Annotated in this window: 102 protein-coding genes and 2 pseudogenes; 53 read left to right on the top strand and 51 right to left on the bottom strand. The window is 67.5% G+C overall.

The features are described 5' to 3' along the window. Positions 1-318 (top strand): annotated as a pseudogene (locus BMX17_RS02045) (IS6 family transposase); the annotation flags it as partial. A gap of 54 nt (positions 319-372) precedes the next feature. After that, positions 373-1,623, top strand: a complete 1,251-nt coding sequence (locus BMX17_RS02040; RefSeq protein ID WP_092657108.1) for an HAD family hydrolase — start codon at positions 373-375, stop codon at positions 1,621-1,623. A gap of 13 nt (positions 1,624-1,636) precedes the next feature. Here the strand turns inward: BMX17_RS02040 and BMX17_RS02035 are convergent, their stop codons facing one another. Then, the gene (locus BMX17_RS02035) at positions 1,637-1,933 is read right to left on the bottom strand and encodes a ubiquitin family protein (RefSeq protein ID WP_092657106.1); all 297 of its coding nucleotides are present in this window, start codon (positions 1,931-1,933) and stop codon (positions 1,637-1,639) included. A gap of 119 nt (positions 1,934-2,052) precedes the next feature. On the opposite strand from BMX17_RS02035, the gene BMX17_RS02030 reads away from it, so the two are divergent. From BMX17_RS02030 to BMX17_RS02020, 3 genes are read left to right on the top strand one after another with little or no spacing between them, the layout of a single operon-like run. Beyond that, entirely contained in the window at positions 2,053-2,964 is a 912-nt protein-coding gene (locus BMX17_RS02030) for a dihydrodipicolinate synthase family protein (protein ID WP_092657104.1), read from the top strand. Positions 2,965-3,003: 39 nt separating this feature from the next. Next, positions 3,004-3,267 (top strand): hypothetical protein, encoded by a 264-nt coding sequence (locus BMX17_RS02025; protein WP_092657102.1) that lies wholly within the window; start codon positions 3,004-3,006, stop codon positions 3,265-3,267. A gap of 44 nt (positions 3,268-3,311) precedes the next feature. Further along, positions 3,312-4,550 carry a mandelate racemase/muconate lactonizing enzyme family protein gene (locus BMX17_RS02020; protein ID WP_092657100.1) on the top strand — a complete coding sequence of 413 codons (1,239 nt, stop codon included), beginning with the start codon at positions 3,312-3,314 and terminating at the stop codon, positions 4,548-4,550. On the opposite strand, the gene gfo6 is transcribed toward BMX17_RS02020, so the two are convergent. Then, positions 4,551-5,633 (bottom strand): D-xylose 1-dehydrogenase Gfo6, encoded by a 1,083-nt coding sequence (gfo6, locus tag BMX17_RS02015; protein ID WP_092657098.1) that lies wholly within the window; start codon positions 5,631-5,633, stop codon positions 4,551-4,553. A 140-nt stretch (positions 5,634-5,773) separates the two neighbouring features. Between gfo6 and BMX17_RS02010 the strand changes: the two genes are divergently transcribed. Continuing rightward, the gene (locus BMX17_RS02010) at positions 5,774-7,594 is read left to right on the top strand and encodes a histidine kinase N-terminal 7TM domain-containing protein (RefSeq protein ID WP_092657096.1); all 1,821 of its coding nucleotides are present in this window, start codon (positions 5,774-5,776) and stop codon (positions 7,592-7,594) included. A 1-nt stretch (position 7,595) separates the two neighbouring features. Here BMX17_RS02010 and BMX17_RS02005 read toward each other — a convergent pair whose 3' ends face one another. The 4 genes from BMX17_RS02005 to glpA all read right to left on the bottom strand — a co-directional run bounded on the left by BMX17_RS02005 (position 7,596) and on the right by glpA (position 12,568). Beyond that, the gene (locus BMX17_RS02005) at positions 7,596-8,165 is read right to left on the bottom strand and encodes a structural protein (protein WP_092657094.1); all 570 of its coding nucleotides are present in this window, start codon (positions 8,163-8,165) and stop codon (positions 7,596-7,598) included. A gap of 83 nt (positions 8,166-8,248) precedes the next feature. After that, positions 8,249-9,616, bottom strand: a complete 1,368-nt coding sequence (locus tag BMX17_RS02000) for an anaerobic glycerol-3-phosphate dehydrogenase subunit C (RefSeq protein WP_092657091.1) — start codon at positions 9,614-9,616, stop codon at positions 8,249-8,251. Then, positions 9,613-10,896: a glycerol-3-phosphate dehydrogenase subunit GlpB gene (glpB, locus tag BMX17_RS01995; protein ID WP_092657089.1), complete on the bottom strand. Its 1,284-nt coding sequence runs from the start codon at positions 10,894-10,896 to the stop codon at positions 9,613-9,615. Before glpB ends, BMX17_RS02000 begins: the two co-directional genes overlap by 4 nt. Then, complete coding sequence (gene glpA / locus BMX17_RS01990; protein ID WP_092657142.1) at positions 10,886-12,568, bottom strand: anaerobic glycerol-3-phosphate dehydrogenase subunit GlpA; 1,683 nt, start codon at positions 12,566-12,568, stop codon at positions 10,886-10,888. Before glpA ends, glpB begins: the two co-directional genes overlap by 11 nt. 214 nt (positions 12,569-12,782) lie before the next feature. Between glpA and glpK the strand changes: the two genes are divergently transcribed. Beyond that, the gene (gene glpK, locus BMX17_RS01985) at positions 12,783-14,324 is read left to right on the top strand and encodes a glycerol kinase GlpK (protein WP_092657087.1); all 1,542 of its coding nucleotides are present in this window, start codon (positions 12,783-12,785) and stop codon (positions 14,322-14,324) included. An 8-nt stretch (positions 14,325-14,332) separates the two neighbouring features. Next, positions 14,333-15,499: a Cdc6/Cdc18 family protein gene (locus BMX17_RS01980; protein ID WP_092657085.1), complete on the top strand. Its 1,167-nt coding sequence runs from the start codon at positions 14,333-14,335 to the stop codon at positions 15,497-15,499. Between the two features lie 4 nt (positions 15,500-15,503). On the opposite strand, the gene BMX17_RS01975 is transcribed toward BMX17_RS01980, so the two are convergent. From BMX17_RS01975 to BMX17_RS25810, 4 genes are all read right to left on the bottom strand, one after another. Continuing rightward, positions 15,504-16,469 (bottom strand): ROK family protein, encoded by a 966-nt coding sequence (locus tag BMX17_RS01975; protein ID WP_092657083.1) that lies wholly within the window; start codon positions 16,467-16,469, stop codon positions 15,504-15,506. A gap of 117 nt (positions 16,470-16,586) precedes the next feature. Continuing rightward, positions 16,587-18,326: a pyruvate kinase gene (gene pyk / locus BMX17_RS01970; protein ID WP_092657140.1), complete on the bottom strand. Its 1,740-nt coding sequence runs from the start codon at positions 18,324-18,326 to the stop codon at positions 16,587-16,589. Positions 18,327-18,453: 127 nt separating this feature from the next. Next, positions 18,454-19,407 (bottom strand): bifunctional 2-dehydro-3-deoxygluconokinase/2-dehydro-3-deoxygalactonokinase, encoded by a 954-nt coding sequence (kdgK1, locus tag BMX17_RS01965; protein ID WP_092657081.1) that lies wholly within the window; start codon positions 19,405-19,407, stop codon positions 18,454-18,456. 81 nt (positions 19,408-19,488) lie between these two features. Beyond that, the gene (locus tag BMX17_RS25810) at positions 19,489-19,656 is read right to left on the bottom strand and encodes a DUF7331 family protein (RefSeq protein WP_170845299.1); all 168 of its coding nucleotides are present in this window, start codon (positions 19,654-19,656) and stop codon (positions 19,489-19,491) included. Positions 19,657-19,946: 290 nt separating this feature from the next. On the opposite strand from BMX17_RS25810, the gene BMX17_RS01960 reads away from it, so the two are divergent. After that, complete coding sequence (locus BMX17_RS01960; protein WP_092657079.1) at positions 19,947-20,465, top strand: HTH domain-containing protein; 519 nt, start codon at positions 19,947-19,949, stop codon at positions 20,463-20,465. Here BMX17_RS01960 and BMX17_RS01955 read toward each other — a convergent pair whose 3' ends face one another. Further along, positions 20,466-20,834: a winged helix-turn-helix transcriptional regulator gene (locus tag BMX17_RS01955; RefSeq protein WP_092657077.1), complete on the bottom strand. Its 369-nt coding sequence runs from the start codon at positions 20,832-20,834 to the stop codon at positions 20,466-20,468. A 171-nt stretch (positions 20,835-21,005) separates the two neighbouring features. On the opposite strand from BMX17_RS01955, the gene BMX17_RS01950 reads away from it, so the two are divergent. After that, on the top strand, positions 21,006-21,407 hold the full coding sequence (locus tag BMX17_RS01950; protein WP_092657075.1) for a universal stress protein: 402 nt from the start codon (positions 21,006-21,008) through the stop codon (positions 21,405-21,407). 222 nt (positions 21,408-21,629) lie between these two features. On the opposite strand, the gene BMX17_RS01945 is transcribed toward BMX17_RS01950, so the two are convergent. Continuing rightward, on the bottom strand, positions 21,630-22,208 hold the full coding sequence (locus tag BMX17_RS01945; RefSeq protein WP_092657073.1) for a response regulator: 579 nt from the start codon (positions 22,206-22,208) through the stop codon (positions 21,630-21,632). A gap of 102 nt (positions 22,209-22,310) precedes the next feature. Here BMX17_RS01945 and BMX17_RS01940 point away from each other — a divergent pair, with 102 nt between their 5' ends. Then, positions 22,311-22,535, top strand: a complete 225-nt coding sequence (locus tag BMX17_RS01940; RefSeq protein WP_092657071.1) for a DUF7996 family protein — start codon at positions 22,311-22,313, stop codon at positions 22,533-22,535. A 55-nt stretch (positions 22,536-22,590) separates the two neighbouring features. Further along, entirely contained in the window at positions 22,591-22,851 is a 261-nt protein-coding gene (locus BMX17_RS01935) for a DUF8006 family protein (protein WP_092657069.1), read from the top strand. Here BMX17_RS01935 and BMX17_RS01930 read toward each other — a convergent pair whose 3' ends face one another. Beyond that, complete coding sequence (locus BMX17_RS01930) at positions 22,852-23,682, bottom strand: NAD(+)/NADH kinase (protein ID WP_092657067.1); 831 nt, start codon at positions 23,680-23,682, stop codon at positions 22,852-22,854. It abuts the gene before it with no gap. 147 nt (positions 23,683-23,829) lie between these two features. Here BMX17_RS01930 and BMX17_RS01925 point away from each other — a divergent pair, with 147 nt between their 5' ends. After that, positions 23,830-25,068, top strand: coding sequence for a KaiC domain-containing protein (locus BMX17_RS01925; protein ID WP_092657065.1), 1,239 nt, complete (start codon positions 23,830-23,832; stop codon positions 25,066-25,068). Positions 25,069-25,246: 178 nt separating this feature from the next. On the opposite strand, the gene BMX17_RS01920 is transcribed toward BMX17_RS01925, so the two are convergent. Both BMX17_RS01920 and BMX17_RS01915 read right to left on the bottom strand, forming a co-directional pair. Continuing rightward, the gene (locus BMX17_RS01920; RefSeq protein ID WP_092657063.1) at positions 25,247-25,678 is read right to left on the bottom strand and encodes an Ig-like domain-containing protein; all 432 of its coding nucleotides are present in this window, start codon (positions 25,676-25,678) and stop codon (positions 25,247-25,249) included. 46 nt (positions 25,679-25,724) lie between these two features. After that, positions 25,725-26,147 carry a universal stress protein gene (locus tag BMX17_RS01915; RefSeq protein ID WP_092657061.1) on the bottom strand — a complete coding sequence of 141 codons (423 nt, stop codon included), beginning with the start codon at positions 26,145-26,147 and terminating at the stop codon, positions 25,725-25,727. 105 nt (positions 26,148-26,252) lie between these two features. On the opposite strand from BMX17_RS01915, the gene BMX17_RS01910 reads away from it, so the two are divergent. Further along, on the top strand, positions 26,253-27,032 hold the full coding sequence (locus tag BMX17_RS01910) for a DUF7537 family lipoprotein (protein ID WP_092657059.1): 780 nt from the start codon (positions 26,253-26,255) through the stop codon (positions 27,030-27,032). A gap of 13 nt (positions 27,033-27,045) precedes the next feature. On the opposite strand, the gene BMX17_RS01905 is transcribed toward BMX17_RS01910, so the two are convergent. After that, the gene (locus tag BMX17_RS01905) at positions 27,046-28,974 is read right to left on the bottom strand and encodes an ATP-binding protein (protein WP_092657057.1); all 1,929 of its coding nucleotides are present in this window, start codon (positions 28,972-28,974) and stop codon (positions 27,046-27,048) included. A gap of 105 nt (positions 28,975-29,079) precedes the next feature. On the opposite strand from BMX17_RS01905, the gene BMX17_RS01900 reads away from it, so the two are divergent. Together BMX17_RS01900 and BMX17_RS01895 are read left to right on the top strand one after the other, a co-directional pair. Continuing rightward, entirely contained in the window at positions 29,080-29,421 is a 342-nt protein-coding gene (locus tag BMX17_RS01900; protein ID WP_092657055.1) for a DUF7113 family protein, read from the top strand. A 48-nt stretch (positions 29,422-29,469) separates the two neighbouring features. After that, the gene (locus BMX17_RS01895; protein WP_092657053.1) at positions 29,470-30,249 is read left to right on the top strand and encodes a hypothetical protein; all 780 of its coding nucleotides are present in this window, start codon (positions 29,470-29,472) and stop codon (positions 30,247-30,249) included. A gap of 2 nt (positions 30,250-30,251) precedes the next feature. On the opposite strand, the gene BMX17_RS01890 is transcribed toward BMX17_RS01895, so the two are convergent. Further along, the gene (locus BMX17_RS01890; protein WP_092657051.1) at positions 30,252-31,502 is read right to left on the bottom strand and encodes a DNA double-strand break repair nuclease NurA; all 1,251 of its coding nucleotides are present in this window, start codon (positions 31,500-31,502) and stop codon (positions 30,252-30,254) included. Between the two features lie 82 nt (positions 31,503-31,584). Continuing rightward, positions 31,585-31,980 (bottom strand): DUF7522 family protein, encoded by a 396-nt coding sequence (locus BMX17_RS01885; RefSeq protein ID WP_092657049.1) that lies wholly within the window; start codon positions 31,978-31,980, stop codon positions 31,585-31,587. A 143-nt stretch (positions 31,981-32,123) separates the two neighbouring features. Here BMX17_RS01885 and gpmI point away from each other — a divergent pair, with 143 nt between their 5' ends. Beyond that, positions 32,124-33,641 (top strand): 2,3-bisphosphoglycerate-independent phosphoglycerate mutase, encoded by a 1,518-nt coding sequence (gene gpmI / locus BMX17_RS01880; RefSeq protein ID WP_092657047.1) that lies wholly within the window; start codon positions 32,124-32,126, stop codon positions 33,639-33,641. Here the strand turns inward: gpmI and BMX17_RS01875 are convergent, their stop codons facing one another. Beyond that, positions 33,642-34,049, bottom strand: a complete 408-nt coding sequence (locus BMX17_RS01875) for a hypothetical protein (protein WP_092657045.1) — start codon at positions 34,047-34,049, stop codon at positions 33,642-33,644. A 48-nt stretch (positions 34,050-34,097) separates the two neighbouring features. Then, positions 34,098-34,280 carry a hypothetical protein gene (locus BMX17_RS01870; RefSeq protein ID WP_092657043.1) on the bottom strand — a complete coding sequence of 61 codons (183 nt, stop codon included), beginning with the start codon at positions 34,278-34,280 and terminating at the stop codon, positions 34,098-34,100. 140 nt (positions 34,281-34,420) lie between these two features. Here BMX17_RS01870 and BMX17_RS01865 point away from each other — a divergent pair, with 140 nt between their 5' ends. Next, positions 34,421-35,182, top strand: coding sequence for a GNAT family N-acetyltransferase (locus BMX17_RS01865; RefSeq protein ID WP_092657041.1), 762 nt, complete (start codon positions 34,421-34,423; stop codon positions 35,180-35,182). 3 nt (positions 35,183-35,185) lie between these two features. Here BMX17_RS01865 and nadC read toward each other — a convergent pair whose 3' ends face one another. From nadC to nadA, 3 genes are read right to left on the bottom strand one after another with little or no spacing between them, the layout of a single operon-like run. Further along, a complete protein-coding gene (gene nadC / locus BMX17_RS01860; RefSeq protein WP_092657039.1) occupies positions 35,186-36,001 on the bottom strand; it encodes a carboxylating nicotinate-nucleotide diphosphorylase in 816 nt (271 codons plus the stop codon). Then, on the bottom strand, positions 36,001-37,524 hold the full coding sequence (locus tag BMX17_RS01855; RefSeq protein ID WP_092657037.1) for an L-aspartate oxidase: 1,524 nt from the start codon (positions 37,522-37,524) through the stop codon (positions 36,001-36,003). Before BMX17_RS01855 ends, nadC begins: the two co-directional genes overlap by 1 nt. Before the next feature lies 1 nt (position 37,525). After that, positions 37,526-38,647 (bottom strand): quinolinate synthase NadA, encoded by a 1,122-nt coding sequence (gene nadA / locus BMX17_RS01850; protein ID WP_170845298.1) that lies wholly within the window; start codon positions 38,645-38,647, stop codon positions 37,526-37,528. 321 nt (positions 38,648-38,968) lie between these two features. On the opposite strand from nadA, the gene BMX17_RS01845 reads away from it, so the two are divergent. Genes BMX17_RS01845 through BMX17_RS01835 form a run of 3 tightly spaced genes read left to right on the top strand, consistent with a single transcriptional unit; the run spans position 38,969 to position 41,973 of the window. Further along, entirely contained in the window at positions 38,969-39,679 is a 711-nt protein-coding gene (locus BMX17_RS01845; RefSeq protein WP_092657035.1) for a hypothetical protein, read from the top strand. 7 nt (positions 39,680-39,686) lie between these two features. Continuing rightward, entirely contained in the window at positions 39,687-41,498 is a 1,812-nt protein-coding gene (locus BMX17_RS01840; RefSeq protein WP_092657033.1) for a spermidine synthase, read from the top strand. Then, positions 41,470-41,973, top strand: coding sequence for a DUF2617 family protein (locus BMX17_RS01835; RefSeq protein WP_092657031.1), 504 nt, complete (start codon positions 41,470-41,472; stop codon positions 41,971-41,973). Before BMX17_RS01840 ends, BMX17_RS01835 begins: the two co-directional genes overlap by 29 nt. On the opposite strand, the gene BMX17_RS01830 is transcribed toward BMX17_RS01835, so the two are convergent. From BMX17_RS01830 to BMX17_RS01820, 3 genes are read right to left on the bottom strand one after another with little or no spacing between them, the layout of a single operon-like run. Further along, positions 41,964-42,572, bottom strand: coding sequence for a hypothetical protein (locus BMX17_RS01830; RefSeq protein WP_092657029.1), 609 nt, complete (start codon positions 42,570-42,572; stop codon positions 41,964-41,966). The two genes, BMX17_RS01835 and BMX17_RS01830, sit on opposite strands and share 10 nt — an antisense overlap. A gap of 59 nt (positions 42,573-42,631) precedes the next feature. Then, the gene (locus tag BMX17_RS01825) at positions 42,632-43,291 is read right to left on the bottom strand and encodes an HAD family hydrolase (protein ID WP_092657027.1); all 660 of its coding nucleotides are present in this window, start codon (positions 43,289-43,291) and stop codon (positions 42,632-42,634) included. A gap of 40 nt (positions 43,292-43,331) precedes the next feature. Further along, complete coding sequence (locus BMX17_RS01820) at positions 43,332-45,452, bottom strand: pentapeptide repeat-containing protein (protein WP_092657025.1); 2,121 nt, start codon at positions 45,450-45,452, stop codon at positions 43,332-43,334. 105 nt (positions 45,453-45,557) lie between these two features. Between BMX17_RS01820 and hmgA the strand changes: the two genes are divergently transcribed. Continuing rightward, positions 45,558-46,769 carry a hydroxymethylglutaryl-CoA reductase (NADPH) gene (gene hmgA, locus BMX17_RS01815; RefSeq protein WP_092657023.1) on the top strand — a complete coding sequence of 404 codons (1,212 nt, stop codon included), beginning with the start codon at positions 45,558-45,560 and terminating at the stop codon, positions 46,767-46,769. Positions 46,770-46,775: 6 nt separating this feature from the next. Here hmgA and BMX17_RS01810 read toward each other — a convergent pair whose 3' ends face one another. The 5 genes from BMX17_RS01810 to BMX17_RS01790 form a co-directional block, all read right to left on the bottom strand. Continuing rightward, positions 46,776-47,402, bottom strand: a complete 627-nt coding sequence (locus BMX17_RS01810; RefSeq protein ID WP_092657021.1) for a hypothetical protein — start codon at positions 47,400-47,402, stop codon at positions 46,776-46,778. Further along, positions 47,403-47,606 (bottom strand): hypothetical protein, encoded by a 204-nt coding sequence (locus BMX17_RS01805; RefSeq protein ID WP_139203400.1) that lies wholly within the window; start codon positions 47,604-47,606, stop codon positions 47,403-47,405. It abuts the gene before it with no gap. A gap of 83 nt (positions 47,607-47,689) precedes the next feature. Then, positions 47,690-48,103 carry a hypothetical protein gene (locus BMX17_RS01800; RefSeq protein WP_092657017.1) on the bottom strand — a complete coding sequence of 138 codons (414 nt, stop codon included), beginning with the start codon at positions 48,101-48,103 and terminating at the stop codon, positions 47,690-47,692. A 66-nt stretch (positions 48,104-48,169) separates the two neighbouring features. Continuing rightward, positions 48,170-48,538, bottom strand: a complete 369-nt coding sequence (locus BMX17_RS01795; RefSeq protein WP_244514921.1) for a hypothetical protein — start codon at positions 48,536-48,538, stop codon at positions 48,170-48,172. Then, positions 48,535-49,059, bottom strand: a complete 525-nt coding sequence (locus tag BMX17_RS01790) for a DUF5817 domain-containing protein (RefSeq protein WP_092657015.1) — start codon at positions 49,057-49,059, stop codon at positions 48,535-48,537. The genes BMX17_RS01795 and BMX17_RS01790 overlap by 4 nt, the downstream gene beginning before the upstream one ends. Positions 49,060-49,148: 89 nt before the next feature. Here BMX17_RS01790 and BMX17_RS01785 point away from each other — a divergent pair, with 89 nt between their 5' ends. Next, positions 49,149-49,931 (top strand): hypothetical protein, encoded by a 783-nt coding sequence (locus tag BMX17_RS01785; protein ID WP_092657013.1) that lies wholly within the window; start codon positions 49,149-49,151, stop codon positions 49,929-49,931. A 48-nt stretch (positions 49,932-49,979) separates the two neighbouring features. On the opposite strand, the gene BMX17_RS01780 is transcribed toward BMX17_RS01785, so the two are convergent. Then, entirely contained in the window at positions 49,980-51,077 is a 1,098-nt protein-coding gene (locus BMX17_RS01780) for a DUF7537 family lipoprotein (RefSeq protein WP_092657011.1), read from the bottom strand. Positions 51,078-51,167: 90 nt separating this feature from the next. Here BMX17_RS01780 and BMX17_RS01775 point away from each other — a divergent pair, with 90 nt between their 5' ends. After that, a complete protein-coding gene (locus BMX17_RS01775; protein WP_092657009.1) occupies positions 51,168-51,959 on the top strand; it encodes a PH domain-containing protein in 792 nt (263 codons plus the stop codon). Between the two features lie 11 nt (positions 51,960-51,970). Here BMX17_RS01775 and icd read toward each other — a convergent pair whose 3' ends face one another. The 4 genes from icd to BMX17_RS01755 form a co-directional block, all read right to left on the bottom strand. Beyond that, a complete protein-coding gene (gene icd / locus BMX17_RS01770) occupies positions 51,971-53,233 on the bottom strand; it encodes an isocitrate dehydrogenase (NADP(+)) (protein WP_092657007.1) in 1,263 nt (420 codons plus the stop codon). 108 nt (positions 53,234-53,341) lie between these two features. Next, positions 53,342-55,729, bottom strand: coding sequence for a polyphosphate kinase 1 (gene ppk1, locus BMX17_RS01765; RefSeq protein ID WP_092657005.1), 2,388 nt, complete (start codon positions 55,727-55,729; stop codon positions 53,342-53,344). 2 nt (positions 55,730-55,731) lie between these two features. Then, on the bottom strand, positions 55,732-56,430 hold the full coding sequence (locus BMX17_RS01760) for a metallophosphoesterase family protein (protein WP_092657003.1): 699 nt from the start codon (positions 56,428-56,430) through the stop codon (positions 55,732-55,734). Between the two features lie 182 nt (positions 56,431-56,612). Continuing rightward, entirely contained in the window at positions 56,613-58,184 is a 1,572-nt protein-coding gene (locus BMX17_RS01755) for a hypothetical protein (protein WP_092657001.1), read from the bottom strand. Positions 58,185-58,469: 285 nt separating this feature from the next. Between BMX17_RS01755 and map the strand changes: the two genes are divergently transcribed. Next, the gene (gene map, locus BMX17_RS01750) at positions 58,470-59,363 is read left to right on the top strand and encodes a type II methionyl aminopeptidase (protein WP_092656999.1); all 894 of its coding nucleotides are present in this window, start codon (positions 58,470-58,472) and stop codon (positions 59,361-59,363) included. Between the two features lie 44 nt (positions 59,364-59,407). Here map and BMX17_RS01745 read toward each other — a convergent pair whose 3' ends face one another. Then, a complete protein-coding gene (locus BMX17_RS01745; protein WP_092656997.1) occupies positions 59,408-59,608 on the bottom strand; it encodes a DUF7835 family putative zinc beta-ribbon protein in 201 nt (66 codons plus the stop codon). A gap of 262 nt (positions 59,609-59,870) precedes the next feature. Here BMX17_RS01745 and BMX17_RS01740 point away from each other — a divergent pair, with 262 nt between their 5' ends. Beyond that, positions 59,871-60,413: an HIT family protein gene (locus tag BMX17_RS01740; protein WP_092656995.1), complete on the top strand. Its 543-nt coding sequence runs from the start codon at positions 59,871-59,873 to the stop codon at positions 60,411-60,413. Positions 60,414-60,452: 39 nt separating this feature from the next. Next, the gene (locus BMX17_RS01735) at positions 60,453-61,385 is read left to right on the top strand and encodes a cation diffusion facilitator family transporter (RefSeq protein WP_092656993.1); all 933 of its coding nucleotides are present in this window, start codon (positions 60,453-60,455) and stop codon (positions 61,383-61,385) included. A gap of 3 nt (positions 61,386-61,388) precedes the next feature. Here BMX17_RS01735 and BMX17_RS01730 read toward each other — a convergent pair whose 3' ends face one another. After that, entirely contained in the window at positions 61,389-62,648 is a 1,260-nt protein-coding gene (locus BMX17_RS01730; RefSeq protein WP_092656991.1) for a tRNA (N(6)-L-threonylcarbamoyladenosine(37)-C(2))-methylthiotransferase, read from the bottom strand. A gap of 166 nt (positions 62,649-62,814) precedes the next feature. On the opposite strand from BMX17_RS01730, the gene BMX17_RS01725 reads away from it, so the two are divergent. Together BMX17_RS01725 and BMX17_RS01720 are read left to right on the top strand one after the other, a co-directional pair. Beyond that, positions 62,815-64,056, top strand: coding sequence for an RNA-guided endonuclease InsQ/TnpB family protein (locus BMX17_RS01725; RefSeq protein ID WP_092657133.1), 1,242 nt, complete (start codon positions 62,815-62,817; stop codon positions 64,054-64,056). Positions 64,057-64,124: 68 nt separating this feature from the next. Continuing rightward, on the top strand, positions 64,125-64,838 hold the full coding sequence (locus BMX17_RS01720) for a hypothetical protein (protein ID WP_092656989.1): 714 nt from the start codon (positions 64,125-64,127) through the stop codon (positions 64,836-64,838). A 15-nt stretch (positions 64,839-64,853) separates the two neighbouring features. On the opposite strand, the gene deoC is transcribed toward BMX17_RS01720, so the two are convergent. Beyond that, the gene (deoC, locus tag BMX17_RS01715; RefSeq protein WP_092656987.1) at positions 64,854-65,492 is read right to left on the bottom strand and encodes a deoxyribose-phosphate aldolase; all 639 of its coding nucleotides are present in this window, start codon (positions 65,490-65,492) and stop codon (positions 64,854-64,856) included. A gap of 79 nt (positions 65,493-65,571) precedes the next feature. Here deoC and BMX17_RS01710 point away from each other — a divergent pair, with 79 nt between their 5' ends. The 4 genes from BMX17_RS01710 to BMX17_RS01695 all read left to right on the top strand — a co-directional run bounded on the left by BMX17_RS01710 (position 65,572) and on the right by BMX17_RS01695 (position 69,745). Beyond that, positions 65,572-66,396: a DUF63 family protein gene (locus BMX17_RS01710; protein ID WP_092656985.1), complete on the top strand. Its 825-nt coding sequence runs from the start codon at positions 65,572-65,574 to the stop codon at positions 66,394-66,396. A 290-nt stretch (positions 66,397-66,686) separates the two neighbouring features. Next, positions 66,687-67,358, top strand: a complete 672-nt coding sequence (locus tag BMX17_RS26625) for a hypothetical protein (RefSeq protein ID WP_211611263.1) — start codon at positions 66,687-66,689, stop codon at positions 67,356-67,358. A 45-nt stretch (positions 67,359-67,403) separates the two neighbouring features. Next, the gene (locus BMX17_RS01700) at positions 67,404-68,129 is read left to right on the top strand and encodes a nucleoside phosphorylase (protein WP_092656983.1); all 726 of its coding nucleotides are present in this window, start codon (positions 67,404-67,406) and stop codon (positions 68,127-68,129) included. A 65-nt stretch (positions 68,130-68,194) separates the two neighbouring features. Continuing rightward, on the top strand, positions 68,195-69,745 hold the full coding sequence (locus BMX17_RS01695) for an HPP family protein (protein WP_092656981.1): 1,551 nt from the start codon (positions 68,195-68,197) through the stop codon (positions 69,743-69,745). A gap of 13 nt (positions 69,746-69,758) precedes the next feature. Here BMX17_RS01695 and BMX17_RS01690 read toward each other — a convergent pair whose 3' ends face one another. After that, the gene (locus BMX17_RS01690) at positions 69,759-70,925 is read right to left on the bottom strand and encodes an NAD-binding protein (protein ID WP_092656979.1); all 1,167 of its coding nucleotides are present in this window, start codon (positions 70,923-70,925) and stop codon (positions 69,759-69,761) included. Positions 70,926-71,013: 88 nt separating this feature from the next. Between BMX17_RS01690 and BMX17_RS01685 the strand changes: the two genes are divergently transcribed. The 3 genes from BMX17_RS01685 to BMX17_RS01675 are packed head-to-tail and all read left to right on the top strand — an operon-like array spanning position 71,014 to position 73,742. Continuing rightward, on the top strand, positions 71,014-72,243 hold the full coding sequence (locus tag BMX17_RS01685; RefSeq protein WP_092656977.1) for a potassium channel family protein: 1,230 nt from the start codon (positions 71,014-71,016) through the stop codon (positions 72,241-72,243). Beyond that, positions 72,240-73,424, top strand: a complete 1,185-nt coding sequence (locus BMX17_RS01680; protein ID WP_092656974.1) for a TrkA C-terminal domain-containing protein — start codon at positions 72,240-72,242, stop codon at positions 73,422-73,424. Before BMX17_RS01685 ends, BMX17_RS01680 begins: the two co-directional genes overlap by 4 nt. A gap of 39 nt (positions 73,425-73,463) precedes the next feature. Continuing rightward, complete coding sequence (locus BMX17_RS01675) at positions 73,464-73,742, top strand: ubiquitin-like small modifier protein 1 (protein WP_092656972.1); 279 nt, start codon at positions 73,464-73,466, stop codon at positions 73,740-73,742. 21 nt (positions 73,743-73,763) lie between these two features. Here the strand turns inward: BMX17_RS01675 and BMX17_RS01670 are convergent, their stop codons facing one another. Both BMX17_RS01670 and gatD read right to left on the bottom strand, forming a co-directional pair. Beyond that, positions 73,764-74,705: a GNAT family N-acetyltransferase gene (locus tag BMX17_RS01670; RefSeq protein ID WP_092656970.1), complete on the bottom strand. Its 942-nt coding sequence runs from the start codon at positions 74,703-74,705 to the stop codon at positions 73,764-73,766. Position 74,706: 1 nt separating this feature from the next. Next, positions 74,707-75,954 (bottom strand): Glu-tRNA(Gln) amidotransferase subunit GatD, encoded by a 1,248-nt coding sequence (gene gatD / locus BMX17_RS01665; RefSeq protein ID WP_092656968.1) that lies wholly within the window; start codon positions 75,952-75,954, stop codon positions 74,707-74,709. 88 nt (positions 75,955-76,042) lie between these two features. Here gatD and BMX17_RS01660 point away from each other — a divergent pair, with 88 nt between their 5' ends. Next, the gene (locus tag BMX17_RS01660) at positions 76,043-76,606 is read left to right on the top strand and encodes a hypothetical protein (RefSeq protein ID WP_092656966.1); all 564 of its coding nucleotides are present in this window, start codon (positions 76,043-76,045) and stop codon (positions 76,604-76,606) included. On the opposite strand, the gene BMX17_RS01655 is transcribed toward BMX17_RS01660, so the two are convergent. Both BMX17_RS01655 and BMX17_RS01650 read right to left on the bottom strand, forming a co-directional pair. Next, on the bottom strand, positions 76,603-77,256 hold the full coding sequence (locus tag BMX17_RS01655; protein WP_092656964.1) for an ArsR/SmtB family transcription factor: 654 nt from the start codon (positions 77,254-77,256) through the stop codon (positions 76,603-76,605). The two genes, BMX17_RS01660 and BMX17_RS01655, sit on opposite strands and share 4 nt — an antisense overlap. Before the next feature lie 46 nt (positions 77,257-77,302). Continuing rightward, positions 77,303-78,331 (bottom strand): hypothetical protein, encoded by a 1,029-nt coding sequence (locus BMX17_RS01650; protein WP_092656962.1) that lies wholly within the window; start codon positions 78,329-78,331, stop codon positions 77,303-77,305. Between the two features lie 292 nt (positions 78,332-78,623). Between BMX17_RS01650 and BMX17_RS01645 the strand changes: the two genes are divergently transcribed. Beyond that, entirely contained in the window at positions 78,624-79,010 is a 387-nt protein-coding gene (locus BMX17_RS01645; protein WP_092656960.1) for a DUF5802 family protein, read from the top strand. A 25-nt stretch (positions 79,011-79,035) separates the two neighbouring features. Further along, positions 79,036-79,923 carry a Vms1/Ankzf1 family peptidyl-tRNA hydrolase gene (locus tag BMX17_RS01640; protein ID WP_092656958.1) on the top strand — a complete coding sequence of 296 codons (888 nt, stop codon included), beginning with the start codon at positions 79,036-79,038 and terminating at the stop codon, positions 79,921-79,923. Here the strand turns inward: BMX17_RS01640 and BMX17_RS01635 are convergent. Both BMX17_RS01635 and BMX17_RS01630 read right to left on the bottom strand, forming a co-directional pair. Then, positions 79,916-81,229 (bottom strand): preprotein translocase subunit SecD family protein, encoded by a 1,314-nt coding sequence (locus BMX17_RS01635; protein WP_092656956.1) that lies wholly within the window; start codon positions 81,227-81,229, stop codon positions 79,916-79,918. The two genes, BMX17_RS01640 and BMX17_RS01635, sit on opposite strands and share 8 nt — an antisense overlap. A gap of 56 nt (positions 81,230-81,285) precedes the next feature. Continuing rightward, a pseudogene (locus BMX17_RS01630) lies at positions 81,286-81,977 on the bottom strand (IS6 family transposase). A gap of 86 nt (positions 81,978-82,063) precedes the next feature. Between BMX17_RS01630 and BMX17_RS01625 the strand changes: the two are divergent. Together BMX17_RS01625 and BMX17_RS01620 are read left to right on the top strand one after the other, a co-directional pair. Continuing rightward, positions 82,064-83,077 carry an N-acetyltransferase DgcN family protein gene (locus tag BMX17_RS01625; protein ID WP_092656954.1) on the top strand — a complete coding sequence of 338 codons (1,014 nt, stop codon included), beginning with the start codon at positions 82,064-82,066 and terminating at the stop codon, positions 83,075-83,077. A gap of 9 nt (positions 83,078-83,086) precedes the next feature. Beyond that, positions 83,087-84,148: a dipeptide epimerase gene (locus BMX17_RS01620; protein WP_170845301.1), complete on the top strand. Its 1,062-nt coding sequence runs from the start codon at positions 83,087-83,089 to the stop codon at positions 84,146-84,148. Positions 84,149-84,163: 15 nt separating this feature from the next. On the opposite strand, the gene BMX17_RS01615 is transcribed toward BMX17_RS01620, so the two are convergent. Together BMX17_RS01615 and BMX17_RS01610 are read right to left on the bottom strand one after the other, a co-directional pair. Next, positions 84,164-85,885 (bottom strand): sensor histidine kinase, encoded by a 1,722-nt coding sequence (locus BMX17_RS01615; RefSeq protein ID WP_092656950.1) that lies wholly within the window; start codon positions 85,883-85,885, stop codon positions 84,164-84,166. A 142-nt stretch (positions 85,886-86,027) separates the two neighbouring features. Beyond that, positions 86,028-87,545, bottom strand: a complete 1,518-nt coding sequence (locus tag BMX17_RS01610; RefSeq protein WP_092656948.1) for a glutamate-cysteine ligase family protein — start codon at positions 87,543-87,545, stop codon at positions 86,028-86,030. 168 nt (positions 87,546-87,713) lie between these two features. On the opposite strand from BMX17_RS01610, the gene BMX17_RS01605 reads away from it, so the two are divergent. Further along, positions 87,714-88,436, top strand: a complete 723-nt coding sequence (locus BMX17_RS01605) for a MinD/ParA family ATP-binding protein (protein WP_092656946.1) — start codon at positions 87,714-87,716, stop codon at positions 88,434-88,436. Between the two features lie 86 nt (positions 88,437-88,522). Then, positions 88,523-90,448: a threonine--tRNA ligase gene (thrS, locus tag BMX17_RS01600; RefSeq protein WP_092656944.1), complete on the top strand. Its 1,926-nt coding sequence runs from the start codon at positions 88,523-88,525 to the stop codon at positions 90,446-90,448. Here the strand turns inward: thrS and BMX17_RS01595 are convergent. Both BMX17_RS01595 and BMX17_RS01590 read right to left on the bottom strand, forming a co-directional pair. Further along, positions 90,445-91,479 (bottom strand): DUF7972 family membrane protein, encoded by a 1,035-nt coding sequence (locus BMX17_RS01595; protein WP_211611262.1) that lies wholly within the window; start codon positions 91,477-91,479, stop codon positions 90,445-90,447. The two genes, thrS and BMX17_RS01595, sit on opposite strands and share 4 nt — an antisense overlap. A gap of 72 nt (positions 91,480-91,551) precedes the next feature. Next, positions 91,552-92,412 (bottom strand): PspA/IM30 family protein, encoded by an 861-nt coding sequence (locus BMX17_RS01590; protein WP_092656942.1) that lies wholly within the window; start codon positions 92,410-92,412, stop codon positions 91,552-91,554. 53 nt (positions 92,413-92,465) lie between these two features. On the opposite strand from BMX17_RS01590, the gene BMX17_RS01585 reads away from it, so the two are divergent. The 8 genes from BMX17_RS01585 to BMX17_RS01550 all read left to right on the top strand — a co-directional run bounded on the left by BMX17_RS01585 (position 92,466) and on the right by BMX17_RS01550 (position 102,126). After that, on the top strand, positions 92,466-93,044 hold the full coding sequence (locus BMX17_RS01585; protein ID WP_092656940.1) for an alpha/beta hydrolase: 579 nt from the start codon (positions 92,466-92,468) through the stop codon (positions 93,042-93,044). 89 nt (positions 93,045-93,133) lie between these two features. Continuing rightward, positions 93,134-94,903 (top strand): type II/IV secretion system ATPase subunit, encoded by a 1,770-nt coding sequence (locus BMX17_RS01580; RefSeq protein ID WP_092656938.1) that lies wholly within the window; start codon positions 93,134-93,136, stop codon positions 94,901-94,903. Next, a complete protein-coding gene (locus BMX17_RS01575) occupies positions 94,896-96,812 on the top strand; it encodes a type II secretion system F family protein (RefSeq protein ID WP_092656936.1) in 1,917 nt (638 codons plus the stop codon). Before BMX17_RS01580 ends, BMX17_RS01575 begins: the two co-directional genes overlap by 8 nt. Continuing rightward, the gene (locus BMX17_RS01570; protein WP_092656934.1) at positions 96,813-98,534 is read left to right on the top strand and encodes an Ig-like domain-containing protein; all 1,722 of its coding nucleotides are present in this window, start codon (positions 96,813-96,815) and stop codon (positions 98,532-98,534) included. It abuts the gene before it with no gap. Between the two features lie 69 nt (positions 98,535-98,603). Then, positions 98,604-100,253 carry a glutamine hydrolyzing CTP synthase gene (gene pyrG / locus BMX17_RS01565; RefSeq protein WP_092656932.1) on the top strand — a complete coding sequence of 550 codons (1,650 nt, stop codon included), beginning with the start codon at positions 98,604-98,606 and terminating at the stop codon, positions 100,251-100,253. After that, entirely contained in the window at positions 100,253-101,170 is a 918-nt protein-coding gene (gene guaA / locus BMX17_RS01560) for a glutamine-hydrolyzing GMP synthase (RefSeq protein ID WP_092656930.1), read from the top strand. Before pyrG ends, guaA begins: the two co-directional genes overlap by 1 nt. A 43-nt stretch (positions 101,171-101,213) precedes the next feature. Beyond that, positions 101,214-101,738 carry a hypothetical protein gene (locus BMX17_RS01555; RefSeq protein WP_092656928.1) on the top strand — a complete coding sequence of 175 codons (525 nt, stop codon included), beginning with the start codon at positions 101,214-101,216 and terminating at the stop codon, positions 101,736-101,738. Between the two features lie 58 nt (positions 101,739-101,796). Then, the gene (locus tag BMX17_RS01550; protein ID WP_092656926.1) at positions 101,797-102,126 is read left to right on the top strand and encodes a DUF7126 family protein; all 330 of its coding nucleotides are present in this window, start codon (positions 101,797-101,799) and stop codon (positions 102,124-102,126) included. 14 nt (positions 102,127-102,140) lie between these two features. Here BMX17_RS01550 and BMX17_RS01545 read toward each other — a convergent pair whose 3' ends face one another. Continuing rightward, entirely contained in the window at positions 102,141-102,812 is a 672-nt protein-coding gene (locus tag BMX17_RS01545) for an MBL fold metallo-hydrolase (protein ID WP_092656924.1), read from the bottom strand. 94 nt (positions 102,813-102,906) lie between these two features. Between BMX17_RS01545 and BMX17_RS01540 the strand changes: the two genes are divergently transcribed. Together BMX17_RS01540 and BMX17_RS25805 are read left to right on the top strand one after the other, a co-directional pair. Beyond that, a complete protein-coding gene (locus BMX17_RS01540) occupies positions 102,907-103,224 on the top strand; it encodes a cupin domain-containing protein (RefSeq protein WP_092656922.1) in 318 nt (105 codons plus the stop codon). A gap of 255 nt (positions 103,225-103,479) precedes the next feature. Further along, the coding region (locus tag BMX17_RS25805; protein ID WP_211611261.1) for a PKD domain-containing protein at positions 103,480-105,256 on the top strand (1,777 nt) is incomplete at its 3' end.

Below are 105,256 nucleotides of genomic sequence, written 5' to 3'. Positions count from 1 at the left end.
GAATTACTCCATACAAAGCTTGAACCGACGAGAACGAACGTTATTGCTCGCACATTCTTTGCCGAACTCCGCGAGAAACACGACGTTGACGATGCGGTGTTTCTCGTCGATGGTGCAGCACCGCTGAAAGACGCCTGCCAGCGACACGGCCTCGATTTCAGATACAAACGCCACGGAAATCGGAACAGTGTCGAACGTGTCTTTCGTGAGGTAAAACGCCGTACCTCTTCGTTCTCAAACTGTTTCAGCAACGCCCAGCGAGACACAGCTGACGACTGGCTCCAATCGTTCGCCTTCGCATGGAATCAGCTAATCTGAACACTACCCCCGCAACCCCCCGAGCCTTTTGCCCGTCGCCGGCCCAGGGGACACATGGAGCGTTACGATCAGCTGTATCGGCTGTTCGACGAGTTCGACACCGGGCAGTTGCGCGCCTACCAGGACTTCGTCGACCTGTTCCCGCCGGTGGACTCGCGGGTGGCCCTGGAACACTGGCAAAACGCCAGCGAGGAACTCGCCGACGGGAAAGACGAGATCCGCGAGGCCTTCCCCGCGACCGGCGAGACCTTCGCCGACATCGCCGCGACCGCCACCCGTGAACAGGCCTTCACGGCACTCGATCTGCTCGCCAAGTACGACCGCGCGGTCAACGCCCTCGTGCTGGACGTGGACGAGACCCTCCGGTCGGCGGGGCGGACCGACAACGAGATCCCCCGGGACACCCTGCACCTCCTGACCGAGTTCCACGAGGCCGGGGTCCCCATCGTAGTCTGTACCGGCCAGACTCTGGAGAACGTCAAGGGCTTCCTGATCCAGGGGCTGGGCAACGAACTCGTCCACTCCGGGGACGTGAGCATCGTCTACGAGGCCGGAACCGGCGTGTTCACGCCCGGCCACGGCGGCGACACGAAGCAACTGCTCTACGAGGACCTCGACGCCGAGATCCAGGCGGTCTTCGACGCCGTCCGCTCGCGGGTCCTCTCGGACGCGCCCGAGGACCTCCGGCGGGGCTGTCACCTCCAGGGCAACGAGTTCAACGTCACGCTCAAGCCCAATTTCGAGACCGGGAGTCCCCGCGCTCGCGAGGTGATCGACGACGCGCTGATCTATATGCTCGACCTGCTCGGTGACGCCGTCCTGGGCGAAGTCGCCGTCGACGACGCCGAGGCCGCCGGTGCCTGGGCACGGGCCTACTACGCCGCTCAGGACCCCGAAATCCGCACGGTACTCGAAGGTGCGGGGGCGACGGTCGACACCGACCCCGGGGACGTGCCCGAGGCCGTCGCCGCCGTGTTCGACCGGATCGATGTGGCCTACTACGAGGCCGACGCGGCCGAGATCGGCAGTCTCGAACTCAACAAGGTCGCCGGCGTCGAGGCCGCCTTCGACGTGCTGGGGATCGAGGACCCCTTCTCGGTCGTCATGGGCGACTCCAAGAGCGACCTCCGGGTGATGGAGTGGGTCGCCGAGAACGACTACGGGCTCGCGGCCGCGCCCGAACACGCCTCTCGTGACGTACTGGAACACGTGATGAATACCGACGAACTCGTCTTCGATCCCGGCGACGCGACCGACGTGCTGGCGACGGTCTACGCGCTGAACCGACTCGCGAGAGTAGAGTAGAAGCCTCGGGAAATCAGGCCGAGCCGCTCACTTTCTCGTGTTCGGAGGTCAGGTGGAACTCCAGGCTGTCGCCGGGCTGGAGGGTCGTGTCTGCGGTGACCGATTCGTGATCCGTGTCGGGATTGCGGACCGCGATCACGTCCGAGCGCAGGCGATTCCCGTCGAGCATCCCGCTGGCTACCTGCGAGCCGTACAGGTCCACCAGTCGGTCGATCACGTCCCGTACCGTATCACCCTCACGCACGCCGACGTGTGCCTCCTGGGCCCCAACCCGCGCCGCGAGCGAACGGCTGATATCGATGTCGCACATGGTTACTCACCAGTACTGGCTCCAGCGCCAAAAAGTTAACTCACTCTCGAAAAAGAGAATAGCGGTGATTAGGTCGGACCGGGAAAGGGCTTACACGCCCGGGCGTGGAGGTGGAGACGATGGCAGATCCGACCGCCGGGAGCGACGATCCGCTCTCCCTGCACGGTGTGGTGCCACCGACCGTCACGGCCTTCGACGCCGACGAGTCGGTCGATCTCGACGCGACCGCGGCCCACGCCCGCTTCGTCGTCGAGGCGGGCTGTCACGGCGTCTTTCCACTCGGAACCAACGGCGAGTTCGCCCTTCTGACGCCCGCGGAACGCCGCCGCGTCGTCGAGACCGTCGTCGACGAGATCGCGTCCGTCCCCGTGGTCCCCGGCGTCGGCGCGCCGAGTACGCGCCGGACGGTCGCCAACGCCGAACACGCGGCCGACGCGGGCGCGGACGGCGTCATCGTCGTCACGCCGTACTACTATCCGCTGGACGACGCGGCAGCCCTCGACCACTACCGTCGGGTCGCGGCGGCCGTCGACGTGCCGGTGTACGTCTACCACATCCCCTCCCGGACGGGGAACGAACTCACACTCTCCGCGCTCGACGAGATTGCCGCAATCGATGGGATCGCGGGCCTGAAAGATTCGAGCAAGGACGTGCCCTGGCTCGCACAGGCGATCGACCGCCACCCCGAATTGAGCTTCCTGGCGGGCTCTGACTCGCTCCTGTTTCCCGGCCTCGAAGTCGGCTGTACCGGGCTGGTGAGCGCCGTCGCCAACGTCTTCCCCGAACTGGTGGTCGACCTCTACTCGGCCTACGCCGACGGGGACGAGGCCCGCGCTCGCGACCGCCAGAGCCGCGTCTACGAGGTTCGGGACGCGATGAAACGCGGACCGTACATGGCCGGCGTCAAGACTGCCCTCTCACTGCGGGACCTCGCGTTCGACGTGGGGCCGCTCCGGCGTCCGCTCCGCCGGATGGACGAGGCCGATCGGGAGGCGCTGGCGTCGGATCTCGTCGATCTCGACCTCCTGTAGAGCCAAACCTTGATGCCGTTGCCGGAGCCAGTCGGAACCATGTTGCGGTCGCTCGGTCGGCTGATCGACACGCCGACGGTCGTCGTCCTGTTGCTGCTGGGAACCGTTATCATGGTCGCGGCCGGCGTCCAGTCGAACCCGACCCTCCAGTTGCTCGGCGGGTTCGTCGCCGTGCTGGTGATCGTCCTCGCACTCCTCGTGCTCTTTTTCGTCTTCATCAAGCGGCTCAACGCCGACATCGACTCCGACCGCCACGATCTCCGGCGGGAACTCGACGACATCGTCGAAGACGACGACGAATAGTTCGACGCCCCCGCGTTTTAGGTCACGCGCGTGGAACGGACGCCATGGGCATCGACTACGAGACGCTTCGCGATCCCAACGCCGAGTACACGATGCGGGACCTCTCGGCCGAGTCGATGGGCGTCCGGGCGAAACGCGGCGGCGGCCGCGACGTGGCGATCACGGACGTCCAGACCACGATGGTCGACGGCAACTTCCCGTGGACGCTGGTCCGGGTGTACACCGACGCGGGGATCGTCGGCACCGGCGAGGCCTACTGGGGCGCGGGCGTCCCCGAGTTGATCGCACGGATGAAACCCTTCCTCGTCGGCGAGAACCCCCTCGACATCGACCGGCTCTACGAACACCTGCTCCAGAAGACCTCCGGCGAGGGCTCGGTCGAGGGGGTCACCGTCACTGCCATCGCTGGGATCGAGGTCGCGCTCCACGATCTGGCGGGCAAGATCCTCGACCTGCCCGCCTACCAGCTCCTGGGCGGGAAGTACCGCGATTCGGTGCGGGTCTACTGTGACTGTCACACCGAGGCAGAAGCCGACCCCGAAGCCTGCGCCGACGAGGCCGAACGCGTCGTCGAGGAGTTGGGCTACGACGCGCTGAAGTTCGATCTGGACGTACCGAGCGGCCTCGAGAAGGACCGCGCCAACCGCCACCTCCGGCCTGGCGAGATCCGACACAAGGCCGAGATCGTCGAGCAGGTGACCGAGCGCGTCCGCGACCGGGCGGACGTGGCCTTCGACTGCCACTGGACGTTCTCGGGCAACTCCGCCGAGCGACTGGCCGAGGCCATCGCCGAGTTCGACGTGTGGTGGCTCGAAGATCCCGTGCCGCCCGAGAACCTCGACGTACAGGAGCGCGTGACACGCTCGACGACGACGCCGATCGCGGTCGGGGAGAACCGGTATCGCGTGACCGAACTCCGGCGGCTGATCGAACGCGGGGCCGTCGACATCGTGGCCCCGGACCTGCCGAAGGTCGGCGGGATGCGCGAGACCCGGAAGATAGCCGACGTGGCCAACCAGCACTACGTCCCCGTGGCGATGCACAACGTCGCCTCGCCCGTGGCGACCGTCGCCGCTGCCCACGTGGGCACCGCCATCCCGAACGCCCTGGCCGTCGAGTTCCACTCCTACGAACTCGGCTGGTGGGGCGACCTGGTCGAGGAATCGGTCATCGAGAACGGCGAGATCGAGGTGCCTGAAAAGCCGGGACTGGGTGTTACCCTCGACATGGACGCCGTGGCCGAGCACATGGTCGACGGTGAGGAACTGTTCGATGCGGCCTGACTACAGCTCGACTCGTTCGCCCTGTTCGCCGGCCTCGTAGATGGCTTCGATGATGCGCATATCGGTCAGCCCGTGGTCGCCGTCGCCCTCGGGGTCCCGACCGGTGAGCACGCGGTCGGCGAAGTAGTCGAACTCCTCGCGCATTTCGTCGACCTGCTCGAAGTCCACGTCGAGGGTCGTCCCCTCCCTCGTGACGGTCACCTGCCGGGGCTCGTTCGCGAAGAACGCGGGGTCGATCCGGGCCCGGCCCTCGGTCCCGATCACTTCGATATGACTCGACTGCGCCGCGTGCTGGCTGGCCGTACAGGTCGCGAACACGCCGTCCGGAAATTCGAGGGTGAACGCGGCCCGTTCGTCGGGCACGTCGGCGAAGGCCTCGCCCGAGGCGTCCATCGACGCCTGGACGGCCACGGGATCGGATTCCAGCAGGAAGCGGGCGGTGTTGAGCGGGTAGAGCCCGATGTCGGTGACTGACGCCCCGGGGCCGGCCAGTTCTGGGTCCAGCCGCCACTGGTCGGGGTTCGGGATCATCTCCATGAGGGGCTGGGACATATGCCCGTGGACGGCGACGGGGTCGCCGAGCAGTCCCGCCCGGAGGAGGTCCCGGACCCGGCGCACGGCGGGTTCGGTGTGCATCCGGTAGGCGATCATCAGGGTGATCCCGGCCTCGTCGGCGGCCGCGACCATCCGCTCGGCCCGCTCGACGCTGGCTTCCATCGGTTTCTCACAGAGCACGGCCTTGCCGAAGTCGGCCGCCGACTCGACGTATTCGAGGTGGGTGGCGTTGGGCGTGGCGACGTAGACGGCGTCGTAGGCGTCGGTCGCCGCGCCGTCGTGAAAGTCCTCCCCCGAGAGGCCGTGTTCGATCCCCTCGAATTCGGCCGCGACTTCGCGGGCTTTCTCTCGGGACCGACTGACGGCGACGGTCGTCGCACACAGTCGCGAGTCGGCGATGGCCGGGATCGCCTCGTCGCGAGTCCACCAGCCGAGTCCCACCACGGCGACGCGGAGCGGGCCGGCGTCGTCGGCCGCGCCCTGCCAGTCCCGCGCGGTGAACCCGTCGAGAACGGTGGCGAGATCCATACCTCCGGTTCGGTCCGCACGTGAAAAGGCGTGTGGGTCGGGCCGTCGACAGATCGCCGCGTCGGGACCACCGCCCGTGCTGTTATCAGCACTGATACCCCCGTGCGTACACTTAACTCCAGGTACGACGAGATGGAAGTATGCTATTCGGCATCCCTGTGCTCACAGGGTTGCTCGTTCTCTCCGGTGTGCTCTCGACGGCGGTCGCGGCGTTTCTCTGGAACGAACGCCCGAAGTCGGGAACGACGCCGCTGATGTTCGTCGAGATCAGTCTGGCGCTGTGGGCGTTCGGGCAGGCGCTGGTCGTGGGTGGCACTGCCCTCGTGTGGAAGACGGGGGGCTACGCGCTCACGCTGTTTGCGACCGCGATGATCGGGCCGGCGCTGTTTCTCTTCGCCCGGCGGTACACCGGGCGTTCCACCGACGTGTCACCAGGTCTGGTCGCCGCGCTGGGGATCGTCCCAGCCCTTGCGCTCGCTCTCGGCGTGACGAACACGGGCGAACTGACCTGGATCGAGCCGACGCTGGTCACGGTCGGTGGTCGGCCGACGCTGGCAGTCGAGTACGGGCCGGTGTTCTGGGGCGTCGTCGCGTACACCTACACGCTACTGTTCGTCGGCGACTACCTGCTGTTCGGGAAGTTCGTCGGCTCGCGGAACGTCTACCGGAAGCGGACGTTCTTCTTTCTTGCCTACAGCCTCCTGCTGACGGCCTGTCACCTGCTGAGTACGGTCGGACTGAGCCCCACCCCGAATCACACGCTCGCCCCGCTGGCGAATCTCGTGTTCGGTTCGCTCTCCTTGCTCGTGTTCGTCGGCTACCGATCCTACGGGTTCCTCCCACTCAAACCGATCCTCGAACTGTTCGGCTCCCGGTCCAAGAGCCTCGCGCCGGTCGCCCGGACCGCCATGATCGAGGAGATGGGTGGGGGAATGATCGTGACCGACCACCGCAACCGCGTCGTCGATATCAACCCGATGGGCCGGAAGATCCTCGGTGAGCCCGACGCCCGCGTCGTCGGTCGCCCACTCAAGGAAGTCCTCCCGCCGAGGATCTTCCTCGACGAGGACGACACGCGACTCCTCGATCCGGGCGTCGCCGGGAACTTCTCCGGCGTCTGGGTCCGGACGCCGGACGGCGAGAAACGCTGTTTCGACGTGTTGATAACCGAACTCGACGGTGAGGGCGCGACCGGCCGCGTCTCGTTGATCCACGACGTGACCGAGCGCGAGCGCCGCAAACAGACCCTCGAAGAGCGGACGGCGGAACTCAGACGCCAGAACGATCAGCTCGAGGACTTCGCCGGGATCGTCTCCCACGACCTCCGGAACCCGCTGAACGTCGCCGACGGTGCCATCGAACTGGCCAGGCGCAACGAGCAGTTCGAGTACCTCGACCGCGCGGAGAACGCCCACGAGCGGATGGAGACGATCATCGAGGACGTGCTGACGCTAGCCCGGCAGGGCCAGACCGTCGACGAGACCGAGTCGGTCTCGCTGTGCGCGGTCGCCGCGGAGGCCTGGGCGACCGTCGACACCGCCGAAGCGTCCCTGGGTTGCCGAGCCGACGCCGAGTTCGAGGCCGACCGCAACCGGCTCCTGCGCCTGTTCGAGAACCTGTTTCGCAACTGTGTCGAACACGGTGGCGACGACGTGGCCGTGACCGTCGGGACGATCGCGGATGGGCCAGACGGGGACGAGCGATCGCCGGACTCACTGTGGGGCTTCTACGTGGAAGACGATGGCCCCGGCATCCCCGAAGACCAGCGCGATGCCGTACTGGAGCAGGGGTTCACCACGAGCGAAGAGGGAACCGGGCTCGGCCTGTCCATCGTCAGTACGGTCGCCGACGCCCACGGCTGGGAGATCGACGTGACCGAAAGTGCGACGGGCGGCGCTCGCTTCGAGATCACGGGGCTCGTCGCCGACGGCCCTGCCCTCGAAGACGACCCGCTCCCCTGACTCACTCCACGTGTCGAACGACGGTGTGGCGACACTGCTCGTGGGGGACGAGATCGTCGGCTCGATCGGGCGTTCCCGACGGATGCTCGTCGGCGGCCTCGCGGATGATCGACCGCAACTCGCCGAGACTGACTGGGCCGCGTTCGTCGATCTCGGCCCGAACGGCCGCACAGACCGGGGAGTCGTCCTGCCCGACCGAGTCGACCCAGCGGAACCGGACTTCCTCCCCGGCCTGTTCGGTGAACTTCCGGACCCGGGCCAGGTTCCGGATCGACGCGACCTCCGTGTCCACGATGGTCCGCGCGCGATCCTCGTCCATGTCGAGTTCCCGGGCGACCCGGTCGGCGATCATCGACCGGGCGTACCCCTCTTCGCGGGCCAGCTCCGCGGCCAGAATCTCCGCGACCTGACGGGCGTCCTCGCCCGCGAGGCCGTAGTGTTCGAGGATCGCCCCGGCGCGACGCTCCACGTCGACGACGAGTTCGATCTGTGCGTCGTCGGCGTTCTCGGCCTCCCCGGCCGCGTCCCCCTCGTCGCCGAGCAACCCGGTGACCCAGCTATGCAAACCCATGTGACCGTCTACCGACCGCTCCCGACATAAATCTCGCCCGCGTTTCGGCAGCAGAACTCCTGGCCAGGCCCGCCGACGCTCCCTCACTCCGCCACCAGCGCGTCTTCCAGCAGTTCCAGGGGATGGCGAATTTCGTACCCCGTGCCGTGTTCCATCTGCATCGCGCAGGTCGGACACTCCGTCATACCAGTCTGTCCGTCGGCTTCGCCCATCTCCTCGAACATCTCCTCGCCGATGGCCATGGACTTCTCGTACTTCTCGGCCTTCCAGCCGTAGGTCCCCGAGATACCCGAACAGGAGTCGCCCACGTCCTCGACCGCGACGCCGTCCAGGTCCCGGAACAACTCGACAGCCTGCCGGTCCAGCCCCTGGTTGCGCGCGTGACACGGCGCGTGGTACGCCAGTTCCTCGTCCTCCCCCTCGGCCTCGTCGAGCGCCCCCCGGAGGTCCTCGTGGATACGCAGATACTCCAGTGCCTCGTAGGTGTGGGCGGCCACGTCGTCGGTACCCTCGAAGGTAAACAGCTCGGGGTACTCCTGGCGGAGCGCCATAGAACAGGAGGTACAGGAACAGATCACGTCGTACCCTTGATCGATCAGGTCGGCGAACGACGAGATGTTGGTCTCTGCGTCCCGGCGGGCGTCGTCGAGCATCCCGTTGGCGAACATGGGGGTGCCCGAACACCCCTGCTCGGGGACGACGATCTCGTAGCCGAAGTGTTCGAAGGTCCTGACCATGGCCTTCGCGACCTCGGGGGTGTTGTAGTTGGCGTAACAACCGTGGAAGTAGGCGACGCGTTTGTCCTCGCTTTGAACCTGTGCACCACCTCGCTTGGCTCGCGCCTCCCGCGCTCGCTCCTTCGAGGTGGCTGCGCCACCTCGCTCCGCCCACCACTCCCTGAACGTCTGCGTGGCGAAGGCGGGGAACTCCCGCTCGGCGGTCAGCCCGAACAGTTTCTCGCCGAGTTTGCGGAGCGGCCCGTTGTTCGCGAGGGCGTTGGTCAGGCGCGGGAACTTGCTCCCGAGCCACGCCCCTTTCCGGTAGTTGGCGAGGACCCGGTTGCGCCAGTACTCGACGGAGAGTTTGCTCATCTGCCCGTCGACGTACTCGGCGCGGGCCTCGTTGTGCATCTGGCTGAGGGGCACGTCGGACGGACAGGCGTCGTCACAGCGCATACAGTTCGAGCAGTCCATGATCGACGGGTCGATGTCGGCGTCGTCCTTCCGCTTGAGCCGCCACTGCTCGGGTCCCTGGAACTTCGGGCCGGGGAACTCGTCGTCGACCTCGGCGACGGGACAGTTCGTATCGCAGGTCGAGCACTTGTAACAGTCGTCGGCTCCGGACCGCAGGTCCAGCTCCGACTCGGGGAACACGTCGACGGGCTCGAACTCGTCGTCGGGAATCTCGTCGTCCGGTACGCCTGGGTCGTGGGGGGAGTCTGCGTCGCTCACGTATCATCACCTGCCAGCCGGCCCGCCTCGTGGCCCGTCGCCAGCGAGACGCCGCTGCCGGACTTCTCGGCCGCGAAGTCGTAGTTGCCGAGTACCGCGCCCGCCGCCCGGAGGTTGTCGAACTCGACCGTGCCCCGAGCATCACGGGGCCGCAACTCCCGGTCGGGGGCGACGCCGAACCGGGCGAAGCGGTGGTCGCCGAAGGCGTCGTCTTCGAACCAGTCGTAGCGGTCCGGCGGGTGGGTGACGTGGCAGTCGAAGATCGGCTCGGCGACGCCCTCCCGATCCGAGTCGATGCCTTTCCCGACCAGCCCGCCGGTCGCCAGCACGAACTGCTCGGCCGCGTACGGGACCGTCGCACCGTTGCGGTCGACGGTGACTGCCTCGATCAGGTCGTCGTCCCGTCCGTCCGTCTCGTACCCCACTACGGGATTTCCGGTCTCGATGCGGACGCCCGCGGCGTCCAGCGCGTCGTAGAGCCGGTCTTCCAGTCGGAAGCCGGGGAGGCTCGGCGGCCCCATCGGGACCTCGAACACGTCGACGCCGAGGTGGGTTTCAAGGGCGGCCCGCACGTCCTCGGGGTGGTCGTCGCCCAGTACGGCCGGAAACCCGACCCGCGCCTCGCCGTCGAGGTGGGTCGTGACGCGCTCGGCCAGCGCCCGCCGGACGCTCCCGTCCTGGCTCTCCTCGCCGGCCTCGTCCCGGTCGAGCAGGTGCGCGAAGCGAGTCACCTTCGGGTCAGCACTCAGTTCCACGGGAAACTCGACGGTCGCGCCGCGGGCCTCGAACGGCGCGCCGGCCGCGTTCAGTTGGGCGGCCGACAGCGGTGCGTCGAATCCGACCAGTCGTTCGAACCCGACCAGCAGAGCGTCGCGTTCGTCGCTGGCCAGTCCCGCCGCCGTGCTCGCGGGATAGCGTGCCGTCGGCTTGACGCGCCCGCCCTGGGTCGGGACCAGGGCGTTACGCTCGGTGTGGTTGCCCTCGTAGGTATCACCCGCGAGGTCGTCGAATAGCGCCAGCCCGGCCCGAACTGCGTCCTCGCCGACGCGCTCGTAGGGGTGGCCCTCGGGGAGGTCGTCGAGGGCGGCGACGGGATCAACCAGTGGCCCCTCGCCGTCGGGTGTGTAGCCCAGCACGTCGATCAGGCCGCTGGCGTGCCGGAGCGTCGGCTGTTTGTACGAGACCAGGCGCACGTCCGCGCCGGTCCGGGCGGCCGAGACGGCCGCCGTCACGCCGGCCAGTCCGCCGCCGATCACCAGCACGTCCTGTTCAATCGCCATCGGGGGTACCTCCGTCGAAGGCGGCGAAGTCGACGGTCTCGTCGGCGGCGATACCTCCCTCATCCCGATTCATCGTCGTCGCGTGGAGCGCGTAGGTGAGCATCGCCTGGGAGAGCTGTTCGCCCCACAGCGCGTGGCGCTGGCCCTTCCAGCGCTCCTGGTAGAGGTCGTCCAGTGCCGCGCTCGCCTGTTCGGCGTCGTACTCGGGGTGGAGCTCGTCGGCCATCGCGTGGGCGCAGAACCCGCCCTGACAGTTGCCCATCGACGCGCGGGTCCGGATGCGAACCGCGTTGAGGTCGGTCCCCGACCCCGCGATGGCGTCCTGTAGCTCCGCGCGGGTGACGCCCTCGCAGGAACAGACCACGGGGTTCGGGTCGTCGGTGTCCAGCACGTCGGGCGCGCGGTCGCCGAGTCGCTGTTTGCTCCGGCGGGCGACCGGCGAGGTCAGCCCGAACTCGTCCATCGCGTCGTCGAGGACGCGCTCGTCGCGGCTCCCGGGCAGGGGCACGTCAGCCGTCCGGCAGGCCGCCGAGACGCCCAGTCGATCACAGACGTGATCGCTGAGCTCCTCGGCCATCATGCGGTAGGTGGTGAACTTCCCGCCGACGATGGTGGTGAGTCCCGGCAGGCCGTCCCGGTCGGCGTGGTCGAGCAGGAAGAAATCCCGCGTGATGTCTTCCGAGTCCGCCGTGCCCGAGCCGGGCGGTTCGTACAGCGGGCGCACGCCCCAGTAGGATCGGATGGTCCGGGCCTCCTGCAGGACGGGGAGGAGTTTCGACAGTTCGTCGATCATCAGGTCCACCTCCCACTCCGCCTCGGGGTAGTCCTCGGGGTCTTCGACCTCCTCGTCGGTCGTCCCGAGGATGCAGGTCGTCTCGTGGGGCACGACGATGTCGGCGTTGCCCTTCGGGATACAGCGGTTGATGACGGTGTCGACCTGCCGGACGTTCATGACGGTCATCACGCCCTTCGAGGGGCGGACGTTCACGTCGAGGCCGGCCATGTCGCCGATCCGGCCGGCCCACGCGCCCGTCGCGTTGATCACGTGGTCGGCCTCGATTTCCTCCGTGGTGCCCGCCTTCCCGTGGGTCCGTTTGCCTGGACCGCTCTCGTGGGTCACCTCCGCGCCGACGACTTCGCCGGCCTCGACGAGCAGGTCGGTCACCTCGGCGTGGGTCTCGATGCGTGCGCCGTGGTTCTGCGCGCTCGCGGCGTTCGCGACACAGAGGCGGAACGGGTCGACCGCCCCGTCGGGCACCGCGATGGCCTTGTCCACGTCCGCGGCGAGATAGGGCTCGCGCTGTCGGGCCTCCCGACCCGAGAGGACTTCGGTGGGGATTCCACACTCCGCACACCCCCGGAGTTTCCGCTCGAAGTACGCCTCGCTGTCTTCCGGGCGTTTGACGAACAGCCCGCCGGTCTCTTCGACGCAGTGGCTCGCGATATCTTCGAGGACGCGGGTCTCTTGGATACACTCCCGGGCGCTGGCCTGGTCGGCCACGGCGTAGCGGCCGCCGCTGTGGAGCAGGCCGTGCATCCGCCCGGTCGTCCCGTGGGTCAGGTTGCCCTGCTCGACGAGCGTGACCGACAGGCCCCGCATCGCCAGATCTCGGGCGATGCCACAGCCCGTCGAGCCGCCGCCGATCACCAGGACCGTCGGTGTTGCTCCCATCGCACTGTCGGTCACTTGGACCGCGTGCACATATTTTTACCGCAGCGACCCGACCGTCAGTAAATTATGGGGCGATGGCGACAGGTCGCTCGCTCCGGCCGTCGATCCCCTCCGCCGGGGTCCGCTACGCAACGTTTAAGCCAGCCGCTGAAGATTTTTACCACCATACTGCTGCTGACGGTAAAGAACCTCGTCGGTGGCGCTGTAGACACCAATGACAGCCAACACGTACGTCGGGGCGATCGACCAGGGGACGACCGGGACCCGGTTCATGGTCTTCGATCACGGGGGGCAGGTCGTCGCCAACGCCTACGAGAAACACGAACAGGTCTACCCGGAGCCCGGCTGGGTCGAACACGACGCCGTCGAGATCTGGGAGAACGTCAAGACGGTCATCACGCGGGCGCTGGAGGAGGCGGGGCTGGACGCCACCCAGCTCGCGGCGCTTGGCATCACCAACCAGCGCGAGACGACGGTCGTCTGGGACGCCGAGACGGGCGATCCGATCCACAACGCCATCGTCTGGCAGGACCGCCGGACGACGGACCGCGTCGAGCGCCTGGAGGCCGAGGGGAAACTCGAGTGGATCCGCGAGAAGACCGGGTTGGAAGCGGACGCCTACTTCTCGGCGACGAAAGCCGAGTGGTTGCTGGACAACGCCGACCCGATCAAGATGGAGCGCACTCGAACGGAAGACGTCCGGGACCGCGCCGAGGCCGGCGAACTCCTGCTCGGCACCATCGACGCCTGGCTGATCTACAATCTCACCGGGAACCACGTCACGGACGTGACCAACGCCTCGTGGACGATGCTGTACGACGTCCACGACATGGCGTGGTGTGCGGACTTACTGGCCGAGTTCTCCGTCCCGCGAGCGATGTTGCCCGAGGTCCGGCCGTCCTCCGACGAGAATCACTACGGGTACACCGATCCCGACGGTTTCCTCGGCACGTCCGTCCCGGTCGCGGGCGCGCTGGGCGACCAGCAGGCCGCCCTGTTCGGCCAGACCTGCTTCGACGCCGGCGACGCCAAGAATACCTACGGCACCGGGTCCTTCTTCCTGATGAACACCGGCGAGCAGGCCGTCGAGAGCGATCACGGCCTGCTGACGACCGTCGGATTCCAGCGCTCGGGCGGACCCGTCCAGTACGCGCTGGAGGGGTCGATCTTCGTCACCGGTGCGGCCATCGAGTGGCTCGAAGACGTGGACCTGATATCGAGTCCGGCCGAGACCGCGGAACTCGCCCGCTCGGTCGACGGGACCGATGGCGTCTACGTCGTTCCCGCGTTCACCGGCCTCGGCGCACCGCACTGGGACGGCCGCGCCCGCGGGACCATCGTCGGCATGACTCGCGGGACGCGACGCGAACACATCGTCCGCGCGACCCTGGAGGCCATCGCCTACCAGACTCGCGACGTGGCCGAGGCCATGGAGGCCGACGCCGGCGTCGAGATGGGGAGTTTGCGAGTCGACGGCGGTGCGGTCAAGAACAACTTCCTCTGTCAACTGCAATCGGACATCATCGGCACCGAGATCGTCCGGCCGGAGGTCGACGAGACGACCGCGCTGGGGGCCGCCTACGCCGCCGGCCTCGCGGTCGGCTACTGGGACTCGCTGGCCGAACTCAGAAACAACTGGCACGTCGACGCCGAGTTCGCTCCCGAGATGGACCGGTCCGACGCCGACGCCCGCTTCGAGCGCTGGCACGACGCCGTCGAGCGCTCGAAAGACTGGGCCCAGGAGGGTGGTGACTGAGTCCCGACATGGACCTCACAGAACGCATCCGGCGACGGCGCGAGAGTAGCGGCGACACACCGCTCGTTCGGGATTACGACGCCATCAGTCCCGTCTCGCACGTCCCCGACCCGACCGGCCGGGGCCCGATCCTCGAACGCCTGCTGGACTACCTCGATCCGGTCTTCGACGGCGACCTCCCGCCCGACGCCTACGTCTGGGGGCCGGCGGGTGCGGGCAAGTCCGCAGTCGTGACCGCGCTGTTCGACCACCTCTCGGCCCAGGTCACTGGCTCGTCCACCGTGATCCACACCGCGACCCGCGCCGACACCGGCGGCGACCTCGCGTTCGTGGCCGTCGACGCCCGAACCGCCGACAGCCCCTTCGGCCTCTATCGGGCCGTCCTCGACGCCCTCGTCGACGAACGGGTCCCGACTCGTGGCGTCGGGACCGACCGGCTCCGGGACCGCCTCGCCCGCGAACTCGCTGGCGGTCGCGCGGTCGTCGTCGCCGTCGATCACGTCGGCGAACCCACGACGCCGGACCTGGCGACCGTCGCCGACCACCTCTCGCCGCTCGCCCGCCTCTCGTGGGTGGCTGTCGGGCGACCCGAACCGGCCGCCCTCGACGCGTCGCCCCCGCCCGAGCGCATCGAGATTCCGGCCTACCGCCGGCACGCGCTGGCGGACGTGCTGACGAGTCGCGCCTCGGCCGGGTTGGCCGACCGGGCCATTGAACACGAGGGGGTCCGACGGATCGCCGACTGGGCCGACGGCGACGCCCACGACGCCCTCGCGGTGCTGTTCGGGGCCGCCGACCGCGCCGCCGCGGCCGACCGCGCTCGCGTCCACGCCGCGGACATCACCGCCGCCATCGACGACGTGCCCCGCCCGTCCTGTGCACTCGGCCGGGTCGTCGCCCTCCCCGACAACCGCCAGCGCGTCTGCCGCGTGCTGGTCGATCTGGACGACGACGAGCGCGCCTCCGTCGACGCCGCCACCGACGCCATCACCGCCCGGGTCGACCTCTCCCCGGGGACCGTCAAGCGATTCCTCTACGAACTCGCCGAAACCGGCGTCGTCGAACGCGTTCGCAGTGACGCCGCCGGCGACCACGGCCGCCCGCCCAGCCGCGTCGAACCCCGCTTCCCGACCGCCGTCTTCCGTCGCCTCTACGACCGCCGGGACGGGGACTGAGTGTTCATCTCCGAATCCGCCCCCGATCACCAGTGCCAGCGGTCATCGCACTCGCGACTGCCCCTTTCACCACGATATCGTCGCCGTACTCGGTCAGCCGGATCTCGGGCACGTTCGAGACCACCAGGTCGGGCAGGCGCTCGCGGACGGGATCGAGGACCAGTTCGGGGTTGTTCAGCGCCACCGCACCGCCCACGGAAATCGTGATCGGCGCGTAGGCGTGGACGATAGTCGCGATACCGTGACTGTTCCAGTGGGCCAGTCGCTCTAGCACACGATCCGCGAGGGGGTCCCTACCGGCGGCCTCGAACACGGCCGCCGCGCCGAACTCGTCGGCCGCCAGCGGGAGATCGGTCTCGATCCCCTCCCGATCGTGGATGACTCGTGCGTATTCGGGGATGTTCTCGCCGGAACAGAAGGCCTCCCAGTGACCCGTGCCGCCACAGCCACAGGTGACGGGGCCCTCCGAGTCCAGCGCGACGTGGCCGATCTCGCCCGCGTTGCCGTCCCACCCCGAGAGCAACTGGCCGTCGACACAGACGCCCGCGCCGATTCCCGACGAGATCGTCAGGTAGACCATGTCGTCGGGCGCGCGGTCGGCGTAGAACCGCTCGGCCAGCACGCCGGCGTTGGCGTCGTTGTGGAGGTAGACGGCGTCGCTGTCGACGAGGTTTTGGACCGGTCCCACCAGTGGAATCCGGTCCGCGCCGTCGACGTTCACGGGGTTCTCGACGGCTCCGGCCGCGGTGTCCAGCGGGCCGATCGAGCCGATCCCGACGGCAGTGATCCGGGTGGTCGTCGTGCCGGCCGCCTCGCAGGCCGCCCGGAGCGCGTCGAGGACGCTCTCCGTGACGGCGATGCCCCCCTCGTTCTGGGGCGTCGAGCGACGATCCCGGCCGAGGACCCGTCCCTCCACGTCCGTGACGACCGCCCGGAGGTTCGTCGCCCCGAGGTCCACTCCCGCGTACATTCTCGCCTGTACGGTGGCCCGGCGCGCACTTAAGACCGTCCGCTCCGGGGTGCGCTCGTGAGCAACCAGCAACGACCCCGCACGGACGGGCGAGTCCACCGGCCCACCCCGTGCTCGTCACCGCTCCGTGATTCGGTCGGCGTAGACCACGCCGCGCTCGCCGTCCAGCGTCACGTCGGTGCCCACCTCGACATCGGTGAGGTCCGCGTCGGCGATGGTCGGGACGCCCAGTTCACGGGCGACGATGGCGGCGTAGCCCGTCACGCCCTCGTGGGCGGTCACGATGCCGCCGACCGCCGAGAGGTCACCCGCGAACTCGCCGTCGAAGTCGGCCGGCACTGCGATGATCGCCCCCTCGGGCATCCCGCCGAGATCGCCGTCCTCGACGTGGAAGACCGGACCCGACACCACCCCGTCGACGACCGAGCGGCCCGAGACGAGGGTCTCGGCGGCGACGTGGACCTTGAGCGTGTTGGCGGTGTCCAGTCCGTCGAGTTCGGTCATCATGCCCGCCAGCACCACCACGGTCTCGCCGGGGTCGACCACGCCCGCGTCGATGGCCGACTGCACCGCCGTCTGGATCACCGCGTTCGCCCCGTCGTCGGTGTAGCTGGCGTACTCCGGTTGGATGCCCCACGACAGCGAGAGCTGTCGGCGGACGCGCTCGCTCGGCGTCGCGGCGACGATGGGCATATCCGGGCGGTACTTGGCGGCCTTCCGGGCGGTGTAGCCCGACTCGGAGGCCGCGACGATGGCGCTCGCCCCCACGTCACGGGCCAGAAAGCGCGCCGACCGGGCCAGCGCGTCGGTCCGGCTCTCGCCGGCCGGTGGGACCCGCTGTTCGCGGGACTCGGCGTACTCCGCGCTGCCCTCGACGTCCCGGACGATACGGTCCATCGTCTCCACCACGGTCCGGGGATGGTCGCCGATGGCGGTCTCGCCCGACAGCATGACGGCGTCGGTACCGTCGAGCACGGCGTTGGCCACGTCCGAGGCCTCCGCGCGGGTCGGCCGGCGCTCGTGGACCATCGAGTCCAGCATCTCCGTCGCGGTGATGACGGGCACGCCAGCGCGGTGGCATTGCCGGATCACTCGTTTCTGGATCAAGGGGACTTCCTCCATCGGACACTCGACGCCGAGGTCGCCGCGGGCGACCATGACCCCCGCGGCCTCGTCGGCGATGGCCTCGATGTTCGCGACCGCGTCGGCGCGCTCGATTTTGGCGACCACGGGGATGTCGCCGCCAGCGTCGTCGATGGCCTCGGCGACCTCGTAGACGTCGTCGCCGCTCCGGACGAAACTGGCCGCGACGAACTCCACGTCCCGGTCGACGGCGACCGCGATGTCCCGGCGGTCCTGCTCGGTCACGACCGGCAGGCCCAGATCGACGCCGGGGACGTTGACGCCCTTGTTCCCGGCGAGGTCGCCGCCGTCCTCGACGCGGGCGGTCACGGCTTCCTCGCCGCTGTCCTCGACGACGGTCTCGATGCGGCCGTCGTCGAGCAACACGCGGTCGCCGGGCTGGGCGGCCGCGACGGACGCCGAGAGCCAGATCTCTTCGGGTGTGGCGGTCTCGCCGACGGAAAAACGGACCGTCGACCCGGTCTCGACGTGGATCGGGTCCTCGGTAGGGGCCGTCCGGATCTCCGGACCGGCGAGGTCGTACATGACGGCGACGGGAGCCCCTAGCTCGCCGGCGACCTCGCGGATGCGGTCGATGGCCTCGCGGCGGTCCGCGGGGGTGCCGTGGCTGGCGTTCAACCGTGCCACGTCCATCCCGGCCTCGATCAACTCGCGCAGTCGCTCGCGGCTGTCCGAGGCCGGGCCGATGGTACAGACGATCTTTGCGTTGCGCATGGATTCGGTGTGGTCGCTGCCCACGGTTCTCCCCGGTGGTTCTCACCGCGGGCGGTTAGCTTCTGTGGGCCGTGCCGACCACTCCTGTGACCGAGTGGTTCCCGTTCCGGCCGGCTACCTCCCGTGGTTACCGCTCGATCCGCCCGCTCTCGTCCGCGAGCGCGCGCTCGACGGCCTCGGGCGTGACGACGGCCATGTCGCCCGGGACCGTGCGTTTCAGTGCCGCCGTCGCCGTGCCGTAGGCCAGTGCGTCCGGGACGGTTCCGCCCTGGAGACGGCTGGCGAGGAACCCGCCGACGAAGGCGTCGCCGGTCCCGACGGGGTGGGCGTCGCTCGCGGGGATCGCCGGCTGTTCGTGAGTCTGGCCGTCGTGGACCGCGACCGCGCCCTCGTCGCCGCGGGTCACCACGACCGTCTCGAAGTCGTAGTCCGCGTCGAGCCGTTCGGCCGTCTCGACCGGTGACCCCGCCAGTCCGAGGACGGTCTCGGCGTCCCTGTCAGCGACGACGAACAGGTCGACGCGGTCCAGCAGGTCGGTGACCGTCTCCCGGGCCGCCTCGGGCGACCAGAGCTTCGACCGGTAGTTCAGGTCGAACGCGGTCGTCGTGCCCGCGTCCCGAGCGATGTCGAGCAGGTCCGCGGTCGTGGTCGCCAGCGTGTCCGAGAGCGCGGGCGTGATGCCGGTCGTGTGGAAGGCGTCGGCACGCTCGACGTGTTCGGTGGGTAACTCCGCGGCCGTCGCGGTCCGGACGGCCGCCCCCTCGCGGTCGTAGATCACGGTCCGGCCGCGGGGCGGGTCGGCGCTCTCGAGGTAGTAGGTCCCCTGCCGCCCCGCCTCGGTCAGGACGACGGCGGGGTCGACGCCGTGCTGACGGAGCGCGGTCAGCACGCGGCGGCCGGGCGGCGAGTCCGGGAGTTTCGAGAGCCAGGTCGACTCGACGCCGAGGCGCTGGGCCGCGACGGCGACGTTGCTCTCGGCCCCGGCGGCCCGGACCGCGAAGGAGTCGGCCGTCTCGACCGGCTGGTCGCCGGGCGGGGACAGGCGCAACATCGTCTCTCCGAAGGTGGCGAGTTCCGGCATGGACACACCGTCGTCGGCCGCGAGCAAAAAGGTGCGAGACGAGGGCGAGAGCGGACGGTCCCACTTCGACCCCGGACGCCGTTATCGTCGGTCCGTGACCGACACCGCCCCGTCGGACTGGAGCCAGGCGCAGTGGTTCTCTCGGTCGTAGATGACGACGCCCTCGGCGGCGTCCAGTTCCACGTACTGGCCGGCGGCTACTGGCGCGTCTCGTTCGGCGTCCGCGTCGTCGACAGGTGCTCGTGCCATCGTGATTCTCCCTTCGGATAGACGTAGGACTCAGGTATTGTTAAACGTTACCACACTGCATGGTGGGGCGATGACGGACCGTAACCGTCGGGTTTCACCTTCCGATACTAGCCGAGGGCGGGGGTCGCGGTCGGGGGTAGAACGGTCGTCGGATACGACGCGAGTGGACGACCGCCCGCCGGTGATTATCCGGCAGTGCAACTCGGTAATACCGGTCGAGTCGTGCGTTTGTTTCACGCGCCCAAATCTTTATCATTCAGTAAATTGATTGGTATGGACACCCGGGTACAATGACCACTGAGACTACAGCGGAGAGGGTCACCGTCGATCTCCACGTTCGATCACTCACACCCCGTGCCGGGCACGGACGCCAGGAAGCGGTGATCGAACGGCTCGAACGACTCGCGGACACCGGGCAGATCCACGAGTTCAATCTCGACGTCTGGGGACGACAGGTCAGCCTCTCGACGGCTGCCGCACGCACCGACGCGGGCCAGAACGTGCTGGACCGCGTCGAACAGTTCCGCGACTGGGCCGCGGAGACGGATCGGTCGATCAGTTCCTTCTTCGAGACGCGGCAGGTCTCCTCGCAGATGACCGAGGAGAGTTACGTCGCTCTGGTGTTGCCGATGTTCACGCTCGCGGAGTACCACGACGGCGAACTGGCGTACGTCGCCCCCTGTAGCGACGGCGACGGCGTCTGTACCGTGACCGACCGCCTCGAGACCCTGGAACAGAGTACGACCGTCACCGAGACGCTCGAAGCCGACGGGAACGGGCGACTGGTCGCCGAAGAGGCGGAAGAGTAGTCAGGCCGGCGACCCCTCGTCCGGCGCGGGCACGAGGTGGTCACGGCCCCACTCGCGCATCGCCTCGATGACCGGTGCGAGTTCTTCACCGCGCTGGGTCAGCGCGTACTCGACACGGAACGGTTTCTCGCTGACCACCGAGCGCGTGACGATGCCGCGCTCTTCGAGATCATCTAGGCTGTCCGACAGTACCTTGCTCGACACCCCGTCGACCGCGTCCTTCAGCGCGTTGAATCCCAGCGGCCCCTCCTGGAGCAACCGGTCGACGATGACCGGGTGCCACTTCTTGCCGATCAGCGAAGCCGTCGCGGTCACCGCACACCACTCTTCGCCGGCACACCAGATCTCGATCGGATCGTCGTCGCTCATACCACAACGCAGAACGGCCACCGTCATATAGTTACGTCCCGACACCTGGTTGTAGTGAGTAACCACACGGCGGCACGCCCGGTCGACTGGTGATTCTCCGTCGTACCCCCAGTTCTCAGAATCTGATACGTTGCACCTCGATTTAACACACTGCCGGGCCAGGGAGATGATATGTACGAGATACTGATGCCCATCGACACTGATACCGACCGAGCGCTCAGACAGGCACGGGCGGTCGAGGACCTGCCGGGCGGCTCCGAGGACGTTCACGTCACCGTCCTCCACTCCTTTACCGACAACCCCTCGGGTGCGTCGATCACGCAGCTACAGTCGGCTCGGCGTGCCGAGTCCCATCTCGAAGACGCCGGCTACTCGGTGACACTCGACGAACGCTCCGGGAGTCCGGCCGACGCCATCCTCGATGTCGCCGCCGAGGACGACGTGGACCTCATCTGTATCGGCGGCCGCAAGCGGTCCCCGACGGGCAAGGTCCTGTTCGGGAGCGTCACCCAGAGCGTCCTGCTGGACGCCGACCGATCCGTGCTGGTGTGCCGGCGGGACGCCGACGCCTGACCCGAGCCGGACGTTGACTTAAATACCCAAGCATTTCCGGGTAAAATTTAAACCGGGGTGCGGTAATATTATCGTTTGCCGGTGGGTGGGTGGTTCATCGCTTCCGATTCTCACCGGCGGGAGACGCGCCCACGTCTCCCTCAACAGCCGTCCCGCAAGCACCACGTGCCAGCTTGCCGCGATGCCGTTCCTCAGGCGGCATCACGGCGTCTTCTGATCGCGTTACCGACCGGGTTGGCGGCCGATCTCGCGAAAGGCCAGCTCGAAGTCCTCGAAATCGGACAGTGATTCGCTCATCTCGGCTTCGAGTCGGTCGGCCCGTTCTCGCAACGCCGCCACGTCCTCGTTCTCCTCGAGTTCCCGTGGCGTCTTTTCTGCCTCGAGCAGGGCCAGTTTCGAGGTGACCTCGTAGTACTCGGTCAGCCGGTCGTCGTAGGTGTCGGCCGCGAGTTGTTGCTCGACCGCGCCGACGAGATCCGCACTCTCGACCGGTTTACAGAGGTAGTCGTCGAAGGGCATCTCGATGATGTCGAAGTCGGGATCGACGGCGGTGATCATGATGACCCGGCAGTCGTCCCCGCGGTCGCGGAGTTCCGCGAGCACCTCGTCGCCCGACACGTCTGGCATCCGGCGGTCGAGCAACACCACGTCGACCTCGTCGTCGGCCTTCTCGAGCGCTTCCTGCCCGCCGTAGGCGACCCGGACGTCGTACTCACGCTCCAGTTTGAGCGCGTACACGTCGGCGACTTCCGTCTCGTCGTCGACGACGAGGACCGTCGCCGCCGCCGAATCGTTCCCCATACTGTGCTCCTTTCGGAGCGACGGGTAATAATTTTGCCCGCTCCCTGACACCGACGCCGCCGAACCAAACCATTCACGCCGGTCGGGGCCCTGGACTTGGACATGAGCGGCCACGAGACCGAGGCGTCGACGGGCCTGTCCGAGAAGGCCAAGTTCGCACTGGTACTGAGCGCCGGCGTCGTCCTCCCCGGACTGGCCAACTACGCGCTCGGAGCGGCCGGCTACGACACGCTCGGCAGTCTGGTGTGGGTGCTGGGCTACGTCGGAGCCGTCCTGATCCTCTGGTACGTCTGGGTCCGTCCGCTGGACCTGACCGGCCCCACGTGACGACGGACGCGTAACGGAAGTTTTTAGGCCGCTACAGGGTCAGTGCTAGCCAAGAATGCTCACGCTACCGCTGCAGGTGGTCGACAATTTCTTGCTCCAGTACAACGTCGGGCAGGCGCTGCTGGCGATCTTTATCCTGTCTGCCCTCGCAGCTCTGCCGCTGAAATCCCAGCGTGTCTACGCCATGCAGTTCCTGGGATTCGGGCTCCTGTTCCTGCTGACACCCCAGAGTATGCTCGAAGCCACTCACTGGAAGTTCCTCGGTATCGCCCTGCTCGTGCTGGCCCCGATGGTGTACATCACGGCCAAACGGTGATCAGTCGAGTTTTCCGAGTCCGGCGAAGAAATCGAGCGGCGGTCCCGCCACTCTGACCGACTTCTCGGCCCGTGTGAGCGTGACCGTCGCTGGCGGCGTCACCGACTCGCTCGTCCGTCCATCCCCGACGACGACCGCCCGGTTCGCGTTCTCGACCGTCACTTCGATTTCACTCTCGTCGTCGATCACGAGCGGCGGCATCTCGGACTCGCCGGCCATCTCCGTGACGATCAGCCCGGACACGTCCGGGTGGACGAGCGGCCCGTCCTCGCTGAGATTGTACGCGGTACTGCCGGTCGGCGTCGCGATCAACACCCCGTCGGCGTGACCCGCGGTGTAGGTCGCCCCGTCGACCGTGACTTCGAGATCGACCCCTTGCCCGTGCCCGCGCTGTGGGCCGAGGACTGCGACTTCGTTGATCGCCGGCGGGAGCGACCAGCCGTCGCCGCGGGCCCGGAGCCGGTGCATCGACCGGGTGTCGGCCCGGCCGTCCTCGCGGAGCCGCCGGACCACGTCGTCGACCGTCTCGACGGCCACGTCGGGCGAGACCGCGTTCAGGAAGCCGACTTCGCCGAGGTTGACGCCTATGATCGGCGTCGTCCCTGCGCCCCGGGCGGCAAAGAGGAAGGTACCGTCGCCGCCGATGCTGACCACCAGGTCACGGCCGGCCATCTGGTCGACGGGGACGCCCTCGGCGTCGGGACCGAGTTGCGCGGCGGTGGTCTCGTCGACGACTGTCGGTACGCCCGCGTCGTCGAGGTGTGTCCGGATCTCGTTGGCCAGCGCGGCGGCGCGGGGATTGTCCCGCTGAGCGACGATGCCGACGTTCATCCGTCTCGGGATTGGCACCCGGCCAGTATAAACCGGGCGGACCCGCTCCGCCCGGGAACGGCGTATCGGGACGTGAGGCCCGGGCAACATTAATCACGCAGCATACCCAGGGTCGGGTATGGCCACCCGGCCGTCAGTGAGCCACGCATGAGCGAGGACGACGACTGGTTCGAGAGCGCCGTCGGTGACGAAGACGCCGACGGCGACGAGGGCGAGATTGCTGACGACGGGCACGACGACAGTGACTCCGCAGGCGATGACGCTCCGTTCGGCGACGACGCCGGCGACGCGTTCGGTAGCGAGGACGGCGACGACGAGTCACCGTTCGGCGACGAGAGCGATAGCCCGTTCGACGGCGAGGACGCGGCCGGCGGTTTCGACGACGGACGCACCGACGAGGGCGACAGCCCGTTCGGCGGCGGGAGCGACGACGATGCCGCTTTCGGTGGCAGCGAGAGCGACAGCGCGGACGGTGAGAGCCCGTTCGGCGGTGGCGGCGGCGAGGGCAGTGATCCGTTCGGCGGTGGCGGCAGCGACGAGAGCAGTCCGTTCGGCGGCGGTGGCGGTGGTGGCGGCGACGACGGTGAACTGTTCGACGACGACTTCGCCTCCGCGTTCGGGTCCGCCGGCGGCGGTGGCGGCGGTGGCGGCGGCAGTGAGTTCGACGACGAAGACTTCGAGTCGGACATCCCCCGCCTCGACGTGGGGATTCAGGGCCTCGACGACATGATCCAGGGTGGCATCCCGCGCCGCCACCTCATCGTCACCATCGGGTCGGCCGGGACCGGGAAGACCACCTTCGGGCTCCAGTTTCTCCACCACGGTCTGGAAAAGGACGACACCGAGAAGGCCGTCTTCATCACGCTCGAACAGAGCCACGACGCGATCATGGCGACCGCCGACGAGCGCGACTGGAACTTCGCCGAACACGAGGCGGAAGACAACCTCGCCATCATCGACCTCGACCCGGTCGAGATGGCCAACAGCCTCCAGAACATCCAGGCCGAACTCCCCGAACTCATCAAGGACTTCGGTGCCGACCGCCTCGTGCTGGACTCGGTGTCCCTGCTGGAGATGATGTACGACAACCAGGCCAAGCGTCGGACCCAGGTGTTCGACTTCACCCGGTCGCTCAAAAAGGCCGGCGTCACCACGATGCTCACCTCCGAGGCCAGCGAGTCCCACGAGTACGCCTCCCGTCACGGCATCATCGAGTACCTCACCGACGCCGTCTTCCACCTGCGGTACGTCCGCCAGGAGACCCGCGAGACCCGCATGGCCGTCGAGATCCAGAAGATCCGCAACGCCAACCACTCCCGGGAGACCAAACCCTACGAGATCACCGGCGAAGGCATCTCGGTGTACCAGCAGGCGAACATTTTCTGACGACCTTTTTGCACGCTCGTCGCGCGAAGCGCGACTCGCGGCAAAAAGCTCGGACAAAAATCGGCCCTCGATCCCGTGCGCGCCTGCGGCGCGCGTGGTCACTCGGGCCGGTTCCGCGCGCTCGCGAGCCTCCGGCACGCGAGCGTGCGGTTGCTACGCTCGCCCGCCAGCAGTACCGCTACTCCTGCATTCCCGTTTCGAGTCCCTCCTGGCTGATCCAGACGAGGAGGTTCGATCCCTCCCGAACATCGTAGTCGTCGACGCCGAAGGGAAGAGTGTCTCGACGCCCGGTCTCTGTCTCGGCCATCAGTTCGTACCCTGTGCCCTTCGGGACCGGTCCGGGATCGAGCCGCCGCATCTCTCCGGCGTCGAGCGTTACGCTCTCCTCGAAGATCGTCTCACCGCTGTCAGTGATAGTCACAGTCACCGATCTGGTCGTATCGGTGTCGTTCGAGATCTCGATGTCAGTGTCGCTCGCGGGAGCTGATTCCGAACCCGTCGTATCGGATGGGTCACCGCCGTCGGTCGGTGTGTCGCTGCCGTCACCGAGACAGCCACCGACCGCGACACAGCCGGCACCGACCGCGGCGAGGAGGGCACGCCGTCGCATGGGCCGAGGTCATCCGGTCCGGGTAAGTGCTTTCTGTCGCTCGCGCTCACCGTGCGACGGTCACCGGGACGGTCGCGTTCCGGACGACGTTCTCGGCGACGCTGCCCAGCAGGATGCGGGTGACCCCCGAGCGGCCGTGACTGCCCATCACGATCCGGTCGACGTCGTGTTCCGCGGCGTACTCGACGATGGCGCGGGCGGGCTTGCCGACGACCGTGTCGGTCGTGACGGTCGCCCCCTCGTTCTCTGCCTCCAGTTCTTCGAGTAACTCCTGAGCGTCCTCCTTGGCGTGTTCGTACCACTCCTCGGAGGCCGCCGGAAACGACGCGCCGGCGCTGTACCCCGCCTCGGTCGGATTGATGACGTGTAACAGCACGAACTCCGCCTCCGGATGCTCCCGCATGGCGAAGTCACAGGCCTCCCGGGACTGCTCGGAGCCGTCGACGGGCACCAGGATGCGCTTTCCCATGATCGAAGGTAACATGGCACGCGACAAAGGTGTAGCGGCTGTGGCGGCGTTGGCCGCGACGATAGAGTCCCCGTGATTAAGTCACCCTCGTCCGAAACCGCCGGCATGCGAACGGACCGACTCGCTCTCGTGGCAGTGGGACTGCTGGTGGTGCTGGCCGGCTGTAGCGGTTCACCCGGTGGATCCGGCACCGACCCGGCAGGGAACGGCACGGACGCACCGGGATCACCGGTGGCAGATGGCAGCGCCACGTCCCCGGCTGGCAACGCATCGACCGGTATCGAGAACGCGAGCGCGCTGGTCGCGGCGACCGACCAGCGACTCGCCACGACCGACCACGCGTTCACACAGACGCTCGAACAGCAGGCCGGCGAGGAGTCACTGACGGTGACCCAGCGTACCCGGAGCAGCCTGACCGACGAGCGTCGGCTGTTCGTCTTCGACGCCACCAGCGAGACCAACCGGATCTTCGTCGCGGACGGCACGCAGTACCTCGACGCCGTGGCGGACGGCGAGACGACGACCCGACGCGCCCCGTTCGAAGGGTCGTTCGAGGCACGTCACGAACCCGAGATGCTCGGCGGGGGCGAGAGTCTCGGCGGTATCCTCCGCAGCGGGAACTACACCGCCGCGGGCACCGTCGAGCGTGACGGGCGGAGACTCGCACGGTTCGAACTGGTCGAGGCTGACCGGAGCCGGATCAGCGAGACCGTCACCGACGCCAGCGGCGAAGTACTGGTCGGCTCCGACGGTGTCGTCTACGACGCTGCGCTCCGCATAGAACTGGAGAGCGGCTACCTGAACCAGACGTTCCGGATCGAACGACTCGGTGACGTGACCGTCGAGCGACCGGATTGGGTCGACGAGATCGACGAGACGGGCTGATCCCCCGCCGCGGTCAGTCCCGGCCGTGTTTGGTCACACAGACTGGCAGACCGATCAACTCGACGGGTTCGGAGTTGTCCGGCGAGTAGACGACCATCTGGCCTTTCTCCATGTAGGGCACCTTGGCTTCCAGATTCGAGGGGATGTTCACCGCCGAGATGGCGTCCTCGTCGCCGAGGTTCAGGACGACAGTCGTATTGATCTGCTTGAACACGGGTTCGGCGATGTCCTGTGGGTCCTGCGTGATCAGAAAGAGGCCGAGCCGTTCCTTCCGACCCTGTTTTGCGGCCTCGGTGAACTTCGAGATGACCTTGCCCGCCTGGACGCTGTCGGCGTCGGTCAGGAAGTTGTGAGCCTCGTCCATGCCGACGACCAGCGGCGTCTCCTTGATCCGGTCGTAGCGCGGGTCGTTCGAGAGCTTCTGGTCGACCAGCAGGCTGGAGACTGCCAGGACGATCGTCTCCGTGGTGCGGGTGTCGTTGATGTGGTAGGTGGGAACGACGGTGAGTCCCCCGGGCCGGACGAGTTCGTGAATCTGCTCGGTGATCGGTCGAGCGTCCTGATCGAACACGTCGCCGAAGCCCCGGACGCGGCGGCGGATGGCGTCGAACGTCGCCTCGTGGACGCGTCCGCTCTCGTCGAGTTCCTCCTTGAGTGCCGGGTCGTCGAGGAAGGAGACGAACTGCTGGTAGGTCCCCTCGGCACCGTAGTTGTCGAAAAACCGGCTCAGGAGGTAGCGCAGGCCGCCGTACTGGTTGTCGTTGAGACCGCTCCCCGCGACCAGCCAGGGGTTGCCCCGCACCATCGAGAAGGGGATGGTGAACGCCACCTGCTCGGCGCGGTGGTGGTCGGCGGCGTAGGTCGCACCGTCGACCTTCGGGACGAAGGCGATGGTGTCGTCGTGGCCGCCGTAGGCGACGCCCTCCCGCTCCAGTCGGCGACGGTCGTCGTCGTCCAGATCGGGGTTGTCGTCGTGCATCTGGGCGTACTCGTCCTGCGGGTCGAACTGGACGACTGCGGCCTGCACCTCGCGGTCCTCGCCGGACTCGACGGGATAGGTTCGCTCCTCGTCGAGGTACTGCCGGAGGATGTTCTTCGAGCCGTGGGTCTTCCCCGACCCCGTGCCGCCGGCGACGAGCGTGTGCCGGAAGACCAGGGGATCGCCGGCGTCGTAGTCGTCTTTCAGTCGGTAGTCGATCGTCGGCGGTTCGGCCGCCGTCTTGACCCGCTCGCCACCGACGGCCAGATGGCCCAGGAACACGCCGTCTTCGGGCATCTTCAGTCCGGTCTTGATCTCGGACTTGTCGGTGGCGGGGCGCACCACCGTCTCGGGTTTGGGCACGCGGTCGGTCATCCGCCGTTTTAGCTCGCCGTCGTCTCGCGGCTCGTCGCCGCTCGACTGACCCGGGGCGCTTCGCGCCCCTCCCTCCTCGAACAACACCGCCACGGGCTCGAGCGAGGCCATGAACTTGAAGTCCTGTTCGTCGATGCCGCGCTGGCGCATCGCCCGGCGGGCGTGGATCTCGGTGGCGTCGTCGGTACGGAACTCCTGGGCGTATTCGAGGGCGGTGATCCGGCAGAAGAGCCGTTCACCGTCGGGGTAGGGAACGAGCAGGTACTTCCCGATGCGGACGGTCGAGCGGTTCTCGACGGTGACGTAGGCCCGGAGTTCGGTGTCGTCGGGGTCCTCGCTGATCGTCAGCCCCTCCGAGGCCGAGAGGACGCCGATGCCGCGGTCGTTCCCCGCGGGCGACACGTCGACCGTCTCGAATTCGGGCGTCTCGTCGTCGGCCTGGCTCTCCACGTCCTCGGTCGCCGCCGATTCGCCCACCGTCTCCGCGTCGTCGGGCGTCTCGTCGGCGGCGGCCCCGTCCTCGTCGCCGCCACCGGCCCCCTCGTCCCCGCTCCCGTCGAAATCGGTGAAATCGCCCAGATCAGACATACCAGCCACATCGGCCCGGCGGGTCAAACACGTTTCCCCCGCGGCCGGGCCGCGCCGATCACTGGCGACGCGGGCTTTTTGCCCGCTGGTCGCGTACTCGTGTCTATGTTACTCGTTCGAGGTTCGGCCGGCGGGACCGACCTGACCGGCACGCTGTACGAGCGCGGCGAGTCCCCGCCGTCGTTCAAGGGTGCGCCCGACGAGGACGCCCCGTACGTCTGGATCTGTGATTCGTTCTACGAGGTCGAGAGCGGCGGGCAGGAGACCAGTATCGCCGGCCGCGAGTTGAACGTCGCCTTCGAGTCCCCGATGCCCCACGGCTTCGAGACCCGCGAACGGGCCATCGCGGCCGCCGAGGAACACGTCCGCACCCAGTTCGCCCGCGTCGGCGTCGACGCCGACGACGTCGAGGTCGAGGTGACGAAGGCCGAAGCCGAGGCGCAGTAGTCAGGGAGATAGACTTTTTCCCCTGCTGTCGCTACCCTCGGCCACCGGATGGTCTCGAAGTTCTACGTCTACGAGACGGTTCACGGTGGCGAGTCCGAGTCGACACACTACGACGAACTCGCCGAGTGGGGGATCGAACCGGATCTGGTGGGGATCGAAGCCGATCCGAAGGCGGCCAAAAGCGACGGGTTGGTCACCCGATCGCCGGGGACCTCCCTGCTGCTGGCGCTGAAAACCCGGTTCATGCGACTTCAGGTGGAGTCCCGGCTACTGAACCGAAAGGACTGGTTCGCCGACCTCGCGGCGGCCCGCCGGTTCGCAGGCGAACGCGGGGTGCCGGTCGTCGACCTCGATCGGCGGACACACGGCGAGTACGTCGAAACGCTGTCACCGACCCGGTGTGTCGCGGACACGGTGCTGGCGTTCGGCGCCGCGGCCTTCGTGATTTTCCTCTTCGTCACCGGGGGGTCCGTGATACCGGCGCTCCCAGTGGGGGGCATGCCGGAAACGTTGCTGCAGGCACTCGTCGGCGCGGTGATCGGCGTGCTCGCGATACTCGCCGCCGAAGCAGTGATACTCTCGGGATACAGCGGGTGGCTCCTCCGAACTCGCCCGACGGAGATGGTCGAGACCGCGACCCGGGTGTGTGCCGACCGCGACGCCGACACCGCGCTGCTGGTCGTGGCGACCGTGCACACCGACGAGGTGCGGCACCGCGCCGAGGCACGCGGGATCGAGGTGGAGGTCCGGTCGTCGCCGGCAGCGAGAGAGTACGACGGCGGGTCGCCCCTTCGCAATCGGATCCTCCAGTCGTACGGACCTGCCTGATCTCAGAACTCCGCGCCGTCCCAGCGCACGTCGTTGTACTCGCGCTGGCGGTCGCTCGAAAACGTCTCTTCCAGTTGCCGCTGGAGCGCGCTCTTCTCCTGCCGGCTGATCCGGGCCAGTTCGTCGGCCTTCTCGACGGCAAGCGGCGGCCCGGTCCGGGCGGCCACGTCGGAGACGATCTGCATCGCCAGTTTCTCACGCAGGTCCGCGTCCCGCGTGAAGGCGTAGGGGGCCTCCACGCGGTAGATCAGTTCCTCGCGGGGGTCGTAGAGCACGAAGAAGGTGACCTCGTAGGCCTCGGGATCGAGTGCTTTCTCCAGCCCGAGATCGAGGTCGCTCTCGACGGAGAGGGGGCAGTCCGCGCCGGCCCGGGAGACGAACCAGTTGGTGAAGGTCAGCGCGTCGGTGTCTGTCTCGCCGTCGTCGTCGGTCCGCCGGAGGACCTGCTCGAAGAAGGCGGCATCGTTGACCCACGGAGCCGCGGACTTCCGGCGCACGGTGCGGGTGATCGCCTTCGAGGCCGTGCTCTTGACGAAGCCCACGAGAGGCACGTCCCGGCCGACGAACCGCTCGACGAGATCGACGTAGTGCTGGACCACGTCGCGGGGGCGCTCGTCCTCGACGAGCAACTCGGCGAGCGTGGGGTCCTGGTTCGTCCACTTCAGCAGGCCGGTCGGGTAGATGGGGCCGTCCAGAATGAGGAGGTCCTCGACCACGTCGGCGTTCAGGGTGGCGTGTTTGCTCTCGGCGAGGTACAGCGCGAGCGCGTGGACGACGGTCTGTTCGAAGCGGTCGACGCGGGGGGCCTGGAGGATGCGGCCGCGGCCGTAGCAGTCGTCGAACAGCGTCCAGTCGTCCTCGGTCACGTCGACGGTCCCGTCGTTGGAGTGGACGGTGCTGACGATGGTGCGGCCCCGATGCAGGTCCAGATCGGAGGGGACCGACGCCATCGCGGCCTGGGCCACGTCGATGACGAGGCCGTTCTTGAACGTCGTGGGGTTGATCGTCCCCGAGTCGAGGCCGTGCTGGGTGGGGAACGGGGACTCCATGAGGGCGGCGTCCTCGATCTCGACGAGCCGGCGGCGCCGATCGTCGAGCGGTTCGAGGATCGGCGTGCCCTCGTCGTAGAGCGGGTCGAGAAACTCCGTCCAGACGGTGTCTGCGAGGTCCCGGTGGTCGCTGGCGTCGACGCCGCTCTCGATGCGGCCGGCGAGGTCGGCGATGCCGTCGAAATGCACCGGGTCGAGCGTCATTGTCCGGTCGAACGGCGGGGGGAATCAAAAGTGTCCGGGAGCCGAGACGGTGGGGCGTGGCCGGTTCGTGATGGTCGGCGGGCTACTCGTCGCGGCCGGTCTTCTCGTCTAGCACTTCCTTGATCGCGGTGACGTAGGAGTTGAAATCGCGGATGGTCGCGCCGTCGGTGGTGAGGAACACGCCGTCGCGGTCGCTGGTGACCCGCAGGAGGAAGCCGTTCTCGAAGACGCGGATGGTGTAGCGGTACTCGCCGAGTTCGGTGCCCCGGTAGGCGTCGGTGGTGTTCTTGAAGCCGCGCCACTCGTGGCCGATGAAGCTGTCCAGGTCGGCGTCGCGTTCGAGGTCATCGCGGAGGTACAGCTGCTCGAAGTTCGAGCGTGTGAAGTAGGTCAGCGAACGGAGGCTGTCGCCCGCGGCCGTGCGTGCGGTCGTCACCAACTTCTCGGCGAAGCCCTCGTCCACGATGGTCGTCTCCATGCGTTAGCCCTGGCCCCCCGGTTACATAACGGCAGTGGTCGCCGACACTGCTGCCGGGGGCTCGGATGCACTCGCCTCCGTCAGCGGGGCCAGGTCGGCGCAGGTCCGACGCCTCTTTACCGCACCGTGGCGACGCCCCGCGTATGCAGGTGGGTCTGGTCATTCTGGACGGCTGGGGTCTCAACCCCGACGAATCGGCCCGCGACGCGGTGCGCGCCGCCGACACGCCGAACGTCGATCGCTTCCGCGAGCAGGGCGCGTCGACCACACTGGAGACACACGGCCGCCGCGTCGGTCTCCCGGAGGGACAGATGGGCAACAGCGAGGTCGGCCATCTCAACATCGGCGCCGGCCGCGTCGTCAAACAGGAGACGACCCGGATCACCGACGACATCCGGGACGGCGACCTCGGCGACAACGAGGCCCTCGTCTCGGCGTTCGAGTACGCGAGCGAGCACGACGGGCGCGTCCACTTCATGGGCCTGGTCAGCGACGGCGGCGTCCACTCCGCCCAGTCACACCTCCACGCGCTGATCGACATCGCCGCCGAACGCGACGCCGAGGCCGTCACGCACGCCTTCACGGACGGACGGGACACCGCGCCCACGGGCGGCGAGGGGTACCTCGAATCGCTCACGGCCCACGCCGAGAAGCGGGGGACCGGCCACGTCGCGACCGTCACCGGCCGCTACTACGCCATGGACCGCGACCAGAACTGGGAACGGACCAGGAAAGCCTACGACGCCATCGTCGAGCGCGAGGCCGAGTACACCGCAGACACAGCCGTCGACGCCGTCACCCAGTCCTACGAGCGAGACACCACCGACGAGTTCGTCGAGCCGACGCTGATCGAGGGCCGACCCGCCCTCTCAGACGGTGATTCGATCGTCTTCTTCAACTTCCGCTCGGACCGGGCCCGCCAGCTCACACGGATGCTGGCCGACATCGACCCGGATTGGGGCTTCGCGACCGACCCGCCCGAGACCCGGTTGGTCACGATGACCGAGTACGACAAGACGTTCGATCTGCCGGTGGCCTACCCACCCCACCAGCCCGAGAACGTGCTGGGTGAAGTCCTCGCGGACACCGACCACACCCAGTTGCGAATCGCCGAGACCGAGAAGTACGCCCACGTCACGTACTTCCTCAACGGCGGCCGCGAGGTGGAGTTCCCCGGCGAGCACCGCGAGATCGTCGAGAGCCCGGACGTGCCGACCTACGACCAGCAACCGGAGATGAGCGCGCCCGAGGTGACCGACACCGCCGTCGAGATGATCGAGTCCGAGGACCCCGACGCGATGGTCCTCAACTACGCGAACCCGGACATGGTCGGTCACACCGGCGACTTCGACGCCGCCGTCGCGGCCGTCGAGGCTGTCGACGAACAGGTCGGCCGACTGGTCGAAGCCATCCACGCGGCGGGCGGGGCCGCCCTCGTCACCGCCGACCACGGCAACGCCGACGACATGGGCACCGTGGAGAACCCACACACCGCCCACACACTCAACCCCGTCCCGTTCGTCTATCTCGACGCCGACGGCACGGACGGCGGGCGGACGGCCAGGGCGGGTGGCACGCTCGCGGACGTGGCTCCGACACTGCTGTCGCTCGTGGGAATCGAGAAACCCGACGCGATGACTGGTGAGTCACTGCTGGAGTGATCACCCGTCCGCGTCGGGCATTTCTTCCGGGATGGCCGCGGCGAAGAGTCGGTAGCCGGAGACAGCACCCAGCAGGCCGAGCGCCGCGGCCAGCGCGACCGACCCGGAGACGAACATCCCGACGAAGACCAGCGGGGCGCTCCCGGTGAGGGCGACACCGGCCGGGATCGGATCGATGCCGGCCGTTCGGCGCTCGGTCGCGTCGCGAGCCACCTGCGCCGGTGCCAGCAAGAGCGGAACCAGCAGAAAGAATCCCGCGGCGGTCGCCAGCCCGGCGAGCACTCCCGGGAGCGGATCGGGGAACACGACGTACCCCACGGCGCCGAGGCTCCCGCCGGCCGTGACGGCGAGGACGATCCGGACGACCGCGACGCCGAGACCGCCGCCGCTCGACTCGTCTCCGGTCATGTCCACCCAGAGCGGGCGGGGCCACTTAACCGACCGGAAGCGGATCGCTCAGGCCGCCTGCCGGCGGACCGTCCCGGACGTGCCGACGAGCAGTGTGCCCGCGGCCAGTGCGAGGACGCCGGCCGGGAGCAAGAGGACCGGCGCGCTCTCGATCACGCCGAGCAGTGCGATGCCGACGACGACCACACCGAGCACCAGCACGACCGCACCCGCGAGCAGTCTCGTGTCCATGTGGATCACCTCGTCGGCACTACGACGCCCTCACTGGTGAATTCGCCTGCGTGATTCGTTCCAGTTCCGTCCCACCCGAGTATCAAATCCTGTCAGACGGTGGTAAGTTGTATACGCGGGGAGTCCGTACGGAACGGGAAATGAGCCCGTTCGGCTCTTTCGATCTCGACGACGACGACCGGATGTCGATCTATCGCTACGTCGAACGTCACGGGACCGTCGACACCAGCGAGGCCGCCGAACACGTCGGTATCGACCCCGAAACCTTCCGCCATCACGTCTCGATCCTGAAGCGGGACGGGTACATTCGCGAGACCGACGAGGGGAAACTCCGGGTCCGACTCGACTGCGGCGAGAGCGAGGAACACGAGACAGCGGGGCTGAGCTACGAGATCAGACCCGCCTGTCAGGCCGACGCGACGGGGTTGCTCGGTGTCGTCCGCGAAGTCGCCGACAAGCAGGTCCACCTGGTCGCCGAGAGCGTCGCGGAACTGCTCGAGTACGAGGACGCACTGTTCCGGAACAACGCCGGCGAGACGCGCGTGTTCTTCGTCGCCACTGTCGAGGACGACGTGGTGGGCTGGTGCCAGGTCGAGATTCCACGTATGGCGAAACTCTCCCACACCGCCGAGGTCACCGTCGGCGTCCTCGTCGAGTATCGCCGGTACAGCATCGGCAGTCACCTCCTCCAGCGCGGGATGGAGTGGGCCCGCGCCAACGGCTGTCGGCGCGTCTACAACTCCCTGCCCGAGACCAACGACCTCGCGGTCTCGTTCCTCCAGGAGAACGGCTGGCGCGTCGAAGCCGTCCGGAACGGCCACTTCGAGATCGACGGCGAGCCCGTCGACGAGGTCATGCTCGCCGCCGACCTCGGGGGGCCTCGGCCGGTCCGGGACCGGTGACCGTCACCCCGTCCGGAACGAGTAATCCAGCGTGTCCGCCGAGTGGGTCAGCGACCCCATCGAGATCACGTCGACACCCGTCGCCGCGTAGTCGGGCACGTCCGCGACGGTGATCCCGCCGGATGCCTCCGCCAGCGTGTCGTCGTCGCGGTCGCGGAGCTTCGCGACGGCCTCGGCGGTCTCGTCGGGGCTCATGTTGTCCAGCAGGACGATGTCCGCACCGGCGTCGGCCGCCCGCGGCGCGTCCCCAGGATTCTCTATCTCCACTTCGATCTTCGTGGCGAAGGAGGCCAGTTCCCGAAAGTGGTCGACGGCCCCCTCCAGCCCCATCTCTGCGACGTGGTTGTCCTTGACCATCACCATGTGCGAGAGATCGAGTCGGTGGGTGTCGCCGCCGCCGGCGACGACCGCGCGCTTCTCGACCCCGCGCAGGCCCGGCGTCGTCTTGCGGGTGGCGGCGATGGCCACCGCGTCGTCCACCTCCCGGGCGGCCTCGACCGCACGGCGGGTCTTCGTCGCGACGCCGGAGGCGTGGCCCGCGAGGTTGACCGCGACGCGCTCGCCGCGCAGCACCTCGCGTGCGGGGCCCGCGACGCGCAACACGGTGCCGCCGGTCTCGACGCGGTCGCCGGCCTCCGCGGCGCGTTCGGCACGCACGTCCAGATACTCGAAGACGGCACAGGCGGCGTCGAGGCCGGCGACGACCCCTGGCTCTTTGGCGACGAGTCGCCCCGTCGTCTCCCCCGGGACCTCGTTGGTCACGTCGTGGTGGCCCAGATCCTCACGGAGCCAGTCCTCGACTGTCGAGTCGGGGAGCATCAGTCGTCGGCCCGCGGCTCGGGTGCCTGGCCCCCGTCCGCGCTCGTCTCGACGAGGTGGTGACAGCCCACCGACTCCTCGTTCTCGGCGGCCTGTCGGGCGATCAACAGCGCCGTGACGCTGGCCGACCGGAGTTCGTACAGCGACCGCGAGGTGCGGGTCCGGGTGTAGGCGTCGACCTCACCCTTCAGCCGGCGCAGGACCGACATCGCACGGCCCAGTTCGTCGGGATCGCGTTCCAGTCCGACGTACTCGTCCATCACGCGCCGGAGGCGGTGGAACTTCTCCTCGGCGAAGCGCTCGGGGAGTTCCGGATCCCGTTCGAGCAGGTCCGGCGCTTCGATCACGTCGATTTCCTTGCCGGCGGCGTCCGCGCCGGCGCGCAGGCCCCAGACCAGCCCCTCCAGCAGGGACGTGGAGGCCAGCCGGTTCGCGCCGTGGACGCCCGTGCGGGCACACTCGCCGACGGCGTAGAGGCGGCCGAGGCTCGCCCGACCGTGTTCGTCCACGTCGACCCCGCCACAGAGGAAGTGTTCGGCGGGCGCGACCGGGATGCCGTCCTCGTAGTCGACGCCGTGGTCCTCGCACTTCTCGACGAGGTCGGGGAACTCGCCCGCGAAGTCCAGCGGGCTCACGTCGAGGGTGACCTCGCCGGTGGCGTCGCGTTCGGTCTTGACCGCACGCGCGACCACGTCCCGTGGTGCGAGTTCGGCGTCCTCGTGGTAGTCGGGCATGAACCGCTCGCCGTCGCCGTTCCGGAGGACAGCGCCCTCGCCCCGGACGGCTTCGCTCACGAGGAACGGACTGTCGTTGGCCACACAGACGGTGGGATGGAACTGGACGTACTCCATGTCGGTCACGTCCGCACCCGCCAGCGCGGCCATGGCGATGCCGTCGCCGGTCGATCCGGCGGGATTGGTCGTGCGCGGGTAGAGGTCGCCGATGCCGCCGGTGGCCAGGACGACCGCGCCCGCGTACGTGGGCTCGAAATCGCTATCGGATTCCAGGATCGCGCCGTGGACCCGGCCCTCGTGGCGGATCAGTTCGAGCGCGGCGGTGTCGTCCCGGATCGTCACGTCGTCGTGATCGTCGAGGTAGTTCAGGAACGGGACGTGGACGTGCTTGCCCGTCGAGGCGTCGACGTGCAGGATGCGGTCCGCGGAGTGGGCGGCCTCGCGGCCGAAGTCGAACTCGTCCTCGCCCATCCCCGTCGTGTCGAACTCCACGTCGAGTGTCTCCAGGAGTACGTCCTCGACGGCGGCGTTCGCGTTCTCGACCAGCACGTCCACGGCCTCGGGATCGGCCGTGTCGCTGGAGGCCGCCAGGATGTCGGCCTTGAACTGCTCGGGGTCGTCGCGGGCGATGGCGATGCCGCCCTGTGCCCACCACGAGGACGCTCCCTCGGGGCGGGTGGCCTTCGTCGCGACGGTCACGTCCGCGCCCTCGCGGGCGGCGGCCAGCGCGCTCGCGAGGCCGGCGATGCCGGAGCCGACGACGAGTACGTCGGTTTCGTTGTCGCTCATATTAGATCTCCAGCATCCGGTCGAGCGCGACCTGTGCGAGTTCCTTCTCCTCGGGCGCGACCTCGATGACGTTGCGCTCGCGGCCTTCGACCAGTTCCTCCAGTACCCACGTCAGGTAGTTCGGGTCGATCTGGCGCATGGCGTTGCAGTCCATGCAGGCGTCACCGCAGAGGGGCAGGACCTCCACGTCGGGGTGCCAGCGGTCGAGGTGCTTGGCGAGGTGGATCTCCGTGCCGATGGCCCAGGTGTCGCCGGGTTCGGCGTCCGCGACGGTCTGGCAGATGGTCGAGGTGGAGCCGACCACGTCGGCGGCCTCGACGACCTCGCGGCGACACTCGGGGTGGACGACCACGTTGGCGTCCGGCCGTTCCTCGCGCAGGTCCTCGATGTGGCTCGCGCGGAACCGTTCGTGGACCTGGCAGTAGCCGTCCCAGAGGATGATGTCGTTCTCGGCGGCTTCCTCGGGGTCTTTGCCCTCCGGGTCCCAGGGGTCCCACTCGACGATCTCCTCGGCCATGTCGAGCCGGTGGGCCGTGTTCTCCCCGAGGTGCTTGTCCGGCAGGAACAGCACCTTGTCGCCCTGCTCGAAGGCGTACTCGAAGGCCTTGTGGGCGTTCGAGGAGGTACAGACCAGCCCGCCCTGCTCGGCACAGAAGGCCTTCAGGTCGGCGTAGCTGTTCATGTACGTGATCGGGATGATGTCGTCGTCGGTCGCGGCCGTAATTTCGGCCCAGGCGGCGTCGACCTGCAGGGCCTCGGCCATCCCGGCCATCGGACAGGACGCCTCCATACTCGGGAGGATCACGGACTGATCGTCGTCGGTGATGATGTCCGCGGACTCGGCCATGAACGTCACGCCGCCGAAGATCACGTAGTCGGCGTCGGCGTTGGCCGCCTCCTTGCTCAGCTGGTAGGAATCGCCCACGAAGTCGGCGTGCTCGACGATCTCCCGTCGCTGGTAGTTGTGTCCCAGGATGACGACGTCGTCACCCAGTTCGGCCAGGGCCGCCTCGATGCGCTCGGTGCGCTCGTCCTCGTCGAGGTCCCGATAGGCTGGCGGGAGCTGTTCCAGGTTGTCGTATTTGAAGAGACTCAAGTCCGTCTCGAACTGCGCTGTTTCCATTTCCGGCACGTGGACCACCCGATTGGTGTTGTATATCGTACGGTATTCGGTATTGAAAAGATTTTGCCTTCAATGTGCGGGACCGGTGGGATTCCACGCAGATGTTGCCGGTGTATGGGGCGCTTCTCCACAGCGATGACGGCTCAAGGGCTCTCGAAGACGAACTCGCCACCGATCACGGTCGTCGCGCTGGTCGTCCGTACCACGTATGACGCCCACGTCCGGTGGGCCCGAAGGCGGCCTCGGACGCTACACCACCCGTTTTCGGCGTTCCTCCGAACAGTAGGATTAAAGTATAGGTTGCCATGATGACAAACAAGCATGGATCGCCGCAAGTTCCTCGCCGCGACGGGAAGTGCCCTCGGTGCCGCGAGCCTGGCTGGCTGTGGCCTGCTCGGGTCGAACGAACTGCCGCCGCCACGGCGATCGGACGTGTTCGAGTCGATCGAGGCCTCCGCGAACGCGCTGGTCGTGCCGCTGGAGAGCCAGCCCGAGGCCGAAGCCGCCGCCACGGACGGCAACAACGCTGTCGGCGCGGACGCCGTCGGGTCGCTCGCTCCCGTCGGCGTCGCTCGCGCAGCCAAGGGGCGGGGTGCCGTCGGCCGCGGGAGCAGGGGGTCGTACGCGGGCGCGCCCCACGGCGCGCACGGTCGTGCCATCTGGCACGGGGAAGACGACGACGACGAGTGGCGGGACGACCACCAGAGCCAGATCGAGATGTACCAGGTCGCCATCCCGGCGGTCGCGTTCGCCCGCGTCGGCGGGCCGACCGACGACGAGGACAACCTCCCGGGTGCCGGCCCACCGGGCAACTGGGACGCGCGGATGCAAAACGTCGACGCGGGCGAGCAGGTCCGCTGGGAACGCGATCTCCGCGAGGGCTGGTACCGCGTCGGTGCCAACCTCCAGGCCGAGAACGGCGACCGCGATCTGGGCTGGTCGGCCGTCGATCTGAACGTCGTCGAGAGCGGCGGTCAGTTCCAGATCGACGAGAAGTGGAAAGTCGAGCCCCGACTGAACACGTCGGACTGAGCCCGTCGTGACGACGCCCTCCAGACGCAGTACGGTCTTCGGGATCACGTTCGTCGTCGCCTTCTGTAGCATCGTCTACGAACTCGTCTACTCGGAACTGCTGACGGTGATCTTCGGCGGCACCGTCGTCCGCTACTCCATCACCATCGGCCTCTTTCTGTTCTCGCTGGGCATCGGCGCCTTCGCCTACCGCTACGTCGACGCGGACCCGGCGAACTTCTTCCGCCTGGAGGTGTACCTCGCGCTGGCGGGTCCCCTCGGACTCGTCTTCATCGTCGCCGTCAACGCCGTCCCCGTCCCGGGCTCCCAGACCGTGGAACTCGTCGCCGAGACGGTCGCGCTGTGGCTCTCGCACCTCCCTATCGTCGTCGTCGGGATCCTCTCCGGACTGGAGATCCCCTTCCTCACGGATCTGGCCGACGCCGAAGCGGACGCCGACCTCGGCGCGCTCGCGGTCGTCGGCTCGCTCGGCCGAGGCTCCCAGCGACTCGCGCGGGGCCTGCTCGGCCTGCTCTTTCGGGTCCCGGACCCCGACGAGACGCCCGGCTCCGACGAGGGGGCCGACGACGATGGAAGTTTCTCCGCCATTCTGGGGATGGACTACCTCGGGAGCCTCGTCGGGACGGTCACCTACGCCCTGGTCCTGTACCCGTCGCTGGGCCTGATCGCGGCCGTGTTCGTCCTCGGACTCCTGAACGCGGTGGCTGCCCTCGTCGTCTACCTGCTGTATCGGGACCGGCCGGCCGGTGATTCCTCGGCCGTGACGGGAGCGACCTTCGGCACAGGCGTCCGCGCGCTGCTGGTCGTCTGTATCGTCGCCTCCACGGCGTACGCCGGTGCGCTGGCGGCCGACGACCGCGTCGAGTCGGAACTCCGGACGCTGTACCTCGAAGAGGGCATCGAAGACGAGTACCCCGACCGGAACATGGCCGTCTCGGTCACCGACCACGAGACCACCCGATATCAGGACATCGTCCTCTACGAGCGCGAGTGGACCGGCTCCGGTGCGACCGACCCGTTCCCCGACGGGCCCGAGACCTGCCTCCGGCTGGACGCGGCGATCCAGCTCTGTGAGAGCTGGGTCGAGTCGTACCACCACGGCCTCGTGGACGTGCCCGCCGCCTTCGAACCGCTGGCGGACCGGAACCTCTCCGACGACCGCGTCCTCCTGCTGGGCGGCGGCGACTGGATCGCCGCCAACTACCTGCGCGACCACGGCGCGACCGTCGATATGGTCGACCCCGACCGGGAGTTCCAGCGGTACGCGAAGGAGCACCCGTTCTTCCGGCGGTACCACGACGACGCCTACCGCGATGAGAACCTCACCGTCCACCGCCAGGACGGCTACGCCTACCTCCGGGAGACCGACCGCAAGTACGACCTGATCCTGTTGGACCTGCCCGGCGCGCGCAGTGACGACCTCCTGCATCTGTACTCGACGGAGTTCTATCGGCAGGTTCGCCAGCACCTCACCGACGACGGGCTGGCGGTGACGTGGGCCTACACCCGGTACGGCTTCCCGAAACACCGGAGCGCGTACCTCACGACCGTCGAAGCCGCCGGCTTCGACTCGTACCTCCCGTACCACGCCTACGGCGACTCGAACGGCGACGGCCGGGCCGAACGGGGCGAACTGTTCTATGCCCTCTCGCCGGGCCCGACGCCCGCCCTCGACCTCGATTCGGGCGGCGCGTACCTCGACCGCCACCGCGACCGCTACGCGAGTCTGGAGTGGCGGTCAGTGCCCTCGTTCCGCGGCGTGGCTCCCAACAGCGTCTTCCACCCAAACTATGACATCGTCGTCGACTACGGACCCTGAGGTCCACACGGATCGGCTGTTCGTCGGCTTCGGGAGCGACAGCCCCGACTGCGACCGGCTGACCGTCTTCGCCGAGACCACCGTCGATCTCTGTGACGCGCCGGCCGAAATCGCCGTCATCGGGAGTTCCCACTACGTCTACGCTCCCGACCTGGCCTTCCGGGAGATGATCTCCTGTAAATCACTCTCCCACGACGCCGTGGCCGAACTCTCCCTGCCCGAGGGCGACGACCGGCGACTCCGCTACGCCGGCGAGTCGGTGATCGCCGAGACGGCCGTCTCCATCCGCGACATCGACACCTACCCCGCCGGGCGCGACTTCGAGCTGGCCTACGAGTTCGAGCCCGACGCCTACACCGCCATCGCGGTCGACGGCGACGGCTACGAGACCTATCACACCTACCCCGAACACGGCTGTCTGGTGTACTCCGAGACTGTCTTGGGGCGGACGGACGATGCCGCGACTCAGCGGTAGATCTCTCGCCGCTCCCGATCCGAGAGGTCGACGCTGGCGTTGGCAGGCACCCGACAGAACGAACACTCGTCGGAACTGGCGACCGTCGTGAGCGTGAACGTCAGCCCGAACAGCGAGAGGACCTTCTCCTCGCGGCGCTCGATCACGCGCTCTGCGTCGTGACCGCAGTACTGGCAGTGGTCGCGTTCGATCTCCGTCTGATAGGAGACCAGATCGAGCCCGAACCACCCCAGTCCCGCGTAGGCCTCGTCGCGGGTCGTCTGCACGAGGTCGGGTTCGCTCCCGGTGTCGAACGACTCCCGGGAGATGGAGTTTGCCTCCCCCTCGTCGCGGTCCCGCCGGAGCGACATCGCCTCGCCCAGGGCCAGCGAGTTGCGGTCGCCGGTGAGTTCGAGGACGACGGTCTCGTCGTTGCCGCGGACGCGGACGGAGTTGTGGTCGCCGGCCAGCGCGAGTCGGAACTCGTCGGCCGCCGGGGTCACGTCGACGGCACAGCGCTCGCCGGTGACGGCCAGGCTCTCGACGGTGCCGGCGTCGACGCTCTCGCGGTCGCCGCCGACCGCCGCCTCGTACTCGCCGGACTCGGGTGCAGGGCTCATGGCTGGGCGGGTTCGTTTGCACTGGGACGGCGGCGGGCTTGAAAGTTCGTGGTTAGCCCTCAGGTGCCACAGATCCGGTGGAGGTCGTCGAGCGAGTCGATGTCCCACGTGGGCCAGACGTTGAGGTCCCAATCGGTGCGGTGGGGCCGGCGGATGAACGCGGAGTCGATGCCGGCGTTCTCGGCGGCCCGGATATCGGATTCGTTGTCGCCGACGTACAGCGCCGAGTCCGCGTCGAGGTCGGCGAGCGCCCGCTCCAGGTAGTGGGCGTTGGGCTTGCGGAGATTGAGGCTCTCGATGGTCGCCTCGCGGCCGTAGGCGGTGTCGAACAGCCCGTCGATCTCGAAGTGATCGAGCAGGAAATCGACCGTGGCCTGCTGGTTCGAGCTGACGATGCCCCGCTTGATGTCGAGGTCCGCGATCGTCGACACGTCGCCGTACGGCGTCTTCCGGCCGGCTCGCGCCTCTGCTTGCTGGGCCTCCGAGACCGTGCGGTCGCGTGTAATCCAGAACTGGTCGGGATCGAGATCGTACGTGTCACAGACGGACGCGACCTGTGCTGGGGTCGCGCCGATGGTCATGTCCTCGACGTGGTCGGGGTCCGGGTCGGTGACGCCGAACTGCGCGAACGTATCGGCAGTGGCCTCCCGGAGCACCTCGAAGTGCGTCCGACCGACGAGGACACCGTCGTTGTCGAAGACGACGGTATCGTAAGTCATACTACCTGTAGCGTCGGCGATGAAATAAGCGTTTCCGCTCTCACATCTCCGAGCGCTTGATCAGCGCGTACAGCACGAGCCCACCGAGGATGACCGAGAGGTACACCTCGGCCGCCACCAGGATCCGGGAGGCCCACCCGTCGGCCCCGATGTTGCCGTACCCGATGGTGAGGAACGTGATGTAGCTAAAGGAGATCATCGTGTAGAACTCACTGAATCCGGCGGGCGTCGTCAGCTGTGAGAGCGAGTCGAGTTGGTGGCTCGGAGCGGTCTCGAACGCTGGGCCGCCGAAGGTGTAGAAGAAGGCGAAAAAGAAGGGGACGACCGCGAACACGGCGAAGATGCGGAAGATGCGCATCCCGTGGCCACAGGTGACGCCGAGGAAGGCGTTCTCGGCGGCGCGAATGCCGTTTTTGAACCGCGAGCCGAGGTCGCTCGCCCCGTCGGCGGCGATGGCGAGGTGTTTCTTCCGGGCGTACTGCTGGCGTTTCACCCGGAACTCGCCGGCGGCTTTCATGTCGCCGGCCGCCGAGGCGCTGTTTTTCGCGTTGAGATAGGTAATCTCGATCACTTCGGGCGTCATCTCGACGGCGTAGGTGCGGTCGGTGGTGTCGTCGAACTCGTGGAGGACCCAGTCGTTGCGGTCGAGATAGTCGGTGTGGGTCGAGAAGTCGAACTCGTTGCCGTCGAACTCGCTGAAGACGGTGTTACAGAACCGGAAGTAATCGAGCAGGCGCTGGCTCCCGCCGCTCTCGTCGGCCGACTGGAGCGTGATGTCGCCGATGGAGGCCCGCGTGAGGTCGTAGCGGACCCAGCCGTCCTTGGGCTGGGAGATCGTGCCGCCGTGGATCGTCGCGTCCGTGAGGTTCACGTACGGGTCGTCGTCGATGGCCAGCACCAGCATATCGATGCGCTCGGTGAACGTGGCGTCCTCGAACTGGATGGTGCCGGCGAACTCGACGCGCATGAAGTTGGCCGAGGTGAACTCCGTCCCGTCGAAGTTGGCGTCGTCCTCGAACGTCGCGCTGTCGAAGGAGGCGTTGTCTTCGAGCTGGTTTGCGTGCCCCTGGAACTCCGCGCCGCGGAAGACGGCCTTCCCCCGGAAGGTGGCCTCCGAGAAGTCGGCGTCCTCGACGAAGCGGGCCTCGTCGAAGTCGGCCTGCCCGTCGAAGGTCGCGTCCACGAAGTCCGCGTCGGCCATGAACCACGCTTCCTCGAAGACGGCCTCGCCCCGGAAGGTCGCGGCCTCGAAGTTGGAGTAGCGAAACTCGGCCTCCCCGAACTGGGCCAGGCCGGCGAAGGTCGCACTCTCGAAGGACACGTCGTCTTCCAGCGACCGCGCGCCGCCCTCGAACACCGCGCCCTGGAAGCGCGCCTCGGCGGCGAAGTGCGCTCCGGCGAAGGTGGCGTCCTCCGTGAACCGCGCCTCGGCGAAGTTCGCTATGGCCTCGAAGGTAGTGTCCGTGAACCGAACGTCGCCGTCGACGCGGACTTCGCGGAACCGCGCCACCCCCTCGAAGGTCGCGCCGTCGAAGGTGCTGGCCCGGAGTCGGACCTGCTCGAAGACGGCCTCGTCGGCGAAGGTCGCCCCCGCGAAACTCGCGTTGTCGTCCATGGCGTTCGACTGTCCGGCGAAGCGCGCACCCCGGAAGGAGACGAGGGCCTCGAAGACGGCGTCGGCGAAACACGTGTCCTCCCGGCAGTTGATCTCTTCGAGTTTCGTCTCGGCCTCGAAGACGGTGTCGGAAAACTCACAGTCCCGGTCGAACCGCGACTCCTCGGCCGTCACCGGCCCGGTGATCGTCGAGTCGACGATCTCGACGTCGTACTCGAAGTGAGCGTCCTCGATCTCGAGGGACCCGACCTCGCAGTTCTCGAAGACGAGCGGGACCATCACGTCGGCGTGTTCGACGCTGATCCCGTCCTCGAACGTACAGTCGCGAAACTCGACCGGGTGATTGTTCTCCCGGCCGACGTCCAGATAGTCCAGTTCGAGTCGCGGGAAGGTTCGACCCTCGAACACCTTCTGGTCGCCCTCGCCGTAGCGGATCACCTCGATCAGGGCATCCTCTACCGCCGTCGCGTCGATCCCTTTCTCGGCCCGCTCGGGGGGCGACAGCTCCAGGATCGACCGACTCTCCGTGAGTGACGTGTCGGTCATTTGTCGAACCATCCGTTGACCTGGCTCAAAAGGTTTTGGAGAGTGAAACGTAGCCAAAGGCTGTCCTTCGGAAACGCTTAGGACGTACCCGCCACACCGTCGGGTATGACCGATCCGTCCGATCTGGCCCGTCGCGTCCGCGAGGGCGAGCTTCGGCTCCACGAACTGGACGATCACGCCGACCCCGAGACGGCCGCCACGGCACGCCGGCTGTTCGTCGAGGGAGAGACCGACACCGACCTCGACACCGTCGGTGAGTACGCCTTCGCGGCCGAGACCGCCGAACCGAACATCGAGAACATGATCGGCGGGACGCAGGTCCCCGTCGGCGTCGTCGGCCCCGTCGATATCGACGGTGGCGCTGTCGCGGGCGAGCGCTACCTCCCGCTGGCGACCACCGAGGGCGCGCTGATCGCCAGCGTCAACCGCGGCTGTTCGGCCATCCGCGCGGCCGGCGGTGCGACTGCACGTGTCCTCAAGAACGGGATGACCCGCGCGCCCGTGTTCACCGTCGAAGACGTGGGTGAAGCCGCGACGGTCGCCGCGTGGGTCCGTGAAAACACCGACGAACTCGCCGAGGCCGCCGAGTCCACCACCAGCCACGGCGAGTTGACCGACGTGACGCCCTACGTCGTCGGGGACTCTGTCTTCCTGCGTTTCACCTACGACACCAAGGACGCGATGGGGATGAACATGGCCACCATCGCGACCGAGGAAGCCTGTGGCGTGGTCGAGGACGAGACGCCAGCCTCGCTGGTCGCGCTCTCGGGCAACCTCTGTACCGACAAGAAACCGGCCGCGATCAACGCCGTCGAGGGCCGCGGGCGCACTGTCGCTGCCGACGTGTTCATCCCCCACGACCTGGTCGAGGAGCGGTTCAAGACGACCGCCGACGCGATCGCGGAGGCCAACACCCGAAAGAACCTCGTCGGCAGCGCCAAGGCGGGCAGTCTGGGGTTCAACGCTCACGCCGCAAACACCGTCGCCGCCGCGTTCCTCGCGCTGGGCCAGGACATCGCCCAGGTCGTCGAGGGCTCGAACGCCATCACGACGGTCGAGGAGCGCGAGGACGGCCTCTACGCCAGCCTCACCATCGCGTCACTGGAGGTCGGCACCGTCGGCGGCGGGACCGGCCTCGCCACGCAGGCCGAGGCGCTGGAGGTCGTTGGTGTCACCGGTGGCGGCGACCCGGCGGGAAGCAACGCCGACGCGCTCGCGGAAGTGATCGCCACCGCCGCGCTGGCCGGCGAACTCTCCCTGCTCTCGGCGCTGGCCTCCCGGCACCTCTCGAGCGCCCACGAGGAACTGGGTCGCTGACCGCGCTCACTCGCCGCTTTCCGTGCGCGAGTCGTCGGTCGTGTCCTCGGCCGCGTCCGTCCCCGTCGCGGGCGTGACGGTCGTCGCCTCGTCGGCGTACTCGTAGGTCCCGTCGACGGTCATCCCCGTACAGTCGGGGAAATCGTCCCGCTGGGGACACCCCTGACAGTCGTCGAGCGCGGTCAGTCCCTTGTACGCGACGTACGGAACCAGGAACCCGACGAAGAGGGCGGCGGTAACGAGCCGGTCGGCCGGCCGGAAGAAGAACGGAAACGCCAGCAACGCCAGGCCGACCGCCAGAATCGCCTTCACCGCCATCCGGGTCTGCGTCCGCCACCGTCCAGCGCTGAGTGACTCGACGACCTTCGGACCGATCAGCGCGACCCCGAGGCCGTAGAACGCCGGCGTCCCCAGTTCGAACAGCGCTGCGCCCGGCACCACGAGTCGTGCGACGAGCAGCGACGACAGCGCGAGGAGCCCGACGGGATAGACGACGAAACACCCCATACACAGCTGTTGACCGTACAGCTCGAACGTGTGATGAGAATAGTAGCGACAGGTCGGGTGATGTGAGAGGAGCAAGGGCTCTTCCTCTCCGAGTCGCGTGATCACCACCCGAAGCGGGTTCCGCATCTATCTGTACTGGTCCAGATTCTCACCACAGTGGCCACAGGTGGAGGCCCCCTGCGAGACGGTTTCCATGCACTCCGGGCACTGCTCCAGCGTTTCCCTGGCCTCGAAGTAGTAGTAGACCCCGTAGGGGAGACAGCAGAACCCACCGATGATTAGCTTGCCCATATCGCCCGTGAACTCCGTTTTCGTCTGCAATCCTGCCATCAATTTCACGGTTTCTGGCATCTGATTTATGGCTTTTGGAATGGAAATAAGAGCTACGCCTCACGGGGGCCGGATGGTGTCGATCAGCCGCGGGGCGTCTGCAACCCCTCGGGAACAACGTCCTCGAACCGGCGGGTGTCCCCGAAGATACCGAGGACGACCACCGCGCCGCCCAGCGCCAGGACGGCGACGAGCAACGGGATGTACGCGCCGCCCAGCAGCGGGTCCAGCAGCCAGTCCACGAACAGTAGCGCCCAGGCCGCCGCCAGACAGGCGAAACCCACGGCCTGCAGTTCGTGCCCGAGGACGTGGTGATACCCGCCGCCGAGCGCGAAGCCGACGACGAACAGCGCCTGGCCGAACCGGTGAATACCGATCGGACCGGCCGACGGGTGGCCGGCGCTCCCCGCCAGCACGACGACGATCGCCCCGACGGCGATCGCGCTTCCCGCCGCGAGAAGGAGTACCTCCGCGGACTCCGGGCGCTCCTCGACCATAGGTGTGTGTGCCAACGTCTCGCATATTAAAATCCACAGTCTGCGGGCGGACACCTCTCGCTGGCGTCACCTGCGGTCGCGGTTCCGGGAGGCCTGAACCACCAGCGTGACCGCGCCGCCGACGACCACGGCCAGGCCGAGGACGAGCGCCGTCTCGCTCCCGACCGCGGGCGCGAGCGCGAGCAATCCCCAGCCGACGGCGCCGACGGCGTGGGCCGTCCCGATCAGGCGCTGTCCGCGCCGGAGGTAGACCACACCGCCCAGCCCAAAGCCCAGCGCGAGGACGACCGTCGAGAGCGCGACGGGTCTGACCCGGAGGCCGCCGAGCGCGAGCGGGTCTACCACCGGCTCGGCGAGAAAGAGCAGGCCCGCCAGTCCGACGAGCGTGCCGACGGCGGCCGACGCGTAGTCGATGTCGCGGTCGGCGAGGCTCACAGTAGTCTATAGGTATCGCCGCGCTCGGTCACTTCGCCCCGGCGGACGAGCTTTTCCAGTGCGTCCCGGACGTACTCGGCCGGGACGCCGCGCTCGGTGGCGTAGTCGACGACGCTCGCTTCGGTCGGGTCGTCCTGTTCCCGCAGTGCGGCCAGCACCGTCTCTTTCCGGCTCTGGCCGCCGCCGGCACCCTGCTCGGCGCGGTCGGCGGCTGCACCGACCGCCGCCGTGTCGACGCCCGACGCTTCGAGGTACTCCTCGTCGTCGACGCCGACCTCGTCGAGGTAGCGGTCCATCTCGGCGAAGGAATCGAGATCGGCGAAGGCGTCTTCGTGGCCCTGTCGCTTGGCCAGCATCGCCGCCCGGACCTCCCGGGCGTGGTCCGGATCCTCGGTCGTGACGAACTGCTTGAGTTTCTCGAACTTGCGACTCGCGCCACAGCGGGGACACTCCGACCGCTCCGGTCGGCCCTCGACGACCCGGAGCGCGTCACAGTCGCTGCACCCGACCACCGCGTACATGGTCGTCACTGGGGCCCGTTCGGGGAAGAATCCACCGTCCCGTCCGCGAGGCGAACCGTTAGGGTGGTCCGGTCCCTGTACTGCCACGAATGCGACGCTCACATCGGTGTGTGGTCGCGCTGTGTCTCCTCGCCGCTCTGGCCGGATGCGGCGCGGTTCTCGACGGCCGTGCGACGCCCGAACCCGTCGAACTCGGGAACGCGTCCGTCCCCGCGGGCATCACCGCCGACGACGTCGACGCGTCGACGCTGGCCGCGAACCACGACGCCGTTCTCGGATCGACCAGCTACACCGTCCTGGTCCGCGAGGTCGTGACGAGCAACGGGACCGTCCGCCGGAACGCGACCCGGGTCCGCCGGGTCGCCCCGGGTGGGGACCGGTACCTGTTCCGGCGCGTCCAGCGGACGAACGGCTTCCCCACGTCCTCGCTCGCCCCCGTCCTGACCTACTGGTACGACGGGACGGCCGTCACCCAGCGAATCGGGACCGGCGCGACCGCGCGAATCGACCGGTTCCCGACCGAGCCACCGGGCCCGCTCCGCGACCCGACGAGTCACTGGGGCGTCGCCCGCGTCCTCGGCGCGTTCGAGTTGCGGCCGAACCGCACCCTCGGGGACGGACCAGTCCGGTTGACCGGGGTTCGATTCAGCGATCCCGAGTCCGCACCGTCGCCGTCGTTCGTCGGGCCGCCGCGGAACGCGTCGCTGACCGCGGTCGTCGACGGCCGGGGATTCGTCCGGAGCTATCGCTTCGCGTACGACGCCGACGCCAGCGGTGTCTCGGGAACGGTTCGCGTGGTTCGCCGAGTCCGGTTCGTCGCTGTCGGTGCGACGACCGTTGAGCCACCGGCCTGGGCGGACGACGCCAGGTGACCGGGGACCGAGTGCGTCCCGGTCCCGCCACGACGGCGACCCGGGTGGCTACTCGCCCGCGCCGTCGCCGCTGGACTCGAACGGACCGGGACCGGCCCGGAAGAAGGCCTCGACCGGCCCGTCCAGCCCCGGCGGATCTTCGAGTGTGATGGTCGCCTGGCTCCTGGCGTCCCCGATGTCGAGCCGCGTGTCCGGATCCGGCGGGGTCCGTGTCAGCGTCGCGGTGGGCTCGTACTCCCCGGGCGATAGCGAGAAATAGAGCGTGTCGCCCGGTTCGATAGGGCGATCCGACTGGACGGTGAACGTCCGGAGCCGGGACGAGAACTCGATGTTCGTGTTCGCCGGCACCGTCGGGCCGCCGGTGACCCGAACCGCAAGCGCGGTGTCGTTGGCCACCAGCGACGCCTCGCCACGGACGAGTTTCGGGACCCACGCCGGCCGCGGGACCGTCTCGACATCAGTCGTGGTCGCGATCTCGAAGCTGGTCGGCGGTCCGTCCCCGGCTTTCACCGTGCCGGTCGCTCGGCGGAGCAGTCCCCGCTCGTCGACCAGCAGGCTCGCCTCGTACTGCTGGTACTCGGCGGCGAGACCGGTCGATTTCGCCGCATCGGCTTCGAGCCGGACGACCTGCTCCCCCTGGTAGGTGGTCGTGCCCACCCGCTCGAACTGCCCGGAGCCGACGTAGATGGCCACGCCGAACTCGATGCTGCCGCCGGCCGAGAGCACCCCCGACCGGTCGTGGGTGAACACGTACCGCTCGTCGCCCCACCGCTCGTGTTCGGCCGTCCACTCCTGATCGGTGGGCTGGTAGGTGACCGACGAGAACGAGCCACGACTCCGGTAGAGCAGGTGCGTGTCGTTGCGGTACGTCGTGGTATTCGAGTCGACGGTCCCGTTCGAGCGTGTGAGATAGTGCTGCCGGGTCGCACTCGCGTTGAGCGTCTCGAAGTGTGCGTTCAGCAGCGCCGACTCGTTGACGCTCCCGTCGGCCGCGACGCCCGGAACGGTCGTCCCGCCGACAGTGTCGTCGCGGTCGCCCGATTCGTCGCCCTCCGGCCCGGTGTCGGGCGTCGCCGTCGGATCGCCGACCAGCCCCGCACAGCCGGCGAGGACGAGGACGAGCGCCAGCACGCAGTGTCGATACATTATCACGTGCTGTCCGGTCGGCGGACAAATTCGTTCCGGCTGACGGTCCGGATCACAAACCATTCCTGGCGGTCCCCGGAATCGGCCGGTATGCGCGAGCCCTCCCTGTTCGCCCTCGGGGTCGGCGGCTACGTCGCCGGCACGGTCGGGACGGCCCTCGTCCTGCTCGCTCCCACGTCCGCCCCGCTCGTCGTCGCGGCCGGCGTCGCGGTCGCGACAGCACTCGCCGTGACCGGGGCCGTCGCCGCCGTCTCGACACCCGACAGCGTCGAGCGGTTCCACACGCCAGCGGCACAGATCGCGGTCGTGATGGTCCCGATCCTGCTCGCGGCCGCCGTCGCGACCGTCCACTACGGCCTGCTGGGTCCCGGCCGGGACGTGTTCTGGCCCAGTGCCGTCGGCTTCGGCGTCACCGTCCTCTGTGGGACTGGTCTGCTTCACGCCGCCGCACGGAGCTACGCCCGCCACGCCGAGGCCGAGAGCGACGTGTGCGTGACCCTGCCCGATCCGAGCGGCGGCGAACCCGAGGGCCGGTGGCGACTGGCCGGCCTGGCGCTGGGCCTCGTCGCCGTGGCGCTGTTCGTCGGCAACCTGTGGCTGGGCGATGGATTCGACACGACCTGGCTGTTCGCAACGCTCGCGGGGCTGGTTCCACTGTTGACCGCTGGACGTGACTCCGAACTGGTCGTCCTCGACGCGGGCCTGAAACAGGGCGTGTCGATCAGACCGTGGGGCGACTTCGAGAGTTACGAGATCACCGACGACGAACTGGTGATCCGGGACGGGAGCTGGTTCCCCCGGGAGTACGCCATCCCGCGCGAGAAGATCGACGACGAGGACGCAGCCGTCGCTGCGCTGTCGCGGTATCTGCCGGAAAAATAGCGTGCGGCCAGTCAGGCCAGGTCGTGGATGTTGTCGGCGACGCGTTCGGCGTACTCGCTGCAGGCGAGTTTCTCGCCGCCCTGAATCTGGCGTTCGATGTCGTAGGTGACGTGTTTGGACTTGATCGTCTCCTCGACGGCGTCCCGGATGAGTTCGCCGGCGTCTTTCCAGCCCATGTACTCGAGCATGAGTTTGCCCGAGAGGATCATCGCGGTCGGGTTCACCTTGTCCTGGCCGGCGTACTTCGGGGCGGAGCCGTGGACGGGTTCGGCCAGACAGCGGCCGTCACCGAAGTTCGCCCCGGGTGCGATGCCGAGGCCACCGATCTGGGCCCCACAGGCGTCGCTGAGGTAGTCGCCGTTGAGGTTGGGCATCGCCAGGACCTCGTACTGCTCCGTGCGGGTGAGGATCTGCTGGAGCATATTGTCCGCGATGCGGTCGTTGACGACGACGGCGTCGTCGGGCTGTTCGCCGTCCCGTTCCTCCCAGAGGGTGTCCTCGGTGATGACCTCGCTGCCGTACTCCTCTTCGGCGACCTCGTAGCCCCAGTCCCGGAACGCACCCTCGGTGAACTTCATGATGTTCCCCTTGTGGACGAGGGTGACCGAGTCGCGGTCGTTCTCCAGGGCGTAGTCGATGGCCTTCCGGACGAGCCGCTTCGTCCCGAACTCGGTGATGGGCTTGACGCCGATGCCGACCGCTCCCTCGTGGATGGTCTCGTCGAAGCCCATCTCGTCTTCGACGAACTCACGGACCTGCTCGACCTCGTCGGTGCCGGCTTCCCACTCGATGCCGGCGTAGACGTCTTCGGTGTTCTCCCGGAAGGTGACCATGTCCATCTGGTCCGGGCGCGTGACGGGTGAGGGGACGCCCTCGATGTGGTAGGTCGGCCGGACGTTCGTGTACAGGTCCAGCCGCTTCCGGAGCGCGACGTTCAGCGAGCGAAAGCCCGCGCCGACGGGCGTCGTCAGCGGCCCTTTGATCCCGACGTTGAACTCTCGGAACGCCTGCAGGGTGTCCTCGGGCAGGTTCTCGTCGTACTGCTCGCGAGCGGTCTCGCCGGCGTAGACCCGCATCCAACTGATCGAGCGGCCGGTCGCCTCCGCCGCCGCTTCGAGTACCTTCTGTGCGGCCGGACCAACATCGACGCCGATGCCGTCGCCGTAGATGATGGGGATGATGGGGTTCTCCGGGACATCTAGCTCGTCGTTGTCCGGATCTACCACCTCGATTTTGTCCCCGTCCGCGGGCACGTCGACCTTCTCGTAGGGCATATCTCGGAACATCACACGTCGGGCTAAAAGGCCTACCGCTTCCTGGGAAACTATAGACAACGACCGTGACGTTCTCGACTGACAGATTCGGAACTCCCCGTCCGTCGATCAGACCGGGCCGTCCCGGTCCACGTCGATGTCGACCCCTGCGAGCGGGTCTTCCAGATCGAAGACCGGGTCGCTGTCGCTCGTCGCGCGCGCCCTGGCTACCGCCTGTTCGGCCCGGGCCATCAACAGTTCGTGGGTGTCCCGAACCGGTTCGCCCTCGTCGGGAGTCACTCGCTCGTACTCCCCGTCCGGCCCCATCTCCCAGGCCCGGCGGTTGTCCACGAGCATGATCGTCAGAATCGCGCGGAGTTGCTGGCGAAGTGACTCGTCCTCGATGGGTGTGACCGCCTCGACCCGGCGGTCGAGGTTCCGGGTCATCCAGTCGGCCGACCCGGTGAAGTACTGTGGTTCGCCCCGTTCCGCCGTGTCCGTGTCGACGGTCGCGCCGTTCTCGAAGTAGAAGATCCGGGAGTGCTCGAGGAAGCGTCCGACGATACTGCGCACCGAGATGGTGTCGCTGACGCCGTCGATCCCAGGCCGGAGTCGACAGATGTCCCGGACGACCAGGTCGATCTCGACCCCGGCCATCGACGCCTGGTACAGTTCCCGGACGAGGGCTGGGTCTTCCAGCCGGTTCATGACACAGACGATCTTTCCCGCCTCGCCGTCGGTCGCCTCGGCGACGGCCGCCTCGTTGCGGATCAGCTCCCGGAACCGCTCGCGCATATTCTCCGGCGCGATCAGCAGCTTCCGATAGGTCTCGTACAGGGAGTGCCCGGTGAAGAAGTTGAACAGCCGAACGAGGTCCTGTCCAACGTCCCGGTCGGCGGTGAGCAGGCCGAGGTCGACGTAGGTCTTTGCCGTCTCGGAGTGGTAGTTGCCCGTGCCGACGTGGGCGTACTGCCGGACTGTGTCACCCTCTTCGCGGACGACCAGTGCCGTCTTCGTGTGCGTTTTCAGCCCCAGCGTCCCGTAGGCGACGTGGATGCCTTCCTCCTCTAAGCGCTGGACCCACCGGAGGTTGTTCTCCTCGTCGAAGCGGGCCTTCAGTTCGACCATCACCGCAACCTGCTTGCCGTTCTTGGCGGCGTCGATCAGGCTCTCGATGACCTGTGAGTCCCGGGACGTTCGGTAGATGGCGGCCTTGATTGCGAGTACGTCCGGGTCCTCGGCGGCCGTCCGGAGGAACCGCTGGACGGTGTCGTCGAAGGAGTGGTACGGGTGGTGAACGAGGATGTCGTCGCGTTTGATCTCCGCGAACAGGTCGGTCTCCTCGCCGTCGCTCGGGAGCAAACGGGGATGTGGCTGTGGCGTCCAGGACTCACGCCGGAGTGCTGGACGGTCCAGGTCCGCGATGGTCAACAGATCCCGGTGGTCGAGCATCCCGCGGCGTTCGACGACTTCCCGGTCTTCCAGCCCGAGTTGATCGACCAGCAACTCGCGGACGTAGGTGGGCATATCCTCGCTGATCTCGAGACGGACGACCGTCGCGAACCGCCGTTCTTTGAGGACCCCCTGGATCATGTCGATGAGGTCTTCGGCGACCTCCTCGTTGCGCCGGACCTCGGCGTTGCGTGTCACCCGGAACATCGAGTGATCGAGCACCGCCACGTCGGGAAAGAGCAGGTCGAGGTTGGCCGCGAGCAGGTCGTCGATCCGGACGAACCGCGTCCCGTTTCCAGCCGCTTCGCTCACGTCGCCGAGGCGGACGAACCGCGGCCGGTTCTCGGGGATCTTGATCCTAGTAAACGTCGGCTCGTCACCGTCGCCCTCCGTCAGCACTGCCATCGAGAGACTCAGGTTCGAGATGAACGGGAACGGATGGGCCGGGTCGAAGGTAAGCGGCGTCAGCGTCGGCAGGATCGACTCCTCGAAGTACGACCGCAGGTCCGTTCGGACCGCAGGGTCCAACTCGTCGTGATCGACGATCTCGATGCCCGCCTCCGCCAGTGCCGGTTCGATCTCCTCGATGAAACAGTCCGTCTGCTCGGCGAACAGCGGGCGCGCCCGTGCGAAGATTTCCTCCCACTGTTCCTTGGGGGTCCGGCCGTCCGGCGTCAGCTCCGAGACGCCCGCGGCCATCTGCTGTTTGAGGCCGCCGACCCGCTTCATGAAGAACTCGTCCATGTTCTTCGTGAAGATCGCGATGAACTTCGCCCGCTCCAGCAGCGGGTTGCGCTCGTCGAGCGCCTCCTCCAGCACCCGGCGCTGGAAGGCCAGCTCGCTCAACTCGCGGTTCAGGTAGTACGCCGAATCGGTCAGATCCACGTCCCGTGTCGTCGAGGCTGCCCCGTCTCCGGCCGTCGCGGTTGCCGTCTCGCCGTCGGATCGGTCTCCGTCGGCGCTGTCGGCCAGTTCCGGGATAACGGCGTCTGCCTCGTCGTCCTCGGTTCCGGTCTCGGTCCGACTATCGTGTCCGTCGTCGGTGGTAGAGTCGCTCCCGCCCATCGTCACGCGGTGGGATCGACGATCTTCCGGTCGGCGCGTTGCTGATGGGTCTGGGCGGCGTCGACGCTGAACCACTCACCCGAACGGGTGGCGAGCGCGGTCAGGGAACCGCCGTACACACAGCCAGTATCGAGCCCGACTGCCCACTGCGTGTCGACTGGGTCGTCCAGAACCGTGTGGCCGAAAAACACCCTGGGCGGCCCCTCGTACTGCTCGAACCAGAAGGGCCCGTCGTAGCCGTTTCCGGCCGGGATCGACCGGGTTTCGAGCAGGTCCTCGACGCCGTGACTCGCCAGGGGTCGCGTGGGATCGACGCCGCCGTGGACCACGAGGCCACCGTCCCAGGAGAGCGCGACCGGCAGACTCTCGATGTACTCCCGGACGGGATCGAGTCCCGGACGCGACACCTCGCCGTTCAGAACCTTGGCCTCGTTGTTCCCCCTGACACTCGTGGCGTTGTCCCGGTCGCGCACGAACTCGACGACCTCGCGGCTCGCTGGCCCCTTTCGCACGAGATCGCCGACGAAGATCACGCAGTCCCCCTCGCCGGGGTCCATCTCCGTCCAGAGTCGCCGTAACTCGTCGAGACAGCCGTGTACGTCACCGACGACGTATATTTCGTCGTACTGGTCGGCATCGATCCGGCGGTGGAGCGGCGACACTGCGGCACCGAACTCGACGGCGCCGGTCGCCTCGCTCATCGGTCCGCCCCACTCGACTCAGTGCTGCAGTCGCGGTCTCGCGCCGTCGCTCCGACTCTATCCATATCGTCGAGAGGCTCTACCAGTAGTAAGGAAATTACTAATAGGTATATCACCGTCTATATCCCGATATATAGCGGCACTCACTCGCACCCGGAGAACCCACCCGCTGGCGGTCCGCCTCAGAGCGGGCCGCCCGGCGTGGCCGTCTCGGTCTCGGTGGGTGTCTCACCGTCTACCGGGGGTTCCTCCTCGGTCGGCGTCCCATCTTCCGTCGGCGTCGCTCCCTCGGTAGGTGTCTCGTCAGCCGTCGGGGTCCCCTCCTCGGTGGGCGTCTCGGTTTCGGGTTCCAGCGGCGTCGTCGGTTCCGGCTCGCCGACCGGCGTGCCCGCTTCGCCGGGGGTGCCCGCTGGCGTCGCCGCCGGCGTCGCTGCCTCGGTGGCGTTGGTGATCGTCACCGTGCTGGTGACGACCGAGTCTCTGGTCTCGACGAGCCGGTCGTACGTGCCGGGTTCGAGGTCGGCCGCCGACACGTTGATCGTCACGTCGCGGCGCTCACCGGGTTCGAGAACGACCAGTTCACGCTGTGCGGCGGTCGTCTCCAGCCGGTAGCCCACGTACCCGACGGTTCGCTCGTCGTCGGCGTTCACCACGGTGACCGAGACCGTGTAGTTCTCGCCGGCCGCGATCTCGGCGGGTGCAGACACGTTCGCGACGTGGAACTGGCTGTAGGCGTCGGTCAATTGGGCACTGACGCGGCTGGCGCTCGCGGACTCGACCTCGACTCGCGCGACCTGGCTGTCGGTCGCCGGTCCGTCGTCGGCCTCTGTCGGCGTCGCGTCCGGTTCACCGGCCGGCGTCGCGCCCGCGGTGGCGTCGGCCCCGGTCGCCGCCGTGCCGTTCGGGACGGCGGTCGTGACGACCATCTCATCGACGGTCAGGGTGGTCACGTTCACTCGCTGGACCGCGACCGCCTGTCCCTCGCCGGCCCCCTCGTCGTCCTCGGGCGTCTCCTGGGGACCGTCAGCCTGGTTCCGGAGGTCGAAGACCGGCGTTCCAGCCGGTGTGCCGGGACCGATGGGCGTTCCAGCGGGCGTTTCGGGCTCACCCGGCGTCGCGGTCGGCGTTCCCGGTTCGGCCGGCGTCGCACCCGGCGTGGCGGGTTCGGTCGGTGTCTCGGCTGGCGTCCCCGGTTCGGCCGGCGTGTCAGCGGGAGTGCCAGGCTCGGCCGGCGTGCCAGCCGGGTCCGCTGCACCCGCGGTCTCGTTTGCCTCCTCGAACGTGAGTGAGCCGACCTCGACCTGCTCGACCGAGAGGGTCGCGATCCGGACGCTGTCGACCTGATCGGTCGTCTGGTTCGCCGGCTCAGCCGCTCCCGGCGTCGCCGCGCCCGGGGTCGTCTCGTTGGCCTCGCCGGGCGTGGCCGGCGGTGCTCCGCCGGTGAGCTCGGCGGCGGTGACGCCCGGCAACGCCAGCGACGAGATCTCGGCGTCGACGAAGGTGCCGTTCGATATCGTCCGGTCGTCGCTCGCCAACTCGTCGACGGTCAATCGGCCGACGGTGACGTTCTCGACGGTCGTGTTCTGCAACTGGAGTCGCTCGACCGTGACGCCGTGTAACGCCACGCCTGTCGTTGCCATCGCCTCGTCCGTGGTCGGCTGGGTCGCCCGTTCCCCGCCCGCAGTCAGGGCGACCGTCGCCGCGACCACGAGCAGGAGCGTCGCTGTCACTGCCGCGAGATACTTGTCTCTCATCCACCGGCCGTTCCCCGACGCCGGAGATAAGGTGTCCAGACCGTTTTCCGGCCGTAGCGACCGACTGCCTCCGATAAGCGGTCGCTGATTGCCGGCCGGTTACGGAGTGGTCACGGATCGGACCCGATGTCTCCCCCGCGTACCCGCGACTGAGTACTGTCCCGTGGGCGGGTAAGCACCGAATTGCCCCGGACGAGTCGCGCCCGAACCGGCCGAGTGGACGGGGTGTGTCGACGGACCCGCTGGAGCGCAACTCCTTTGCCGCCCTTCGCCGAACGGGCGGGTATGACCGACGTGGATCTAGACGCCGAGCAGTACGAGAAAAACCGGGAGGCGGGCGAGATTCTCGCGACAGTCCGCAACGAGGCCGCCGACCGGGTGGAGGTCGGTGCGAGCCACCTGGAAGTCGCCGAGTGGGCCGAAAAGCGCATCCGCGAACTCGGCGGCGAACCCGCGTTCCCGGTGAACATCAGCATCGACGAGGAAGCCGCCCACGCAACGCCCGGTGTCGACGATTCGACGACCTTCGGCGAGGACATGGTCAACTTAGACATCGGGGTCCACGTCGACGGCTGGCTGGCCGACACCGCCGTCACCGTCGACCTCTCCGGCAACGACCAACTGGCCGAGGCCTCCGAGGCCGCCCTGGAGGCCGCCCTCGATACCGTCGAAGCCGGCGTGGAAACCGGCGAGATCGGCGCGGTCATCGAGGAGACCATCGACGGCTACGGGTTCAACCCCGTCGTGAACCTCACGGGACACGGCCTGGGCCACTGGCAACAGCACACGCCGCCGAACATCCCGAACCGCGCGGTCGATCAGGGGATCGAACTCGAAGCCGGCGACGTGGTGGCCATCGAACCGTTCGCCACCGACGGCGGCGGCAAGGTTCGAGAGGGTAGCGAGGAAGAGATCTTCGCGCTCGAATCCGAGGGTTCGGTCCGGAATCGCGCGGCTCGCCAGGCGCTGAACCAGATCACCGAGGAGTTCAAGACGCTGCCCTTTGCCACCCGCTGGCTCGACGCTCGCCGCCCAGAGATGGCGCTGCGCCGGCTGAAACAGCAGGACATCCTCCATGGCTACCCCGTTCTCAAAGAACAGGAGGGACAGCTGGTCAGCCAGAAAGAGCACACGGTCATCGTGACCGAGGACGGCTGTGAGGTCACGACGCGACTGTAGCGGTCGCTCCCGGGACTCGGGTCTCGGAGCAGTCGATGTCAGCCTCAGGCGTTGTTCATCCGCAGCACGGTCCGAGCGCCACAGACGCGACACTCGCTGACCCGGTAGGGTTCACGCGAGTACTCGGCGTTCTCCGGGGTGGCACTCTCCGTGAGGATCTGTACCGACACCTCGTGGGGTGTCTCGCGACGACACTCCTCGCACTCTTCTGTCATCCCGTCGCCGCCGTCGTTTGTCGCTGACATCGTATCACTTCCTACCGCCGAGATGCGCATAAAAACCCCAATCCGTTCGGCTTCGTTCACGGAACTTTCGGCCGCAGTCCTGCGATTATCTTCGAAACGGCACGAGAGGCGAGCAAATCGTTTATCGGCGCTTCTCGCGTCTTCGACCTGGTATTAAACTGAAAAACGGCCGCATTATTTATATACCATGAACTCGGCTTCGGGTGGGCGACTCGGCCGGGGTCTCCGTGGCGGTTAAGCCACGGGCGGCCACAGGGTTGGCATGGAGCAGGTGTTCGCGCCCTGGCGGATCGACTGGATCGAGCGCCCCGACAAGAACGAAGATATCGACGGGTGTGTGTTCTGTGCGTTCGCGGAGGGCGACGACGACCGGACGAACAACGTCGTCGCCCGGAGCGACCACGCCTTCGTCCTCCTGAACAACTACCCGTACAACCCGGGGCACGCGATGGTGATCCCCCACACTCACACCGGCGACTACCGCGATCTGGACGAGCCGGTTCTCACGGACCACGCGCGTCTCAAACAGCGGACCATCGAGGCCATGGCGACCGCACTCCACCCGGAGGGGTACAACGCCGGGCTCAACCTCGGCGGCGGCGCGGCCGGGGGCTCCATCGACGACCACCTGCACACCCACGTCGTTCCCCGCTGGGAGGGCGACACCAACTTCATGCCGGTCATCTCGGAGACTCAGGTCATCGTCGAAGCCGTCGAGGACACCTACGATCGACTCCACGCTGGCTTCGCCGAGCAGGACGGCGCGACGGTCCCGGACGACGATAGCGCGGTCGAGTTCACGTAGCACGGACGACTTTTCTACCCGGGTGTCCAAAGCCGGACGATGGCACGCTCGACGGCGCTCCGGCGGGTCGGCCTCGTGGTGCTCGGGGTCAATCTCCTGCTCGCGCTGGCCAAGGGCGGGGTCTGGTATCTCACCGGGAGCCTCGCCGTCGGGTCCGAGGCGGTCAACAGTCTCGCCGACACCGCCTACAGCGTCGTGATCGTCGCCGGTCTCTACCTCACTACTCAGCCGCCCGACTTCGAGCATCCCCACGGCCACGAGCGCATCGAGCCGTTCGTGGGGCTGTTCGTCGCACTGGGGATCTTCGCGGCCGGCGGGGCCGTCATCTGGCAGGCCCTGACCGCCGTCCTCGCGGGTCCGGACCCCGGCGGCGCGAACCCGGCCGCGATGGGCATCCTCGCGGTCGCCGCCGTCGCGAAGTACCTCCTCTATCGGTACTGTCTGGCCGTCGGCGAGGATCACCGCTCGCCCGCCCTCGTCGCGACCGCGCTGGACAACCGCAACGACATCTTCACCGCCGTGGCAGCGCTTGGCGGTGTCGTCGGCGCGGGGCTGGGATTCCCACTGCTCGACCCCATCGCCGCCGCGCTGGTCGGGGTCGGCATCCTCTACACCGGCGTCGAGGTCGTCCGTGACAACCTCGACTACCTCGTCGGGGCGGCCCCGCCCGAAGATCTGCGCGCCGAGATCGTCAGGCGGGCGCTCTCCCACCCCGAGGTCGAGGGGGCTCACGACGTGATCGCCCACTACGTCGGCCCAGAGATCGACGTGAGCCTCCACATCGAGGTCGAGGGCGACCGGACCCTGCTGGAGGCCCACGACATCGAGACGGCCGTGATCGAATCGATCCAGAACCTCTCGGAGGTCGACGACGTGTTCGTCCACGTCGATCCCAAAGAGGCCGGCGAGTGGAAACCCGACGAGGAAGTCGACCGGCTGGTCGGCGACCCCGGCCGCGCCGACCGCGAGTGAGGATCAGACTGGGTCGCCGAACGCGTAGACGGTGTTGTGGCTCGTGATTTCCACGTCGACGGTATCGCCGACCGCCAGGCCTCGGTCCTCGGCGTCGGCGATCACGACCTGCCGGTAGGCCTCGTCGTAGCCCACCAGCGACTCGTCCGTACCGTCCTCGGTCAGCAACACCGACTGCTCGGTGCCGACCATCTCCTCGTGAGCCTGGCCTACGAGGTCCATCTTCAGGTCGGTCAGTTCCTTCGAGCGGTCCTTCTTGGTCTGGCCGCCCAGCCCCTTCATGTCGGCGGCGTCGGTCCCCGGTCGCTTCGAGAACCGCGTGACGTTGATTTTCTCTGGCCGGGTCTCGCGCATCAGCGTGAGGCTCTGTTCGTGATCGTCGGGTTCCTCGGTCGGGAAGCCCGCGATGAAGTCCGTCGAGAGCGTCCAATAGTCGAGATGCTCGTCGAAGGTCTCGACCACTTCCACGTACTCCCCTACCGCGTGCTGGCGGCGCATATCTGTGAGTACGTCGTCGCTACCCGACTGGACCGGCGCGTGCAGGAAGTTGTAGAGTTCGTCGTTCTCGGCGAACACCCGGGCCAGCTCCTCGCGGACGCCGTGAACGCCCTTCGGGTTGGCCATCCCCACGCGCACCCGGAACTGGCCGTCGATGTCACAGATCCGGTCGAGCAGTTCGGGGAGCAGGCTCTCGCCTTGATTGCGGTCCCAGCCGTAGACGCCGGTATCCTGGCCGGTGATCCGGATCTCTTTCGCGCCCGCGTGGACGAGTGCGCGGGCCTTCTCGACGTTCTCCTCGACGCTCGGCGAGTCGATCCGGCCGGTCGCCTGCTTGGTGATGCAGTACGAGCAATCGCTCATACAACCCCGTGCGATGGGGAGGATGCCGACGACGCCGTTCAGGACGGGTTCGGTCCCGTCGGTGACGGTCGGACACTCGCCGTTCAGGACGTGGTCGGGCACCTCGTCCCAGTGGAGGATTTCGGCGTCGACGTCCTCCTCACGGAACATGTCGCCCTGTGCCAGGGCCATACAGCCCGTGACGACGAGATCGCCGGGCGTCTCGGCGTCCAGTTCTTTGGCCCGCCGGAGCATATTCTGCTCCGTCTTCTCTAACACGGTGCAGGTGTTGAGGATCGCCACGTCGGCGGCTTCCGGGCCGTCGACGGGGTGGTGGCCCCCCTCCCGGAGCGCCTGCTCGATCTGCTGGGTCTCACCTCTGTTGGAGGTACACCCGTACGTCTCGATGTGATAGCGGGCCATTCGCTACTCCCGACTCCGTCCTCGCCGAGCAAAAGCGCGACGGATCGCGCCGGTGAATTTATACTGGTCAGCGAGGCGAATACCCCGACCCACCGTGGTCGGGAATGAAGCCGACAACTCGTGGTACAAACCATTAAGTGAACACATCGATAACCAACAGACAGCGATGGAATACAGTCACCGCTACTGCGCCTACCCGACACAAGAGGTAGCGGACAGGCTGGAACACCATCTCGACGTTCATCGCCAACTCTACAACCACGTTCGCTGGGACTACGAGAACAGCCCCGAGGACGACAAACCGTCTGAGTACGACCAGAACAACAAGCTTCCCGAGTGGAAACAACGGTGGCCAGTGTTCAGCGAACTGCACTCAAAAGCCGCCCAAGCCACCGTTGCTCGTTTCCACCGCAACCTCTCGAACCTTCGCAAGAAGAAAGAGAACGGACACAAGGTCGGTCGCCTCAAACGGCAAGCACCCACCGAGTACCGAAGCGTGACGTACAACCAGTCTGGCTTCGACCTCGATGAAAAGAGGGGCCACGACAAGTACGCATACGTCCGCTTCAGCAAGATCGGGTGGGTGAAAATCCGGTACTCCCGCTCGATTCCCGACCACGCCACCATCAAAGAAGTCACGTTCAAAAAGGAGCCGACTGGTGAGTGGTTCGCCTCCTTTGGGCTGGAAACCGACGACGTCGATCTCCCCGAAAAGCCCGACGTTGACTCGCTGGATGCGAGCAATTGCGTCGGGATTGACCTCGGTATCCGGAACTACGTCCACACCAGCGATGGCAAAACCGTGGATTGGCTCGATCTCGAAGACGACTACGAGCGTCTGCGGCGCGAGCAACGCAGACTCTCGCGGAAAGACCACGGAAGTCGCAACTATGAGAGACAACGCCGGAAAGTCGCCAAAGTGAAGCGCCGGATTCGCCGCAAAGTGCTGGACTATCAGCACAAACTTACGACGTGGCTCGTCACAGAGTACGACGCCGTGTTCGTGGAAGATCTCGACGTAAAGGCGATGCTCCAGGGCGACGGCAACGCTCGCAACAAGCAGGATGCGGCATGGCGACAGTTCATCAACTTGCTCGACTACAAGGCCGACCTGTACGGCACGCACGTCGTACAGGTTGAACCTGCGGGAACAACGAAAGAGTGCGCCCGATGTGGTGTGGAAACCACGAAACCCATCTGGGTTCGGGACCACTCCTGTCCGAGTTGTGGGTTCGAGACGGACAGAGATGCGAACGCAGCGATGAACATCATCCAACGCGGCTTTGCTGAGTTAGGGCTGGGATGGCCCGAAGACACGCCTGTAGAGACTGTGGCCGCTACGGACACGATTCAGTTTGAGTCTGTGTCTGCACGTCACGTCATCGAAACAGGAAGCCTGCCCTCGTGAGAGCAGGATTCCCCGCGCCACCGTGCGCGGGGTAACATTCAATCGCTCGCCGATACACGGCCGGAACGATGCGCCGTGTCGGATACCTTCTGATCGCCGGCCTGGTGATTGGTGCCGCGGCTATGGGTCTCACAGCCGCGTTCGACCATCCAGCGGCGGGCCTCGGTGTCGGCGGGACGACCCTGACGGCGTTCGAGACTGTCGACAACACCACCCGAAACTATACCGTCGAGGTCACAGTCGAGACAGCCGGCGGCAGCACGCTCACGTACTACCGCTCCGAGCGCAACGGAACCCGGATCGAGCGGTACCGGCCCGGTGTGGACGCGGCGCCCTACACCCTGGTCGAGACCGTCACTGTAGACGGTGAGACCTTCGGCCGACAGACGTACCCGACGGCGGCCGACGTTCCGTCGATCGATCGTGCGAACGCAACTGTCGAAGGAGACACGATCTACTTCGAAGGTGGGGTGTCGGCCGGAGACGGCGTCGTCGCGGTCATCGCTACCGTCACGGATAGGGTGGTTCTGGCAGCTGACGGGCCCGTCACCCGCGATGGCGAGCGGTACCGCCGGTACGACGTGGTCGGGACGACGGCGGGGGTCGTCCCGGCACACCGCGCGAACGCGACGGGGTACGTACTCGTCGATCCCGCGACCGACACGGTACGCACTCTCGACGTGACCGCGGACTACGAGGGTGAGCAGGTCACCATCCACGGCGTCGCGCGTCCCCAGACCGACCCCCTCCCGTCGTGGGTCCGTGCCCGCCGCGGGGACTGACCAACGCCCGACGCCTCAGTCGGTGGTCGCTGCCTGCCACTCCTCGACGATGGTGGGGCCACTGCTGGCCCCGATCCGTTCCGCCCCCGCTTCGAACATCGCTGCCGCACGCTCCCAGCTCCCGATCCCACCGCTGGCTTTCACCGGGAGGGACTCTGACAGCAGTTCCACGTCCGCGACCGTCGCGCCGCCATCGCCGAACCCAGTGGCGGTCTTGAGCATATCGGCGTCGGCCGCGGCGGCGAGGTCGCCCGCTCGTTCGATCTCCGCGTCGGACAACAGCGGCGCTTGGACGATGACTTTCACCGGCAGTGGTGTCGCGGCGACGACTTCGGCGATCTCGTCCCGGTACTCGTCGTCCTCGCCGCCGAGCAGGCGGCCGGCGTTGGCGACGAGGTCGAGTTCGTCCGCGCCCGTCTCCCAGGCCAGTTCGGCTTCCTCGGCTTTCGTGGCTGGCGTGTGCTGTCCGTGCGGGAAACCGATCACGGTCGCGACCGTCGTCTCGGGTGCGTAGCTCGACGCCATGTCGACGTAACACGGTGGGATACAGGCGTTCGTGCCGTACTCGATGGCTTCGTCGAGGACGGCCAGCACGTCGTCGCCCGTCGTCGCCGGTCCCAGTACCGTGTGGTCGATCCGCCCGGGAACGTCCATGCCTCCGATAGCGGCCCCCGAGATAAAAATCGACGTGGCCGACCGGAAGGCTTTCGGCCGCCGCGCAACCCCCTCCGCCATGTTCCTCCAGATACTGCCCGAGGGGCTGGTCGTCCCCGGGGTGCCGTATCTGCTCGGATTGGCGGTTGCCGGTATCGCCGTCGGCGCGGTGCTTTTCGCCCGTCGACCGCCGGTCACACAACGATTGGTCGTCGCGTTCACGCCCTGGATGGCGGCCGGCGCGGCGTTGCACGTCCTCTATCAACTCGCGGCGGTCCCCGATGCCGTCGCTCCGCTCTTTTCGGCCCCGGCAGTGTACGTCACGACGTTCCTCGTCGCCGGGGCGATCTGGGCAGGGCTGATCCTCGCGGATCGAACGGTCCCGCCCACGCTCGCTGTGACCGGTGGCGTAGCGACCCTGGCCGGTGCCGCGCTGGTCGTGTGGACGGCCACGTCTCGAGGGACGTTCGCGCCCGTGCTGCCAGTCGTGGCGCTGCTCGCGTCACTGGTCGTCGCGGTGGTGACGTACGCGATCCTCGATCGGGTCCGACCGACCGTCACTGCACGGACCGGGACACTCGGTGCGGTCGTCGTGTTCGGACACGCGCTGGATGGCGTGTCGACGGCCATCGGTGTCGACCTGATCGGGAGCGGCGAACGGAGCCCGATCCCGGCGGCGATCATGGAACTCGCCGGCTCCCTGCCGACGGCCCCGACCATCGGTAAAGGGTGGCTGTTCGTCCTCGTGAAGCTCCTGATCGCGGCCGCCGTTCTGATACTGTTCGCCGACTTCGTGGAGGAAGATCCCGCACAGGGCAACGCGACCCTCGGCCTGGTGGCGGCTGTCGGACTCGGGCCGGGAATGCACAACCTGCTGCTGTTCAGTGCCGCTGGACTGCTGTAAGCGGCGCTGATCGGTTCGGTTTCCGAAAGGGAACGAGAGTGAGGGTCGGTACCGGTCAACCCCGTGGTGTTGGGTGTGGTCCGTCCGGTATGGTTTCGGACGCGTGGTGTTGGCTTGGAGTGGCGTGCTCCCACTTCCCCCGCGCCCTCATCACACCCATGTTCTCCCGAGAGCATAAAGGTTACTGCTCGTGAACCTTACTTCGTAAGGCCGAAATTCGGATTAACGGCTCCTGAAGCAGCCATCTCGACTCCCCAAGATTAATGCGCATGGCTGAAATATGGGTTCCCATGCCCTCAGGCTCCGGTTCCGAGGAGTATCCGCGGGCACCCGCCCAGAAGGCCCGGGACGAGAACATTCTGGGCGTCTTCGAGGGGTCGGACGATCCCGTTCTGACCACCTCGGAGGTCGCGGAGGACCTTCCGATCGGGAAGCGCGCGACGCTCAACCGACTGGAGGACCTCGTGGACCGGGACGAACTGGACTCGAAGGACGTGGGGGTCGGCCGTGTGTGGTGGCGCGCCGCGCCCGAAGCGGACGAACCCGAACCGGACGTGACGGCGGAACCGGAACCGGCGCTATCGTCTGGCGGGCCCGAAACCGCCGCGCAGTCACCGGACCCGGTGCCGGCGACTCCGACGGCGGAATCCGACGAGACTGCGGACCCGCTGGAGACCGAGAGTCCCCGCTGGGCGTTCATCGGCAGTCTCGGCCGGCACTCGATTCTGGCGGGCATCTTCCTGTTCGGCCTCGTCGTCATCGAGGGGATCGTCCAGCCCCAGTCCTTGCTTCCGGTGTCGATGATCTCCCTGTCGCTGACGGCGCTCGTTTTCTTCCTGATCGGCTTTCCCGCCCGGGGTGCCTACCGGGCCAAGAAGTTCTTCGAGTCGACGGACCTCTCGCTCGCGCAGTTCATGGGGCCGATCGGCCGTCTGTTGGGCCGGGACGATTCGAAGTCCTGAGCCCCGATCCCCGGCCGTTTTGTAGCCGCTGGCTGAACGGCGTGTATGGCCAAACAGCCACACCTGCTGGTCGAACCGGGCGATCTGGCGGACGTCGCACTCCTGCCGGGTGACCCCGGTCGCGTCGACCGCATCGCCGACGCCTGTGACGAAGCGACGACAGTCGCACAGAACCGTGAGTACAAACTCGTCAACGCCACCTACGAGGGTCGCGATCTCACGATCTGCTCGACCGGGATCGGCTGTCCGTCGGCCGCCATCGCCGTCGAGGAACTCCACGCCGTCGGCGTCGAGACCGTGATCCGGGTCGGTACCACCGGCGCGCTCCAGTCCGGCATCGAGATCGGGGACATGGTCGTCGCGACGGGCGCGGCCAAAGACGAGGGGACGACCGGCCGCTACGAGGCCGACACCGTGCCTGCAGTCCCCGACTACGGCGTCCTCTCGGCGCTGGTCGACGGCGCGGAAGCCAACGGCGAGGACGTTCACGTCGGACCGGTCGCCACGGACGACGCGTTCTACGCCGAGACCGACGAGTACGTCGACGCGTGGGAGGATGCGGGCCTGCTGGCCGTCGAGATGGAGGCCGCGGCGATCTTCTCGCTGGCCCGCCGGAAGGGCATGGCCGCCGGCGCGATCTGTACCGTCGACGGGAATCTGGTCGAGGGGACCCAGAAAGGCGAGACCGAGGCCGACGAGCTCCCCGCGAAGGCGAAGAACAACGTCGAACGGGCCATCGGGATCGCACTGGACGCCGCGACGACCGTCTGAGTTCGGGGCGTCTTGGCGTCCGACAGCGGCGCGCAGTTGAAGTAGTCGGCTCCTGAAACACCGGTATGCGCGACCGGGTGCGCGAGCGACTCGTCTCGGCGCGGGCGCGGGTACGCCGGTTCGAGCGCCGCGAACTGTGGACGATCCGTCGCTGGCTCGAGAACACGCGGAATCTCGTCCACCTCTCGGTGCTCGTGTTCGTGCCACTGTTGATCGCCGCCGTGACCTGGCTCTCGAACGCCGTCTCCGTCCTGCCGTTCCTGCTCTTTCCGCCCCTGGCCTCGGGGACGTACACACTCTTTGCCCGGCCCGATAGCGAGTACGCCTCGCCGACGCGGTTCGTCGGCGGGCTGACCGTCGGCGCGCTCTGTGGCTGGGTCGCGTACGGAATCGCGACCGCGCTCTGGGCGCCCCCCGGCCGGACGGCCGTCGACCCCGGGGCGGCGGCGTTCTCGGTCTTTCTCACGGGGCTGGTGACCTGGTTGCTCACCGTCGAGGAAGCCTCCGCCTACTCCAGTGCCCTGCTGGTCCACGTCATCGACGTCAGCAGCGCGAACTCGATCACGCTCGACGTGGTGGCGGGTCTGTCGGTGACGCTCACGCCGCGCCTGGCCTACGTCGGGAGCGTCCTGATCTCCTCGACGCTGGTCGCCGGCGTCTTCCTGCTGTGGCGCGAGACCTTCTTCGAGGAGCGAGCTCGCTATCTCTACCAGTCGACGAAGGGCGACGACCACGTGCTGGTGCCGATGCGGACCGACGACGCCGAGGCGACGGCGATGCTGGCCGCGAAACTCGCCGCCGCCCACGAGGCCGGGAAAGTCGTCCTGCTGGACGTCGTCGACGACGAACAGGTGGCCGCGGCCGAGCGGGAACTGCTCGACCGGACGGCCGGCGCGAGAACGGACGGGGGTGACGCGAGCGCCCCGGAATCGGGTGCGGAGGACGAACTCGACGCGGCAGCACTCGACGAGATGGCCGAGCGCCGCGCCGCCTCGACCGCGGTCAATCGGCTGGAGGAACAGGCCGCCCAGATCGAGACGAAAGTGGGTGTCCCCTGTGAGGTCGTCGTCACCACGGCCGGCGGAACGCCCGCGTCGACGGTCCTCTCGACCGCACACGAGGCCAACTGCGACCTGATCGCGACGCCGTACGAACAGCGCCACGGCAGTCTCTCGCCGTTCGTGCGACTCCTCTTCCGGGGCGACGTGGACGTCCTCGTCCACCGTTCCTGTGCGGGACGGACGCGCTGGCACCGCGTCCTCGTCCCGGTCCGGCGGGCCGGGGACGTGGCCCACGCGATGATCGACTTCGCGCTCCGGTTGACCGGCCGGACCGGGCACGTCGGCGTCGCTCACTGCCTGCAGGGTGACGGCAACCGCCGCCGCGCCGAGAATATGCTCTCGGATCTGGTCGCGCCCTTCGAGGGTTCGCTCGAAACACGCGTCTCGCGGGCCGCTATCGAGGACTTCCTGACCCAAAACGCGACGAACTACGATCTGGTGTTCATGGGCGCGAGCATGGACCGGAGCCGCGCCTCGCGGCTGGTCTCGCCGCCTACCTTCGAGCGCATCCGCGATCTGGACTGTGACGTGGCCATCGTCGACCGCAACCGCTGACTGTCCGGCAGTATCAATCGCCCGTCCCGCCGCCGGACGTATCGAGCAACTGGTCGGCCAGCGACTCGACGTTCTCGTCGCCCAGTGCCGACTCCACCAGCAGGTGGCCGCCGATGACCGCGGGACTGATGACCGTGTCCGCGCCCGCGCGCCTGAGTTTCTCGATGTTCTCGCGGTCGGTCGCCCCGGCAACGACACGGATGTCGGCGTTGAGCGACTTCGCGGTGAGGATCGCCAGCGCGTCGTTGGCGTCGTTGTTGGTCGCCGCGACGACCGCCCGGGCGTCCTCGATGCTCGCGCGGTGGAGCGGTTCCTCGTCGCTGGGGTCGGCCGACAACACCGCGATGTCGCGGGCGTTGAGCTTCGACGCCGCGTCCTGGTCCGGTGTGATGACGACGAAGGGGGCCAGGCCGTCGAGTTCGTCGATGATCGGTTCCGTCAGATCGCCGTAGCCGAGGACGATCACGTGGTCCTCGAGCAGTTCGAGTTGTCGTTCTGTCATGGTACCGAGTGCCTGCGCGAACCGCGCCTCGATGGCCGGGCCGAGTAGCGACCCCAACGCGAGCGTGAAACTCGCCACGCCGAGGATCAACACGGAGATCGAGAAGAGCCGGGCCTGCTGTGTCTGTGGGATCGCGTCGCCGTAGCCGACGGTGCTGGCGGTGACGATGGTGTAGTACACCGCATCGAGGATGGTCTCGACGTTCGCGAAGTCCGCGCGGAGTCGATAAGTGCCGGCCGTGCCGTAGACCATCGTGCCGACGAGGGCGGCCGTCGCCGCGAGTTGCGTCGTCGAGAGACTGATCTGCCGGTCGAATCGGCGGTAGTTGACCAAGACGAAGGGGAGCGAGACCAGTGAGAGCACGATCAGCGGCGTCGAGACGACGCTGGACTGGACCAGTCCCTGAACCGCGGTCACGGGCAACAGGACGACGGTCGAGTACCAGGCGACCCGGAGGCCGCGCCGGAGCCCGAACATACTCCAGAGCATCAAAAATCCGGTGAGTGCGCCCGTGAACCCGGCGGCTCGTTCGACGTCTTCGGGGACCAACGTGGCCAGCGGGCCCGAGACCTGCGTGACGCCGATGTTGATGACACCCGTGGCGAACGAGAGGATCGCGACGAGCGTCACGAGGACCACCGTCACACGAGTACCGAGCAACACGCGCCGGGACGCCATGCTCCTCCGTCCGACCTGAGAGTGGATAAAACCGCCGAACCGGACCCCCCGGCGGTACTGGTTTGTAGGTGGCGGTCCCAGCCAGCCCATGGCCTCGCTCCCGGTCGAAATTCTGCTGGGCATCTATCTCGGCTTTCTCACCGGTATCATTCCCGCGCTGGTCGCGTGGACGCTGGGCTTTGGCTTCAAGTACTTCACTGGCGTCTCGATACCAGGATTCGGTGTGGTCGTGCTGGCGGTCGCGCTGGCGGGGGTCAGCGGCGGCCTGCTGGCGCTGGCCGACCCCACCGTCACCCAGTCGGCCAACGCGCCGACACTGGTGACAGCCATCCTGGTGGTGACTGCGCTCTCGCTGTACGCCCACGCCAAGGGCGACCAGCTCGGCGCGAACGCACCCCGGAAACTCTCTCTGTCGAAACTCCGTGAACGCACGCTCTCGCGGGACCTGGCCGATCTGGTGGCCGGTGGACAGGTCCGCATCGACGTGGTCGGCGACGTCTCGGACATGGAGGGGTACCCGCCGCTGTCCGACGACCTCCGGACCGAGATCGGTGAAGCCGAGTACACCTTCCCGGCCGATCTGCGCGTCTCGGAACTGGAAGAACGGGTCGCCGAACGGCTCCGGACGGAGTTCGACCTCGGGGACGTGACGGTGACCATCGACGAGCGCGGCCGGGCGTCGGTCGCGGCCGCACCCCCCTTCTCCGGGCTCTCGAAGCGTGTTCCTGCGGGCAAGCGGGCCGTCTCGGTCGACGCGCTGATCCCGACCGGGCTGGCCCGCGGCGACGAGGTGACGCTCATCACGGCCGACGCGCAGGTCCGCGGGACGGTCGTGAGCGCGACATCGGCCGATCCCGAAGCCGACAAGCGCCTGACCGCGCCGACGACGCCTGCCCACGTCGAGGACGACGGGGAGTCCACTCCGAGAGCCGTCCGCGCACCGACGACCACCGGTGGTGAGGGACGGCTCACGGCCGCGGTCACCCGGACCGACGCGGAACCGCTGGTCCGGGCCGACCGGGCTCGCGTCGTCGTCGAGGCCCGTGGGACCCGACTGGAGTACGAACTCATCTCCCTGCTGCGGCGCACCGGCAAGCGATTCCGCCGGTTCACGGTCGCCGCCGAGAGCGCCCTCGACGGCGTGACGCTCGGGGCTGCCAACGCCCGGGAGACACACGGCGTCGCGATACTGGCCGTCAGGAAACCGACGGGCTGGCAAGTCGTCCCCCAGGGCACGACCGCGCTCGCCGGCGGTGACGAGGTGTTCGCCGTCGGGCCGCCCGACAAACTCGACGCGTTCGGGGAGGTGGTCGCGTGATCGCCCAGACGGCCACGCTGTTCGACCGGCTGGTGCTGGCGCTCGCGAAACTGGTCGGTCTCGCCGTCCTGGCGGGCGTCCTGTCGGGAACCGTCGCACTGCTGTACCGGTGGTACACGCACGAGCGAATCCAGCGCGGACTTCCCGTCTTGGTGGGGCTTAGCGGTGTCGCGGTCTCGCTGAACACGATGACAGCACTCGGCCAGGTCATCGCCCCGACGACCGGCGGTACCAACCCGCTCTCGCCCGAAACCGCGCTGTTCAACATCGCGGCCGTCGGCGTGGCTGGGCTCACGGCGGCCGGGGCTGTCGACGTCGGTGACCGCTTTGGCAACGACCTCTTCGCCGCGACCGGGAGCACGAGCGTCGAGGGCGAGGTCAGCCGCGTCGTCGAGGCCGTCGGCCGCGTAATCGCGGTCGACCTCCCCGAGGAGATCGACGATATCGTCGGCTACGATCCCGTCGCCGCCGAGACCAAAGACCAACTCGCCGGTCGGACCTTCCTCTTTCCCAAGCGGCTGACCGTCACGGACCTCGAAGACCGCCTTCGGACGCGGATCAAGGGCGATTTCGGTGTCGGCCACGTCGACGTGGACCTCGCCGCCGACGGCACCGTCGAGTACCTCGCCATCGGCGCGCGGGTCGCGGGAATCGGCCCGACGCTCCCGCCCGAGACCGCCGCCGTCGCCGTGCAGGCCGACCCCGCTTTCGCCGCCAGTTCCGGGGACGTGGTGCAGGTGTGGCGACCCGACCCCTTCGAGCGGGTGACGACCGGGGAAGTGCGCGGGATCGCCGATGACCTCGTGACCCTGGCCGTCGACGCCGCCGACACGCCCAAACTCGACGCCGAGACGGAGTACCGCCTGATCACCCTGCCCGTCGAGTCCCGGACCGACCGGGAGTTCGCCTCACTCCTCCGGGCCGCAGAAGAGACCATGAGCGTCGTCGAAATCGAGTCCGGGAGCCCGCTGGCTGGCCAGCCCGTCGGCTCGCTCGACGTGGCCGTGATCGCGGTTCGGCTGGCCGACGACGGCATCGAGGCGCTCCCGGACCGGGACCACGTCGTCGCGGCCGGCGACGCAGTCTACGCGGTCGCGAAACCCGAACGGCTCCGCAAGCTCGAAGCCGCCGCGACGGCTCCCGAAGCGACCGTGCCCACCGAGACGGCCGACGACGACTGAAGGGCAACGGCTTTTGCTGTCGCGGCTGCTCGTCCGGGTATGGAGTGGAAGCTGTTCGCCAATCTCAAAGAGGTCGTCGGCCAGTCCGAGGTCGCGGTCGACGTCCAGCCCGGCGCGACTTTCGGCGACGCGCTCGACGCACTGCTTGAGTCTCACCCGGAACTCGCCGACGAAGTGCTGAACGACGACGGTGAGTTGCGCGATCACATCCGCGTCCTCCACAACGGGGACAACCCCTTCGTCTCCGCGGAGGGCCGGGACACCGAACTCGAAGCGGGCGACGAACTCGCGCTGTTCCCGCCGGTCAGCGGCGGGTGAGGGAGATATCGGAGTGTGCTGTCACCGCCCGGTCAGGTCCGCTTCCAGCACGAAGTCCGGCTCTTCGCCGAGTTCGACGCCCGCGTAAGCGGCGTCGCTGACCGCCCGCGCCGTCTCGGGGATCACCACTCGTGTTCGGTCGGCTCCGACAGCCGCGGCGTCACGGGCGATGGCCGCGAACAGCGCACGGGCGGCCGGCACGTCCGTCCACGCGGCGACGCCGTACTCGGCGATTCGCTCGTCAGCCTCACCGGGCTCGTAGTCCCGGACGCGGTAGGTCATGCCTACTGTCCCGCCACCGTCCTCCTGTACCGCGAACACCGCAGTCTCGTCGGCGAGTCGCCGCAGGTCCTCGCGAGTCAGTTCCCGGACGGCCCAGGACTCGTCGGGAGCCAGTGCCAGCCCCCGGAGCGCCCGATCGGCGTCGCTCCGTCGCCAGCAACTCCAGGCGGCGTCCGCGTCGTCGGTGACGGTGTGGTCGGTGGCGGTGCTCGCGTCGGCGTCGGGTTCGGGATGCACCCACCGGAACTCCGAGACTGGCTCGAAGCCGATGCCCCGGGAGGTCCCCATACCCTGTGCGTTCCAGGAGAAGACGAGGTTCCGACAGACGGTCGCGCCCTGCTCGGCCGCCCAGTCGAAGACGGCTCCGGTGAGTCGGTGGGCCAGTCCCAGGCCGCGGGCGTCGGGCGCGACACGCATCCCCTGAGCCCAGGCCTCGTACTCGGAGAGCAGGACACCCTGCAGGACGCCTGCGGGGATGCCGTCGACCGTCGCCACGAACGTCCGCTGGCCGGGGCCGTCAGTCTCGATCCACTCGGGAAACACGCGAGGGAGATAGTCGCTCACGTCACGATCCGGCCAGGTGTCCTCGGTGAAGGCGACGATCCCCTCGTGGTCGTCGGCGCGGGCCTGCCGGACGCGGACGGTCGGATCCCCGTCCACGCCGTCGCCCTCGTCACCCATCTCAGGTCCAGGGTCGGGACTGACTCTGGATCTCACCGGCCAGCGGGTCGCGCATGGCTCGGGCGGGATCGTCGGCGTTCTCCAGCACCCACATCAGTTTCACCTTGGCCGTGCCAGGGAGCAGATCCTCGCCCTCGATCACGCCGGCGTCGAGCAGGTCCCGACCCGTGTCGTACACCCGATCACAGACCCGGCCCTCCAGACACTGGCTGGTCATCACGACTGTCGTCCCGGCGTCGGTCACGCTCTCGACGGTCTCGATCCAGTCGGTGTTGACGTGACCCAGCCCCGTACCTTCGATCACGACGCCGGCCGCGCCGTCTGCTGCGGTTTCGAGCATCGCGGGATCGGTGCCCGGCGTGAACTTCACGAGGCTCACGTCGGTCGCCAGGTCCGTCTGCAGTGCGAGGTCGGTTTCGCCGCGTTCGGCGTACTCGCGGCGGAACGTGATCTCCTCGCTGTCGTAATCGACCTCGCCGAGCGGTTTCGAGCCGACGGTCTCGAAGGCGTCCCGGCGGGAGGTGTGGTTCTTCCGGACGCGGGTGCCCCGGTGGAGCGCACACCGCTCGTCGGCTTCGTCGGCGTGCATACAGACCATGACCTCGGCGCAGTCGGATTTCGCGGCCTCGACCGCACAGACGGCGTTCATCACGTTGTCCGAGGAGGGTCGATCCGCCGACCGCTGACTGCCCGTGAAGACAACGGGGACGGGCGTGTCGAGCATGAACGCCAGCGCGGAGGCGGTGAACTGCATCGTGTCGGTGCCGTGCATGACGACGACGCCGTCCGCGCCGGCTTCGATCTCGTCCCGCACCGCGCGTGCCAGGTCCTGCCACACGTCCGGCGTCATATTCTCGCTCAGGATGTTCGCGACGACGCGGCCGCGATAGTTCGCGCGGCCGGCCAGATCCGGCACTGCCCGGAGCACGTCCTCGGCGTCGAACTGGGCGGTCACCGCGCCCGTCCGGTAGTCGACCGTCGAGGCGATGGTCCCGCCGGTCGAGATCAGCGAGATCGTCGGCAGGTCGTCGTCGAACTCGATGGCCGACTCGCCCTCGGCGTCCTGTGCGCCTTCCACGTCGTAGGTGTCCGCTTCGAGTACTTCGACCGACGCCGCGTCCCGGTCGACGCCGACGTTGTACCCGCTCTCGAGTTTGACGACGAGGTTCTCGGCCGTCGTCGAGGGCAGCAAGACGCCCTCGTACGTCTGGTCCGCGCGCTCGACGCGGACCCGGTCCCCTGGATTCATACTCGGGCGTACCGCGTGCCCGGACTTGAAACCATCCTTCCGACGGCCGCGGGAAAAGACTCACGTCGCCCCACGCGGAACGTCTCGTATGGCCGAACGTTCCGATCAACGGACCCGGCCGGACGAGTCCGTCGAGGAGTCGCTCGACGACGCGGCGTTCGGGCTCGACGACGAGCCACCGGTCGAGACCGACACCGGGCCGTCCGCCCCGGACGACACCGGCAGTTCCAGGCTCACCGGCCGGCTCGGGGCCGCCGTCCGCGCGCCGTTCGGCGCAGCCGCGTCGCGTCTGCGGTCACCGTTCGAGGGGCTGTTCTCGCTCCGGGCGTTCCTGCTCTTGCTGGTCACCAGCGTCGCCGGAATGACCCTCGCGGGGATGGTCCTCCCCTTCGGCTCGATCGGCGGACTCCTCGGTATCGCCGCGGTGGCGTTCGCCGCTGGGCTCGCCAGCGACCGATCCAGATACGTCGAGGCCTCGGCCAGCGGCGCGCTCGCGTCGGGCGTCAGCTGGCTGCTCGGGAATCTGGTTCTGACGGCGGTCGGCCCGGGCGTTCCGCTCGTCGCCGTCGGCGTCGGGTTCGGTGTCCTGGCGGCGCTACTCGGCCACTACTTCGGCCGCGACCTGCGATCAGGGATGACTCGTGATATTTAATCGGTGAGCCGCCACTGGTCGCCGTCCCGGGCGAGCAGACCGTTCTCCTCGAGTTCGGCGAGCGCCTCGCGGACGACCGGCGGTGGTGCTTCCACGCCCTCGACGATCTCGTCCGTGTCGGCCGGTCCCTCGACCAGCGCACTCAACACGTCGGCGTAGAGGCGGGTGTCGTCCACGTCGAGTTTCTCACCGAGCTGTTCCATGACGGCGGCGAGTCGGCCCTGGACCCACCGCTGGGCCATCGACAGTTCGTTTTCGAGCTGTTCGAGGCGCGCCAGTTCCGTCGCCACGTCGCGGATGTCGCTCGGATCGCGCGTGTTCACGTCGATCTTCAGGTGGCGACAGCTGGCGGTCACGTCGAGGCTCTGGCTCGCGGGGTAGGCGCTTTTCGCTCCGAATCCGTACGGTGAGACGCTGACCTCCAGCCGGAGGTTCTGTGAGATGAAGTAGTACTTCCGGCGCTGGTCGTCGGTCCGACTCTCGACGAGGCCAGCCTCCTCGAGTTTCCGGAGGTGGTCGATGACCGCTTTCGGACTGACGCCGAGGTACTCGCTGATCTCGGTCACGTAACAGGGCTTCCGGGCGAGCAGCCGCAGGATCCGTCTGCGGTTCTCGTTTCCCAGGAGGTTGAGTAACTCGGCCGAATCCATTTACCGAACGTAAGCGATGACCAGTGAAAAGGCTAACTGGCCGCGGTCAGTTGCGGCCGGGCGGTCCGCCGCCATCGTTACTGCCCCCGGCGGGGCCTGCGGGCCCGCCGTGTCCGGGGCCAGCGCCGTCCGAGCCAGCGCCCGATCCGCCGCCCGCGTCCTCGGCACCGCCGCCCGCCTCGTCGGCTCCGTTCCCGGTGTCGTTCGCGCCGTCGCTCCGGTCGTCGCCGTCGGCTCCGCCGCCCGAGCCTGCCGCTCCGCGATCACTGCCGTTTGCTCTCCGGTCGGCCGGTGACTCGCCGTCGGTCGACGGTCCGGTCTCTTCGTCACCGGGCGGACCACCGGTCCCGCCGCGGTCGGCCGGCGGTCCCGACTGGTCGTCGTCCGTCACGTTCGTCGACGGCCCCACGTCTTCAGGCGGGCCGGCGTCACCGGGCCCCCGCTCTTCGGGCGGGCCAGCGTCACCGGGGCCCCTGTCCTCGGGTGGGCCAGCGTGGTCGGGTCGACCGACGCCGAGGTCACGCGCGACTGCCGCGACTTCCTGTCCGCTCAGGTTCCGCGCCTGTGTCCTGAGCTGATCGAGTTGCGACGTGTTCACACCCACGGCCCGCGCTCGCTCGTCCGTCTCGTTGATCGATTCGTCGAGGGCGTTGAGCTCCGCGGTGAGTCGACTCGCCCGTGCTCTGTAGGCCACCCGGGGCATCGTGCCGTTCTCGTGTTTCGCCTGGAGGTCCGCCATGCGCTCGCGCAACCGCTCGCTCCGGCGTTCCAGCCGGTCGATGCGGGACTGGACGACGGCCGGTCGATCGCTCTCCTCGGACTGGTTGTACTTGGCGGCCCACATCCCTGCCTCGACGGAACTGTCCGTCTCCGCACTACTCGCCTGCATGAACGAAGAGATACGGGCCCCGATGCTCACGTTACTCGCCGTGTCGTTGGTTCCGTTCGTCTGGACTGCCGACGCTCCGTCGCTGACCGGTGCGATACCACCGACGGCACCGAACACCGGAACGGCGACGAGCGCGACGCCGACCACGACGAGGGCCACAGCCAGCAGCGTCCCACGAGCACTCATTCTGTGCCTAACTATTCCGCTATCGTACAAAAAAGCGGAGATCCGTTCTCACTGTTCATCCGACCCTTCTCACGACTCCAGACCGTCCAATAGCGTTTACGCGCTCTGCTCCGCCCCCGACGCCGATCGCAGGTCGGTCGACCCGACTCCGATCTGCACCGTCCTTCACTGCGCTCTCTGCCTCCGCCACGCCGCCCCGTGCTCCGACGGCCGAAACCCGCTGAAAGCGCGACGACATAAGGGCTCCGGCCAAGGCTTTTCTACGCTGATATGGTATGTGCTCTCGTATAGCATGTTCGAGCGGTTTTCGAGCGGGTACTACCTCGGCCGGTTGTACGTGACGCCGGGCGAGAGTGAGACCGCAGCCATCAGCCGTGATCAACACGAGCGCGTCAACGAGCAACTCTACGCCGACGGCGAGGGCGTCGAGCGGCTCGACAGACCGCTGGTGATGAAAGTCGACGAACGACACTTCCCCGTGACCGGCGCGGACGACGTGCCACAGGACACACTGGCCGTGCCGCCCTCGGTCCTCGAAGACACGCGCGTCAGCAATCCGCCGGCGCTCACGGAGGTCCTGCTGGCCAAAGCCGACCGCGCCGAACAGTTGCTGGCCATGACCGCCGGGAGCGTCGCCGTCGACGCCCTCGACGACGGCCCCGGTGGCCCCGCAATTTAAGCCCCCGCCGCCGTCCTTTTTGGTGATGCTCGACGAGCTGCTGGGGCGGGCCGACCTCAAAGCGCGCATCGAGGAGCTAGAGGAGGAGAAACGCCACCTCGAACGACAACTGGAGGCCGAACAGGAGCGCCGCGCCGACGCCGCCAGCGCTCGACAGGACGCCGAACAGCGGGCCAACCGCCTCGAAGACCGGATCGCCGATCTGGAGGGCACCGTCGACCGCCTCGAAGGCGAGGACGGATCGCTCGACTACCGCCGCCGCGAACGGCTCCGCGGCGAGCGTCTGACCGCGGTTCTGGATCGTCTCGACTCCATGGCGACCGATCCCGAAGGCGCGCTGACGGCCTACGTCGCCGACGACACCCCCGACGCGGTGCGGGACGGCTTCGGCGAGCGTGCGACGCTCGTGTCCGAGGCCGCACCCTGTCTCGCGGTGACCGACGACGCCGGCCTCGTCAGCGCGACCCTCTCCGTGCCAGCTCCGCCCGAGCCCTTCGCCGAGTGGAGCGATGGATTCCAGTTCGACCGGACCTGGTTCGCACCCGAAGGGGAATTCACCCTCGCACTGGTCCGGTCGGACCTGTTCGCCATGGGTGAGTACGACGGGCGCGAGCGAACCGCGTTCCACGGCTTCGATTCGGAGCTGAAGAGTCAACACTCCAAAGGCGGATTCTCGCAATCCCGGTTCGAGCGACTGCGCGACGAACAGATCGACTCCCACGTCGACCGCTGTCTGGAGGCACTCGACGAGCGGACGACCGACCCGCTGTACGTCGTCGGCGAGCGCACGGTCCTGTCGCACTTCGCCGGAGAGGCGGACGTGACCGCCACGGTCGACGCGACCGGGGACCCCGAACCCGCGCTCGACGACGCCTTCCGTGACTTCTGGACGATCCAGTTGCGCGCTATCTGAGCCGGCCGGCGAGCAGACCGGCACTCGCCAGGACCAGCGCGACCAGCGCCGTCGCCGGCGAGAAGCCCGGCCCGACCGCGTCCGTGACCGTCACGACGCCGTCGGTCGTCGCGGCGTCGCTCACAGTATCGCTCGTGCTGTCGGTTGGTACGTCGGGTGTGTCCTCCAGCGTCGTATCGTCGGGTGTGTCCTCCAGCGTCGTATCGTCGGGTGTGTCCTCCAGCGTCGTATCGTCGGGCGTGTCGATCGTAACCTCCTCTGTCTCGTTTGTTATCCCTTCGCGGGTGGCGTTGGCGGCGCGCTGGAGCGTGGTCGACTCGACCGATTCAGGGAGGTCGGTGACCGACAGCGGCACCGGGTACATACCGGTCCTGAGCGTCATCGACAGTTGCTCGGCCTCTCGCTTGGTCTCTGTTATGAAAAAGACCGAAGGGTCATCCCCGTAGTTCTCGAAGTTGATCTCCGCCTCGGCCGGCCCCTCACCCAGTGACCTCGCGTACCGGACCTCTCCATTGAATACCGTGTACAGACAGTATCCTTTAGTCTCGTCCGGATCCTCGACTGCATCGTCTGGACACCCTGTGTTAACTTCGTCGCTGAAGCCGGCCTGTCTCACTGTAGCGGCGGCCTCACGGGCCGACTCTACTTTGAGAAACACCTTGACGGTTGGACGGTCAGTGAAGGCGCGATTTGTCTGTGCCGGTCCGACGCGGACGAAGTCCTCATTTTCCAGGATCTTCGTCTGCCGATAGACGGCCTTTTCGCCGTCCGTGACCGGGTAGTGGGCGAGTACCTCAACCCGCCCTCGGTTCCGGAGAATCCGCGTCACTGCGGCGCGGTTCGCGCCCTTGACGGTGACGTACTGTGTGCCGCCGACGGTGATCGCCTCGACCTGTCCGCCGACGCCCGTCTCGTTGAGTCTGGCCTTCAGAACCGACACGATGGCGTTTTGCGTCCGGTCGGTCACGCCTTTCCTGACTCCATTCGGCGAGAACCCGGCAGTAGCGAAGCCCTCCGCGACAATGGACGCAGTAAGGTTGTCACCGTACACCTCGACCGTGTTGTTCTCGGGTAGCAACCGGACCTGATCGGGATCGAGGCTGAGGTTCGCGGCTATGTCGCGGCGGGTCGTCGCGGTAGACCGATCCCCCTCGAAGTCGATTCCCGTCGCACTCCAGCCGTTAATCTCGGCTCCGACGACAGTCGTGTTCCCGTTCGTTTCGGCCTGTGCTCCGACGGCTGGGGTTGCCAGCAGTGTCAGAGCGAGCGTTCCCCCCACCAGGAGGACGATTGCTAAGCGACGCATACTAACTGTGACGTAATATTGATACAAAAAGCCACGGTGTCAGCGTTTGGTAGTGTTCAGATTAGCTGATTCCATGCGAAGGCGAACGATTGGAGCCAGTTGTCAGCTGTGTCTCGCTGGGCGTTGCTGAAACAGTTTGAGAACGAAGAGGTACGTCTTTTTACCTCACGAAAGACACGTTCGACACTGTTCCGATTTCCATGGCGCTCGTATCTGAAATCGAGGCCGTGTCGCTGGCAGGCGTCTTTCAGTGGTGCTGCACCATCGACGAGAAACACGGCGTTCACGAGAACGAAGTTCTCGTGCAGCCCATCAGAACGATTTGCGTTCTGAGGACGTCGTCCACGTCGTGTTTCTCGCGGAGTTCAGCGAAAAACGCATGAGCGAGAGCGTTCGTTCTCGTCGGTTCAAGCTTTGTATGGAGTAATTCGTTCGTTTCGGGATCGACCGCAGCGTACAGCCAGTATTGCTCGTCGTTGAGCCGGATCACGGTCTCGTCGACCGCAACGTGATCCGGACTGCATCCAGTTTCGGGCTGTAGATCTGCCTTGTGAACCCAATTATGCACGGCGGATCGCGCTCGCTCGACACCGAATATATCAAGAACCGAAACGGAATTCGAAAGCGAGAGTCCAGCGAGATGCAACTGAATACCGAGCTTCATCAGCAGTCGCGGTGTCGCTTCTCGTTCAACAAACTCTAAGTCGATCTGGTCGATACTCCCGCCAAGGCGTGTGTTTTCGGGCATGGACACTCAGAAAACACACCGCCTCATTTTTCATCCTTATCTGAACACCGCCCAGCGTTTATGCCCGCGCCGGTCGAGCGTCCCCTATGAACGTCGCCGTTCTCGCCCACGAGCGGTTCCCCGACCGCGCCAAGACCGCCGTCGGCGTCCTCCGATACGCCGACTACGACGTGACCGCCGTCCTCGACCGCGACCGCGCGGGCGACCGTGTCGCCGATCACCTGCCGGACGTCCAGGACGCCCCGATCGTCGCCGGCATCGAGGACGTTCCCGATCCGATCGACGCGCTGGTGATCGGCATCGCCCCCATCGGCGGTGACTTCGACGAGTCCTGGCGGCCCGACGTGCGCGGGGCCATCGAACGCGGCTGTGACGTGCTCTCGGGCCTGCACTACTTCCTCACCGAGGACGACGAGTTCGCCGCACTGGCCGACGACCACGGGGTCGAACTCAGAGACCTGCGGCGGCCACCCGCCGACCTCACCGTCGCCGAGGGGCACAGCCGCGAGGTCGACGCCGACGTGGTGCTGACGGTCGGCACCGACTGTTCGACCGGGAAGATGACCACGAGCGCCGAACTCGTCGCGGCCGCTCGCGAGCGCGGGATCGACGCCGCACTGATCCCCACGGGCCAGACCGGCGTCCTGATCGAGGACTGGGGGATCGTCGTCGACCGCGTCCCGAGCGACTTCGTCGCGGGTGCGGTCGAGCGGATGGTCCGCGAACGCGGCGACGACCACGACCTGCTGGTCGTCGAAGGCCAGGGATCGATCACTCACCCGGCCTACTCGGCGGTGACCTGTGGCATCCTCCACGGCGCGATGCCCGACCAGCTGGTCCTCTGTCACGAGGCCGGCCGCGAGGCGATCCACGGCTACGAGTCCTTCGCGATTCCGCCGATTCCCGAGGTCGGCTCGCTGTACGAGGACCTCGCCGCACCCGTCGCGGACACGACTGTCGCCGCCGGCGCGTTGAATACGAGCGGGCTGGACGACGCCGACGCGAACCAGGCGGTCATCGAGTACGCCACGGCCATCGACGCGCCCGCGACCGATCCCGTGCGCTTCGGGGCCGACGAACTGCTCGACGCGCTGGTCTGATCCGCCATGATCCTGACCACTGACTTCGCGTGGCACGACCTCGAACTGGCCGAACCGTTCGGTATCTCCCGAGGTACAACGACGGTCTCGGAGAATCTCGTCGTCCGAGTGGAAGACGACGCCGGCAATCGAGGGATCGGCGGCGCGGCCCCGGCCGACTACTACAGCCCGTCCCGCGAGGCGATCACCGACGCCCTCCCCGACCTGCTGGCGGCGGTCGCGGACTGCGACCCGCACAACCGCCAGCGGATCGCGCGCCGCCTCGCCGACGCCGCGGGCAGCCCCACCGCCCACCCCGGAGCCCGCGCGGCGATCAGTATCGCGCTGGCCGACCTGGCCGCCAAGCGGGTCGACCTGCCGCTCTACCGCCACCTCGGCCTCGATCCCGACCGCCCGATCACCTCCTCGTTCACCGTCGGCATCGACGACACCGACCGGATGGCCGAGCGGGCGGCCCGCGCGGCCGAGACCTACCCGATTCTGAAGCTCAAACTCGGGACCGACCGGGATCGGGCGATCGTTCGGGCCGTCCGCGACCGGGTGCCAGACGCGACGATCCGGGTGGACGCCAACGGGGCGTGGGACGCCGACGAGGCCGTGGCGATGAGCGCGTTCCTCGATGACCACGGCGTCGAGTTCGTCGAGCAACCCGTCCCCGCCGACGACCTCGCGGGACTGGCCCGGGTCAGCGAGGCCGGGCCCCTCCCGGTCGCGGCCGACGAGAGTTGCGTGGGCCCCGGAGACATTCCGCGCGTCGCCGAGGCCGCCGACATCGCAGTGCTGAAACTCACGAAAAGCGGCGGGATCTGGCCCGTCCTGCGGATGTGTCACGCCGCTCGTGCGTGCGGACTGGACGTGATGCTCGGTTGCATGACCGAGACCAACGCGTCCATCGCGGCCGCGGCCCACCTCACACCGCTGGCCGACTACGCCGACCTCGACGGCTCGCTGTTGCTCGCCGACGATACCTTCGAGGGAATCGAGATGCCGGGCGGTGAGATCGACCTGTCGCGTGTCGAGCGGCCAGGAACGGGTGCACGGCGTGTGGGAGCGCCGTCGCGTCCTAGGTGACTGAGCCGCTCTCTGTCACGACCCCGCGTCCTGAACCGGGAGGTCGACGCCGAAGACGGTGCCGTGTGGGTCGTTGTCTTGGATCGTGATACTGCCACCGAACTCCTCGACGAGGTGGTCGACGAGGTAGAGGCCGAGGCCGCTTCCGGGGCTGTCCATGCCTTTCTCGCCGCGACCGAAGATGGACTCTCGCTGTTCGACGGGGATCCCGGGACCGTTGTCCGCGATGTTGACTCGTACCCGGTCGTCGTCGCGTTCGACCGTCACCGCGACGCGAGGCTGGTCGCTGTCGTTGTGCTGGACCGCGTTGTTCAACAGGTTCGTAAACACTGACGAGAGGAGCTCGTTGGCCATGACGGTGGGCGACCCCTCGAAGGTCGGCGGGTCGAACTCGGCGTCCGGGTAGGACGCCTGGGCTTTCTCGACCGTCGTCTCCAGCGTCGTCCGGAGGTCGACGGGTTCCAGCGACATCGAGCCGGGTTCGGAGACGGATTCGGTCAGGTCCCGGGACGTGTACGTGAGTTCCTCGATGTGTTCGTTGGCCGTCCGGATCGTCTCGACGATCTCCTCGAGGTCCTCGTCGTCGATGTCTGCCGCCAGTTTCTCGCTCCAGCCCAGCGCGATCGCCACGTCGTTGCGGATGTCGTGACGGAGCAGTCGATTGAGGACCTTCATCTGATCGTTCTGCCGACTGATCCGCGCTTCCAGTTCGTGACGGTGGGTAAAATCGCTGAAGACGACGATATAGCCCCGTTTGGATCCGAATCGGCTCTCGACCGGCTCGATACTCACTTCGTAGTGACGCGTCTTCTCGTCGTCTCGTTCGACTTCGTCGCCGTCGGCGAGCGCCGAAAAGGGCTCGTCGAAGCCGGCCGCCGACAGCACGGCGTCGAGGTCACGGCCGATTATCGCCTCGTCCGGCAGGAAGCGACGACCCTCGTCGTTTGCGTCCACCACGCGGTGTTCGGTGTCCACGACGAAGACCGGGTCGCGAAGTTCTGCGAAGACGTGCACACGGTGGACCGGCACGATGTCGAGCAGTCCCGAGTTGTAGATCCCCCAGGAGACGAGGATGGCGGTGACGAACAGCGCAAACGGCGTCAGATCGTACGCCAACGCCGCCGGGAAGAGTACGTTCACCGGGCCGAGAACCAGCGGGAACAGCAACGCGAGGAGCAGGACCGCTCCCTGCTTGCGGTACGTGCGGTTCGGGCTCGCGGCCAGGTCCACGAACAGGAACAGCACGACCAGATAGAGAACGAGATCGTACGCGATCTGGGCGACGAACAGATCGGTGAACGCGTAGACCAGCACGTCGAACGGTTCGCTGCCGATCAGTGGCTGGGTGGTGACGAGATGGGGATCGACGATGAGTGTGTTCTCGATCGATGTCCAAACGAGGACGAGAAACACTGCCGCCGGAAGCGAAATCGCGGCCAGCACTCCCGGGTGCAGCCACCTGTCGCGACCGGTGTAGTCGAGCGCGAACACCAGCAACGCCACCGGCATCGCGAGGATCCCGACGTACTGGATCTGCAACCAGAGGAGTTTCCCGGCGAGCGTCGACGCGGTTACCTGCCCGGCATAGCCCAGGGCGTACACGGCACCGAACCAGAGGGTGATCGCGTACGCTCGACGACCGGGCTTTCGACGGTACTGCCAGCCGTACGCGCCGAGTGCGACGAGACCCAGGCCGACCAGCACAAGCAGCGGTGCCACCACCGTCAGTTGTGCCACTGGACCACCGTTACTCGCAGATATTTATAAAAAGTGGTGCAGTTTTCAGCCTGGTAACGCTGCGACAAACCACGGGACGGTGACGTCGTCGTGAAGCCGACACGGGTCACAGTGGTCCACCGACGGTACGATAGGCCACGGATCAGAGCCACTCGGCGAACGTCTCGTGGTCCCGGGAGAGCCGGGCGTAGTCGGTCTGGACGGTCGCGAGCGCCTCCGCCAGCGTCGCACCCGCGTCCAGTTCCGCGCGGGCGCGATCGATCTTCCACTGGCTCGGGGTCGTCCGCTCGTCCCAGCGGGCTTCGAGTGGATCGAGGTAGCGGTCGGCGGTGGCGTCGTCGACGCCCTGTTCGGCGAGGCCGCGGCGGGCGTACTCGAAGACCTCGGCGAAGATGGTCTCGGAGTCGCTCGTGCGCTCGCCGTCGGCGGTGATCCAGACCAACTCGCCGTCCAGCCCGTCCTCGACGGCCGCGTAGAAACTCCGTTCGGCGGCTTCGTGGTCGAGGTCGCCAAGCGGGTGGTCGGTGGCGACCAGACCCCGCAGGAGGCCGCCGACGAGCGCCTGGAAGCCCACGATGTCGCGGATCGACGGCTGGGTCGGGAGCGGGCGATACTCGATGCGGATCGAGCGCCGGCCGCCGATCCCCTCGACGCGATCGCCGCCGATGACGCCCCGAAGCCACCGCCAGAACGTCCCGCGTTTGTGATCGAACTCCCAGATCTCGCCGGTGAAGCCCGCCTCGGCCCCCTCGACCCACTCCGCGAGGAACGGGGCCAGGAGGGGGTCCTCGACGACGTGATCGACGGGATCGGTGGGTTCGTCCAGATCGTCGGGGACGCGGCACTTCGACGGGTCGGTGTGGTTGACCGACTGCTCGAACGCGGCGATCCGGAGTTCGTGGTGGGTCTCGGCCAGCAGTGTCTCCGGGTCGACGCTCTCGTCGTACATATCGCCCGGGAGGAACGGGGAGTTGGTCGCGAGCGCGAGTACGGGGCCGAGCGTCCGGATCCCGAGGTTGTGATAGCGGGGGAACTGCGTGGCGTCGGGGATCTGGACGTGCGGTTGAATCGACGTGGCCAGCGACTCGAACAGGATCGTCGGGAACTCGACGGTCGCGCCGGGCACGTCGAACTCGATGGCCCCGTCGGCCAGGTCCACGCAGTGGCGGTCGATCGCCCAGTAGCGCGGGACCGACCGCATATTCGTCGGGAGGTCGGTCCCGCCGTGGGTCGTCGTGTCGCCGAGGTACGCCACGCTCCCCTCGGACGGCGGCGTCGTCCACATCGCGTCCAGCACGAGGTCACAGCCGTGCTCGCGGGCCGCGGCCTGTGCCCGTTCCCACTGGGTTTCCAGTGCACGGGCCTGCGCGTCGAGCCCCTCGGCCGTGAACGGGTCCGGATCGGTGTTCAACTCGGCGTTGTGAAGCCCCAGCTCCTTGTTGCACGCCTCGAAGACGCCCTCCGGGATGGCCGTGAGTCGCCCGTCGTCGTCGACGGCGTACACTTCCAGTTCCAGTCCGATGGCGAACCCCTCTGTGTCGAGGTCGCCGCCTTCCAGTGCCGTCCTGAGAAACGCCGCCTGGTCGTCGACGCGGTCCTCGAAGGCCTCCCGCGTCGCCGGGGAGAGCGACTGCCCCACCAGCTCGACCGGATCGGTCATTGCCAATGACTCCCGGGAGCGACGGATTCAGTGTTGCGGATTGTCCGCGCCCCTCGAACCGGCACCCCGACCGTGGAAGCCGAACACGTTTCACCCCTACGTTATTTAAAACACCATCTTTCACCCGCGATATTTATTTGAGGTATCGGAAGGTATTGTCGATAAATCATGGCTGGGGACGTGTACACGGTTGCGGGCGGCAAGGGTGGTGTGGGCAAGACGACGACGGCTGTCAACACGGCCATCGCACTGCAGGACGCGGGCCGGCGGACGGTCGTGGTGGACGCGGATCTGGGGATGACGAACCTGAGCGAACTGCTCGGGCTCGATCACGAACCGCGCCTCCACGACGTGCTGGCCGGCGATGCCGAGCTGGGCGAGGCCATCGCCGAGGGGCCGAAGGGTGTGTCGGTGCTGGCTGGACGGGGCACGCTGGAGTCGTTCGCGGAGGCCGATCCGTCGAACCTCCGGCCGGTCTTGCGCGCGCTCCAGCGCTCCTACGAGGCGGTCGTCGTCGACACGGGCGCGGGGCTCTCCCACGAGACGCTGGTGCCGGCGGGAATGTCCGACGGGATCGTCCTCGTGACGACGCCCGACGACGTGTCGCTGACCGACGCCAAGAAGGTCGGCGACCTGGCCGAGCGCGTCGACGGGTCGATCGTCGGTGCCGTCCTGACGAAGGTGCGTGACGACATCGACGTGTCCGCGGTCGGCGACGAACTGGACGAGGAGATCCTGGGCGTGGTGCCCCAGGACGACGTGGCGACCGCGGACGAACCGCTCGTGGTCAATTCGCCGGACAGTTACGCCGCACAGGCCTACCGCCGCCTCGGGACGAAACTCGCCGACCGGATCGACGATCCGACGGCCGAACGCCCCGTCGAGTCCTGATCGCGTCGGCGGCTGTCGGGTCGGTGACGCCGAACTGTCGCCCGGTTCTCAATACACTTATCCCGCGGTGCCGACTTGCCACGGGTATGAGCGAGGTCACGGTCACGCTCCCCGACGGGTCGACCCTCGAGATGGAGCAGGGGTCGACGGTCGAGGACGTCGCGTTCGAAATCGGACCGGGATTGGGTCGGGACACCGTCGCCGGGGTCGTCGACGGCGAACTCGTCGACAAGCACGCCCCCATCGAGGACGACGTGGACGTAGAGATCGTTACACCGAGTGCCGACGAGTATCTCGACGTGTTGCGTCACTCCGCGGCCCACGTGTTCGCACAGGCGCTGGAGCGGCTCTTCCCCGAGGCAAAACTCACCATCGGCCCCTGGACCGACGACGGCTTCTACTACGACATCGCCGGCGTCGAACTGGACGAGGACGATCTCGAAGCCATCGAGGAGGAAGCCCAGAACATCATCGAGGACGACCTCGATATCGAGCGGGACATGGTACCCCGCGAGGAAGCCCTCGATCGGTACGGGGACAACCGTTTCAAACAGGAGATCCTCGAGGACGAGGCCGCCGGCGAGGACCCCGTCCAGTTCTACCAGCAGGGCGAGTTCTACGACCTCTGTCAGGGCCCCCACGTCGAGTCCACGGGAGAGATCGGCGGGTTCTCCCTGCTTGAGATCTCCGGCGCGTACTGGCGCGGCGAGGAGGACAACGAGATGCTCACCCGCGTCTACGGCACCGCCTTCCCCTCCGAGGACGAACTCGAGGAGTTCCTCGAACAGCGCCGGAAGGCCCAGGAACGGGACCACCGCAAGATCGGCCAGGAGATGGACCTCTTTTCCATCGACGAGACGACGGGCCCGGGCCTGCCGCTCTACCATCCGAACGGGAAGACGATCCTGAACGAACTCTCGGACTACGTGGCCGGCCTCAACCGGGAGAACGACTACCGCGAGGTCGAGACGCCCCACGTCTTCCGGACCGAACTCTGGAAGAAGTCCGGCCACTACGAGAACTACGTCGACGATATGTTCCTGCTGGACGTGAACGACGAGGAGTACGGACTGAAGCCCATGAACTGCCCCGGTCACGCGACCATCTTCGATCAGGGGCAGTGGTCCTATCGTGACCTCCCGGTGCGGTACTTCGAGGACGGCAAGGTCTACCGCAAGGAACAGCGCGGGGAACTCTCCGGGCTCTCGCGGGTCTGGTCGTTCACCATCGACGACGGCCACCTGTTCGTCCGCCCGGACCAGATCGAAGACGAGGTCGAGGCGATCATCGACATCATCCTCGACATCCTCGACACCTTCCAGCTGGACTACACCGTGCAGTTCGCCACCCGACCCGACAAGTCCGTCGGGAGCGACGAGATCTGGGAGCGCGCCGAGTCTCAGCTCGAATCGGTCCTGGATTCGGCCGACATGGAGTACGTCGTCGAGGACGGCGACGGGGCCTTCTACGGCCCGAAGATCGACTTCGCCTTCGAGGACGCGCTGGGGCGGGACTGGGACGGGCCGACGGTCCAGCTGGACTTCAATATGCCCGAGCGGTTCGACCTGACCTACGTCGGCGAGGACAACGAGGAACACCGGCCGGTGATGATCCACCGCGCGCTCTATGGCTCCTACGAGCGCTTTTTCATGGTCCTCACCGAACACTACAACGGGAAGTTCCCCACCTGGCTCGCGCCCGAGCAGGTCCGGATCCTCCCGATCAGCGACGACCACATCCCCTACGCCGAGGAGATCAAACGCGAACTCGGCGACTACCGCGTGACCATCGAGGAGCGGTCCTGGACGGTCAAGAAGAAGATTCGCCAGGCCCACGAGGATCTGGTGCCGTATATGCTCATCCTCGGCGACGACGAGGAGAGTTCGGGGACCATCTCCGTGCGCGACCGGAAAGAACGCGAGGCAAACGACGTGGACCCGACGGCCTTCCGCGAGCACCTCGACGACGAGGTGGGTCAACAGCGGATCGAACCGGACTTCCTGGACGACTAGAACTCGTCCTCGGTCCCGCGGAGGACGAACGGGCCGATAGCCAGCGTCCGCTTGGCCACGGTCGCGATCCGGAGGACGTACACGATCAGGAAGACGAACGGCACCAGCGCGACCGTCACTGCGGCGCTCGTGACCCAGACCGGGCCACCGACGCCCAGCACCGACCACGAGGCCATCCCCTCGTCGAAGTAGACGATCATCGACACCGCGACGACGAGCGCCGGCAGTGCCGAGTACAGGAGCACTCGCGAGAGGTCGATCAGTTCCCACTGGAAATACAGCGTCTTGACGTGTTCCCGTGCCGGACCGAACAACTCCAGCGCGTCGAGTAACTCCTCGAAGGCGTCGTCGGCGTCCTCGCTCAGGGCGTCGGCGTCCGTGGTCCACAGTCGTCGAGCCTCGTATATTTTCCCGGAGTAGTTGAAGTTCAGCGCCGCGGAGACCACCGCGAAGGTCCCGAACTCGGCGTCGGCGAGCTGGTCGCTGACCAACGTCGCGTTGTCGGTGACGCTCCCGGTGAACGACTCGATCCGGTCGGCAACCTCCGGGTCGGACACGTCCGCGGCCGCGAGCGCGTCGCTCCGGTCGTGGACGACGTCCACGATCGCACGCAGGAACGCGGCGGGGTTGGCCGGCGCGACGTCCAGCCCCAGCTCCGACTCGATCCTGCGTCGGGTGTCCAGCGATCCCTGCATACGCTCGTACTGGTCGCCCAAGGGCCCCAGTTCCTGTGAGAGGACGAGCTGGTTGATCGTGACGACCAGCGTGACGCCGGTGATGATCGCGGTGACCAGCGCCTGAAACACCGTCTCGACGGGGTCGGCCGACCCGAGTACGCTGCCCAGCGACACCGGATCGACCGCCCCGACGACCACCAGACTGGCAAACACCAGTCCGAGGACGACGGTCGCGACGTGCCACCGCTTCGCTTCGAGCAACAGCCACAGCTTCAGTCGGTTGCCCGGGACCCGCCCGCGCATCGTGTCGCGGTCCCCACGGGCGTCCGCGTCCGTGCCGGCGTTTCGGTCCATACGCCAGTGTCTACCCGAATCCGGAAATCAGTGAGGGACTGTGGTCGAGAACTCGCGCCCGTCTCGGCTCGGTCAGTTCTTTTCCTCTTCTTTCAGCTCTTCGAGTTCGGCGTCGAGTTCCGCGTCGCTGACATCCGTCTCCTCGGTCTCTGCCGGCTCGACATCTGCCGGATCGAGATCGGCTGTCTCGGTGTCGGCCTCCGTGTCGGCCGTCTCGCCTTCGGTCTCGTCCCCGTCTTTCCCCATCTCTGCTTTGATCGTGTCGAGCTCGGCGTCGACCTCGCCCGTGGTCCGGATCTCTTCGAGTTCCCGGTCCAGCTGGTCCTTGTCGCTCATGGCGTCCTCGAAGGCACCGCTCTCCTGGAGTTCGTCCATCGCGGCCGAGCGCGCTTCCATCTCCTCGGTGCGTTCCTCGGCCCGCTGGATGGCTCGGCCCACGTCTTCCATCTCGTCGCCGGCCCCGGTCATCGCCTCGGAGACGCGGTTGGAGGCCTCGGCGGCCTTGTAGCGGGCTTTCATCGTCTCCTTTTTCGTGCGGAACTGCTCGATCCGGTTCTGGAGTTCGTCCTTTTTCTCGATCAACTGGTCTTGCTGGCGCTGGAGGTCCTGGATCTGGCTCTCCAGATCCTCGATCTGGTTCATCTTCTGTTTTTTCTTCTCCAGCGCCCGGCGCGCGAGGTCCTCCCGGTCCTGCCGGACGGCCTCGCGGGCCTGGTCGTTGTGCTTCTCGACGTTCTCCTCGAGGCGGCGCTGCTGGATCTCCAGCCGTTTCTTCTGGGTCGTCAGATCGGCGATGCCCTGCTTGACGTTCTGGAGTTCGTCGCGCATCTGCTCGTAGGAGTAATCTAGCGTCTCCGAGGGGTCTTCGGCCCTGTTGAGGAGCCCGTTGACCTTCGAGCGGACGATGTAGGAGGCGCGCGAGAGGATGCCCATACCTGCCTTAGGTGACCGCTGCCCTTAAAACTCCGACACCCCGACGCTGACCCGTGAGCGAGGAACTTCGTCTCGACGGCGACCGCACAGTCCAGGTCACCGTCGACACGCCCGACGCCGACCGGGCCGTCGTCGCCTGCCCGCCACACCCGCAGATGGGTGGTACCCGGTCGGACCCCCGCCTGCGCGCCGTGGGTGAGGCGCTGGCCGACCGTGGCGTGGCTTGCCTGCGGTTCGACTACGGGCCCTGGGACGAGGGCGCGGGGGAACGCCGGGACGCGCTGAACGTCCTCGCGTCGGCGCGGGACCGCTACGACAGTGTGGCGCTTTTCGGCTACAGCTTCGGTGCCGGCGTCGCCTTGCTGGCGGCGGCCGAGTCGGAGCCGGCCGCCGTCTCCGTCCTCGCGCCCCCCGCGACGCTCGGTGACGAGGACACGGTGGCGGCCCTCGAAACGCTTTCCTGTCCCGTCCAGATTTGCTACGGCGAGCGAGACGGGACCGTGAGCTGGGAACCAGTGGTCGAGCGCGCACGCGAGCGCGGGGACACGGTAGAATCGATTTCCGGTGACCACTTCTTCGCGGGCCAGGTCGACCGGATCGGCGAGTCGGTCGCGGCGTTCCTGGCTGACTGACGGCCACCACGGTCTCGCCCTCCCAGATTCGACCGGCGTCTCACCCTGAAAGCTTAACCGTCTTTGCGCCGACAACACGGAGTATTCACATGTCGGATTCCGGCCAGGGCGACGAACACGAGGCGGTCGACTGGTCGTCGCGGGTCGAGACCGAGGAGACGGTGCTGGACGAGACCTCCGCAGGGCCGCCACGGCCGCCCGAAGGCGACGAGCCGATGCGCGTCGCGACCGAGGAACCGGCCGTCACGACGCCGGGCGATCCCCGGGACGAGATCACAGCCGACCTGATCGAACATTTCGACTCGGCGACCGATCTCGTCGCGCCGCAACCGGACGAATCGTTCCTCCGGGACTCGTTTTTCGACTTCGGGTACGCCGACCGGTACGGCGAACTGGAACGCTACTGGGTGAACAAACCCTTCGCGTACGTCTCGATCATCGAGGACGAACGGGAGAACGACGAGCGCTACCACGTCGTCGAGCCGACGCTCTCGACGTTCGAGCAACACTTCCGGGCGGACATGATCACGGAACTGCGCGAGGTCCTCCTGCACGTCCCCCGGGAGGACGACCCCGAGGAGACGCTCTCGCGGGAACTGGCCGGGCTGGCCAACCGCTACGCCGCCGACGCGGACCCGGGGTCGATCCACAAGGTCCACTACTACATCACCCGGGACCTGCTGGGCTACGACGCAGTCGATCCCCTCATGCGCGACCGCCAGCTGGAGGACATCTCCTGTGACGGGACGAACGTCCCCGTATACGTCTACCACCGGGGGTACCGCGACCTGGAGACGAACGTCCGGTTCGACCGCGAGGCGCTCAACTCGCTCATCATCCGACTGGCCCAGCGCAGCGACAAGCACATCTCCGTCGCCGAACCGATGGTCGACGCCAGCCTCCCCGAGGGCTCACGCATCCAGATGACGCTGGGCGAGGAAGTGAGCTCCCGGGGGTCGAACTTCACGATCCGACGGTTCGCGGAGGTGCCGCTCACGCCGATCGACCTGATCCAGTGGGGCACCTTCTCGGTGGAGACGATGACCTACCTCTGGCTGGCCATCGAGAACAACCTCTCGTTGATCTTCGCCGGCGGGACCGCCTCCGGCAAGACCACCTCGATGAACGCCGTCTCGATGTTCGTCCCGCGCAAGAGCAAGGTAATCTCCATCGAGGACACTCGGGAGATCACGCTCCCCCACGACAACTGGATCCAGAGCGTCACCCGCGAGGGATTCGAGGGCGGCCGGGGCGAGATCGGGATGTACGAACTCCTCCAGGCCGCGCTCCGGCAGCGCCCGGAGTACCTGCTGGTCGGGGAGATCCGCACCGAGCAGGACGTGGCGCTCGCCTTCTTCCAGGCGATGGCGACCGGCCACACCGCCTACACGACGATGCACGCCGACTCGACCGAGACCGTGCTCTCGCGGCTCCAGAACCCGCCGCTCTCGGTCCCGGAACAGATGGTCCGGGAACTGGACATCGTGGCGATCCAGCGGCAACTGTTCCTCGGCGACCGGCGGGTTCGCCGGAACGTCGGTATCTCGGAGTTCTTCCGCGACCCCGACGGCGGCACCGAAGTGCGGGACGTCTACGAGTGGCAACCCGGCGACGACGAGATGGCGTCGGTCGAGCCCTCGGGCAAACTCCGGGAGGTGATGCAGATGCGCGGCTGGGACGAGGCGGACCTGTCGGCCGAACTCGGCCGTCGCGAGCGCCTCCTCCGGCACATGGTGACCGAGGACGTCGCCGACTACGAGACGGTGAGCGCGGTGCTGTGGCGGTACGACCGCGACCCCGATGCGGTGCTCGAACGAGTCGAAGACGGGACCCTTTCCGAACTCGGGACGGATGACTGAGGAACCACAGCCCAGCGAGACCGGGCGCTTCGTGCCGGCCGCCCGGTGGCTCCGGGAGTTCTTCCGTGCGCGCCGGGAGCGCCACGTCGACCTCCGGACCGACCTCAACCGGGCGCGGATGCCGACGACCGTCGACGCCTACCTCGCCCGCGTCGCGACCGTCTCGCTCTCGGCCGTGCTGATCGGTGCTCTCGTCGGTCTCGGCCTCGCACAGGTCCTGGGTGCGACGGTCTTCGCTGGCTTCGCCGTCGGCCCGCTCGGGTCGGTACTGGTCGCGAGTCTCGTCGTTCCGCCCGCCATCGGCGCGGTGTTCGGGCTGGCGACGTGGTTCGGGCTGTACTACGCGCCCCGCTACCGGGCCCGACAGCGCCGCCGCAAGATCGATCTCCTATTGCCGGACGTGATTACCTATATGTTCGCGCTCTCCAGTGGCGGGATGAACACCGTCGAGGTCCTCCGGCGGGTCTCCGAGACCGAGGCGATCTACGGAGAGGCCGCCCGCGAGGTCGACCTGGTGACTCGCGAGATGGAGTATTTCGGCGCGGACTTCCTGACCGCGCTCCAGCGGGTCGCCGACGCCACGCCCAGCGACAACTTGAGCGAGTTCCTCCAGGACCTGCTGGCGATCATCGACTCGGGGGGAAACGTGACGGACTTCCTCGACGAGGTGCGGGGCCAGTACGCCCGCGAGGCCCGCATGGCACAGGACCGGTATCTGGGGACGCTCTCGCTGTTCGCGGAAATCTACGTCGTCGCGATGGTCGCCGGGCCACTGTTCCTGTTGATCCTGCTGATGGTGATCGGCATCCTCGGCTCGCCAACCGGCGACGGGGCGATGCTCATCGTCTACGTCGTCCTGCCGCTGGGGTCGTTGCTCGCCTACCTCATGCTCGACGTGCTCAACGCGCCGTTCACGCAGGGGCGGCGGACCCTGCCCCGGCAGAGCGACGCGCCGGAGACGCCCGACGATCCCGCCGTCGCCGAGTACGAGGCCGAGAAGCGCCGCCAGAAGTTCCGCGACCGCCTGCTGAACCCGATCCCGGAACTGGCCGCGAATCCGATGCGGTCGCTGATCGTCTCCGTTCCGGTGGCGGCGACGCTGGTCGTGGCCCTCGTCGCGACCGGTGTGGTCGAACCGAGCGTCGCCGCGTTCTACGACGCACCGACACGGACGACGGGGCTGTTGGCGGTCCTGCCGTTCGTCCTCGTCACGCTCCCGGTGTCGATGCTGTACGAGGCCCGCGAGCGGGAACTCCGGTATATCCTCGACCGATTCCCGGACGTGCTCTCCTCGGTCGCGAGCGCCAACCGCATGGGCATCCCGCTGTCGGAAGCCATCGACATCGTCGCGCGCCGGTCGACCGGCCGGGTCGGCGACGAACTGGCCCGGGTCCACAACGACGTGGCGTGGTTCGCCGACACGCGGGCCGCGCTCCGGCGACTGGCCGCGCGGGCGCGGACGCGAGACGTGACTCGAACGCTCCGGCTGGTCGTCGACGCTGACGAGACCAGCGGCGACCTCGACCGCGTGCTCTCGATCGCCGCGGAGACGAGTCGCACCCATCGCGAGTTCCGGCGTGCCCGCACTACCGAGGTGTTGAGCTACGTCGCCGCGGCCGTCGTCGCCTTCCTCGTCTATCTGGGGATCGTCCTGCTCATCGACGACTTCTACCTCCAGACCGTCGCCGACGTGGGCCAGACGATCACGACGAGCGACCCGCGCCTGCCGGCGACCCTGTCGGCGATCAACGTCACCGTGTTCCGGCTCACGCTGGTCCACTCGGCGTTCGTTCAAGCGGTGTGTATCGGCATGATCGCCGGCAAGATGTCCCAGGACAGCGCCTACGCCGGCCTCAAGTACAGCATCGCACTGCTCACGGTCTCGGTCGCGGCCTTCTGGGTGATCTGAATGTTCGGACCGCCACACACTGCGACCGACCGCGGCCAGTCCGCGGTGATCGGCTTCGCCCTGCTCTTTGGCATCCTGTTGCTCACCTTGGTGACCGTCCAGACCTTCGCGGTGCCGACCTGGAATCAGGGCATCGAGTTCCAGCACAACCAGCGCGCACAGGAGGACGTGCAGCGCCTCGGGGATGCGATCTCCGAGGTGGCCGCCAGCGGTCGTCCCGGCACCCGGACTGTCACCCTGGGGACGCGCTACCCGACCCGCCCGTTCCTGTTGAATCCGGCGGACCCGACCGGCACGCTCCGGACGAGCGACCCCGGCGAGATCCGGATCGAGAACGCCACCGCCGTCGGCGAGACCAGACACTACTGGACCGGCGATCCGCGGAACTTCAGCACGCGCCACCTCGTCTACGACCCCGGTTACAACGAGTACCGGGCCGCGCCGACGACGGTGCTAGAAAGTGCCGTGGTCCTCAACCGCTTCGAGCAGGGGTCCAGCGCGCTGTCGGGGACGACACTCGTCTCCGGGCGCGACGTTACCCTGACTGCGCTCGCCGGGCGGTTCTCACGGGGCAGTAGCGAGGCCGCGACGGTTTCGCTCGACCCGCTCAGCGCACCGACCGAGACGGTCAGCGTCGAGAGCGCGACACCGATCACCCTCTCGCTCCCGACGACCGCGACCGAATCGACGTGGCGGGACCTGCTGGCCGACGAACGCAATGATTCGGGTGGGTACGTCACGAACGTCTCGGTCGTCCCGGGCCAGCCCCACGACCGTCTCGTCGTGACGCTCGCGGCGAACACCACCTACGACCTCCGACTGGGACAGGTCGGCGTCGGCTCGAACACGACCGATCCGGGGCCGCGCTACGTCACCAGAACCGGCCTCCAGGAGACGACGATCCTCGACGGGACGGACACGCTCCTGACCGCCGAGGTGCGCGACCGCTTCGACAACCCAGAGAGCGGCGTGCCGGTCGCGACCGACGTCGTCGACGGGCCGGGTCGCGCCGAACTCGTCCGCGGACGGACCGACGAAGACGGACAGGCCGTGGTTCGGTACGTCGCGGACGGTCCCGGAACGGCGACCGTCGAAGTGACTTACGGGGACGCGCCCGGCCCGGCACAGACGGTGAACTACACCGTCCGGGTCGTATCGCCGGTCGGGGGCGAGGACGAAGACAACACTGTTACCGATCCGTGCGCACCGGCCGAGTGGACCGCGCCGAACCCGACGCGACAACTCACCGAGGCCGACGAGGGCTGTACGTGGCGGTCGGTCGGTGGTGGCGGACTCTCACTCTCGAACCCCATGTTCGAGTCGGTCAGCGCCGACGGGAGCGACGACGACGAGGAGTACTTCCGGCTGGTCTTCGAGGCCACCAGTGGCTCGGAGACCTACCGGTTCCTGATCCCGGGCGACAGGGACGGGCTGGAGGCGGAACTCGACGACGGCGAGGTCGACGAGTGGAACAACCGCGAGGTCCGAATCCTCCGGCGCGGGCCCACCGACGATTCGTTCTCGGCGGTGTTCGACGGCCGACTCAAAGAGAGTGTCCTCGACCGCTGGTACCGCGGTGAGGAACCGCTGGACCTGCTCGTGTCACAGAGCTACGACGGGAGTTCGCGGGGGCTCTCGACGGTTCGGAACTTCGTTCGGGACAACGACGTGGACGTGACGTTCACCGAGGTCCACGGCGAGGTGACCATTCGCGGCGGCTGAAAAGTGTGCATTCGTTGCACACTCGGGGCTTCCCGTAACCGTTTTGAGCGCCCCGCGCGCACCGTCGGTATGCCGACCGAATCAGAGACGAACTACGACCCGGAGCTGGGTCGGAAGTTCATTTTCGTCACCGGCGGCGTGATGTCCGGACTGGGGAAAGGCATCACCGCCGCGAGCACGGGACGGCTGCTGGCCAACGCCGGCTTCGACGTTACTGCCGTGAAGATCGACCCCTATCTCAACGTCGACGCCGGAACGATGAACCCCTACCAGCACGGCGAGGTGTACGTGCTGAAAGACGGTGGGGAGGTCGATCTGGACCTGGGGAACTACGAACGGTTCCTCGACATCGACATGACTTTCGACCACAACGTCACCACGGGGAAGGTCTACCAGCACGTCATCGAGAAGGAACGCGCGGGCGACTACCTGGGCAAGACCGTCCAGATCATCCCACACATCACCGACGACATCAAGCGGCGCATCCGGGAAGCCGCCGAGGGTCACGACGTGTGCATCGTCGAGGTCGGCGGCACGGTGGGGGACATCGAGGGGATGCCCTATCTGGAAGCCCTGCGCCAGTTCGCCCACGAGGAAGACGACGAGGACATCCTCTTCACCCACGTCACACTCGTGCCCTACTCGAAGAACGGCGAACAGAAGACCAAACCCACACAGCACTCGGTCAAGGAACTCCGATCCATCGGGCTCCAGCCCGACATCCTCGTCGGGCGGTGTGAAGACAAACTCCACGCCGACGTGAAAGAGAAGATCGCGCTGTTCTGTGACGTGCCCACCGACGCCGTCTTCTCGAATCCCGACGTCGAGGACATCTACCACGTCCCGCTGATGGTCGAGGAGGAAGGCCTCGACGAGTACATGATGGAACGGCTCGACCTCAAATCCGAGGCCCTGCCCGAGGCCGAGCGGGACAACCGCTGGCGGGAGCTCGTGACCCAGGACACGACCGGCGAGGTCGAGATCGCGCTGGTCGGGAAGTACGGACTCGAAGACGCCTACATCTCGATCCACGAGTCGCTGAAACACGCCGGCCTCGAAGCTGGCGTGGACGTGGAGACGACCTGGGTCCACAGCGAGGACCTGGCCGACGGCTACGACGGGGAACTCGACGACGTGGACGGCGTGGTCGTCCCCGGCGGCTTCGGCTCGCGGGGCATCGAGGGGAAGATCGAGGCCAGCCGGTACGCCCGCGAGAACGACCTGCCGTGGCTCGGCCTCTGTCTCGGATTCCAGATGGCCGTCGTCGAGTACGCGCGCAACGTCCTCGACCTCGAGGGCGCTCACTCCGCCGAGATCGAGGCGGACACGCCCCACCCCGTGATCGACCTGCTCCCAGAACAGTACGACACCGAGGAGATGGGCGGGACGATGCGACTCGGCGCGCACGAAACCGACATCGACGCCGGGACGGTGGCCCACGACATCTACGGCGACACGTCCTGTACCGAACGGCACCGCCACCGCTACGAGGTAAACCCCGAGTACATCGACGACCTCGAAGACGCCGGTCTGGTCTTCTCGGGCCACACCAACAAGCGCATGGAGATCCTGGAGTTGCCCGATCACCCCTACTATCTCGGGACGCAGTTCCACCCCGAGTTCCGCTCGCGGCCCGGCCGTGCCAGTCCGCCGTTCGTCGGCCTGCTGGAGGCCGTGCTGGACGAGACCGACGCTGAGCCCGAGGAGGTGGAGGCCTGATGGTCGACGTCGATTCCTTTATCGAGGAGAAGATCGAGGAGATTGCCACCGAGGTCGGCGACGCAAACGCCGTCATCGCGCTGTCCGGTGGTGTGGACTCCTCGACGGCCGCCGCGCTGGCCTACGAGGCCATCGGTGATCAACTGACGCCGGTCTACGTCGACACCGGGCTGATGCGGAAAGGCGAGACCGAGCAGATCCGCGAGACGTTCGACTACATGGACTCGCTGCGGATCGTGGAGGCCAAAGACCGCTTCCTCGACGCGCTGTCGGGCATCACCGACCCCGAGGAGAAGCGCCACGCCATCGGCGAGCAGTTCATCCGGGAGTTCGAGACCGTGGCCCGGGAAGTCGACGCCGACTACCTCGTCCAGGGGACGATCTACCCCGACCGCATCGAGAGCGAGGGGACGATCAAGTCCCACCACAACGTCGGCGGCCTGCCCGACGTGGTCGACTTCGAGGGCATCGTCGAACCGATGCGGGACCTCTACAAGGACGAGGTGCGGGAGGTCGCCCGCGACCTCGACCTCGAAGCGATCATCGCCGAGCGGATGCCGTTCCCCGGCCCCGGCCTCGCGGTGCGGATCATCGGCGAAGTGACCGAGGAGAAACTCGGCGTGGCCCGGGAGGCCAACCACGTAGTCGAGGAGGAACTGGAGGATCACGACCCGTGGCAGGCCCTCGCGGCCGTCATCGGGAAGGCCACGGGCGTCAAGGGCGACAACCGCGTCCACGGCTGGGTCGTCGCCGTCCGCTCGGTCGAGAGCCGGGACGGCATGACCGCCCGCGCCCAGAACGTCGACTGGGAGACGCTCCAGCGCATCCAGAGCCGGATCACCGGTGAGAACGAGAACGTCGCGCGCGTGCTGTACGACGTGACCCACAAACCGCCGGCGACCATCGAGTACGAGTAACCGACCCCACCGCTTTTTTCGCTGGCGGGAGTCTGCGGAGTCGATGCCCTCCAGCGCCGAGTCTGCGCCCGACGATCAGGCCCTCGACCTGCCGGGCCGTCCGGAACCGATCCGGGCCGAGATCCGCGCGGTGCCGGTCCTGAACCCGCTGGCCGTGGCGGTCGCTGGCCTGGTCTACGCGGTCGTCCTCGCCCTCGTCCTCTCGCTGTGGTGGGGACTGGGACTGCTGATCTCCCTGCCCGCGCCGCCGATCTCACTGCGAACAGGATTGATACTCTGGCTCGTGGGGATCGGGCTGGCGGTCGGGCGCGACGCGGCCCGGAAGGCCCGGATGTCCGTCGAGATCACGCCGGGCTGGATTACGCGCTCGTTCGGGTCGGAGGCCGTGACGGTGCCCCGTGCCGAGATCGACCGGGTCCGGATCCGGACGACGCTCGTCGACCGCCTCGTCGGAACCAGGACCGTCGACCTCTACGACGCCGACGGGCACCGACTCCGCATCCCGCGCGTCCGTGCCTCGGCGGCCGTCGAACAGGCACTTCTGGGCCAGGACGAACCGGCGGCGTGACCGCATCCGACGCGACGCGACCGTGAGAGCCAAACCCCGGGGGCCACAGAGGGCAATCATGAACGCAGTCATCGCCGGTCCCGACGAACACGACCTCGGGGCGGCGCTATCGGCAGTGGGCTTTTCGGTGACGCGCGCCGCGGGCACAGCCAACCGCCCCGCACTGGAGGAAGCGGGCATTCACGACGCGGATCTGCTGGTCCTCACCGACGCCGCGCTGGCGACCGCGATTCCCGTCGCGACCGATCTCAACGACGACATCCGGATCATCGCCTACACCACCGACTCGCTCCCCGAATTCGTCAAAGGACAGGGCCACATGGCACTGGATCCTCGACTGTTCGATCCCGAGGACGTGGCCGAGGAAGCGGTCGACGCGGGCGAATAGGGCGGCGGAGAGAGCTACAGCGAGTCGGCCAGGGCGTCGAACGCCTCGCGGCCGCGCGCCTCGAAGGGCGTCCCGTGCCCCATCGCCGCAACCGAGAAGTCGGGCGCGCGGTCGGCCAGGTCCAGGATACTCTCCGTGACGGCGTCGGTATCGTAGCTCATCAGCCACGGTGAGGCCTGCAGTTTGCCGCCGGATTCCACGACCAGATCGCCGAGGAAGGCCGCGTCCAGTTCCTCGCTGACGTAGGCGACGTGCCCGGGCGTGTGGCCCGGCGTGTGGTAGGCGGTGAACGAACCGATCTCGTCGCCGTCTTCGACGGTCTCGACGGTGAGGGCGGGGGACTTCAGGAACGGCCCCAGCGCGTTCTGGAGCGCGCCCTTGTGGTTCGACAGTGGGGGTCGTTCCTTGCCGGTCAGGTAGGGTTCGTCGGCCGGCCCGACGTAGACGGTCGCGTCCAACCCCTGCAGGCGGCCGAGGCCGCCCACGTGGTCGAAGTCGTAGTGGGTGAGCAGGATGCGGTCCACGTCCTGCAGGGAGTAGCCGGCCTCGTCGACGCCGAGGACGAGGTTGCGCCCGTCCCACGGGTTGCCCGCGTCGACGAGCGTCACCGTCCCGTCGTCGACGAGGTAGGCGTTCACCCCGCGCAGGTCGTACCACCACACGTCGTCCCCGAGTTCGGTTACCATCGCTACAGTCTGGGGACGCCAGCGGCTAAAAGCCATGCCAACCGACAGGCCCGACGGGGGAACCGCTAAGGCCGGGCCGCCCGACACATCGGATATGACGCTGGATCGACTGCCCGATCTCGACCCGGACCCGGGCGAGGTGATCGACGAGGAACTGGCTGTCAGCGACGACGTGCTGGTGAAAGTCTTCGCCCTGGGACCGGGCGCGGACCTCGACCCGCACGTCCACGACGACGCGTCCAACGTGTTCCACGTACTCGACGGGACCGTGACCGTCGTGCAGGACGACACCGAGGCGACGATCACCGCGCCCGGCGTGGTGTTCAACGAACGGGGTCAGTCACACGGTGCGCGAAACGGGACCGACGACGTGGTGATCCTGACGGCGAGTCTCTGCCCGCTCCCTGGGTGACTGGCCCGGGACGTGGAGCGGTGGGCAAGCGGCTGGACCCGTAGACACTGGATAGCGGGCCGTGTGTCCACGGGTCCTGGACCTGCTAGCCGATTCGGCTCGTCACCGTTTACTCGTCCGCTCTGTGGTGGCGAAGGCAGCGACTGCGCTCGATCAGTACGTCCATAACAATGAGTGGATACGCGGTAGGCCGGGCTATCGCATGATCGGCGCAACTAACCGACCCGTTATTCGCGGACCGTTCGGTGTGAGTGGGTGGAAACAGGCGACAGTCCCAGTGCCGTCGACGGGGGGAGTGTGATGCACTCCGGCCCCACCCGCGTCGGCCGCCGGTCGCTGGTGCTGGCCCTCGTGGTCGCGCTGTGTGTGGTCGCGGTACCCTCCGGTGCGGCGGCTGCGTCCGCGGACGACGTGACGATCACCGTCGAACAGGGCGACGACTGTTACGAGGTCGACCCGCTCGGGAACGGGATCCAGACGGTCGAGGCGTTCTACGACTACGACGTCTCGTACAACTACAGCTCGAACGGGACGACCGAGTTACAGGACAACCAGGTCAGCAACCTCCTGGTCTACCACGGTAGCGAGGGGTACAGTCTGGTCCTGATCCACGACGAGTACGGCGACGCGCCGTACGGTGGCGTCGCCTCGATGACGTTCACCGGGCTCCCGACCGACGGCGAGTGGGCCGTCGAGGACGACGGATACGACGATCGTGACGACAACTTCGACCACCAGGGTACTCGGAGCGAGATCGACTGGATGTGGTACGAGGACCGGAACGATGGCGGCGCGTTCCGCGGGCTGACCGCGAGCGAGACCGTCGCGATCACCGTCGACCCCGCGTTCAACGAGGACGCCGCGGCCTGGGGCGAGTGGGACGCCTCGGGCGACGAGAACAATCGGGTCGAGGAGTGGCGACTCTACACCGGTCCCGACGAGACGACGACCCTCGACATGGACCAGTCCGTGACCGTCGCCAACTCCGGGTGTGACGACCCGCCGTCGGCCGCGCTCGCCGCCCAGCCCGAGACCGCCGCTGTGGGCGAGTCAGTCACGCTGAACGCCTCCAACGCGACCGACGACGAGGGGATCGCTGGCTACGGCTGGGACTTCGACGGCGACGGCACCGTCGATCTGAACACGACGACGCCGACCGCGGCCTACACCTACGACGCGACCGGCGACTACGAGGCCGCCGTCACCGTCCGGGACGACGCGAACAACACCGACACCGCGACGACGACCGTGACGATCACCGAAGACGGCTCCGACGGCGACGGCGGTGACGGCGACGAGGAGAACGGCGGGTCCGGGGACGGCGACGGAGACACGGGTGACGGTACCGACGGCCCCGACGACACGCCGATGGCCGCGCTCACCGGCCCGGCGGCGACGACGGTCGGCGAGCCGGTTACCCTCGACGCGACCGCCTCGACCGACGGTGACGGCATCGCGAGCTACGGCTGGAACTTCGATGGCGACACCACCGTCGACCGAACGACGACCGAACCGACGGCCGAGACGAGTTTCGAGACGTCGGGCACCTACACCGTCGTCGTCACGGTGAAAGACGAGAACGGCAACGCGGCGACGGCCGAACACACGATCGAGGTCGGTGCGACCGACGCGGGGCCGACCGGCGAGATCGCCGCGCCCGCGGCGGCGACCGTCGGCGAGTCGGTCACCGTCGAGGCGGCGAATCTCTCCGACGGCCTCACACACGTCTGCTGGTACTTCGACGGTGAGACCGGTCCCGAGAGCCAGACCGCCACGCACACCTTCCAGGAGACCGGGACCCACGATATCACGCTCCAGTTGAAAGACGATCAGGGGCGGACGACCGCCGTTTCGACCCAGATCGACGTGGTCAGCGACGATTCCGGGGATGAATCCGACGGCTCCGAGGACGGGGGCTCCGACGACGGCTCCGACGAAGATGGGTCGGACGATAGCGACGGGAACGACGGGTCGGACGATAGCGACGGGAACGACGGGTCGGACGATAGCGACGGGAACGACGGGTCGGACG

It is taken from the genome of Halorientalis persicus, from assembly GCF_900110215.1.
Classification (GTDB): Archaea; Halobacteriota; Halobacteria; order Halobacteriales; family Haloarculaceae; genus Halorientalis; species Halorientalis persica.
Note: the sequence above shows the minus strand (reverse complement) of the source record. Positions and strands in the feature narration are given on the sequence as shown.

What these genes read in the sequence shown, in the direction of transcription:
- BMX17_RS01790 (WP_092657015.1), bottom strand. Translation starts at nt 49,059, where the DNA reads ATGTACGCGGTGGTCGGGTGCAGCGACTGTGACGCGCTCCGGGTCGTC.
- BMX17_RS01740 (WP_092656995.1), top strand. Translation starts at nt 59,871, where the DNA reads ATGGAGCAGGTGTTCGCGCCCTGGCGGATCGACTGGATCGAGCGCCCC.
- BMX17_RS01670 (WP_092656970.1), bottom strand. Translation starts at nt 74,705, where the DNA reads ATGGGTGACGAGGGCGACGGCGTGGACGGGGATCCGACCGTCCGCGTC.
- thrS (WP_092656944.1), top strand. Translation starts at nt 88,523, where the DNA reads ATGAGCGAGGTCACGGTCACGCTCCCCGACGGGTCGACCCTCGAGATG.
- glpK (WP_092657087.1), top strand. Translation starts at nt 12,783, where the DNA reads ATGACAGCCAACACGTACGTCGGGGCGATCGACCAGGGGACGACCGGG.
- BMX17_RS02030 (WP_092657104.1), top strand. Translation starts at nt 2,053, where the DNA reads ATGGCAGATCCGACCGCCGGGAGCGACGATCCGCTCTCCCTGCACGGT.
- BMX17_RS01945 (WP_092657073.1), bottom strand. Translation starts at nt 22,208, where the DNA reads ATGGGGAACGATTCGGCGGCGGCGACGGTCCTCGTCGTCGACGACGAG.
- BMX17_RS01830 (WP_092657029.1), bottom strand. Translation starts at nt 42,572, where the DNA reads ATGAGCCCTGCACCCGAGTCCGGCGAGTACGAGGCGGCGGTCGGCGGC.
- BMX17_RS01695 (WP_092656981.1), top strand. Translation starts at nt 68,195, where the DNA reads ATGCGCGACCGGGTGCGCGAGCGACTCGTCTCGGCGCGGGCGCGGGTA.
- BMX17_RS01940 (WP_092657071.1), top strand. Translation starts at nt 22,311, where the DNA reads ATGAGCGGCCACGAGACCGAGGCGTCGACGGGCCTGTCCGAGAAGGCC.
- gpmI (WP_092657047.1), top strand. Translation starts at nt 32,124, where the DNA reads ATGCAGGTGGGTCTGGTCATTCTGGACGGCTGGGGTCTCAACCCCGAC.
- BMX17_RS01780 (WP_092657011.1), bottom strand. Translation starts at nt 51,077, where the DNA reads ATGTATCGACACTGCGTGCTGGCGCTCGTCCTCGTCCTCGCCGGCTGT.
- BMX17_RS01610 (WP_092656948.1), bottom strand. Translation starts at nt 87,545, where the DNA reads ATGACCGATCCGGTCGAGCTGGTGGGGCAGTCGCTCTCCCCGGCGACG.
- BMX17_RS01545 (WP_092656924.1), bottom strand. Translation starts at nt 102,812, where the DNA reads ATGGTAACCGAACTCGGGGACGACGTGTGGTGGTACGACCTGCGCGGG.
- BMX17_RS01685 (WP_092656977.1), top strand. Translation starts at nt 71,014, where the DNA reads ATGGCCTCGCTCCCGGTCGAAATTCTGCTGGGCATCTATCTCGGCTTT.
- ppk1 (WP_092657005.1), bottom strand. Translation starts at nt 55,729, where the DNA reads ATGGGCGGGAGCGACTCTACCACCGACGACGGACACGATAGTCGGACC.
- BMX17_RS01845 (WP_092657035.1), top strand. Translation starts at nt 38,969, where the DNA reads ATGGATCGCCGCAAGTTCCTCGCCGCGACGGGAAGTGCCCTCGGTGCC.
- BMX17_RS01725 (WP_092657133.1), top strand. Translation starts at nt 62,815, where the DNA reads ATGGAATACAGTCACCGCTACTGCGCCTACCCGACACAAGAGGTAGCG.
- BMX17_RS01655 (WP_092656964.1), bottom strand. Translation starts at nt 77,256, where the DNA reads ATGGATTCGGCCGAGTTACTCAACCTCCTGGGAAACGAGAACCGCAGA.
- BMX17_RS01690 (WP_092656979.1), bottom strand. Translation starts at nt 70,925, where the DNA reads ATGGCGTCCCGGCGCGTGTTGCTCGGTACTCGTGTGACGGTGGTCCTC.
- BMX17_RS01735 (WP_092656993.1), top strand. Translation starts at nt 60,453, where the DNA reads ATGGCACGCTCGACGGCGCTCCGGCGGGTCGGCCTCGTGGTGCTCGGG.
- BMX17_RS01875 (WP_092657045.1), bottom strand. Translation starts at nt 34,049, where the DNA reads ATGACCGGAGACGAGTCGAGCGGCGGCGGTCTCGGCGTCGCGGTCGTC.
- BMX17_RS01950 (WP_092657075.1), top strand. Translation starts at nt 21,006, where the DNA reads ATGTACGAGATACTGATGCCCATCGACACTGATACCGACCGAGCGCTC.
- BMX17_RS01755 (WP_092657001.1), bottom strand. Translation starts at nt 58,184, where the DNA reads ATGAGAGACAAGTATCTCGCGGCAGTGACAGCGACGCTCCTGCTCGTG.
- BMX17_RS01905 (WP_092657057.1), bottom strand. Translation starts at nt 28,974, where the DNA reads ATGTCTGATCTGGGCGATTTCACCGATTTCGACGGGAGCGGGGACGAG.
- BMX17_RS01835 (WP_092657031.1), top strand. Translation starts at nt 41,470, where the DNA reads ATGACATCGTCGTCGACTACGGACCCTGAGGTCCACACGGATCGGCTG.
- BMX17_RS01810 (WP_092657021.1), bottom strand. Translation starts at nt 47,402, where the DNA reads ATGCGGAACCCGCTTCGGGTGGTGATCACGCGACTCGGAGAGGAAGAG.
- nadC (WP_092657039.1), bottom strand. Translation starts at nt 36,001, where the DNA reads ATGCTCCCCGACTCGACAGTCGAGGACTGGCTCCGTGAGGATCTGGGC.
- BMX17_RS01935 (WP_092657069.1), top strand. Translation starts at nt 22,591, where the DNA reads ATGCTCACGCTACCGCTGCAGGTGGTCGACAATTTCTTGCTCCAGTAC.
- pyk (WP_092657140.1), bottom strand. Translation starts at nt 18,326, where the DNA reads ATGCGCAACGCAAAGATCGTCTGTACCATCGGCCCGGCCTCGGACAGC.
- BMX17_RS25810 (WP_170845299.1), bottom strand. Translation starts at nt 19,656, where the DNA reads ATGGCACGAGCACCTGTCGACGACGCGGACGCCGAACGAGACGCGCCA.
- BMX17_RS02040 (WP_092657108.1), top strand. Translation starts at nt 373, where the DNA reads ATGGAGCGTTACGATCAGCTGTATCGGCTGTTCGACGAGTTCGACACC.
- BMX17_RS01955 (WP_092657077.1), bottom strand. Translation starts at nt 20,834, where the DNA reads ATGAGCGACGACGATCCGATCGAGATCTGGTGTGCCGGCGAAGAGTGG.
- BMX17_RS26625 (WP_211611263.1), top strand. Translation starts at nt 66,687, where the DNA reads ATGCCCTCAGGCTCCGGTTCCGAGGAGTATCCGCGGGCACCCGCCCAG.
- BMX17_RS01540 (WP_092656922.1), top strand. Translation starts at nt 102,907, where the DNA reads ATGACGCTGGATCGACTGCCCGATCTCGACCCGGACCCGGGCGAGGTG.
- BMX17_RS01975 (WP_092657083.1), bottom strand. Translation starts at nt 16,469, where the DNA reads ATGTACGCGGGAGTGGACCTCGGGGCGACGAACCTCCGGGCGGTCGTC.
- BMX17_RS01925 (WP_092657065.1), top strand. Translation starts at nt 23,830, where the DNA reads ATGAGCGAGGACGACGACTGGTTCGAGAGCGCCGTCGGTGACGAAGAC.
- glpA (WP_092657142.1), bottom strand. Translation starts at nt 12,568, where the DNA reads ATGGGAGCAACACCGACGGTCCTGGTGATCGGCGGCGGCTCGACGGGC.
- BMX17_RS01820 (WP_092657025.1), bottom strand. Translation starts at nt 45,452, where the DNA reads ATGACCGACACGTCACTCACGGAGAGTCGGTCGATCCTGGAGCTGTCG.
- BMX17_RS01805 (WP_139203400.1), bottom strand. Translation starts at nt 47,606, where the DNA reads ATGGCAGGATTGCAGACGAAAACGGAGTTCACGGGCGATATGGGCAAG.
- BMX17_RS01900 (WP_092657055.1), top strand. Translation starts at nt 29,080, where the DNA reads ATGTTACTCGTTCGAGGTTCGGCCGGCGGGACCGACCTGACCGGCACG.
- BMX17_RS01700 (WP_092656983.1), top strand. Translation starts at nt 67,404, where the DNA reads ATGGCCAAACAGCCACACCTGCTGGTCGAACCGGGCGATCTGGCGGAC.
- guaA (WP_092656930.1), top strand. Translation starts at nt 100,253, where the DNA reads ATGGTCGACGTCGATTCCTTTATCGAGGAGAAGATCGAGGAGATTGCC.
- BMX17_RS01800 (WP_092657017.1), bottom strand. Translation starts at nt 48,103, where the DNA reads ATGGTCGAGGAGCGCCCGGAGTCCGCGGAGGTACTCCTTCTCGCGGCG.
- BMX17_RS02005 (WP_092657094.1), bottom strand. Translation starts at nt 8,165, where the DNA reads ATGGGTTTGCATAGCTGGGTCACCGGGTTGCTCGGCGACGAGGGGGAC.
- BMX17_RS01605 (WP_092656946.1), top strand. Translation starts at nt 87,714, where the DNA reads ATGGCTGGGGACGTGTACACGGTTGCGGGCGGCAAGGGTGGTGTGGGC.
- BMX17_RS01640 (WP_092656958.1), top strand. Translation starts at nt 79,036, where the DNA reads ATGCTCGACGAGCTGCTGGGGCGGGCCGACCTCAAAGCGCGCATCGAG.
- BMX17_RS02020 (WP_092657100.1), top strand. Translation starts at nt 3,312, where the DNA reads ATGGGCATCGACTACGAGACGCTTCGCGATCCCAACGCCGAGTACACG.
- BMX17_RS01760 (WP_092657003.1), bottom strand. Translation starts at nt 56,430, where the DNA reads ATGAGCGAGGCGACCGGCGCCGTCGAGTTCGGTGCCGCAGTGTCGCCG.
- gatD (WP_092656968.1), bottom strand. Translation starts at nt 75,954, where the DNA reads ATGAATCCAGGGGACCGGGTCCGCGTCGAGCGCGCGGACCAGACGTAC.
- BMX17_RS02025 (WP_092657102.1), top strand. Translation starts at nt 3,004, where the DNA reads ATGTTGCGGTCGCTCGGTCGGCTGATCGACACGCCGACGGTCGTCGTC.
- kdgK1 (WP_092657081.1), bottom strand. Translation starts at nt 19,407, where the DNA reads ATGCCGGAACTCGCCACCTTCGGAGAGACGATGTTGCGCCTGTCCCCG.
- glpB (WP_092657089.1), bottom strand. Translation starts at nt 10,896, where the DNA reads ATGGCGATTGAACAGGACGTGCTGGTGATCGGCGGCGGACTGGCCGGC.
- BMX17_RS01570 (WP_092656934.1), top strand. Translation starts at nt 96,813, where the DNA reads ATGTTCGGACCGCCACACACTGCGACCGACCGCGGCCAGTCCGCGGTG.
- BMX17_RS01825 (WP_092657027.1), bottom strand. Translation starts at nt 43,291, where the DNA reads ATGACTTACGATACCGTCGTCTTCGACAACGACGGTGTCCTCGTCGGT.
- BMX17_RS01855 (WP_092657037.1), bottom strand. Translation starts at nt 37,524, where the DNA reads ATGAGCGACAACGAAACCGACGTACTCGTCGTCGGCTCCGGCATCGCC.
- BMX17_RS01575 (WP_092656936.1), top strand. Translation starts at nt 94,896, where the DNA reads ATGACTGAGGAACCACAGCCCAGCGAGACCGGGCGCTTCGTGCCGGCC.
- BMX17_RS01550 (WP_092656926.1), top strand. Translation starts at nt 101,797, where the DNA reads ATGAACGCAGTCATCGCCGGTCCCGACGAACACGACCTCGGGGCGGCG.
- deoC (WP_092656987.1), bottom strand. Translation starts at nt 65,492, where the DNA reads ATGGACGTTCCCGGGCGGATCGACCACACGGTACTGGGACCGGCGACG.
- BMX17_RS01625 (WP_092656954.1), top strand. Translation starts at nt 82,064, where the DNA reads ATGAACGTCGCCGTTCTCGCCCACGAGCGGTTCCCCGACCGCGCCAAG.
- gfo6 (WP_092657098.1), bottom strand. Translation starts at nt 5,633, where the DNA reads ATGGATCTCGCCACCGTTCTCGACGGGTTCACCGCGCGGGACTGGCAG.
- BMX17_RS01915 (WP_092657061.1), bottom strand. Translation starts at nt 26,147, where the DNA reads ATGGGAAAGCGCATCCTGGTGCCCGTCGACGGCTCCGAGCAGTCCCGG.
- BMX17_RS01930 (WP_092657067.1), bottom strand. Translation starts at nt 23,682, where the DNA reads ATGAACGTCGGCATCGTCGCTCAGCGGGACAATCCCCGCGCCGCCGCG.
- BMX17_RS01775 (WP_092657009.1), top strand. Translation starts at nt 51,168, where the DNA reads ATGCGCGAGCCCTCCCTGTTCGCCCTCGGGGTCGGCGGCTACGTCGCC.
- BMX17_RS01710 (WP_092656985.1), top strand. Translation starts at nt 65,572, where the DNA reads ATGTTCCTCCAGATACTGCCCGAGGGGCTGGTCGTCCCCGGGGTGCCG.
- BMX17_RS01720 (WP_092656989.1), top strand. Translation starts at nt 64,125, where the DNA reads ATGCGCCGTGTCGGATACCTTCTGATCGCCGGCCTGGTGATTGGTGCC.
- icd (WP_092657007.1), bottom strand. Translation starts at nt 53,233, where the DNA reads ATGCCCTACGAGAAGGTCGACGTGCCCGCGGACGGGGACAAAATCGAG.
- BMX17_RS02035 (WP_092657106.1), bottom strand. Translation starts at nt 1,933, where the DNA reads ATGTGCGACATCGATATCAGCCGTTCGCTCGCGGCGCGGGTTGGGGCC.
- BMX17_RS01730 (WP_092656991.1), bottom strand. Translation starts at nt 62,648, where the DNA reads ATGGCCCGCTATCACATCGAGACGTACGGGTGTACCTCCAACAGAGGT.
- BMX17_RS01895 (WP_092657053.1), top strand. Translation starts at nt 29,470, where the DNA reads ATGGTCTCGAAGTTCTACGTCTACGAGACGGTTCACGGTGGCGAGTCC.
- BMX17_RS01920 (WP_092657063.1), bottom strand. Translation starts at nt 25,678, where the DNA reads ATGCGACGGCGTGCCCTCCTCGCCGCGGTCGGTGCCGGCTGTGTCGCG.
- BMX17_RS01650 (WP_092656962.1), bottom strand. Translation starts at nt 78,331, where the DNA reads ATGAGTGCTCGTGGGACGCTGCTGGCTGTGGCCCTCGTCGTGGTCGGC.
- BMX17_RS01890 (WP_092657051.1), bottom strand. Translation starts at nt 31,502, where the DNA reads ATGACGCTCGACCCGGTGCATTTCGACGGCATCGCCGACCTCGCCGGC.
- hmgA (WP_092657023.1), top strand. Translation starts at nt 45,558, where the DNA reads ATGACCGATCCGTCCGATCTGGCCCGTCGCGTCCGCGAGGGCGAGCTT.
- BMX17_RS01885 (WP_092657049.1), bottom strand. Translation starts at nt 31,980, where the DNA reads ATGGAGACGACCATCGTGGACGAGGGCTTCGCCGAGAAGTTGGTGACG.
- BMX17_RS02010 (WP_092657096.1), top strand. Translation starts at nt 5,774, where the DNA reads ATGCTATTCGGCATCCCTGTGCTCACAGGGTTGCTCGTTCTCTCCGGT.
- BMX17_RS01910 (WP_092657059.1), top strand. Translation starts at nt 26,253, where the DNA reads ATGCGAACGGACCGACTCGCTCTCGTGGCAGTGGGACTGCTGGTGGTG.
- map (WP_092656999.1), top strand. Translation starts at nt 58,470, where the DNA reads ATGACCGACGTGGATCTAGACGCCGAGCAGTACGAGAAAAACCGGGAG.
- BMX17_RS01590 (WP_092656942.1), bottom strand. Translation starts at nt 92,412, where the DNA reads ATGGGCATCCTCTCGCGCGCCTCCTACATCGTCCGCTCGAAGGTCAAC.
- BMX17_RS01660 (WP_092656966.1), top strand. Translation starts at nt 76,043, where the DNA reads ATGGCCGAACGTTCCGATCAACGGACCCGGCCGGACGAGTCCGTCGAG.
- BMX17_RS01745 (WP_092656997.1), bottom strand. Translation starts at nt 59,608, where the DNA reads ATGTCAGCGACAAACGACGGCGGCGACGGGATGACAGAAGAGTGCGAG.
- BMX17_RS01595 (WP_211611262.1), bottom strand. Translation starts at nt 91,479, where the DNA reads ATGGACCGAAACGCCGGCACGGACGCGGACGCCCGTGGGGACCGCGAC.
- BMX17_RS01960 (WP_092657079.1), top strand. Translation starts at nt 19,947, where the DNA reads ATGACCACTGAGACTACAGCGGAGAGGGTCACCGTCGATCTCCACGTT.
- BMX17_RS01555 (WP_092656928.1), top strand. Translation starts at nt 101,214, where the DNA reads ATGCCCTCCAGCGCCGAGTCTGCGCCCGACGATCAGGCCCTCGACCTG.
- nadA (WP_170845298.1), bottom strand. Translation starts at nt 38,647, where the DNA reads ATGGAAACAGCGCAGTTCGAGACGGACTTGAGTCTCTTCAAATACGAC.
- BMX17_RS01580 (WP_092656938.1), top strand. Translation starts at nt 93,134, where the DNA reads ATGTCGGATTCCGGCCAGGGCGACGAACACGAGGCGGTCGACTGGTCG.
- BMX17_RS01980 (WP_092657085.1), top strand. Translation starts at nt 14,333, where the DNA reads ATGGACCTCACAGAACGCATCCGGCGACGGCGCGAGAGTAGCGGCGAC.
- BMX17_RS01865 (WP_092657041.1), top strand. Translation starts at nt 34,421, where the DNA reads ATGAGCCCGTTCGGCTCTTTCGATCTCGACGACGACGACCGGATGTCG.
- BMX17_RS01675 (WP_092656972.1), top strand. Translation starts at nt 73,464, where the DNA reads ATGGAGTGGAAGCTGTTCGCCAATCTCAAAGAGGTCGTCGGCCAGTCC.
- BMX17_RS01870 (WP_092657043.1), bottom strand. Translation starts at nt 34,280, where the DNA reads ATGGACACGAGACTGCTCGCGGGTGCGGTCGTGCTGGTGCTCGGTGTG.
- BMX17_RS01645 (WP_092656960.1), top strand. Translation starts at nt 78,624, where the DNA reads ATGTTCGAGCGGTTTTCGAGCGGGTACTACCTCGGCCGGTTGTACGTG.
- BMX17_RS01785 (WP_092657013.1), top strand. Translation starts at nt 49,149, where the DNA reads ATGCGACGCTCACATCGGTGTGTGGTCGCGCTGTGTCTCCTCGCCGCT.
- BMX17_RS01635 (WP_092656956.1), bottom strand. Translation starts at nt 81,229, where the DNA reads ATGCGTCGCTTAGCAATCGTCCTCCTGGTGGGGGGAACGCTCGCTCTG.
- pyrG (WP_092656932.1), top strand. Translation starts at nt 98,604, where the DNA reads ATGCCGACCGAATCAGAGACGAACTACGACCCGGAGCTGGGTCGGAAG.